General features: G+C 51.2%; 112 protein-coding genes, 2 tRNA genes, 1 other RNA gene and 2 pseudogenes (2 of these 117 only partly in view). 56 read left to right on the plus strand and 61 right to left on the minus strand.

The genetic code is table 11. The features are described 5' to 3' along the window. The 3 genes from kduI to SBG_RS13530 all read right to left on the minus strand — a co-directional run. Positions 1 to 431 carry the 5' portion of a 5-dehydro-4-deoxy-D-glucuronate isomerase gene (kduI, locus tag SBG_RS13520; RefSeq protein ID WP_000383261.1) on the minus strand. Its footprint begins 406 nt before the window's first position, so only the first 431 of its 837 coding nucleotides appear in the window; it begins with the start codon at positions 429 to 431; its stop codon lies beyond the left edge, outside the window. Positions 432 to 740: 309 nt separating this feature from the next. Beyond that, a complete protein-coding gene (locus SBG_RS13525) occupies positions 741 to 1,919 on the minus strand; it encodes an acetyl-CoA C-acetyltransferase (RefSeq protein WP_015702994.1) in 1,179 nt (392 codons plus the stop codon). 122 nt (positions 1,920 to 2,041) lie between these two features. Beyond that, complete coding sequence (locus SBG_RS13530; protein WP_001270767.1) at positions 2,042 to 2,905, minus strand: LysR family transcriptional regulator; 864 nt, start codon at positions 2,903 to 2,905, stop codon at positions 2,042 to 2,044. 101 nt (positions 2,906 to 3,006) lie between these two features. On the opposite strand from SBG_RS13530, the gene SBG_RS13535 reads away from it, so the two are divergent. The 4 genes from SBG_RS13535 to SBG_RS13550 all read left to right on the plus strand — a co-directional run bounded on the left by SBG_RS13535 (position 3,007) and on the right by SBG_RS13550 (position 6,739). Next, complete coding sequence (locus SBG_RS13535) at positions 3,007 to 3,462, plus strand: multidrug/biocide efflux PACE transporter (RefSeq protein WP_001163400.1); 456 nt, start codon at positions 3,007 to 3,009, stop codon at positions 3,460 to 3,462. Positions 3,463 to 3,603: 141 nt separating this feature from the next. Further along, positions 3,604 to 4,833, plus strand: a complete 1,230-nt coding sequence (locus SBG_RS13540) for an amino acid permease (protein WP_000036831.1) — start codon at positions 3,604 to 3,606, stop codon at positions 4,831 to 4,833. A 642-nt stretch (positions 4,834 to 5,475) separates the two neighbouring features. Beyond that, positions 5,476 to 6,264, plus strand: a complete 789-nt coding sequence (locus SBG_RS13545) for a winged helix-turn-helix domain-containing protein (protein WP_000498544.1) — start codon at positions 5,476 to 5,478, stop codon at positions 6,262 to 6,264. Then, the gene (locus tag SBG_RS13550) at positions 6,257 to 6,739 is read left to right on the plus strand and encodes a hypothetical protein (protein WP_000039410.1); all 483 of its coding nucleotides are present in this window, start codon (positions 6,257 to 6,259) and stop codon (positions 6,737 to 6,739) included. The genes SBG_RS13545 and SBG_RS13550 overlap by 8 nt, the downstream gene beginning before the upstream one ends. 94 nt (positions 6,740 to 6,833) lie before the next feature. On the opposite strand, the gene misL is transcribed toward SBG_RS13550, so the two are convergent. The 4 genes from misL to actS all read right to left on the minus strand — a co-directional run bounded on the left by misL (position 6,834) and on the right by actS (position 12,424). Then, entirely contained in the window at positions 6,834 to 9,677 is a 2,844-nt protein-coding gene (misL, locus tag SBG_RS13555; protein ID WP_001143354.1) for an intestinal colonization autotransporter adhesin MisL, read from the minus strand. Positions 9,678 to 9,751: 74 nt separating this feature from the next. Then, a complete protein-coding gene (locus SBG_RS13560) occupies positions 9,752 to 10,369 on the minus strand; it encodes a helix-turn-helix transcriptional regulator (protein ID WP_000621106.1) in 618 nt (205 codons plus the stop codon). Positions 10,370 to 11,518: 1,149 nt separating this feature from the next. Next, positions 11,519 to 11,592 (minus strand) — tRNA-Gly (locus SBG_RS13565). Positions 11,593 to 11,671: 79 nt separating this feature from the next. Further along, positions 11,672 to 12,424 carry an amidase activator ActS gene (actS, locus tag SBG_RS13570; protein ID WP_001272561.1) on the minus strand — a complete coding sequence of 251 codons (753 nt, stop codon included), beginning with the start codon at positions 12,422 to 12,424 and terminating at the stop codon, positions 11,672 to 11,674. A 269-nt stretch (positions 12,425 to 12,693) separates the two neighbouring features. Here actS and idi point away from each other — a divergent pair, with 269 nt between their 5' ends. Further along, the gene (gene idi, locus SBG_RS13575) at positions 12,694 to 13,239 is read left to right on the plus strand and encodes an isopentenyl-diphosphate Delta-isomerase (RefSeq protein ID WP_000796937.1); all 546 of its coding nucleotides are present in this window, start codon (positions 12,694 to 12,696) and stop codon (positions 13,237 to 13,239) included. A gap of 90 nt (positions 13,240 to 13,329) precedes the next feature. Here idi and lysS read toward each other — a convergent pair whose 3' ends face one another. From lysS to xerD, 5 genes are all read right to left on the minus strand, one after another. Continuing rightward, positions 13,330 to 14,847 carry a lysine--tRNA ligase gene (gene lysS / locus SBG_RS13580; RefSeq protein ID WP_000003335.1) on the minus strand — a complete coding sequence of 506 codons (1,518 nt, stop codon included), beginning with the start codon at positions 14,845 to 14,847 and terminating at the stop codon, positions 13,330 to 13,332. Between the two features lie 9 nt (positions 14,848 to 14,856). Next, positions 14,857 to 15,955 (minus strand): peptide chain release factor 2 gene (gene prfB, locus SBG_RS13585; RefSeq protein WP_138993403.1). Its coding sequence is split into 2 segments (ribosomal slippage): positions 14,857 to 15,879 and positions 15,881 to 15,955, totalling 1,098 coding nucleotides; the frame shifts between segments, so codons are not numbered across the junction. A gap of 104 nt (positions 15,956 to 16,059) precedes the next feature. Continuing rightward, the gene (recJ, locus tag SBG_RS13590) at positions 16,060 to 17,793 is read right to left on the minus strand and encodes a single-stranded-DNA-specific exonuclease RecJ (RefSeq protein ID WP_000813377.1); all 1,734 of its coding nucleotides are present in this window, start codon (positions 17,791 to 17,793) and stop codon (positions 16,060 to 16,062) included. A gap of 5 nt (positions 17,794 to 17,798) precedes the next feature. Beyond that, on the minus strand, positions 17,799 to 18,512 hold the full coding sequence (gene dsbC, locus SBG_RS13595) for a bifunctional protein-disulfide isomerase/oxidoreductase DsbC (protein ID WP_000745612.1): 714 nt from the start codon (positions 18,510 to 18,512) through the stop codon (positions 17,799 to 17,801). Positions 18,513 to 18,535: 23 nt separating this feature from the next. Beyond that, on the minus strand, positions 18,536 to 19,432 hold the full coding sequence (xerD, locus tag SBG_RS13600) for a site-specific tyrosine recombinase XerD (RefSeq protein ID WP_000806655.1): 897 nt from the start codon (positions 19,430 to 19,432) through the stop codon (positions 18,536 to 18,538). Between the two features lie 112 nt (positions 19,433 to 19,544). On the opposite strand from xerD, the gene fldB reads away from it, so the two are divergent. Continuing rightward, positions 19,545 to 20,066, plus strand: coding sequence for a flavodoxin FldB (gene fldB / locus SBG_RS13605; protein WP_001055887.1), 522 nt, complete (start codon positions 19,545 to 19,547; stop codon positions 20,064 to 20,066). A gap of 51 nt (positions 20,067 to 20,117) precedes the next feature. Here fldB and SBG_RS13610 read toward each other — a convergent pair whose 3' ends face one another. Together SBG_RS13610 and sdhE are read right to left on the minus strand one after the other, a co-directional pair. After that, positions 20,118 to 20,531, minus strand: coding sequence for a protein YgfX (locus tag SBG_RS13610; protein ID WP_000244759.1), 414 nt, complete (start codon positions 20,529 to 20,531; stop codon positions 20,118 to 20,120). Continuing rightward, positions 20,512 to 20,778: an FAD assembly factor SdhE gene (sdhE, locus tag SBG_RS13615; protein ID WP_000351186.1), complete on the minus strand. Its 267-nt coding sequence runs from the start codon at positions 20,776 to 20,778 to the stop codon at positions 20,512 to 20,514. The genes SBG_RS13610 and sdhE overlap by 20 nt, the downstream gene beginning before the upstream one ends. Before the next feature lie 246 nt (positions 20,779 to 21,024). Between sdhE and ygfZ the strand changes: the two genes are divergently transcribed. Next, complete coding sequence (gene ygfZ / locus SBG_RS13625) at positions 21,025 to 22,005, plus strand: tRNA-modifying protein YgfZ (protein ID WP_000896119.1); 981 nt, start codon at positions 21,025 to 21,027, stop codon at positions 22,003 to 22,005. Between the two features lie 50 nt (positions 22,006 to 22,055). Here the strand turns inward: ygfZ and trhA are convergent, their stop codons facing one another. Further along, positions 22,056 to 22,715, minus strand: a complete 660-nt coding sequence (gene trhA / locus SBG_RS13630; protein ID WP_024135108.1) for a PAQR family membrane homeostasis protein TrhA — start codon at positions 22,713 to 22,715, stop codon at positions 22,056 to 22,058. Between the two features lie 163 nt (positions 22,716 to 22,878). After that, positions 22,879 to 23,190: a N(4)-acetylcytidine aminohydrolase gene (yqfB, locus tag SBG_RS13635; RefSeq protein WP_015702996.1), complete on the minus strand. Its 312-nt coding sequence runs from the start codon at positions 23,188 to 23,190 to the stop codon at positions 22,879 to 22,881. Positions 23,191 to 23,347: 157 nt separating this feature from the next. Here yqfB and SBG_RS13640 point away from each other — a divergent pair, with 157 nt between their 5' ends. After that, positions 23,348 to 24,781: a 6-phospho-beta-glucosidase gene (locus SBG_RS13640; RefSeq protein ID WP_000737109.1), complete on the plus strand. Its 1,434-nt coding sequence runs from the start codon at positions 23,348 to 23,350 to the stop codon at positions 24,779 to 24,781. Between the two features lie 57 nt (positions 24,782 to 24,838). Here the strand turns inward: SBG_RS13640 and gcvP are convergent, their stop codons facing one another. The 7 genes from gcvP to SBG_RS13675 form a co-directional block, all read right to left on the minus strand. Further along, a complete protein-coding gene (gene gcvP / locus SBG_RS13645; protein WP_000194989.1) occupies positions 24,839 to 27,712 on the minus strand; it encodes an aminomethyl-transferring glycine dehydrogenase in 2,874 nt (957 codons plus the stop codon). Between the two features lie 214 nt (positions 27,713 to 27,926). After that, on the minus strand, positions 27,927 to 28,316 hold the full coding sequence (gene gcvH / locus SBG_RS13650) for a glycine cleavage system protein GcvH (RefSeq protein ID WP_020845168.1): 390 nt from the start codon (positions 28,314 to 28,316) through the stop codon (positions 27,927 to 27,929). 24 nt (positions 28,317 to 28,340) lie between these two features. After that, entirely contained in the window at positions 28,341 to 29,435 is a 1,095-nt protein-coding gene (gene gcvT, locus SBG_RS13655; RefSeq protein ID WP_000068743.1) for a glycine cleavage system aminomethyltransferase GcvT, read from the minus strand. 453 nt (positions 29,436 to 29,888) lie between these two features. Continuing rightward, entirely contained in the window at positions 29,889 to 31,091 is a 1,203-nt protein-coding gene (gene ubiI / locus SBG_RS13660) for an FAD-dependent 2-octaprenylphenol hydroxylase (protein WP_001192156.1), read from the minus strand. A gap of 104 nt (positions 31,092 to 31,195) precedes the next feature. Further along, positions 31,196 to 32,374, minus strand: coding sequence for a 2-octaprenyl-6-methoxyphenyl hydroxylase (ubiH, locus tag SBG_RS13665; protein ID WP_000111156.1), 1,179 nt, complete (start codon positions 32,372 to 32,374; stop codon positions 31,196 to 31,198). Further along, on the minus strand, positions 32,371 to 33,687 hold the full coding sequence (pepP, locus tag SBG_RS13670) for a Xaa-Pro aminopeptidase (RefSeq protein WP_000193695.1): 1,317 nt from the start codon (positions 33,685 to 33,687) through the stop codon (positions 32,371 to 32,373). The genes ubiH and pepP overlap by 4 nt, the downstream gene beginning before the upstream one ends. Positions 33,688 to 33,713: 26 nt before the next feature. Further along, entirely contained in the window at positions 33,714 to 34,292 is a 579-nt protein-coding gene (locus SBG_RS13675; protein WP_000027231.1) for a YecA/YgfB family protein, read from the minus strand. 167 nt (positions 34,293 to 34,459) lie between these two features. Here SBG_RS13675 and zapA point away from each other — a divergent pair, with 167 nt between their 5' ends. From zapA to SBG_RS13685, 3 genes are all read left to right on the plus strand, one after another. After that, positions 34,460 to 34,789, plus strand: a complete 330-nt coding sequence (gene zapA, locus SBG_RS13680) for a cell division protein ZapA (RefSeq protein WP_001276011.1) — start codon at positions 34,460 to 34,462, stop codon at positions 34,787 to 34,789. 41 nt (positions 34,790 to 34,830) lie between these two features. Continuing rightward, a non-coding RNA gene (gene ssrS, locus SBG_RS21985) (6S RNA) lies at positions 34,831 to 35,014 on the plus strand. 20 nt (positions 35,015 to 35,034) lie between these two features. After that, positions 35,035 to 35,631, plus strand: a complete 597-nt coding sequence (locus tag SBG_RS13685) for a 5-formyltetrahydrofolate cyclo-ligase (RefSeq protein ID WP_000172493.1) — start codon at positions 35,035 to 35,037, stop codon at positions 35,629 to 35,631. Positions 35,632 to 35,723: 92 nt separating this feature from the next. Here the strand turns inward: SBG_RS13685 and serA are convergent, their stop codons facing one another. Together serA and rpiA are read right to left on the minus strand one after the other, a co-directional pair. Next, positions 35,724 to 36,956 carry a phosphoglycerate dehydrogenase gene (gene serA, locus SBG_RS13690; protein WP_001151629.1) on the minus strand — a complete coding sequence of 411 codons (1,233 nt, stop codon included), beginning with the start codon at positions 36,954 to 36,956 and terminating at the stop codon, positions 35,724 to 35,726. 266 nt (positions 36,957 to 37,222) lie between these two features. Then, positions 37,223 to 37,882, minus strand: coding sequence for a ribose-5-phosphate isomerase RpiA (gene rpiA, locus SBG_RS13695; RefSeq protein ID WP_000189742.1), 660 nt, complete (start codon positions 37,880 to 37,882; stop codon positions 37,223 to 37,225). A 153-nt stretch (positions 37,883 to 38,035) separates the two neighbouring features. Between rpiA and argP the strand changes: the two genes are divergently transcribed. From argP to SBG_RS13720, 5 genes are all read left to right on the plus strand, one after another. Beyond that, a complete protein-coding gene (gene argP, locus SBG_RS13700; RefSeq protein ID WP_000828345.1) occupies positions 38,036 to 38,929 on the plus strand; it encodes a DNA-binding transcriptional regulator ArgP in 894 nt (297 codons plus the stop codon). Between the two features lie 215 nt (positions 38,930 to 39,144). Next, complete coding sequence (gene scpA, locus SBG_RS13705; RefSeq protein WP_000002051.1) at positions 39,145 to 41,289, plus strand: methylmalonyl-CoA mutase; 2,145 nt, start codon at positions 39,145 to 39,147, stop codon at positions 41,287 to 41,289. After that, positions 41,282 to 42,277, plus strand: coding sequence for a methylmalonyl Co-A mutase-associated GTPase MeaB (gene meaB / locus SBG_RS13710; RefSeq protein ID WP_000606716.1), 996 nt, complete (start codon positions 41,282 to 41,284; stop codon positions 42,275 to 42,277). The genes scpA and meaB overlap by 8 nt, the downstream gene beginning before the upstream one ends. Before the next feature lie 10 nt (positions 42,278 to 42,287). Further along, positions 42,288 to 43,073, plus strand: a complete 786-nt coding sequence (scpB, locus tag SBG_RS13715) for a methylmalonyl-CoA decarboxylase (RefSeq protein WP_000122070.1) — start codon at positions 42,288 to 42,290, stop codon at positions 43,071 to 43,073. A 16-nt stretch (positions 43,074 to 43,089) separates the two neighbouring features. Continuing rightward, positions 43,090 to 44,568 carry an acetyl-CoA hydrolase/transferase family protein gene (locus tag SBG_RS13720; RefSeq protein ID WP_000868911.1) on the plus strand — a complete coding sequence of 493 codons (1,479 nt, stop codon included), beginning with the start codon at positions 43,090 to 43,092 and terminating at the stop codon, positions 44,566 to 44,568. Here SBG_RS13720 and srsR read toward each other — a convergent pair. The 9 genes from srsR to SBG_RS13765 all read right to left on the minus strand — a co-directional run bounded on the left by srsR (position 44,554) and on the right by SBG_RS13765 (position 54,304). Further along, positions 44,554 to 45,459 (minus strand): LysR family transcriptional regulator SrsR, encoded by a 906-nt coding sequence (gene srsR, locus SBG_RS13725; RefSeq protein ID WP_000350783.1) that lies wholly within the window; start codon positions 45,457 to 45,459, stop codon positions 44,554 to 44,556. The genes SBG_RS13720 and srsR overlap by 15 nt on opposite strands. Before the next feature lie 145 nt (positions 45,460 to 45,604). Then, on the minus strand, positions 45,605 to 46,348 hold the full coding sequence (locus tag SBG_RS13730) for an oxidative stress defense protein (RefSeq protein WP_000770081.1): 744 nt from the start codon (positions 46,346 to 46,348) through the stop codon (positions 45,605 to 45,607). Positions 46,349 to 46,441: 93 nt separating this feature from the next. After that, positions 46,442 to 47,077 carry an arginine exporter ArgO gene (gene argO / locus SBG_RS13735; RefSeq protein ID WP_000626878.1) on the minus strand — a complete coding sequence of 212 codons (636 nt, stop codon included), beginning with the start codon at positions 47,075 to 47,077 and terminating at the stop codon, positions 46,442 to 46,444. Positions 47,078 to 47,274: 197 nt separating this feature from the next. Further along, on the minus strand, positions 47,275 to 48,135 hold the full coding sequence (locus SBG_RS13740; RefSeq protein ID WP_000389827.1) for a small-conductance mechanosensitive channel MscS: 861 nt from the start codon (positions 48,133 to 48,135) through the stop codon (positions 47,275 to 47,277). Positions 48,136 to 48,262: 127 nt separating this feature from the next. Then, a complete protein-coding gene (gene allS, locus SBG_RS13745; RefSeq protein WP_000886718.1) occupies positions 48,263 to 49,195 on the minus strand; it encodes an HTH-type transcriptional activator AllS in 933 nt (310 codons plus the stop codon). Continuing rightward, complete coding sequence (locus tag SBG_RS13750) at positions 49,152 to 49,979, minus strand: DUF2877 domain-containing protein (RefSeq protein WP_000628512.1); 828 nt, start codon at positions 49,977 to 49,979, stop codon at positions 49,152 to 49,154. The genes allS and SBG_RS13750 overlap by 44 nt, the downstream gene beginning before the upstream one ends. Before the next feature lie 148 nt (positions 49,980 to 50,127). Beyond that, positions 50,128 to 51,390 (minus strand): YlbE family protein, encoded by a 1,263-nt coding sequence (locus SBG_RS13755; protein WP_000287391.1) that lies wholly within the window; start codon positions 51,388 to 51,390, stop codon positions 50,128 to 50,130. 16 nt (positions 51,391 to 51,406) lie between these two features. Then, positions 51,407 to 53,068, minus strand: a complete 1,662-nt coding sequence (locus tag SBG_RS13760) for an acyl-CoA synthetase FdrA (RefSeq protein ID WP_000638460.1) — start codon at positions 53,066 to 53,068, stop codon at positions 51,407 to 51,409. A 12-nt stretch (positions 53,069 to 53,080) separates the two neighbouring features. Then, positions 53,081 to 54,304, minus strand: coding sequence for an MFS transporter (locus tag SBG_RS13765; RefSeq protein WP_000004206.1), 1,224 nt, complete (start codon positions 54,302 to 54,304; stop codon positions 53,081 to 53,083). Positions 54,305 to 54,608: 304 nt separating this feature from the next. Between SBG_RS13765 and SBG_RS13770 the strand changes: the two genes are divergently transcribed. Further along, positions 54,609 to 55,514, plus strand: a complete 906-nt coding sequence (locus SBG_RS13770) for a carbamate kinase (RefSeq protein WP_000728325.1) — start codon at positions 54,609 to 54,611, stop codon at positions 55,512 to 55,514. Between the two features lie 122 nt (positions 55,515 to 55,636). On the opposite strand, the gene fbaA is transcribed toward SBG_RS13770, so the two are convergent. From fbaA to epd, 3 genes are all read right to left on the minus strand, one after another. Next, positions 55,637 to 56,716 (minus strand): class II fructose-bisphosphate aldolase, encoded by a 1,080-nt coding sequence (gene fbaA, locus SBG_RS13775; RefSeq protein WP_000034371.1) that lies wholly within the window; start codon positions 56,714 to 56,716, stop codon positions 55,637 to 55,639. 100 nt (positions 56,717 to 56,816) lie between these two features. Then, entirely contained in the window at positions 56,817 to 57,980 is a 1,164-nt protein-coding gene (gene pgk / locus SBG_RS13780; protein WP_000111270.1) for a phosphoglycerate kinase, read from the minus strand. Positions 57,981 to 58,019: 39 nt separating this feature from the next. Beyond that, the gene (epd, locus tag SBG_RS13785) at positions 58,020 to 59,048 is read right to left on the minus strand and encodes an erythrose-4-phosphate dehydrogenase (RefSeq protein WP_000218345.1); all 1,029 of its coding nucleotides are present in this window, start codon (positions 59,046 to 59,048) and stop codon (positions 58,020 to 58,022) included. Positions 59,049 to 59,422: 374 nt separating this feature from the next. On the opposite strand from epd, the gene SBG_RS13790 reads away from it, so the two are divergent. From SBG_RS13790 to SBG_RS13810, 5 genes are read left to right on the plus strand one after another with little or no spacing between them, the layout of a single operon-like run. Next, positions 59,423 to 59,848: a PPC domain-containing DNA-binding protein gene (locus tag SBG_RS13790; protein ID WP_000180148.1), complete on the plus strand. Its 426-nt coding sequence runs from the start codon at positions 59,423 to 59,425 to the stop codon at positions 59,846 to 59,848. A 28-nt stretch (positions 59,849 to 59,876) separates the two neighbouring features. Then, positions 59,877 to 60,455, plus strand: coding sequence for an ECF transporter S component (locus SBG_RS13795; RefSeq protein WP_000124020.1), 579 nt, complete (start codon positions 59,877 to 59,879; stop codon positions 60,453 to 60,455). Then, positions 60,456 to 61,163: an energy-coupling factor transporter transmembrane component T gene (locus SBG_RS13800; protein WP_000553253.1), complete on the plus strand. Its 708-nt coding sequence runs from the start codon at positions 60,456 to 60,458 to the stop codon at positions 61,161 to 61,163. After that, positions 61,151 to 61,828, plus strand: a complete 678-nt coding sequence (locus SBG_RS13805) for an ABC transporter ATP-binding protein (RefSeq protein ID WP_000256965.1) — start codon at positions 61,151 to 61,153, stop codon at positions 61,826 to 61,828. Before SBG_RS13800 ends, SBG_RS13805 begins: the two co-directional genes overlap by 13 nt. Continuing rightward, positions 61,822 to 62,529 carry an ABC transporter ATP-binding protein gene (locus SBG_RS13810; protein WP_000956575.1) on the plus strand — a complete coding sequence of 236 codons (708 nt, stop codon included), beginning with the start codon at positions 61,822 to 61,824 and terminating at the stop codon, positions 62,527 to 62,529. Before SBG_RS13805 ends, SBG_RS13810 begins: the two co-directional genes overlap by 7 nt. Here SBG_RS13810 and SBG_RS13815 read toward each other — a convergent pair. The 7 genes from SBG_RS13815 to tkt all read right to left on the minus strand — a co-directional run bounded on the left by SBG_RS13815 (position 62,477) and on the right by tkt (position 70,145). After that, on the minus strand, positions 62,477 to 63,196 hold the full coding sequence (locus SBG_RS13815) for a nucleoside/nucleotide kinase family protein (RefSeq protein WP_000690119.1): 720 nt from the start codon (positions 63,194 to 63,196) through the stop codon (positions 62,477 to 62,479). The genes SBG_RS13810 and SBG_RS13815 overlap by 53 nt on opposite strands. Next, entirely contained in the window at positions 63,193 to 63,702 is a 510-nt protein-coding gene (locus SBG_RS13820) for an MltR family transcriptional regulator (RefSeq protein WP_000209973.1), read from the minus strand. Before SBG_RS13820 ends, SBG_RS13815 begins: the two co-directional genes overlap by 4 nt. Before the next feature lie 15 nt (positions 63,703 to 63,717). Then, positions 63,718 to 64,689 (minus strand): class II fructose-bisphosphatase, encoded by a 972-nt coding sequence (glpX, locus tag SBG_RS13825; RefSeq protein ID WP_000987261.1) that lies wholly within the window; start codon positions 64,687 to 64,689, stop codon positions 63,718 to 63,720. Then, positions 64,686 to 65,963, minus strand: a complete 1,278-nt coding sequence (locus tag SBG_RS13830) for a zinc-binding dehydrogenase (protein WP_000853167.1) — start codon at positions 65,961 to 65,963, stop codon at positions 64,686 to 64,688. Before SBG_RS13830 ends, glpX begins: the two co-directional genes overlap by 4 nt. A gap of 23 nt (positions 65,964 to 65,986) precedes the next feature. Next, the gene (locus SBG_RS13835) at positions 65,987 to 67,366 is read right to left on the minus strand and encodes a PTS mannitol transporter subunit IICB (RefSeq protein ID WP_000400409.1); all 1,380 of its coding nucleotides are present in this window, start codon (positions 67,364 to 67,366) and stop codon (positions 65,987 to 65,989) included. A gap of 27 nt (positions 67,367 to 67,393) precedes the next feature. Beyond that, positions 67,394 to 67,837: a PTS mannitol transporter subunit IIA gene (gene cmtB / locus SBG_RS13840; RefSeq protein ID WP_001236685.1), complete on the minus strand. Its 444-nt coding sequence runs from the start codon at positions 67,835 to 67,837 to the stop codon at positions 67,394 to 67,396. A 316-nt stretch (positions 67,838 to 68,153) separates the two neighbouring features. Then, positions 68,154 to 70,145 (minus strand): transketolase, encoded by a 1,992-nt coding sequence (gene tkt, locus SBG_RS13850; RefSeq protein WP_000098641.1) that lies wholly within the window; start codon positions 70,143 to 70,145, stop codon positions 68,154 to 68,156. Between the two features lie 276 nt (positions 70,146 to 70,421). Between tkt and loiP the strand changes: the two genes are divergently transcribed. Then, the gene (gene loiP, locus SBG_RS13855) at positions 70,422 to 71,180 is read left to right on the plus strand and encodes a metalloprotease LoiP (protein WP_001222630.1); all 759 of its coding nucleotides are present in this window, start codon (positions 70,422 to 70,424) and stop codon (positions 71,178 to 71,180) included. 88 nt (positions 71,181 to 71,268) lie between these two features. Here loiP and speB read toward each other — a convergent pair whose 3' ends face one another. From speB to SBG_RS23355, 4 genes are all read right to left on the minus strand, one after another. Continuing rightward, positions 71,269 to 72,189 carry an agmatinase gene (speB, locus tag SBG_RS13860; protein WP_000105551.1) on the minus strand — a complete coding sequence of 307 codons (921 nt, stop codon included), beginning with the start codon at positions 72,187 to 72,189 and terminating at the stop codon, positions 71,269 to 71,271. A gap of 229 nt (positions 72,190 to 72,418) precedes the next feature. Beyond that, on the minus strand, positions 72,419 to 74,395 hold the full coding sequence (gene speA, locus SBG_RS13865; RefSeq protein ID WP_001278580.1) for a biosynthetic arginine decarboxylase: 1,977 nt from the start codon (positions 74,393 to 74,395) through the stop codon (positions 72,419 to 72,421). 8 nt (positions 74,396 to 74,403) lie between these two features. Beyond that, positions 74,404 to 74,535: an acid stress response protein YqgB gene (gene yqgB, locus SBG_RS13870; RefSeq protein ID WP_000729110.1), complete on the minus strand. Its 132-nt coding sequence runs from the start codon at positions 74,533 to 74,535 to the stop codon at positions 74,404 to 74,406. Positions 74,536 to 74,628: 93 nt separating this feature from the next. Beyond that, complete coding sequence (locus SBG_RS23355) at positions 74,629 to 74,772, minus strand: hypothetical protein (protein WP_370626440.1); 144 nt, start codon at positions 74,770 to 74,772, stop codon at positions 74,629 to 74,631. A 412-nt stretch (positions 74,773 to 75,184) separates the two neighbouring features. On the opposite strand from SBG_RS23355, the gene metK reads away from it, so the two are divergent. The 8 genes from metK (at position 75,185) to ruvX (ending at position 82,511) form a co-directional block, all read left to right on the plus strand. Next, a complete protein-coding gene (gene metK, locus SBG_RS13880) occupies positions 75,185 to 76,339 on the plus strand; it encodes a methionine adenosyltransferase (RefSeq protein WP_001062146.1) in 1,155 nt (384 codons plus the stop codon). Between the two features lie 429 nt (positions 76,340 to 76,768). Next, positions 76,769 to 78,163, plus strand: coding sequence for a galactose/proton symporter (gene galP / locus SBG_RS13885; RefSeq protein WP_001113166.1), 1,395 nt, complete (start codon positions 76,769 to 76,771; stop codon positions 78,161 to 78,163). Between the two features lie 78 nt (positions 78,164 to 78,241). After that, the gene (locus tag SBG_RS13890) at positions 78,242 to 78,739 is read left to right on the plus strand and encodes a SprT family zinc-dependent metalloprotease (protein ID WP_000856771.1); all 498 of its coding nucleotides are present in this window, start codon (positions 78,242 to 78,244) and stop codon (positions 78,737 to 78,739) included. A gap of 94 nt (positions 78,740 to 78,833) precedes the next feature. After that, entirely contained in the window at positions 78,834 to 79,541 is a 708-nt protein-coding gene (endA, locus tag SBG_RS13895) for a deoxyribonuclease I (RefSeq protein ID WP_000286137.1), read from the plus strand. Positions 79,542 to 79,617: 76 nt separating this feature from the next. Continuing rightward, positions 79,618 to 80,349, plus strand: a complete 732-nt coding sequence (gene rsmE / locus SBG_RS13900) for a 16S rRNA (uracil(1498)-N(3))-methyltransferase (RefSeq protein WP_015703003.1) — start codon at positions 79,618 to 79,620, stop codon at positions 80,347 to 80,349. A gap of 19 nt (positions 80,350 to 80,368) precedes the next feature. Next, the gene (gene gshB / locus SBG_RS13905; RefSeq protein WP_000593292.1) at positions 80,369 to 81,316 is read left to right on the plus strand and encodes a glutathione synthase; all 948 of its coding nucleotides are present in this window, start codon (positions 80,369 to 80,371) and stop codon (positions 81,314 to 81,316) included. Between the two features lie 215 nt (positions 81,317 to 81,531). Then, positions 81,532 to 82,095 (plus strand): YqgE/AlgH family protein, encoded by a 564-nt coding sequence (locus tag SBG_RS13910; protein ID WP_001053162.1) that lies wholly within the window; start codon positions 81,532 to 81,534, stop codon positions 82,093 to 82,095. Continuing rightward, entirely contained in the window at positions 82,095 to 82,511 is a 417-nt protein-coding gene (gene ruvX, locus SBG_RS13915; protein WP_000072425.1) for a Holliday junction resolvase RuvX, read from the plus strand. Before SBG_RS13910 ends, ruvX begins: the two co-directional genes overlap by 1 nt. 39 nt (positions 82,512 to 82,550) lie before the next feature. Here the strand turns inward: ruvX and SBG_RS13920 are convergent, their stop codons facing one another. Together SBG_RS13920 and SBG_RS13925 are read right to left on the minus strand one after the other, a co-directional pair. Next, entirely contained in the window at positions 82,551 to 83,237 is a 687-nt protein-coding gene (locus tag SBG_RS13920; protein WP_000098342.1) for an IclR family transcriptional regulator, read from the minus strand. A gap of 130 nt (positions 83,238 to 83,367) precedes the next feature. Continuing rightward, positions 83,368 to 84,348 carry a type IV pilus twitching motility protein PilT gene (locus tag SBG_RS13925; protein WP_001055663.1) on the minus strand — a complete coding sequence of 327 codons (981 nt, stop codon included), beginning with the start codon at positions 84,346 to 84,348 and terminating at the stop codon, positions 83,368 to 83,370. Positions 84,349 to 84,365: 17 nt separating this feature from the next. Here SBG_RS13925 and SBG_RS13930 point away from each other — a divergent pair, with 17 nt between their 5' ends. From SBG_RS13930 to hemW, 5 genes are read left to right on the plus strand one after another with little or no spacing between them, the layout of a single operon-like run. Then, entirely contained in the window at positions 84,366 to 85,079 is a 714-nt protein-coding gene (locus SBG_RS13930) for a YggS family pyridoxal phosphate-dependent enzyme (RefSeq protein ID WP_000997813.1), read from the plus strand. Positions 85,080 to 85,087: 8 nt separating this feature from the next. Beyond that, positions 85,088 to 85,654: a YggT family protein gene (locus tag SBG_RS13935; protein WP_001094852.1), complete on the plus strand. Its 567-nt coding sequence runs from the start codon at positions 85,088 to 85,090 to the stop codon at positions 85,652 to 85,654. Beyond that, a complete protein-coding gene (gene yggU / locus SBG_RS13940; RefSeq protein ID WP_001277203.1) occupies positions 85,651 to 85,941 on the plus strand; it encodes a DUF167 family protein YggU in 291 nt (96 codons plus the stop codon). Before SBG_RS13935 ends, yggU begins: the two co-directional genes overlap by 4 nt. Before the next feature lie 7 nt (positions 85,942 to 85,948). Then, a complete protein-coding gene (locus SBG_RS13945) occupies positions 85,949 to 86,542 on the plus strand; it encodes an XTP/dITP diphosphatase (RefSeq protein WP_001174772.1) in 594 nt (197 codons plus the stop codon). Beyond that, the gene (gene hemW / locus SBG_RS13950) at positions 86,535 to 87,671 is read left to right on the plus strand and encodes a radical SAM family heme chaperone HemW (protein ID WP_001096526.1); all 1,137 of its coding nucleotides are present in this window, start codon (positions 86,535 to 86,537) and stop codon (positions 87,669 to 87,671) included. Before SBG_RS13945 ends, hemW begins: the two co-directional genes overlap by 8 nt. Positions 87,672 to 87,776: 105 nt before the next feature. Here hemW and ansB read toward each other — a convergent pair whose 3' ends face one another. The 4 genes from ansB to trmB form a co-directional block, all read right to left on the minus strand. After that, positions 87,777 to 88,823, minus strand: a complete 1,047-nt coding sequence (gene ansB / locus SBG_RS13955) for an L-asparaginase 2 (protein ID WP_000394194.1) — start codon at positions 88,821 to 88,823, stop codon at positions 87,777 to 87,779. 187 nt (positions 88,824 to 89,010) lie between these two features. Continuing rightward, the gene (locus SBG_RS13960) at positions 89,011 to 89,730 is read right to left on the minus strand and encodes a YggN family protein (RefSeq protein WP_000984825.1); all 720 of its coding nucleotides are present in this window, start codon (positions 89,728 to 89,730) and stop codon (positions 89,011 to 89,013) included. Positions 89,731 to 89,779: 49 nt separating this feature from the next. Continuing rightward, complete coding sequence (locus SBG_RS13965; RefSeq protein WP_001107573.1) at positions 89,780 to 90,106, minus strand: YggL family protein; 327 nt, start codon at positions 90,104 to 90,106, stop codon at positions 89,780 to 89,782. After that, a complete protein-coding gene (gene trmB / locus SBG_RS13970; protein ID WP_015703004.1) occupies positions 90,106 to 90,825 on the minus strand; it encodes a tRNA (guanosine(46)-N7)-methyltransferase TrmB in 720 nt (239 codons plus the stop codon). The genes SBG_RS13965 and trmB overlap by 1 nt, the downstream gene beginning before the upstream one ends. Before the next feature lie 154 nt (positions 90,826 to 90,979). Between trmB and mutY the strand changes: the two genes are divergently transcribed. The 4 genes from mutY to SBG_RS13990 all read left to right on the plus strand — a co-directional run bounded on the left by mutY (position 90,980) and on the right by SBG_RS13990 (position 95,006). Beyond that, positions 90,980 to 92,032, plus strand: coding sequence for an A/G-specific adenine glycosylase (mutY, locus tag SBG_RS13975; protein WP_001148964.1), 1,053 nt, complete (start codon positions 90,980 to 90,982; stop codon positions 92,030 to 92,032). A gap of 27 nt (positions 92,033 to 92,059) precedes the next feature. Continuing rightward, positions 92,060 to 92,335, plus strand: a complete 276-nt coding sequence (locus tag SBG_RS13980; RefSeq protein ID WP_000091706.1) for an oxidative damage protection protein — start codon at positions 92,060 to 92,062, stop codon at positions 92,333 to 92,335. 111 nt (positions 92,336 to 92,446) lie between these two features. Next, a complete protein-coding gene (gene mltC, locus SBG_RS13985) occupies positions 92,447 to 93,532 on the plus strand; it encodes a membrane-bound lytic murein transglycosylase MltC (protein ID WP_000976284.1) in 1,086 nt (361 codons plus the stop codon). 217 nt (positions 93,533 to 93,749) lie between these two features. Further along, a complete protein-coding gene (locus SBG_RS13990; RefSeq protein ID WP_001049807.1) occupies positions 93,750 to 95,006 on the plus strand; it encodes a nucleoside permease in 1,257 nt (418 codons plus the stop codon). A gap of 61 nt (positions 95,007 to 95,067) precedes the next feature. On the opposite strand, the gene SBG_RS13995 is transcribed toward SBG_RS13990, so the two are convergent. Both SBG_RS13995 and SBG_RS22885 read right to left on the minus strand, forming a co-directional pair. Then, entirely contained in the window at positions 95,068 to 97,203 is a 2,136-nt protein-coding gene (locus SBG_RS13995) for an ornithine decarboxylase (RefSeq protein WP_000839714.1), read from the minus strand. Positions 97,204 to 97,335: 132 nt separating this feature from the next. Beyond that, positions 97,336 to 97,566 carry a hypothetical protein gene (locus SBG_RS22885; RefSeq protein WP_162470499.1) on the minus strand — a complete coding sequence of 77 codons (231 nt, stop codon included), beginning with the start codon at positions 97,564 to 97,566 and terminating at the stop codon, positions 97,336 to 97,338. Positions 97,567 to 97,628: 62 nt separating this feature from the next. Between SBG_RS22885 and SBG_RS14005 the strand changes: the two genes are divergently transcribed. From SBG_RS14005 to SBG_RS14015, 3 genes and pseudogenes are all read left to right on the plus strand, one after another. After that, entirely contained in the window at positions 97,629 to 98,336 is a 708-nt protein-coding gene (locus tag SBG_RS14005) for a DUF554 domain-containing protein (RefSeq protein WP_000234460.1), read from the plus strand. Between the two features lie 105 nt (positions 98,337 to 98,441). Further along, a tRNA-Phe gene (locus tag SBG_RS14010) sits at positions 98,442 to 98,517 on the plus strand. A gap of 159 nt (positions 98,518 to 98,676) precedes the next feature. Then, positions 98,677 to 98,985 (plus strand): annotated as a pseudogene (locus SBG_RS14015) (Arm DNA-binding domain-containing protein); the annotation flags it as partial. A gap of 242 nt (positions 98,986 to 99,227) precedes the next feature. Here SBG_RS14015 and SBG_RS14020 read toward each other — a convergent pair. Continuing rightward, on the minus strand, positions 99,228 to 99,461 hold the full coding sequence (locus SBG_RS14020) for a hypothetical protein (RefSeq protein WP_000479516.1): 234 nt from the start codon (positions 99,459 to 99,461) through the stop codon (positions 99,228 to 99,230). Positions 99,462 to 99,703: 242 nt separating this feature from the next. Between SBG_RS14020 and SBG_RS14025 the strand changes: the two genes are divergently transcribed. The 13 genes and pseudogenes from SBG_RS14025 to SBG_RS22025 form a co-directional block, all read left to right on the plus strand. Beyond that, entirely contained in the window at positions 99,704 to 101,692 is a 1,989-nt protein-coding gene (locus tag SBG_RS14025) for a type VI secretion system Vgr family protein (RefSeq protein ID WP_000095505.1), read from the plus strand. Between the two features lie 18 nt (positions 101,693 to 101,710). Further along, positions 101,711 to 102,958: a hypothetical protein gene (locus SBG_RS14030; protein ID WP_000957979.1), complete on the plus strand. Its 1,248-nt coding sequence runs from the start codon at positions 101,711 to 101,713 to the stop codon at positions 102,956 to 102,958. Between the two features lie 9 nt (positions 102,959 to 102,967). Continuing rightward, positions 102,968 to 103,204, plus strand: a complete 237-nt coding sequence (locus SBG_RS14035; RefSeq protein WP_001164882.1) for a hypothetical protein — start codon at positions 102,968 to 102,970, stop codon at positions 103,202 to 103,204. Between the two features lie 23 nt (positions 103,205 to 103,227). Beyond that, the gene (locus SBG_RS23195) at positions 103,228 to 104,067 is read left to right on the plus strand and encodes a DUF4150 domain-containing protein (protein WP_015703006.1); all 840 of its coding nucleotides are present in this window, start codon (positions 103,228 to 103,230) and stop codon (positions 104,065 to 104,067) included. A gap of 259 nt (positions 104,068 to 104,326) precedes the next feature. Continuing rightward, a complete protein-coding gene (locus tag SBG_RS22020) occupies positions 104,327 to 105,256 on the plus strand; it encodes a type VI immunity family protein (protein ID WP_015703007.1) in 930 nt (309 codons plus the stop codon). Between the two features lie 66 nt (positions 105,257 to 105,322). Further along, on the plus strand, positions 105,323 to 106,309 hold the full coding sequence (locus SBG_RS21115; RefSeq protein ID WP_001154409.1) for a type VI immunity family protein: 987 nt from the start codon (positions 105,323 to 105,325) through the stop codon (positions 106,307 to 106,309). 14 nt (positions 106,310 to 106,323) lie between these two features. Continuing rightward, complete coding sequence (locus tag SBG_RS14050; protein ID WP_000269028.1) at positions 106,324 to 107,346, plus strand: DUF2169 family type VI secretion system accessory protein; 1,023 nt, start codon at positions 106,324 to 106,326, stop codon at positions 107,344 to 107,346. Continuing rightward, positions 107,343 to 108,398 carry a hypothetical protein gene (locus SBG_RS14055; RefSeq protein WP_000125167.1) on the plus strand — a complete coding sequence of 352 codons (1,056 nt, stop codon included), beginning with the start codon at positions 107,343 to 107,345 and terminating at the stop codon, positions 108,396 to 108,398. The genes SBG_RS14050 and SBG_RS14055 overlap by 4 nt, the downstream gene beginning before the upstream one ends. Next, positions 108,382 to 109,536, plus strand: a complete 1,155-nt coding sequence (locus SBG_RS23200; protein ID WP_015703008.1) for a DUF4150 domain-containing protein — start codon at positions 108,382 to 108,384, stop codon at positions 109,534 to 109,536. Before SBG_RS14055 ends, SBG_RS23200 begins: the two co-directional genes overlap by 17 nt. A gap of 27 nt (positions 109,537 to 109,563) precedes the next feature. Next, entirely contained in the window at positions 109,564 to 110,553 is a 990-nt protein-coding gene (locus tag SBG_RS14065) for a type VI immunity family protein (protein ID WP_000609162.1), read from the plus strand. A 15-nt stretch (positions 110,554 to 110,568) separates the two neighbouring features. Further along, positions 110,569 to 111,483: a hypothetical protein gene (locus tag SBG_RS22675; RefSeq protein ID WP_015703010.1), complete on the plus strand. Its 915-nt coding sequence runs from the start codon at positions 110,569 to 110,571 to the stop codon at positions 111,481 to 111,483. A gap of 63 nt (positions 111,484 to 111,546) precedes the next feature. Then, positions 111,547 to 111,861: a hypothetical protein gene (locus SBG_RS14075; protein WP_000465950.1), complete on the plus strand. Its 315-nt coding sequence runs from the start codon at positions 111,547 to 111,549 to the stop codon at positions 111,859 to 111,861. A gap of 123 nt (positions 111,862 to 111,984) precedes the next feature. Further along, positions 111,985 to 112,458: pseudogene (locus tag SBG_RS22025) on the plus strand (contractile injection system protein, VgrG/Pvc8 family); the annotation flags it as partial. Between the two features lie 26 nt (positions 112,459 to 112,484). Here SBG_RS22025 and SBG_RS14085 read toward each other — a convergent pair. From SBG_RS14085 to SBG_RS14105, 4 genes are all read right to left on the minus strand, one after another. Beyond that, positions 112,485 to 112,895 carry a GPW/gp25 family protein gene (locus SBG_RS14085; RefSeq protein ID WP_001242766.1) on the minus strand — a complete coding sequence of 137 codons (411 nt, stop codon included), beginning with the start codon at positions 112,893 to 112,895 and terminating at the stop codon, positions 112,485 to 112,487. After that, positions 112,892 to 113,164 carry an Hcp family type VI secretion system effector gene (locus SBG_RS14090; protein ID WP_000338763.1) on the minus strand — a complete coding sequence of 91 codons (273 nt, stop codon included), beginning with the start codon at positions 113,162 to 113,164 and terminating at the stop codon, positions 112,892 to 112,894. The genes SBG_RS14085 and SBG_RS14090 overlap by 4 nt, the downstream gene beginning before the upstream one ends. A 749-nt stretch (positions 113,165 to 113,913) precedes the next feature. Continuing rightward, the gene (locus tag SBG_RS14100) at positions 113,914 to 114,837 is read right to left on the minus strand and encodes a polysaccharide deacetylase family protein (protein WP_000540887.1); all 924 of its coding nucleotides are present in this window, start codon (positions 114,835 to 114,837) and stop codon (positions 113,914 to 113,916) included. A gap of 39 nt (positions 114,838 to 114,876) precedes the next feature. Then, a protein-coding gene (locus SBG_RS14105; RefSeq protein WP_000197725.1) for a carbon-nitrogen hydrolase family protein crosses the window boundary here: on the minus strand, positions 114,877 to 115,343 show its 3' portion. 412 nt of this gene lie beyond the right edge of the window; only the last 467 of its 879 coding nucleotides appear in the window; the start codon falls outside the window, past its right edge; the stop codon is at positions 114,877 to 114,879.

Genomic DNA, 115,343 nt, shown 5'->3' on the forward strand with positions numbered 1-115,343 from the left:
GGCGTCACTTTTTTTGTAGGATACGTGGTATGCGCCGGCGCGCAGTTGTAGTAAAACTTCGCCGGTTTGCTCGCATCATTGCTGGCGAAGACCAATGCTTTCGCCCCTTTACCGATATACAGCGCATCACGGTGACCAATGTCATAACGCAGGCCGTCAACAACGATCGTGCCTGCACCGCCAATATTAATGATGCCTAACTCGCGGCGATCCAGTAATCGGGAGACGCCGAGCTGTTTACCCACCTCCCCGCCTATCTCGACGGCATGGTTAACGGGCATAATGCCGCCGACAATAATGCGATCGATATGGCTATAAACCATCGAATATTCATCAGCGACAAAAATATTTTCTATCAAAAACTCGCGCCGTAGCGCCTGGGTGTCCAGTGTTTTAGCGTGCTCACTATGGATACTTTGCCTTACGTCCACCTTTACCTCCATGAATAAACCGATCGTTACACACAAAATCAAAACACTGTTTTGATTTATTTGGTGGCATCATAGCCGTCTGTACAAAGGTTTTCAATAAAAAATAAAACAGTGTTTTGATAAATTTGCACGGGATTTTACAGGAGGATTATTTACGCAGGGGAGGTAGATATCTCAGGCGTGTCTGCGACACCTGTAGCAAGGCTGCCTACGTTACCATGTTAAGTACAGGCTTCTTTAACTGACATGGCCCTCCTGACAGAGGGCATTTTCATAGCAGGAGTATTAAGCAGGAGAGCTGGCGCTGGCTCAGTCACGCTCAACCGTTAAAGCGACGCCCTGACCACCGCCGATACAAAGCGTTGCCAGCCCTTTTCGCGCATCGCGTTTAACCATTTCATGCACCAGTGAAACAAGAATTCGGCAACCGGAAGCACCAATGGGATGCCCCAAGGCTATTGCACCACCGTTAACATTCACCCGTCGCTCATCCCATTCCAGCATTTTTCCGACCGATATCGCCTGGGCGGCAAACGCTTCGTTGGCTTCAATAAGATCAACATCCGCCAGTTGCCATCCTGCCCGCTCCAGGCAACGCCGGGTGGCATATACCGGAGCAATACCCATCAGCGCCGGATCGACGCCGACACTGGCAAACGCGCGGATGCGCGCCAGTATCGGTAACCCCAATTCCATGGCTTTCGCCTCGCTCATCATCATCACGGCGGCGGCGCCGTCATTAATTGATGAGGCATTACCCGCCGTTACCGAACCAAAACTATCAAATGCCGGATGCAATTGAGCTAACCCTTCCGCACTGGTGTCAGCGCGCGGTTGTTCATCGGTATCGACAATCGCGATCTGCCCGTTACGCTGCGTGATGACAGGGACAATCTCATCTTTAAAACGTCCGGTATCGATCGCCGCCCTGGCCTTTTGCTGCGAACTGAGCGCCCAGGCATCCTGTAATTCACGGCTGATACCATATTCCCGCGCCAGATTTTCTGCCGTTACGCCAATGTGATAATCGTTAAAAGCGTCCCATAAGCCGTCATGTACCAGGCTATCCACCAGATTGTCAGCATCAGGTAGCGCGCCAGTACGGCTGTCATTGAGGACATGCGGCGCACGGCTCATATTTTCCTGCCCACCCGCGATAACAATGTCTGCCTCACCGCACTGAATAGCCTGCGTCGCAAGGTGCAATGCTTTTAAACCGGAACCACAAACGTCATTAATGGTAATAGCGGAAACGGTATTAGGCAGCCCCCCCTTGATAGCGGACTGGCGTGCCGGGTTCTGCCCGGCGCCGGCGGTCAGCACCTGACCAAGGATGACCTCATCGATAGCATTAACATCCACGCCACTGCGCTCAATCAACGCTTTTACGACCATGCTCCCCAGCTCGACGGCGGAATGACGGGCCAGCGTTCCCTGAAAACAGCCGATGGGCGTCCGCAGTGCCGCCACAATCACAACCTCTTTCATTACCACCTCAGCGCAAAATGACACCGCCATAGTAGATCATTGTTAAAATTAGTTATCTTGATTGTTTAAAAAAAGTGAGTTTTATCACAAAGGAAATCGCGCTGATTTGACGATGGCATAGCTTATTGCTGCTGCAAATGATATCGAAGCCAGATTCCCGCTGTCCCGGGCGGTGACTTCTTGTTCCAGAGCAAATCAATAGCAATCGCCCTGGGCCAGCCAGGCACATCCAGTTGAACCAGCGGTTTTTCCGCTGCAAACTCCTCTACCAGCGCACAGGGCAACACGCACCAACCAAATCCCTGAACCGCCATGCTCAGCAGTAATAAATAGTTCGGTGCCGACCAGGACGGCCCGCGCACACGGTTAGCGTTAGATTCAAGGTAGGTATTCAAACGCAGCTCACGCCAGGTGTGCAATTGCTCCCACTGTAGGGCCGCCTGTGACGCCAGTGGATGCGAGGCTGCCACATAAACGCCCATCCAGCTTTGCACAGGCAGACGCGTCGCGCCAATGTCTGTGGGGTAGTCATCACGCGCTTCAATCAGCCCTATCTGGGCGCGCTCTTTTTGCAGCAGATCGATGACATCATCATTTTCTCCGATTAAACATTCAAACTCGGTATGCGGGAAATGGCGATCAAATTGCACCATTAATTCTTCCAGGCTGTCAGGATGCAGAATATCAGAGAGAACGAACGTGAGCCTCGCTTCCGTCTCGCCGGATAACGTCAACGCGACCTCATCCAGACGGGCGCTCGCTGATAAAATCGCCTGAACATAGCTGAGTACCCGTTTCCCTTCTTCGGTCAGAACCGGCTGGCGCGATGAACGATCGAATAATAAAAATCCCAGATCCGCCTCCAGATGCGCAATGGCCGTACTAATGGTGGACTGACTTTTACGCAAGCGCCGCGCCGCCGCAGAAAACGAACCACAAGAAACGGTCTCAACAAAGGCCATTAACGCTTCAGGAGAGTAACGCATAATCTATCTACTTTATCGATGGATGTTATCTTTCGGGTATCATTTTAAACGATAAAATAGCTGAAATTATCTGGTCAGGACAAAAGAAAGGCTTTCCGTTTATGCAACATGACACAACACACCGTCGCTCGCTACCTGAGCGTATTTTCCATGCCGTCTGTTTTGAAGGCATCGCTACCGCGATACTGGCGCCAATCACCGCCTGGCTTATGCAGCGCTCAGTACTGGAAATGGGCGGCCTGACGATATTATTGGCCACCACAGCGATGATCTGGAATATCATTTATAATGCGCTGTTTGATCGCCTGTGGCCGCCGTACCAGGTGAGGCGCACTGCCAAAGTTCGCGCGTTCCATGCGTTAGGATTTGAAAGCGGGTTTATCGTCATCGGCGTGAGTATCGTCGCCTGGGTACTGAACGTTAGCCTGCTACAGGCATTTACCCTGGAAATTGGTTTCTTCCTGTTCTTTTTACCGTACACAATGCTGTACAACTGGGCCTACGATATTTTACGCCAACGCGTGGTGGAACGCCGTCAACAACGCGTTAATGCATGATATTGCGCTTTTTTGCCGGGATCGCAACAGTTCCGGCCCCCCAACTTCGCGACATCCATCTGCTTAAAACTCCCCCAATTGGCTCTATTTATGATAAATTGCGCTTCTTTTTGTGTGTTTTATAGTTGATATATTCAAATAATGTCTAAAATTTGGTCAAAAGATGAGACTCTCTGGAGTTTTGCATTATACGGAACGGCCGTAGGCGCAGGCACCCTTTTCCTTCCCATTCAGTTAGGGTCGGCAGGCGCAATCGTGCTGTTTATTACCGCGCTGGTCGCCTGGCCTTTAACCTATTGGCCGCATAAGGCGTTGTGTCAATTTATTCTTTCCTCAAAAACCTCTGCGGGTGAAGGAATAACCGGCGCAGTTACCCATTATTATGGTAAAAAAATCGGTAGCATTATTACCGCACTTTATTTTATTGCGTTCTTTGTCGTGGTATTAATTTATGCGGTGGCTATTACTAATTCCCTGACAGAGCAATTAGCGAAGCATATTCAGATAGATATTCGCATCCGGATGTTAGTAAGTTTCGGCGTAGTACTTATCCTGAATATGATTTTTTTAATGGGAAGACATGCCACGATTCGCGTAATGGGCTTTTTAGTCTTTCCGCTTATCGCTTACTTCTTGTTCCTTTCGCTCTACTTAACCGGAAGCTGGCAGCCCTCGTTACTGACCGGGCAAATGTCTTTTGATAGTCACACGTTACACCAGATATGGATTTCTATTCCGGTAATGGTTTTTGCTTTTAGCCATACGCCCATTATTTCCACGTTTGCCATCGACAGGCGGGAGAATTTTGGCGAGCAGGCCATGGATAAATGCAAAAAAATTATGAAGATCGCCTACCTGATTATCTGCCTGAGCGTACTGTTTTTTGTCTTTAGCTGTCTGCTCTCCATACCGCCGTCATACATTGAAAACGCGCGTAATGAAGGCGTTACGATCCTTTCGGCCCTCTCGATGATGCCCAATGCGCCTGCATGGCTCTCTCTTTCAGGTATTATCGTTGCGGTGGTAGCCATGTCGAAATCCTTTCTTGGCACCTATTTCGGCGTTATTGAGGGGGCAACCGAGATGGTAAAAACGACCTTACAGCAAGTCGGCGTGAAAAAAAGCCGGGCGTTTAATCGTGCTCTGTCTATCATGCTGGTTTCCGGGATTACATTTATTATTTGCTGTATCAACCCAAATGCCATCTCCATGATCTATGCCATTAGCGGCCCGCTCATTGCGATGATTCTGTTTATTATGCCAACCTTGTCTACGTACCTGATACCGGCATTGAAACCTTACCGTTCTGTGGGAAATTTTATTACGCTAGTGGTCGGTTTACTTTGCGTATCGGTGATGTTTTTCGGCTAAAGCTGGTGATAGCCGGGATAGTACTCCCGGCTATTTAATATAAAAATCCAGTATCTTTACTATCACTTCCGGATCTTCTTCATGCCTGGCTTCATCGCTCTGATGAGCGATGAAGCCAGATGCCTTTTGCATTCCCCCTCAAACACGCTCACAGAATCGATATTCAACGCCTTTCGTGATTGATATTACTGTTCAGGCTGGCTGGAAGGTTTATACCTTGCCTGGCATTAACGCTGGTGGCAGTAGGCTGTGGCTCGGCAATCAGCGTGTAGCAGGCGGCAAGCGTCAATTTATTCATCTGATGGAAATCTGAACGACATCAGAGCGGGGCACACACCGCAAATGTCTTTATCAACGGTACAGATCACAACGTTAACCCGTTGTATAAAAACCGAAGTATTTTTGTAGGGAAACGCCTGATATCTTTTTATAGCCAGAACGCATTCGGTGCCTGTTTACTGCCTGCTATAATGAAAAAAGCGGCGTCGACGCTTGCCAGTCATGCCTTATGCATCTCGCTCTTTTTGTAATGGCTATGTGGCCGATATGCAGGGGCTAATCCATGTACTCTTACACGGTCCCCTGCATCAGACCGGGTGAAACCATACCCGGGGTGCCTATTCAACACCCTCGAACTACGATATGTTTTGGCATGGTAATAATGCGATGTTATGGATAATTAACGATAATATAGAATTTAATCCTGAAATGAATCGCCTGGCGTCATTATCCAGGCCTGATCTTAACGTTATTTTGACAACCCCCGCCAGTCGCTGCTTGCGCCTGTTGTTGGAAAACGCCCCCTCCGTCGTCTCACAACAAACATTCTTTCAAAAAGTGTGGGAAGAAGACGGCATGGTAGTGTCGGCAAATACGCTTTATCAGAATATCTCCATTATTCGCCGCGGATTACGTACCGTTGGTGAAAATGAAGATACGCTGATAATCACGGTTCCGCGTAAAGGCTTTCAGATTGAGCCTGGTGTAAACGTCATCACTATCCGCAAAGACTCCGCGCAGGTAGTAGAAAAAAAGGGTGAGACACGGCCGGGTATATCAGGCTGTTGGTTTAAACATTATATACCTGTGCTTTGGATGACCGGGACATTTGCTGTCGGTATTTTTCTTGGCACGATAAGCTGGCAAACCGTTCCCGATAAGGATTTTTACGATCGATACACGCTGGTTGAAACAACCCAGGGCTGTCATTTTTTCTCCCGAAATGAAGATATCGGGAGTGGTAGCCGTTTTGCCAGCTATAAATCAATGATTCTAAAAACCGGAATGGATTGCCAGAAATACCCATGGGTCTATTTCCCCTCCAGCAGCCGTACCCCGGCGGTTACCGCACTGATTTGCCAGCAACCTTATGAAACGCGCGGCGATACAGGCTGTGTGACGCTTTTTTTCCGCGGGGTGACATATGAGTAAAAAATCACTGCTGTTAATCTGCCTGACGCTACTGTTTCTGGGCACAGGGCTTGGCCATCTTATTCATTTGCGTATGGAACAGAACCGGGACCCAGAGAAATGCACGGCGCCTGTGATTGTGTTTTATAACAACACTCAGGCTAACCTGACGCTGGATTTTATGTATTCGCTAAAAAAACGCACCGGAGTAGTGTCCATCAGCGGAGCATATTACGTCGATAATAAAATGAGCGGAGTGATCCGCCGTGATGTTTCCTATGTATGGAGTGAAAACAAAGACAGCACCCATTTTATATCAACGGATGTCAACAAAGTCACACGTGACGAAACACTGTCCGATGCGGTTATCGAAACCGTTTTACCCGACTTTTACGTCTATCCTGGGAAAAGTATCAGTTACACCATCCTGACTCAGGGCCATCGTGGCTTTATGTTCACTATCGGGAAACGCCCGATATTTTTCTGTACACATTAAGCTGTTTTGTGAGCCGTTCATGAAACATATTAGCCAAATGAAAGCGCTTCCGGGTAAAAGCCGCTGACGAACAGCGGCTCTGCTGTTATCTGAATCAGAAACTGTATTTCACCCCCAGCATTCCTCGGGTATCACTATAACCAGTATCACCCACCTGTTGCGCCACGTTACCCCATACGTTCAGGCGCGGGGTAACTTGTCCTTCAATACCCACTTTCAGTTCTCCAATATTCTTCGTACCACGCATATCGCTGCTGACATCGTCCATCTTCACGCTGGCAGGCTGCGTATTATGGATCCAGTTCGCTTCCACAAATGGCTGAAACTCTCGAGATTTATCGTCATCAATAGCGTTGTGGCCGTTAATATAGGCTTTTACGCCCATGCGGGTTATCAGATTACCGGCGGTATCATCCTTAACGCGGGTGCCATTGGCTTCGCGATGGTCGTCAGCCTGCACGCCCATCCATACCACCTGCGCTTTAGGCTGCAACCAGTAGCTGTTACGCCCACTTTCACCTAACCTGAAGCTGTAACCGGCTTCAACCGAGGCGGTAATGCCTTTGGATTTGTATTTTTCAGTGGCCTGCTCCTGACCCATTACCTTGTTATCAAACCAGTTGTACAGAGCCCAGGTATCCACATAAGCCCCAGACCGATCGATATTGTTAGCATACCAGGTACCATAAAGGCCGACGCTGTAACCGGTGACTTGACCACGGGAATAATAGCCACTCACGGACGACTGCGTATGGTTCTGGCTGTTGGCATATCCGGCCATTGCCCCAATGTGCCAACGATCAAGACCGTTAGTGCTCCACTGCACCAAATCGCCCCCCAGTTGTAGCACATAGCTGTTGATGTGGGTTTTTAGCTGCCCGCTGCCATCTTTGAAGCGAGTATGGGCACCAACGTTACGCATCCACAGGCTGGTGACCTTTTTCTCACCCGTCAACATGTCGGTGTACTGTGTTTCACCCAGACGGTCATGGAGACGCGTCATGAACAGTGTGTTTGCCGCATAGTTATTGGCAAGATAGCTGCCCGCTTCCGGACGAAACTGATGTTCTGTTACCGGCGGGGCGTCAGGTTTTTCCGGGTCAGGGATAACAGGATCCGGAACCACCGGATCAGGGATGACCGGGTCTACTGGATCAGGGATAACAGGGTCAGGAATGACCGGGTCTACTGGATCGGGGATAACAGGATCAGGGATGACCGGGTCTACTGGATCGGGAATAACAGGGTCGACAGGATCGGGCTCAATATAGCTGGTCAGATACCAGTTTTTACCTTTCTGAACCACATTGTAGTCATAGGCGCCGGCAACAATACGGCTGGCTTTTTCGAAAGTGCCGTTGGAATTGCCAGCAACGTTGACAATTTCAATACCTTCAACGGTTTGAGCCCCAGCTCCACCGATGTTATTTATCGCGACAAATGAGTGACCTGAAGTATTGCCGAGAACCTTCAGCCTATCCGTTTCGGAATCATCATCATTGAGCACAGTATTAAAGACCAGCTTACCGCCGTTGCCGACATAATCTTCATTGATGGTGAGCGTTTGCCATGGCTCGCCATCTTCATGGCTGAAGTTAATGGTTGCGCCACTATTCAACGTCAGGTCAGTGAGCGTTGAGCTGCTGGTCATATTCCAGGTCGCATCGCTCATTTGTACAGAGATAACGCCTGTGCCCGCCGTAGCACTGGTGATATACGACGCCCCGTCCCACCGCGAGTTGTCCGTCATATTGAGCTTAACCGTACTGTTCTGCTGCGGTAGCGTACTGGTAGCAGAGGTGGCGCCAGCAGCACGAATGTCACCGTCGATGACGAAACGTCCACCTGAAGATCCGTCAACGATGCCGCCAGTCTCCGTGCTGATAGCGTAACTTTCGCTACTGTTATCACCCACCATAGTAATAGCCGCACCGCCTGCCAGATTAATGGTACCTCGAGAGAGCGCGTATAAACCGGCAGGCGCTTTACTATAGGATGCGGCCTTACTGGCGCTATTAACGCTAATTGCGGCATTATCACCCAAATTAACGGTGGCGTTAGTCGCATATACCGCGTGTGCGCTGGCACCGTTTACCGTAATGGTAGCGTTGTTGCCAAGCTCGGTTCTGGAGGATGACGCGGCGTAAATCCCCGTTGAGGATGTGCCGGAGGTCTCGATGGTCGCATCGTCACCCAGACGAATCAAAGAGCCACTTTGTCCAGTACGCAGCCCCTCCGAACTGTCACCGGTAGTAACAATATGAGCACGATTACCGACGATAATCGTATTTTTGGCACGTGACGCATCCCTCATGGCGTTGGCTGTAATTCCACGTCCCTGGCTACCCGTCGTTTTAATATACAGATCGTCGCCGACGTAAATATTGGCCGATCCGGTCCAACCCTGCCCCAGGGAGTTATATCCGGCGTTAATACCGTCACCATCCTGACCATCCACGTAGATACTGGTATGGTCACCGGTAACAATAAATACCGGGTTATCCGGAGTATTAGCTCCGTGGGTACGGATGCCATCGACGTCTTTACCATTATTCGCGGCATTCACCGATTGCGTCCGAATGGTCAGGTCGTTGCCAAAAATCACGCCCGGACTTCCCGTCACGTTGTTCTGAATAACAGTAATAGTGTGTTCAAATGCCTCTGCGCCCGGCCCATTAAGCGTGAGGCCATTGCCATAAACCGGGATAGTACCGGTGTTCCACTGATAAACGTAGTTGGGCATGGTACTAATTTTGGTGAAACCGGCACTGGCCTGAGCGGGAATAATAGCCTGTAACTCCGGAGGCAACTGGCTGACCAGCCCACTGGATGGCAGACTATCAACATCAACCCAGGCCGCCTGGCTGGAAAATACCATAGAGGCTAACGCGGCTGAGACCGCTATGGCGATGCGTGAGTAATTTTTTGTGGTTGGCATTTTGCCTCCTGCATTCTGGCGTAGAGCGTCCGCCACATCGCAATGATGTGGGAATAATAAAAATGGAAAAATTTCTATAAAATATTTGATATTATTTTATGAATGCTATGTCCTAGCTTATTTTCAAGCCGCAGTTTGTGTACATAGATTTTCTTAATATCAATATTGTCAATTCTGATAATTTGCTGAATACTTATTCCTGCCATAAAATACTTCAGCAATATAAATTCCGTATAGTTAAGTGATCGTCCACGTTTGCTGTTGGCGAGGCGACCGGTAAACAAGCGGTGTATCTTCTGCTGTTGCACTGTATCATCGTCATCAGAATAGATAATCCCTTGTATTTTATTGCTTTTCAAAAGCCAGTAATTAGCCAGTGGTGTCAAACTTCTGTCAGAAATCAGAACGATATGCATGCCGCTGTTAGACAGCCGGTCAATCCATTGTAGATCGGCGAATCGTCGAAGATTTGGGAAAGAAAAATCAACGAAAATAAAGCCTCTGGACAAATAATTTTGATTATCAAGCAAAAGCTTTTCAATAATGCCTTTTTTCAGAAACACATTACCATCTGGCCAGATGGCAAATGCTGCATTATTACAATACTGCACCCGTACTGCGCTGTCAGGAAATAATTGACAGGATAATTCACAGCTAATGCAACGAAGAATTTGTGGTGATTGTCTTATCATCCAAAACGACTCCCGTCGATTTTTCTCTCAATATTTCATTGGTAAATAAATGTGTCAATCCGGCCAGTCCATTAAGTTACAACGGCCAAAAATGGCGAATTATCGTAAGTGTCATAAACTCCTGGACAGCACAATATATAGTTTTAGGAAACCGTGTCAGATCCTGATATCGCAATACGCCACTTCGGATTTACGCTACGCTAATTGAGAATTTTATCCATAATTTACAATCTCAGAAAAAACCTCAAAATAGCACTATTTGCTAAATTCTGAGCACAATAAATAATGCTTTTTAATAACGTCCGTCTGCTTCTTTTGTCCCCCTGGTGGTGATGGAATGAACTATAAATGCAGTTGCTGTTATTCTGTAATGAATTCTTATTATTAAAGTGTTATTTAAGGTTTTTTCATTCATGCCACTGTTATTTAATAACTTATTTAGGGGGGGTAGCATTCCCATCACTGTCTTATACACACGTTTAAGACTATCTTATAGAGACATCTGTAAAATTTAAGAGTAAACAATGTGAATTTTATGAGTGAAAATTGTAGAAAATCTGGAAAGTATACCTCATCAATTCATTGGTCAGAATGACCTCTGATAACGGCAGGCGGAGCAACCGACAGGCTTAACCGTCTGTTCACGGCTACTCTTTTTTTGCTTTATTTAATCATTCATTCGATGGGAATTATTTCCCGGAACACAGTGATCAAAAGCGGTATGAGATAAAGCTCAATAATTTTTAACAGGCGATATTTACGTTACGAAAGCCGTCGTGTGTAAGCTGTAAAATTTATGTGTCAACAAATACGCATAACCTGAACAGCTATTCTCAACCCATGGAGTTACACCTGAAATTTTGTGAAATAAAATGTGATGCTGTCTGGTTACAGTAAGGAGGGACAGATAATGACATGAGTCAGTTATAATGAGGTGCGGATTGACACCACCGCGTTTTATACCTCGTTACCACTGACAATCGGGAAATGAAAATATATTCGCCAGCTAATCCTGTTGAGCCCATGCCTTCTTTTTACAGGCTTCATCCAAAGATGCGGGATAACGACAATGAATGTAAGACAGACACCAGTCAGGTTAAAAGTCTGGTAAGATCAAGGGATCATTAATTTATGTAAACGTCTGGAGAATGGAGCGGGCGAAGGGAATCGAACCCTCGTATAGAGCTTGGGAAGCTCTCGTTCTACCATTGAACTACGCCCGCTTCGGGATGCGTAAAGCATTATAAACCTTACGCTCTGGTTGGCAAGAGACTTACTGACCGACTGGCGATTAATTCACCGTCAGCATTTAGGTTTACTCCCCTGCGGCGGCAAATAACGCAGCGGATCGATAGCCGTCGCCCGGTAGCGGATCTGGAAGTGCAGCCGGACGGATGCGGCATCGGTACTGCCCATCGTAGCGATTTTTTGCCCCGCTTTTACGCTTTGCCCATTATTGACCAACATCGTGTCATTATGTGCATAAGCCGTGATGTAATCTTCATTGTGCTTGATCATGATGAGATTACCGTAGCCACGCAGTTGGTTCCCGACATATACCACTTTACCGGCCCCCGCCGCATAAACAGGCGCTCCACGCGTGCCCGCAATATCAATTCCCTTATTCCCGCCTTCCGCTGTGGAATAAGGTAAAATCACTTTACCGCTGGCAGGCCATACCCAACAACGCTGCCCCACCGGCGGCCAGGAGGATTTCGGCACTGAAGACGACGGCCTGACCGCAGCGGTTTTTGTCGCGGTTTTATTGCTGGTTTTACGTGTTGAACCGCTGCTCTTTGCGCTGCCACGAACTTTAATACGCTGCCCCACCTCAATGGTATAAGGCGGAGAAATACCATTCAGCCGGGCCAGTTCTTTTACACTGGTTCCCGTGGCGCGCGATATACGATATAGCGTATCACCGCGCTTAACGGTATAAACGGAACCGGAATACGTTCCTGAGCCGGAATCACTGGAACATCCCGCCAGCAGCAGCCCTGTGCATAACACTACCGCAATCCCCAGGCTATGTGTGTTCAGGCGTCCTGCGCTCAAAACGTTTCCTCACTCTATTAACAGACGCCTTATGATAACAGCCAAACGCCGTATGCCCAATCCATTGGCGTCTGAAAGGCGCTGCGTGGATGATGATGCCACTGATTTACGATATTCCAGCATAATATCTAATAACAATGCAGTTGCGCTCGCCTGCATCCTGTCAGGGCTTGTTTTGGTAATGCCTTTCTTCCTGTTATGGGCTACGCTGATCGTCTGAGTAGGTGACCCGGTAGGTTACCGGGTCATTTTAATTTTCAGGAGCTTTCATGGCTGAGGAACATGTCATTTTATTGGATGAGCAGGATAAGCCCTCCGGCACTCTGGAAAAGTATGCGGCTCATACCTCCAATACGCCTTTGCATCTGGCTTTTTCCTGCTGGTTATTTAACGAAGAGGGTCAGTTGCTGGTAACCCGACGCTCGCTGAGTAAGAAAGCCTGGCCGGGCGTGTGGACAAATTCAGTGTGCGGCCATCCGCAACAAGGCGAATCCATCGAAGAGGCCATTACCCGCCGTTGTCATTTCGAACTGAGCGTGGAAATTACCGATATTATCTCCGTTTATCCGCACTTTCGCTATCGGGCAACGGACCCAAACGGTATTGTGGAAAATGAAGTCTGTCCGGTATTTGCCGCACGGGCAACCAGCGTGTTACAGGTTAACAGGAAAGAGGTAATGGACTACCAGTGGAGCGAACTTAAAAGCGTATGGAAAAGTCTTCTCGCAACGCCATGGGCGTTTAGCCCGTGGATGGTCATGCAGTCGTCAGACGAAAAGGCACGCGAACTATTACACGCTTACTGCCAGCACTAAATGATAACCTGATAGCGCTACATTGATCTGGTCTGCACGCTAATGGATACCGGATGGCGGCAAATTGCGCCCCATCCGGTAGTTCAGATCTTATTTGACCGGACGCATCGCCGGGAACAGAATAACATCACGAATAGTGTGGCTGTTAGTAAACAACATCACCATACGGTCAATACCAATTCCCAGACCCGCTGTCGGCGGTAAACCGTGTTCCAGCGCCGTCACGTAGTCTTCGTCGTAGAACATGGCCTCGTCGTCGCCTGCCGCTTTTGCATTAACCTGATCCAGGAAACGCTGCGCCTGGTCTTCCGCGTCGTTCAGCTCGCTAAAGCCGTTACCGATTTCACGACCGCCGATAAAGAACTCGAAGCGGTCAGTGATTTCCGGGTTCACATCATTACGACGCGCCAACGGAGACACTTCAGCCGGATATTCGGTAATGAAGGTCGGCTGAATCAAATGCGCTTCAGCGACTTCGTCAAAGATCTCGGTGACGATACGGCCCAGGCCCCAGCTCTTCTCAACGTGAATGCCGATACTTTCCGCAATCGCCTTCGCGGAATCGAAGTTGTCCAGGTCAGCCATGTCCGTTTCCGGGCGATATTTCTTGATCGCTTCACGCATGGTCAGTTTTTCAAACGGCTTGCCGAAGTCAAACACTTCATCGCCGTACGGAACCTGGGTGGTACCCAGAACATCCTGCGCCAGCGTACGGAACAGAGACTCAGTCAGTTCGATCAGGTCTTTATAGTCCGCATACGCCATGTAGAGTTCCATCATGGTGAACTCTGGGTTATGGCGCACAGAAATGCCTTCGTTGCGGAAGTTACGGTTGATTTCGAATACGCGCTCGAAGCCGCCAACGACCAGACGCTTGAGGTACAGTTCCGGCGCGATACGCAGGTACATATCCAGATCCAGCGCATTGTGATGGGTGATAAACGGACGTGCTGACGCGCCGCCCGGGATCACCTGCATCATTGGGGTTTCGACTTCCATAAAGCCACGAGCCACCATGAACTGGCGAATGCCAGCAAGGATCTTAGAACGGGTTTTGAACGTATTACGGGATTCATCATTAGAGATGAGATCCAAATAGCGCTGACGATAGCGTGCTTCCTGATCCTGCAGGCCGTGGAACTTATCCGGCAACGGACGCAACGCTTTGGTCAGCAGGCGCAGCTCGGTGCAGTGAATAGACAGTTCGCCAGTCTTCGTTTTGAACAGCTTGCCTTTCGCGCCGAGGATATCGCCAAGATCCCATTTTTTGAACTGATCGTTGTAAACACCTTCCGGCAGATCGTCGCGCGCCACATACAGTTGAATGCGACCGCCGACATCCTGCAGGGTAACGAAAGAAGCTTTACCCATGATACGGCGGGTCATCATACGCCCCGCGACGGACACTTCAATATTCAGCGCTTCCAGTTCTTCAGCTTCTTTTGCGTCGAATTCAGCGTGCAGCTGGTCTGAGGTACGGTCACGACGGAAATCGTTCGGGAACGGGATACCCTGCTCACGCAGTGCAGCCAGCTTCTCGCGACGTGCCTTCATTTCATTGTTAAGATCGACTACCTCGTCAGCGCCCTGTGCGTTTTGTTCAGACATGTTGATTCCTCATAGCCCTGCTTTCAAACTTGCTTCGATAAATTGATCCAGACTGCCGTCCAGTACTGCCTGTGTATTGCGAGTTTCCACCCCAGTACGCAGGTCTTTAATGCGGGAATCGTCCAGGACATAGGAACGAATCTGGCTTCCCCAGCCGATATCAGACTTGTTGTCTTCCATCGCCTGTTTTTCAGCGTTCTTTTTCTGCATCTCCAGTTCATAAAGCTTCGCTTTCATCTGCTTCATGGCCTGGTCTTTGTTCTTGTGCTGCGAACGGTCGTTCTGGCACTGCGTTACGATACCAGTCGGAATGTGGGTAATACGCACCGCGGATTCTGTACGGTTAACGTGCTGACCACCTGCGCCCGACGCGCGATACACGTCAATGCGCAGATCCGCCGGGTTGATTTCGATATCAATATCGTCGTCCACTTCCGGGTAAACAAACGCCGAGCTAAACGAGGTATGACGGCGACCGCCGGAGTCAAACGGACTTTTACGCACCAGACGATGCACGCCGGTTTCAGTACGCAGCCAACCGTAGGCATATTCGCCAGAGATTTTGATAGTCGCGGACTTAATACCGGCGACTTCACCTTCAGACTCTTCAATAACTTCAGTCTTAAAGCCGCGTGCTTCCGCCCAGCGCAGATACATACGCAGCAGCATGCTGGCCCAGTCCTGCGCCTCAGTACCACCAGATCCAGCTTGAATATCAAGGTAGCAATCGGCGCTATCGTACTCGCCGGAGAACATCCGACGGAATTCCAGCTGCGCCAGTTTCTCTTCCAGCGTATCCAGCTCCGCAACAGCTTCGTTAAACGTCTCTTCATCGTCGGCTTCGACCGCCAACTCCAACAGTCCGGAAACATCGTCCAGCCCCTGAGTCATTTGATCAAGCGTATCGACGATTGCTTCAAGCGATGAACGCTCTTTTCCCAGCGCCTGCGCACGCTCGGGCTCGTTCCAGACATCCGGCTGTTCCAGCTCGGCGTTTACTTCTTCCAGACGCTCTTTCTTAGCATCGTAGTCAAAGATACCCCCTAAGAACGTTGGTGCGTTCCGTGAGGTCCTGAATGCGGTTATTTACCGGGTTAATTTCAAACATGGCCTGATTTCTTTTATTTGACTTGTCAAAATGCGGTTATAAGGGCGAAATATTAGCGGATTTCGCCCCTTAATTACAGCGAAAGTGTTGTTAAATCGCCCGGTTCATAGCGGCCAAATATCATCGATAATAATCTGTAAACTACGGTTGCCGCGAAACTCGTTAATGTCCAGTTTATAAGCCAGTTCCACTTCCCGCACACTGTTATCCGGCCAACAAGTGGTATCGACATTAAAGGCAATACCATCCAGCAACGGACCGCCGCCGATCGGCTCCACCATCACCTTGAGGTGACGCTCGCCCACCAGGCGCTGTTGCAGCAGGCGGAAACGGCCATCAAATAACGGCTCCGGGAACATCTGTCCCCACGGTCCGGCATCCCGCAGTACCTGCGCCACTTCCATAGACATTTCCGCCGCGCTTAAGGGACCATCGGAGATTACCTCGCCTTGCAGCAGTGCGGGATCGAGCCACTCCGTCACCAGCTCACCGAAACGTTGCTGGAACAACTCGAATTTATGCGCTTCCAGCGACAATCCCGCCGCCATTGCATGACCGCCGAATTTGATCATCAGGTCAGGGTAGAGCGTATCCAACCGTTCCAGCGCATCGCGCATATGCAACCCCTGAATAGAACGGCCTGAGCCTTTAAGCGTGCCGTCGCCAGCAGGGGCAAAGGCGATCACCGGACGATGAAAACGCTCTTTAATGCGTGACGCCAGAATCCCCACCACGCCCTGATGCCATTCAGGATGATACATCGCCAGACCGCCAGGCAGCGCATCACAACTGCGCTCAAGCTTTTCGCACAGGACAAGCGCTTCCGCCTGCATCCCCTGTTCAATTTCTTTGCGCGTCTGGTTAAGCGCATCCAGTTCGCTGGCCAGGACCCGCGCTTCGCCGAGGTTATCGCATAAGAGTAATGCTACTCCGACAGACATATCGTCCAGCCTGCCGGCGGCATTCAGACGCGGCCCCAGAGCGAAGCCTAAATCACTGGCGGCGAGCTGTTGCGGATCGCGATTCGATATCTCCAGCAGTGCTTTAATTCCGGGCCGACATTTCCCGGCACGAATACGACTTAACCCTTGCCATGTCAGAATACGGTTGTTGGCATCCAGCGGCACCACGTCCGCTACCGTTCCCAACGCCACTAAATCCAGTAACTCCGCCAGGTTTGGCGGCGCGATACCGCATTCGTCAAACCATCCTTTATCGCGTAAAAATGTCCGTAACGCCAGCATCAGATAAAACGCTACACCGACGCCCGCCAGCGACTTAGAGGGAAACTCGCAGTCGCGTAGATTGGGATTAATAATCGCTTCGGCATCCGGCAACGTGTCGCCAGGGAGATGGTGATCGGTCACAATCACCGGGATTCCCAACGCTTTTGCGTGCGCTACGCCTGCATGGGAGGAAATACCGTTGTCTACCGTGACAATAAGCTGTGCGCCACGCGCCCTGGCCTGATCGACCACTTCCGGGCTTAAACCATAGCCATCTTCAAAGCGATTAGGCACCAGATAACTGATGTTATCACATCCCAGCGCACGCATTCCCAATACGCTTAAGGCAGTACTGGTCGCGCCGTCAGCGTCAAAATCGCCAACAACAATAATGCGAAGCCCTTCACGAAAAGCGTCGTAGAGGATCTCCACCGCGTTATCAATACCGCTAAGCTGCTGCCAGGGCAGCATTCCTTTCACGCTGCGCTCCAGCTCGCGAGCGCTACGTACGCCCCGGCTGGCATATAAACGTCGCAGTAATGGAGGAAGCTCGGCAGGTAGATCCGCCGTCTCATCAGCCTCGCGCCGACGAAGTTGTCTCTGTTGTTTCACGCGTATTATTTACCACTGGTCTGTTTCTGATGTTCATCGAGAAACGCTTTCATCTCTTTCGGTCCCTGATAACCAGGCACCACATAACCATTACTCAATACAATGGCTGGCGTACCGCTCACGCCCAGTTGCACTCCCAACGCATAATGGGCGGCGATGTTCACATCGCAGCTTGCCGGTTTCACGCCCTTACCCGCCATAGCGTCATCAAAGGCTTTGTTTTTGTCTTTGGCGCACCAGATAGCTTTCATATCCTGTTCCGCCTGGCTTTCCAGCCCCTGACGCGGGAAAGCCAAATAACGTACCGTAATCCCCAGGGCGTTATAGTCTTTCATCTCTTCATGTAACTTATGGCAATAACCGCAAGTGATATCAGTAAAAACGGTTATGACATGTTTCTCATCCGGCGCTTTGTAAACGATCATCTCTTTTTCCAGCGCATTAAGCTGCCCCATCAACAGCTTATTCGTCACGTTTAGCGGATGCGCGCCGCTCACGTCATACATCGGCCCCTGAATAATATGTTTGCCGTCATCAGTAACATACAGTACGCCGCTGTTCGTCATGACGGTTTTCATGCCGGCCACCGGCGACGGTTGAATTTCCGTACTTTGAACGCCAAGCTTAGTCAGCGACTGACGGATAGCCGCATCATCCGCATGCGCCATTCCTGAAAACGCCGCCGCCAGTAAAGTGAACATCATAAAACGCTTTTTCATAAACTATCCTTTCCTGTCAGCACTCATGCCCGCGGATGGTGCTGTTGATGAAGTTGACGCAAACGCTCCGTTGCGACATGCGTATAAATTTGTGTCGTCGAAAGATCGCTATGTCCGAGCAGCATTTGTACGACGCGTAAATCAGCGCCGTGATTCAGCAAATGCGTGGCGAAAGCGTGGCGTAAAACGTGCGGCGACAGTTTTTCACTATCAATTTCAGCCAGCGTCGCATAATGTTTAATACGGTGCCAAAAAGTCTGTCGCGTCATCTGCTGCGCACGCTGGCTAGGGAACAATACGTCTATTGAGACGCCATTGAGTAGCCAGGGACGCCCATGCTCCAGATACGTCTCCAGCCAGTACACGGCCTCTTCGCCTAATGGCACCAGGCGCTCTTTATTGCCTTTACCAATAACCCGCACAACGCCCTGCCGCAGACTGATATCACTCATCGTTAACCCCACCAGCTCCGACACGCGCAAACCGGTCGCGTACAGCACTTCCAGCATAGCTTTATCGCGCAACTCTAAAGGCTGATCAATAAGCGGCGCCTGCAAGAGCCGTTCAACCTGCGTTTCGCTAAGATCTTTCGGCAAACGCTGTGGAAGTTTGGGCGAAGCTAACTGCGCGCTCGGGTCGTCCTCACGATACTTTTCACGGTACAGATATTGGAAAAAACGCCGCATAGCGCTTAACAGACGCGCGGAGCTTGTCGCTTTGTATCCACCCTCCACCCGCTCAGCCAACAGCGTTTGTAAATCATCAGCCTGTGCCGTCGCAAGCGATTTTCCGCGATGATGCAACCATTCGACGACCATCGATAAATCGCGACGATACGCGCTTAATGTATTTTCCGCCAGATTTCGTTCCAGCCACAGCGCATCCAGAAACTGTTCAATACGCGCTAAATCCTGTTTCACTCGCGTCCCCTACTTCACGCTGACTTTTGGTGCATTATGCCTCATTGTGCCGTGAATGCAGCGATTCTGTTACACTACTCGCAACGCTATAGCAGAATCGAGATGTAACGTAATGAACATGGGTCTTTTTTATGGTTCCAGCACGTGCTACACCGAGATGGCCGCAGAGAAAATTCGCGATATTCTCGGCCCGGAGCTGGTGACATTACATAACCTCAAGGACGACGCCCCCACCTTAATGGAGCAGTACGATGTACTCATTTTAGGCATCCCGACCTGGGATTTTGGCGAAATTCAGGAGGACTGGGAAGCCGTCTGGAATCAATTAGACGATCTCAATCTGGAAGGCAAAATCGTTGCGCTTTATGGAATGGGCGACCAACTCGGCTACGGTGAGTGGTTCCTGGATGCGCTGGGTATGCTGCATGACAAACTTGCCACCAAAGGTGTTAAATTTGTCGGTTACTGGCCCACGGAAGGCTACGAATTTACCAGCAATAAACCGGTCATCGCCGATGGACAACTGTTTGTCGGTCTGGCGCTGGATGAAACCAACCAGTACGATCTCAGCGATGAGCGTATCCAGGCCTGGTGTGAGCAAATTCTGGGCGAAATGGCCGAACACTACACCTGAAGCTTTATCTGCTGCGTTTACCTCTCGACGGAACCGAATTGCGCTGTTCCGTCAGTGTTGGCCCGATAGTGGTTGTTGCAACATGACACGGCGTAACTCACGCCATTCCGCCTCTTCCATGCTATCCGCCGCCAGCCATAAATGCTGATGACGTCCGGACTCGGCGCGTAAACGCAACACCATCCCGCTGTTCAGTAACCAGGGCGGGCGCAGGAGCACCCAGTCTTCCCCCTGCCAGCGTAAGCGCCCATCCATTAGCAGCTTGATCTCTCCCTGACAGGTATTAATCCGGCGCTGACTACGAACGCAGTCAAACACCACCAGCGACAGTAGCATCATCCACAATGGGGTATAACTCAACGGCCAGGGCATCAATAAAATTACCGCGGCAACCAGCCCATGAATGAGCAATGAGATCCACTGAGCGCGCCATGAGACGCGTAAATCAGATTGCCACAGGACCACGTTCCCGATTCCGTGTCTGAATGAGTCGGACCATCTGTTCCAGCTCAGCGTCAGCCGGTTTACCGTGATTCATCAACCAGTTAAATAAATCCGGGTCATCACTCTGCAACAAACGGACAAAAATACGCTTTTCTTCGTCGCTTAAACTATCGTACTCATGTTCAAAAAACGGCATGATGGAAATATCAAGTTCGCGCATACCGCGACGACATGCCCAGTGAATACGTGCTTTATTGTGAATATCCATGTTCTTCCTGCCTCACGAAAATGAAGTACCCTATTGTAACGTGTTTTTGCCGTTGTTTTACGGGAATATCAGGAATCTGGAGGCCGATCGTGAAATAAAAAGCAAGGAATCAATATGTTCACCCGTTTTGGATACCGCCTCGCAAAACGATCAATCCGCTCTCAATGGGCTATTTAAAGCACTTGCAATGGGCTATGGCTCTTTTACCATTAACCATTATTGTTGCAGCTAACCAGGACATTATTTATGGCTTTTACCTCCTTTCCCCCACGCCATCCTTCAGCGTCATCCCGACTGCCGCTGACGCTGATCGCGCTTGACGACTGGGCGCTGTCGACTATCACCGGCGCAGACAGTGAAAAGTATATTCAGGGCCAGGTCACTGCTGACGTAAGCCTGATGACTGAACAGCAACACCTTCTGGCCGCCCACTGCGATGCTAAAGGTAAGATGTGGAGCACCCTTCGTCTGTTCCGTGAGAGCGAAGGATTTGCCTGGATTGAGCGCCGTAGCGTGCGTGAAGCACAATTAACGGAGCTGAAAAAGTATGCCGTATTTTCCAAAGTGGTTATTGCGCCGGATGACGACCGCGTATTGCTTGGTGTGGCAGGTTTTCAGGCTCGCGCGGCGCTGGCTAATGTGTTTAACATGTTACCTGATCGCGAAAATCAAGTCGTCAGAGACGGCGCTTCCACGCTACTGTGGTTTGAGCATCCGGCGGAGCGATTCCTGCTTGTCACTGATGTCACTACGGTAAACATGCTAACAGAGAAGTTGCACGGCGAAGCCGAACTCAATAACAGTCAGCAGTGGCTGGCATTGGATATTGAAGCAGGCATACCGGTGATCGATGCGGCGAACAGCGGTCAGTTTATCCCCCAGGCGACTAACCTTCAGGCGCTGGGCGGCATCAGCTTTAAGAAAGGGTGTTACACTGGCCAGGAGATGGTGGCGCGGGCAAAATTCCGTGGCGCCAATAAACGTGCGCTTTGGTTACTGGCGGGTAAAGCCAGCCGGGTACCTGAAACGGGAGAAGATCTGGAGTTGCAGATGGGTGAGAACTGGCGTCGTACCGGAACCATTCTGGCAGCGGCGCAGTTGGACGATGGTCAATTGTTAGTTCAGGCAGTCATGAATAACGATTTAGAGGCCGAAAGCGTCTTTCGCGTCCGTGACGATGCAAACACACTGCATATCGTCCCATTGCCTTACTCGCTGGAAGAGTGATAGCGCGGTTAAAAACGCCGGATAACACTGCGTTATCCGGCATTAAGAAATTACGCCTGCCCTACGTACAGATAGATTGCCAGGAAGTGACACACGCTACCGCCCAGCACGAAGCCGTGCCAGATAGCGTGGTTATAAGGTATACGTTTACAAACATAGAAAATCACGCCCAGCGAATAGACCACACCGCCTACCGCCAACAACGTTACGCCACCTATCGCCAGCTTGATCGCCAGCTGATAAACCACAATCAGCGATAACCAGCCCATCGTCAAATACGTAACCAACGAAAGCACTTTAAAGCGGTGCGCAATCGTTAATTTAAAGAGGATACCGAGTAACGCCAGGCTCCAGATAACAATCATCAGCCCCCGCGCCAGCGGCGAATCCAGGCCTACCAGTAGAAATGGTGTATAGGTTCCGGCAATGAGCAGGTAAATAGCACAGTGATCAAACTTCTTTAACCAGATTTTTGCCCGCTGATGGGGAACGGCATGATACAACGTTGAGGCAAGGAACAGCAGGATCATACTCCCGCCATATAAACTATAACTGGCGATAGCGGTCATACCAGCATTCGCCTCTACCGCCTGGACCAACAAGAGCACCAGGCCGACAATCCCGAATACCAATCCAATGCCGTGGCTAATACTGTTGGCGATTTCCTCAGCCAGCGAATATCCCTGCGCCATTAATGGTTTTTCCACTATAACTTACTCCGGTGAAACGTTCATAATGATGAACAGCTTCTCTAGCGTAACTGAGAATGGTTCCAGTGAACACATGTTAGCTAAAATAAATCCGTAAAATTAAATTATCTTTAAAATTCAATAAATTATCAGACAAAATTCAACTAACAATTGTCCATAATTATTAAACACATTTAAAATCAATCACATAAAATTGCGTCTGGTTGGGATAGATTTCGGTAATTACGCGTTTTAACTCATCAAGCGACATATTTTCCTGCTGTGCATGTTTTTCGTTCAGCGTATCCAGCGTCACGGTTGACGTTCCGGTCACTTCTATCGTGCAAAAATAGCCGTCATCTTCAAACCGTCCCACTCGCAGCACATCGCCTGGTTTAAAATGGGACTCTGAGGCGTCGCGGATAGTAATGGTTTTACGCCCTGCCAGAATGTCATTCTGGAATCGTTGAAAGAAAGTGATGTCGTTTGGCTGCATATTGTTATTCCCCAAATATGAAATCTGATGAGCGAATGCTGTGATCATGAGTGTATTCTTGCCCCGACACGCTGGCACCTCAGAAATTTGCATACGCTTTAAAACCATTTGGTGCAGAATGAGGGTAACAGACTAAGTAAATTGAGATTACGCAACAATGAAAAAACTCACCTTGCCAAAAGATTTTTTATGGGGCGGCGCGGTAGCCGCTCACCAGGTGGAAGGCGGCTGGAATAAAGGCGGTAAAGGCCCCAGCATTTGCGATGTTCTGACTGGTGGCGCGCACGGCGTTCCCCGTGAAATTACGCCGCACGTCGTTCCCGGAAAATATTATCCAAACCATGAAGCGGTCGATTTTTACGGTCACTATAAAGAAGATATTAAGCTGTTTGCCGAAATGGGCTTCAAATGTTTTCGCACCTCTATCGCCTGGACGCGTATCTTCCCGCTGGGGGACGAATCGCAGCCGAATGAAGAAGGTCTGAAGTTCTACGACGACATGTTCGATGAGCTACTTAAATACAACATCGAGCCTGTTATTACCCTCTCCCATTTTGAAATGCCGTTGCACCTGGTACAGCAGTACGGCGGCTGGACAAACCGTAAGGTCGTTGATTTCTTTGTGCGTTTCGCTGAGGTGGTTTTTGAACGCTATAAGCATAAGGTCAGGTACTGGATGACCTTCAATGAAATTAACAATCAGCGTAACTGGCGCGCGCCGCTGTTTGGCTACTGCTGTTCCGGCGTGGTGTACACCGAGCATGAGGATCCCGAAGAGACCATGTATCAGGTCTTACACCATCAGTTCGTCGCCAGCGCGCTGGCGGTAAAAGCGGCCCGTCGTATTAACCCGGCGATGAAAGTCGGCTGTATGCTGGCAATGGTCGCGCTGTATCCGTTCTCCTGTAAACCGGAAGATGTGATGTTTGCTCAGGAGTCGATGCGTGAACGCTATGTCTTTACTGATGTTCAGCTACGCGGCTACTACCCCTCTTATGTGCTCAACGAATGGGAACGTCGCGGCTTTACGATTCAGATGGAAGAAGGCGACACGCAGATCCTGCGCGAAGGCACCTGCGATTACCTCGGCTTCAGCTATTATATGACCAACGCGGTTAAAGCCGAAGGCGGCAGCGGCGATGCTATTTCCGGCTTTGAAGGCAGCGTTCCCAACCCGCACGTTAAGGCATCCGACTGGGGCTGGCAGATCGATCCGATCGGTCTGCGCTATTCGCTATGCGAACTGTACGAGCGCTACCAGAAGCCGCTGTTCATCGTGGAAAACGGCTTTGGCGCTTACGATAACGTCGAAGAAGATGGCAGCATTAACGACGATTATCGCATCGACTATCTACGCGCTCATGTTGAAGAAATGATGAAGGCCGTAACGCATGACGGCGTTGAATTAATGGGATATACGCCCTGGGGCTGCATCGACTGCGTTTCGTTTACCACGGGCCAGTACAGCAAGCGTTACGGCTTTATCTACGTGAACAAGCATGATGACGGCAGTGGCGATATGTCGCGCTCGCGTAAGAAGAGTTTTTACTGGTATAAAGCGGTAATTGCCAGCAACGGCGAGAATCTGTAGTAAATATGGCCGGGCGGCAGCAGCGCCTTACCCGGCCTACAGGGTGTTAATGCCGGATTACTGATATTCGCTCATCGGTACGCACGAGCAGAACAGGTTCCGGTCTCCATATACGTCATCCAGACGTTTTACGGTCGGCCAGTATTTGTTCGCCACGCCCGCCGGGAAAACGGCGATTTCGCGGCTATAGCTGTGATTCCACTCTGCGACCAGCTCGTTTTGCGTATGCGGCGCATTAACCAGCGGGTTATCCTCAAGCGGCCATTCGCCATTTTTCACACGATCGATTTCGGCGCGAATTGCCAGCATCGCATTAATAAAGCGATCCAGTTCCACTTTGCTTTCCGATTCGGTTGGTTCCACCATCAGCGTACCGGCGACCGGGAACGACATCGTCGGAGCATGAAATCCATAGTCGATCAGGCGTTTGGCGATATCCAGTTCGCTGATGCCGGTTTCTTCTTTCAGCGGACGAATATCGAGAATGCATTCGTGCGCCACACGACCATCACGGCCGGTATACAGTACCGGGAAAGCGTCTTGCAAACGGCTGGCAATATAATTGGCGTTAAGAATCGCCACCTGACTTGCCTGTTTTAAGCCCTCCGCGCCCATCATACGGATATACATCCAGCTAATCGGCAGAATAGAGGCACTACCAAACGGTGCTGCTGATACCGCGCCCTGACGGGTTAACATTCCTTCAATGTGGACGACGCTATGACCAGGCACAAACGGCGCCAGATGAGATTTCACGCCAATCGGCCCCATGCCCGGACCACCGCCGCCGTGTGGAATACAGAAGGTTTTATGCAGGTTGAGATGCGAAACATCTGCGCCAATAAAGCCCGGTGAAGTAATCCCCACCTGCGCGTTCATATTAGCGCCATCCAGATAAACCTGGCCGCCAAACTGATGAACGATGTCGCACACATTACGGATCGTCTCTTCGTACACACCGTGGGTGGATGGGTAGGTCACCATGATGCAGGACAGGTTTTCACCAGCCAGCTCCGCTTTCGCCCGCAGATCGTCCAGATCGATGTTGCCGTTCTTATCACAGGCGACCACCACCACCTGCATACCCGCCATCTGTGCGGAAGCCGGGTTGGTACCGTGAGCAGAAGCCGGGATCAGGCAGATATCGCGATGCCCTTCATTGCGGCTTTCGTGGTAATGGCGGATTGCCAGCAGGCCAGCATATTCGCCCTGCGCCCCGGAATTCGGCTGCATGCAAACGGCATCATAACCGGTCAGTTTGACCAGCCAGTCAGACAATTGACCGATCATCTGATGATAACCTTCCGCCTGTTCAGGCGGGCAGAACGGATGCAGCTCAGCAAATTCCGGCCAGGTGATGGGGATCATTTCTGCCGCCGCATTCAGCTTCATGGTGCAGGACCCCAGCGGGATCATCGCCTGATTCAGCGCCAGATCTTTACGCTCCAGAGAGTGCATGTAGCGCATCATCTCGGTTTCACTGTGATAGCGGTTAAATACCGGATGGCTCAGGATCGCGTCATCACGCAGCATACTGCTCTGAATGGAGCGGCTGTCGAGCGCCACATCTTTGTCCAGAGCATCAATATTCAGGCCATGATCATCGCCCAGCAGTACATTGAACAATTGCAGAACGTTGTGACGAGTGGTCGTCTCATCAAGCGTAATGCCCACCGCGTTATGGATATCGCTGCGCAGGTTAATTTCCGCCGCTTCCGCGCGCGCCAGAACCGCCGCTTTATCAGCGACCTCGACACACAAAGTGTCAAAATAGTGCGCATGACGCAGTTTAAGCCCTTTGTGCTGCAAACCTGCTGCCAGGATATCAGTCAGGCGGTGAATGCGGTTAGCGATACGCTTCAGCCCTACCGGTCCATGATAAACGGCATACAGACTGGCGATGTTGGCCAGCAGCACCTGCGAGGTACAAATGTTGGAGTTGGCTTTCTCACGACGAATATGTTGTTCGCGAGTTTGCATCGCCATACGTAGCGCGGTATTGCCTGCGGCATCTTTCGAAACGCCGATGATACGGCCCGGCATTGAGCGTTTGAATTCGTCTTTAGCGGCAAAGAATGCCGCGTGCGGGCCGCCGTAGCCCATTGGCACACCGAAACGTTGTGCGGAACCAAAGACAATATCCGCGCCCTGTTTGCCTGGCGCGGTCAGCAGCACCAATGCCATAAAATCAGCCGCAACGCTAACGATCATTTTACGAGATTTCAGTTCGCTTATGAGCGCGCTGTAATCGTGAACCTCACCGGTAGTGCCGACCTGCTGCAACAGCACGCCAAACACATCCTGATGATCCAGCACCTTCGCGGCATCATCCACAATCACGTCAAAACCGAAGGTTTCAGCGCGGGTGCGCACAACATCCAGCGTTTGCGGATGGACGTCAGCCGCCACAAAGAAACGGTTGGCATTTTTCAGCTTGCTGACGCGCTTTGCCATCGCCATCGCTTCGGCAGCGGCAGTCGCCTCGTCCAGTAAAGAGGCAGAAGCCATATCCAGCCCCGTCAGATCCAGCGTCACCTGCTGAAAATTCAGCAGTGCTTCCAGACGGCCCTGAGAAACTTCCGGCTGGTAAGGCGTATAGGCCGTATACCACCCCGGATTTTCCAGCATGTTGCGCAGAATCACTGGTGGCAGCTGCACGGCGGTGTAGCCCATGCCAATATAAGACGTGAAGCGCTTGTTGCGGCTCGCGATGGCTTTTAATTCGGCCAGCGCGGCAAATTCGGTTGCGGCGCCCCCCACCTGTGGCGGGGTGGCAAGCTGAATATCCTTCGGCACAATCTGACCGATTAGCGCGTTTAATGACTCTGCGCCAACGGCGTTCAGCATCTCTTGCTGCTGCGCGGCGTCCGGTCCGATGTGGCGTTCAATGAAAGCGCCGCTGTTTTCAAGCTGGCTTAGCGTTTGTGTCATGGGCGATGGTTCCTGAAACGTGCAGTGAATCGTGATTGTCTCTAACGCAATTGCCCGGTGGCGCTACGCTTACCGGGCCTGAGCATATAAACGAATACGCAAAATCATTCGCGTTGCAGGAAGGCGGCGACACAGCCCCCAGGAGCTTACATAAGTAAGTGACTGGGATGAGCGAGGAAGCCAACGCGCCTGCATCGTGAAAGATGAAGCGTATTTATTCGTCTTCCAACAATGCTTCGTACGCCGTGGCGTCCAGCAGCGACTCCAGTTCGCTTTCATCGCTGGCTTTGATTTTGAAGATCCAGCCGCCCGCATACGGTTCGCTGTTCACCAGTTCCGGAGAGTCGCTCAGCGCATCGTTGACCGCCACAATCTCACCACTTACCGGCGCGTAAATATCAGAGGCCGCTTTCACCGATTCCGCGACGGCGCAATCATCGCCAGCGCTTACCGTCGCGCCAACTTCCGGCAGGTCAACGAAAACCATATCGCCGAGCAGCTCCTGTGCATGTTCCGTAATGCCAACCGTATAAGCGCCATCGGCTTCTTTACGCAGCCATTCGTGTTCTTTGCTGTATTTCAGTTCTGCGGGTACGTTGCTCATCAATTAATCTCCAAAAGGGTTGAATCACGCAGCAGCTTTGCCGTTACGTACAAAAACAGGTTTCGTTACTTTTACCGGCATTTCGCGATTGCGAATCTGCACAATCGCCGTCTCGCCGATACCGGCCGGCACGCGCGCCAGCGCAATGCTGTAGCCCAGGGTAGGAGAAAATGTCCCGCTGGTAATCACACCTTCCTGCTGATTACCCTGCGCATCGGTAAAGCGCACCGGCAGTTCGTTACGCAGTACGCCTTTTTCGGTCATCACCAGACCGACCAGTTGCTCGTGGCCTTTTTCACGCTGCATTTCCAGCGCTTCACGACCGATGAAGTCACGATCGACCGGTTCCCAGGCGACGGTCCAGCCCATATTGGCCGCCAGCGGAGAGATCCCCTCGTCCATCTCCTGGCCGTAAAGGTTCATGCCCGCTTCCAGACGCAGCGTATCGCGCGCGCCGAGACCACAAGGTTTTACGCCAGCGTCCAGCAAAGCACGCCAGAAGTCCGCCGCTTTTTCATTGGGCATCGCGATTTCATAGCCCGTTTCCCCGGTATAACCGGTGGTGGCGATAAACAGGTCGCCTGCCTGAACACCGAAGAAGGGTTTCATGCCTTCCACCGCCTGGCGCTGCTCATCGTTAAACAGGGTGGCGGCTTTTGCCTGCGCGTTTGGCCCCTGCACCGCGATCAGCGACAGGTCGTCACGCACGGTGATATCAATGGCATAAGGTTCAGCGTGTTGAGTAATCCAGGAGAGGTCTTTTTCGCGGGTGGCGGAGTTAACAACGAGGCGGAAGAAATCTTCGGTGAAGTAATAAACGATAAGGTCATCAATAACCCCACCCGATGCGTTGAGCATACCGGAATAGAGGGCTTTACCGGTTTTAGTGAGTTTCGCCACATCGTTTGCCAACAGAGAGCGCAGAAACTCCCGGGTGCGGCTACCACGCAAATCCACGATGGTCATGTGCGACACATCAAACATCCCGGCATCAGTGCGAACAGCGTGGTGTTCATCAAGTTGCGAACCGTAATGCAGGGGCATCATCCAGCCATGAAAATCGACCATGCGGGCGCCGCATAGCGTATGTTGTTCGTATAAAGGCGTCTGTTGGGCCATCTTTTCCTCGTTGAATTAGCAGGGCTAATAACCATTTTCATGGGAAATCTTCGCCACGAAACCGGGCATCGACGCCCTTTTTCCTGCGCCGACGCAAACGTTCTCTTGTTCCTGAACTTACCACCGAAGTCACCGCTAAACCATAAGCCTGAATTTGCCATCACATTAGCTTATGGCTAAAAGCCGCTAAAAAGCCATCAGCATAAAAAACCAATATCATGACGAATAACACCGATAAACAGGTAGCTGATACGATTTAACTCGCTATTTAGTGATATTAAATGCGGAAAAAATGCTGAAAATCGCCCAAGGCAAAAATAGAAGCATTAGAAAATATAATGTGAAATAAGCGGTAAAATTAGATTATTTCAAATGAGAAAGCCCTCCCGGCGCGACAGCCGGGAAAGCAAAGTGTGACGGGAATCAAACTCTTACAGACGTAAGATCAGACGCTTAACGAAGCCATTGCGGAAGATCGTTTAAGCCCATCGCCTGACGAATAAGCTGGGGTTTAACGCCAGGAAGCGTATCGGCCAGTTTCAGTCCAACATCGCGCAGCAGCTTCTTCGCCGGGTTCTCTCCGGCAAACAGCTCACGAAAGCCCTGCATTCCGGCAAGCATCATTGCCGCACTGTGTTTACGGCTACGCTCATAGCGACGCAAGTAGAGATGTTGGCCAATATCTTTGCCCTGGCGCTGAAGCCGGCGTAAATCGTCCACCAGTTCAGCAGCGTCCATAAAGCCGAGGTTAACGCCCTGCCCTGCCAACGGATGGATAGTGTGCGCAGCATCGCCGACCAGCGCCAGACGGTGCGCGGCAAACTGGCGGGCATAGCGGCCCGTCAACGGAAAAACCTGTCGTTCGCTTTCCACATGACATAACCCCAATCGATTATCGAAAGCGATAGTCAACGCCTGGTTAAATGCCTCGTCGTTGGCCTGGCGCATACGTTCCGCATCCTGCGAAGAAAGCGACCAGACAATGGAGCACAGATGCGGATCGCTTAACGGCAGAAACGCCAGAATACCTTCACCATGGAACACCTGGCGGGCAACGGCGCCGTGGGGCTCTTCAGTTCGGATAGTCGCCACCAGCGCATGGTGGCGATAATCCCAGAAGGTTAAGGGGATATCCGCTTTGTTACGTAACCAGGAGTTTGCGCCATCCGCACCAATCACCAGGCGCGCGGTTAACATCGCACCATTTTTTAAGGTCAGGAAAGCGTCGTTCTCTCCCCAGGCAACCTGCTGCAACTCCGCTGGCGCCATTAAGGTGATATCCACTGCTTGCTGCGCTTTTTGCCACAGTGCGTAGTGAATAACGCTGTTTTCAACAATATGCCCCAGATGACTATATCCCATGCTCGCGTCATCGAACGTAATACGGCCAAAGCTGTCTTTATCCCAGACCTCCATACCGTGGTAGCAACTTGCCCGGCGCGCCACAATATCTGACCAGACGCCTAACCGAGTAAGCAGTTTTTCGCTGGCGGCATTAATCGCCGATACGCGAAGCTGAGGCGGCGCATCGCTCGCTAACGGCTGGGGGACAAACTGATCCAGTACTGCAACGCGCAAACCGCTGCCCTGCAAGCCGCAGGCGACAGCCAGTCCCACCATGCCTCCGCCAACTATTGCTACATCAACACTTTGCACTATTTACTCCCGGACAAAACGTTATTCGTCTTTCGTGGACCTGATAAGCTTAACGCCATCAGGCATCGGTGCGCCGCTCCTGCCGGATAGCGGCATACGGTTCCTTATCGTGCGACCCAGCCAAGCGTTCGCTGCGCCAGGACGTCGCGAGCGGGCGGGAACAGGTCCATTGCCATTAACCCGATGTTACGTCCCACCACCAACGGCGCCCAGCGGTTGGCAAACAGATGGACCAGACCGTTCGTCACGCCAATCGTCGCATCCCGGTCAGCCTGACGACGCTGCTGATAGCGCGATAATACATAATAAGCGCCCATATCCTCACCCGCGTTTTGTGCTGAGACCAGCGTTTCCGCCAGGCTCATGACATCGCGCAGACCGAGATTAAACCCTTGCCCGGCGATAGGATGCAGCGTCTGCGCCGCATTGCCGACCAGTACGGTCCGGTGAGTAAACGCTTTCGCTGCGGTGGTAAGAGAAAGCGGATACGCGCTGCGCTTACCGGCCTGAGTAATACGCCCCAGCCGCCAGCCGAACGCGGTCTGCAACGCCTGACAGAATTGCGCGTCAGACCACCCCAGTACCTCATCGCGCTGGTCAAGTGGATGGCACCAGACCAAAGAGCACCGGCCTTGCGACATTGGCAACATTGCCAATGGGCCATGTGGGGTAAAACGTTCAAAGGCACGTCCCTGATGCGGGAGGGAGGTCGCGACATTCGCGATTACCGCTAACTGTTCGTAGGGTTCCTGCCGCCAGTCAACGCCGCAGGCGGTCGCCAATGCGGAATGGGTGCCGTCAGCCGCCACCAAAACGCTGCCCGTTATCACCCGGCCATTTTCCAGAGTGACATTAACCTGCTGTTCAGTGCGCGACACGCTGGCCACACGCTCCGGACAGTGCAACGTCACGCCCGGCGCCTGACGCAACAGAGCAAACAGACGCAGCCCGATATCATGCAATTCCGCAACATGTCCCAACGCTGCCAGCCGGTAATCCTCCGCGTCGAGAGTCACAAATCCGCCATGACCGCGATCGCTAACGTGTACGGTTTTAATTGCCGTTGCACAACTGGAAATCACCTGCCAGACGCCAATTCGCGCCAGTTGTTGACAGGTGCCTGCCGCCAGTGCAATTGCTCTGGCGTCAAAACCGGGATGACTGTCTGCTTCAGGCGCTTTCGCTTCAATCAGATGTACCGGCAACGTCCCATGACTGAACCGGGAAATAGCCAGCGCCAGCGTCGCGCCAGCCATACCGCCGCCAACAATAATGACGCTCATTGCTGTCGCGCCGCCGCCATTAACGCTTCAATGTCGTCCGCCCTCTTCACAACGCTGGCGGTCAGGTTTTCATTACCGTTTTCGGTAATAACAATGTCATCTTCAATACGAACGCCAATACCACGATACGCTTCCGGTACGTCGGCATCCGGCGCGATGTAAAGGCCCGGCTCCACGGTTAATACCATGCCTGGCTCCAGGATACGGGAGCGATCCGGTCCGTAAACGCCGACATCATGAACATCCAGCCCCAGCCAGTGGCTCAGGCCATGCATAAAGAAAGGACGATGCGCGTTTTCGGCAATCAGCTGATCGACTTCTCCGCGCAAAATCCCCAGTTTCACCAGCCCGGTTATCATGATGCGCACCACTTCGCCGGTCACTTCCTGAATGGAGGTGCCGGGACGAAATAGTCGCAGGCTGGTCTCCAGCGATTCCAGAACGATGTCATAAATTTCACGCTGAGCTGGCGTGAACTTCCCGTTCACCGGGAAAGTGCGCGTGATATCGCCCGCGTAACCTTTGTATTCACAGCCCGCATCGATAAGCACTAAATCGCCGTCGCGCATTTCGCTTTCGTTTTCAGTGTAATGCAGAATGCAGCCGTTTTCGCCGCTGCCGACAATGGTGTTATAGGACGGATAGCGCGCGCCGTGCCGATTAAATTCATGGTGAATTTCGCCTTCCAGTTGATACTCGAACATCCCTGGACGACATTTTTCCATCGCGCGAATATGCGCCAGCGCGCTGATTTCCCCGGCGCGACGCATCACCGCAATCTCTTCCTGCGATTTGAACAGGCGCATTTCATGCACCATTGGTCGCCAGTCGGTCATGGTAGCAGGCGCAATCAGATTCTGACGGGAACCTTTACGCAGTTTCTCCAGCGCAGCCAGAACAATCTCGTCAGCATACGCATATTCGCCCTGCGCGTGGTACACCACATCCAGACCGTTAAGCAACTGAAAGAGTTGCTGGTTGATTTCGCTAAACGCCAGTGCCCGATCAACACCCAATTTTTCCGGCGCGGCGCCCTGCCCTAAACGGCGGCCAAACCAGATTTCCGCCGTCAGATCACGAACACGGTTGAACAAAACACTGTGGTTATGGGTGTCATCACTCTTAATCAGCACCAGCACAGCTTCCGGTTCGTTAAACCCGGTGAAATACCAGAAGTCGCTGCTCTGGCGATACGGATATTCACTGTCTGCGCTGCGCGTCGCCTCCGGAGCGGCAAAGATCAGCGCGGCGCTGCCGGGCTGCATTTGCGCCAGTAGTGCCTGGCGCCGGCGTTGGTATTCCTGCTGAGTCATGACATGGCCTCCATTTCATCTTGTTCTTAGTGTAGCGTCGGTTTACGCACTTCCGGCGCGGTTGGCTGCTGGCGCGTGAAAGTGTCATGACATAACAGCGCCGCAACACGAACATATTCGATGATCTCTTCGAGCGACATTTCCAGCTCTTCCTGATCTTCGCTTTCATCATAACCAAGCTGCGCAATATTACGCAGGTCATCGATCGCTTCACCCGTTTCGCCGGTAACTTTATCAAGTTTAGGCTGCGTGACGCCGAGGCCAAGCAAAAAGTGGTTAACCCATCCAGCCAACGCATCCGCGCGATCGAACACACTGACATCGTCGCCTTCAGGCAGATAAAGCTGAAAAAGAAAACCATCGTCTTCCAGCGCATCGCTGGTCGCCGCGTGCATTTTGCGCAGCGCCTGAGCAAGTTCATGCCCGAAAGCCAGACCTTCGTTCGTCAGGTCGTGAAGCAGCGGCTGCCATGAGCTGTCGTTATTGCCGCCGCAAATCATTCCGCTGATTAAACCGTGCATCTCAGCCGGGGTCAGACCCGCCCCTTGTTGGTTCAAAAACTGGTTCATTTCGTTGTAACCAGGCATTTCGTTCTGTATAGACATAAGCATTCGTCATCAAAGGGAGGAATATTCATGATATGCTACCACTTTGGACCCTGGTGAACCAGAAAAGGGCTTGTATCTTCACACCAGGGTAGCTATAGTGTCGCCCCTTCGCGGACCCTGGGTCTGGAGACGAAGGCAGCGCAGTCAATCAGCAGGAAGGTGGCATGTCTGCACAACCCGTCGATATCCAAATTTTTGGCCGTTCACTGCGAGTGAATTGCCCGCCTGACCAAAGGGATGCGTTGAATCAGGCTGCGGACGATCTCAATCAGCGGTTGCAAGATCTGAAAGTTCGCACTAGAGTCACAAATACTGAGCAGCTGGTTTTCATTGCCGCATTGAATATCAGCTATGAGTTAACTCAGGAAAAAGCGAAGACCCGCGACTACGCGGCGAGCATGGAACAACGTATTCGGATGTTACAACAGACCATAGAACAAGCGTTGCTTGATCAGGGTCGCATAACCGAAAAAACGGGCCAAAACTTTGAATAACACTTTCCGCTTTACTATGGTAAAGTGATGGTGAAAACAGAATTTCTCTGAGATGTTTGCAAGCGGGCCAGTCCCCTGAGCCGATATTTCATACCACAAGAATGTGGCGCTCCGCGGTTGGTGAGCATGCTCGGTTCGTCCGAGAAGCCTTAAAACTGTGACGACACATTCACCTTGAACCAAGGGTTCAAGGGTTACAGCCTGCGGCGGCATCTCGGAGATTCCCTTTCTGACTGGCGACAGCCATGACACTACATTCTGAACTTCCCTTATCCCGCAATGACATTCGCCGTATGATTCGGCAGCGTCGACGTGCGTTAACGCCACAACAACAACTCGACTTCGGCCAGCGTGCCGCCACGCGTATGCTTGCGTATCCTCCCGTGGTGCAGGCAAACACCGTTGCCGTGTTTCTGTCTTTTGATGGCGAACTTGATACACAACCGCTGATCGACCAGTTGTGGCGTTCGGGGAAGCGCGTTTATCTGCCTGTGCTTCATCCGTTCAGCCCCGGTAACTTGCTGTTTTTGCACTATCACCCACACAGTGAACTGGTGACGAACCGTCTGAAAATTCAGGAACCTAAGCTGAATGTCCGCGACATATTGCCACTATCTGAGTTAGATGTGTTGGTCACGCCGCTGGTGGCGTTTGACCAATACGGACAACGCTTAGGTATGGGCGGCGGCTTTTATGACCGTACATTGCAGAACTGGCAGCAGCATGGCATGACGCCGGTTGGCTATGCACATGATTGCCAGCTTGTCGAAAAACTACCGGTTGAAGAGTGGGATATTCCGCTACCTGCAATAGTTACGCCGTCGAAAATATGGCAATGGTAGCGATGATTCATTGCCGGGTGGCGGCGACGCCTTACCCGGCCTACACGCTTATTCAGGCCCAGGAAGCGTAGCGCCATCCGGCAAATGTAAAATTAGTACAGTAAGCGGGCGCGAATAGTGCCAGGAATCGCCTTCATCGCCAGTAACGCTTTCTCCGCCACATCGCCATCGGCCTCTATATCAATCACAACATACCCCATTCGGGCAGAGGTTTGTAGATACTGCGCGGCAATGTTAACGCCCTGCTCGGCAAAGATCTGGTTAAGTGCCGTCAGTACGCCCGGGCGGTTTTCATGGATGTGCATCAGGCGACGGCCACCATGCAATGGCAGCGACACTTCCGGGAAATTCACAGCGGAAAGCGTCGAGCCGTTATCCGAATACTTAATCAGTTTTCCTGAAACTTCCAGACCGATGTTTTCTTGCGCTTCCTGCGTCGAACCGCCGATATGCGGCGTCAGGATCACATTATCAAATTCGCACAGCGGAGAGGTAAACGGATCGCTGTTCGTCGCGGGTTCTGTCGGGAAAACGTCGATCGCCGCTCCCGCCAAATGTTTCGTCGCCAGCGCATCACACAAAGCCGGGATATCCACCACCGTTCCGCGCGCGGCGTTAATGAGCAGTGAACCCGGCTTCATCAGGGAAATCTCTTTCGCGCCCATCATGTTTTTGGTAGAGGCGTTTTCAGGGACGTGCAAACTCACCACATCGCTCATATTCAGCAATTCAGAAAGATGCTGCACCTGGGTCGCATTACCGAGTGGCAGTTTATTTTCAATATCATAGAAGTAAACATGCATACCCAGCGATTCCGCCAGAATCCCCAGCTGCGTCCCGATATGACCATAACCAATAATGCCCAGTTTCTTCCCGCGCGCTTCAAACGACCCTGCCGCCAGCTTATTCCATACGCCACGGTGCGCTTTGGCGTTCGCTTCCGGCACACCGCGCAGTAGCAGTAATAGCTCGCCAATCACCAGTTCCGCTACGGAACGGGTATTCGAGAATGGCGCATTAAAGACCGGAATACCGCGTTTCGCCGCCGCATTCAAATCAACCTGGTTGGTACCGATGCAAAAACAGCCAATCGCCACTAATTTCTCTGCGGCGTTAATCACTTCCTCTGTCAGATGAGTACGGGATCGCAGGCCGATGAAGTGGGCATCGCGGATGGACGCTTTCAGCTGCTCAGCGTCCAGCGCGCCCTTATGATATTCAATATTGGTGTAACCTGCCGCACGAAGGCTTTCCAACGCCTTTTGATGCACCCCTTCAACCAGCAGAAATTTAATTTTATCTTTCTCCAGCGATACCTTTGCCATTTCCCCGATCCTGTCTTTTTTTGCCATCTGATGTTGTGTGTGGATTTACATCCGTCCTTCAACATATCAAAAAAAATTGTCGCGGCAATATGAACGTTTGCGTCACTGCCCTGAAGGAATCGCATACAGCGGGAAATACCAGATGAAAATGCCAGGAATAACTTTTTCTTTGGAGGGATCGGCAGGGCAAACGATTAAACGTGATATATGTCACCAAATTTGCCCTGGCCAAATTTTTTACACGACCGGAAATATGCCCGTCGGGATCATTTTACGATGGTTTTCACCCCATCCGGCGTGCCAATCAATGCGACATCCGCACCCCGATTGGCAAACAACCCTACGGTCACCACGCCCGGAATGGCGTTAATGGCATTTTCCAGAGCGATGGGATCCAGGATTTCCATACCATAGACATCCAGAATGACATTACCGTTATCCGTAATCACGCCCTGACGGTACTCCGGACGTCCACCCAGTTTCACCAGCTGGCGAGCAACCGCGCTGCGCGCCATCGGGATCACTTCGACTGGCAGCGGAAATTTTCCCAGAATATCCACCTGCTTAGAGGCATCCGCAATACAGATAAATTTCTCCGCCACGGAAGCAATAATTTTCTCACGGGTTAATGCCGCGCCGCCGCCTTTGATCATCTGCATATGGCCGTTGATTTCATCCGCGCCGTCGACATAAATGCCCAGGCTATCCACCTCGTTAAGATCAAACACATGAATACCGAGGCTTTTGAGTTTTTCAGTCGAGGCGTCCGAGCTGGAGACCGCGCCTTCAATCTGGCCTTTCATTGTGCCCAGCGCATCAATAAAGTGTGCAGCCGTTGAGCCTGTACCAACGCCCACAATGGTGCCGGGCTGTACATACTGAAGTGCCGCCCATCCTACCGCTTTTTTCAGTTCATCCTGCGTCATAGATCGTTTCGCCTGTGGTGTGAAAATTCAGCCGCATTATAGAACATTGTCGGGAAAAATCTCTGTGTCCGTCCACAGGCTACGGATTTCATCTGTACCGATGGCAAATTTATGTCATAGTGCGGAAAAAAATATCAGGAGCATGACACAACAATGAAACGTCCGGACTACAGAACACTACAGGCGCTGGATGCCGTTATACGTGAACGAGGATTCGAGCGCGCCGCCCAGAAGCTGTGCATCACGCAATCCGCCGTCTCACAGCGCATAAAACAGCTTGAGAATATGTTCGGACAACCTTTGTTGGTGCGTACCGTTCCTCCTCGCCCCACGGAACAGGGGCAAAAACTACTGGCACTGCTGCGCCAGGTCGAGTTACTGGAAGAGGAGTGGCTGGGCGATGAACAAACCGGCTCTACGCCGTTACTGCTGTCGCTGGCGGTCAACGCCGACAGTCTGGCGACCTGGCTGCTGCCGGCGCTGGCGCCGGTACTGGCGGACTCCCCTATCCGCCTCAATTTGCAGGTGGAAGATGAAACGCGTACACAAGAACGCCTGCGCCGCGGCGAGGTAGTGGGCGCGGTCAGTATCCAGCATCAGGCGCTGCCCAGTTGCCTGGTGGATAAACTGGGCGCGCTCGACTATCTGTTTGTCGCATCAAAACCGTTTGCTGAGCGCTATTTCCCCAACGGCGTTACCCGTTCGTCTCTGCTGAAAGCGCCCGCCGTCGCGTTCGACCATCTGGATGATATGCATCAGGCCTTTTTACAACAAAATTTCGATCTACCACCTGGCAGCGTGCCGTGCCATATCGTGAATTCATCCGAAGCTTTTGTACAACTGGCCCGTCAGGGCACGACCTGCTGCATGATCCCTCACCTGCAAATTGAGAAAGAGCTGGAAAGCGGCGAGTTGATAAACTTAACGCCCGGTTTGCTACAACGCAGGATGCTTTACTGGCACCGCTTTGCCCCGGAAAGCAGGATGATGCGTAAAGTGACCGATGCGTTGCTGGAGTACGGGCACAAGGTGCTGCGCCAGGATTAACCTTTCTTATTAATGCCGGATGGCGGTGTGAACGCCTTATCCGGCCTGCATGACCCACTATTACCTTATTACTTCTTTGAAATTCATCACAAAATTATAAATTTCAGGCGGCAAAAAACGACGCGCCGTTGGCTATTTTTTGCTGGCGACAAGGCGACTGAAAACGCTCACCGTATTAGCAAATCTTCATTTCATTGCGTAATACGGAGCAAAAAATGGCTAATTTGCAGGCGTGGCAAATGCTCGCCAATAAAGAGCTAAGCCGACGGGAAAAAACCGTTGAATCACTGGTACGGCAAACGGCGGAAGGCATTGCCGTTAAACCCCTGTATACCGAAGCCGACCTTGATAATCTGGAAGTCACCGGTACGCTGCCCGGCCTGCCGCCTTACGTACGCGGTCCGCGCGCAACCATGTACACCGCCCAACCGTGGACCATTCGCCAGTATGCCGGGTTCTCCACCGCCAAAGAATCCAACGCCTTTTATCGCCGCAACCTGGCCGCCGGACAAAAAGGCCTTTCCGTCGCCTTTGACCTGGCAACCCACCGCGGTTATGACTCCGATAATCCTCGCGTGGCGGGCGATGTCGGCAAAGCGGGCGTCGCGATTGACACCGTCGAAGATATGAAAGTCCTGTTCGACCAGATCCCGCTGGACAAAATGTCGGTGTCAATGACGATGAACGGCGCGGTATTGCCAGTGATGGCGTTTTATATCGTGGCGGCGCAAGAGCAAGGCGTCACACCTGAACAACTCACCGGCACGATACAAAATGACATTCTGAAAGAGTATCTGTGTCGTAATACCTATATCTATCCGCCAAAACCGTCCATGCGTATTATTGCGGATATCATCGCCTGGTGTTCCGGCAACATGCCGCGCTTTAACACTATCAGCATCAGCGGGTACCACATGGGCGAAGCCGGCGCGAACTGCGTACAGCAAGTCGCGTTTACCCTGGCGGACGGTATTGAATACATTAAAGCCGCCCTTTCTGCCGGATTGAAAATTGACGATTTTGCTCCCCGGCTGTCGTTCTTTTTCGGCATCGGCATGGATCTGTTCATGAATGTCGCCATGCTGCGCGCCGCACGCTATCTGTGGAGCGAGGCGGTTAGCCGTTTCGGTGCGACTAACCCCAAATCGCTGGCGCTACGCACCCATTGCCAGACTTCCGGCTGGAGCCTGACCGAGCAGGATCCTTATAACAACGTCATTCGCACGACCATTGAAGCGCTCGGCGCCACGCTTGGCGGCACCCAGTCGCTGCATACCAACGCCTTTGACGAAGCGCTCGGTCTGCCGACCGACTTTTCAGCGCGTATCGCCCGTAATACGCAGATTATTATTCAGGAAGAGTCAGCGATCTGCCGCACCGTCGATCCGCTGGCGGGATCGTATTACGTCGAGTCGCTCACCGATCAGATCGTCAAACAAGCCAGAACGATTATCAAACAGATCGACGAGGCGGGCGGCATGGCGAAGGCGATCGAGGCTGGATTACCGAAGCGGATGATCGAAGAAGCCTCCGCCCGCGAACAGTCGCTCATAGACCAGGGCGAGCGCGTTATTGTCGGCGTCAACAAATACAAGCTGGAAAAAGAGGACGAAACAGCAGTACTGGAAATTGATAACGTGAAGGTGCGCCATGAGCAGATCGCCGCGCTGGAACGCATCCGCGCTACCCGTGATAACCGTGCGGTGAAAGCCGCACTGGAAGCACTGACCCAGGCGGCGCAACACCATGAAAATCTGCTGGCCGCCGCCATTGAGGCCGCACGCGTTCGCGCCACACTGGGCGAAATCTCCGATGCGCTGGAGGCGGCGTTTGACCGCTATCTGGTGCCCAGTCAGTGCGTGACTGGCGTGATTGCGCAAAGCTACCATCAGTCCGATAAATCCGCCAGTGAGTTTGACGCCATTGTTGCGCAAACTCAGCAATTTCTCGCTGACACAGGCCGCCGTCCGCGCATCCTGATAGCCAAAATGGGTCAGGACGGCCACGATCGCGGAGCGAAGGTCATCGCCAGCGCTTATTCCGATCTCGGCTTCGATGTCGATCTCAGCCCCATGTTCTCTACACCGGAAGAGATTGCTCGCCTGGCAGTGGAAAATGATGTTCATGTCGTAGGCGCCTCATCGCTGGCGGCCGGCCATAAAACACTGATTCCGCAACTGGTGGCGGCACTCAAAGAATGGGGACGCGAGGACATCTGCGTGGTGGCGGGCGGCGTGATCCCGCCGCAAGACTACGCTTTTCTTAAAGCACATGGCGTGGCGGCAATTTACGGCCCCGGCACGCCAATGCTCGAGAGCGTGCGCGATGTGCTAACCCGGATCAGTCAACATCATGATTAACGAGAGCACGCTGAAAGAGGCCGCCAGTCGCCTGCGACAGGGCGATCGCGCTACGCTCGCGCAGGCGATGACGCTGATAGAAAGCAGCCATCCTCAGCATCAGGACCTTAGCGCACGCCTGCTAGATGCCATCATGCCTTTTACCGGCAATGCATTGCGACTGGGGATCACCGGAACGCCAGGCGCCGGAAAAAGCACGTTTTTGGAAGCTTTCGGTATGTTGTTAATTCAACAGGGATTACGCGTGGCCGTCATCGCTGTCGATCCCAGCAGTCCGGTAAGCGGTGGCAGTATTCTCGGCGATAAAACCCGGATGACAGCGCTTTCGCGATCGGACGCGGCATTTATTCGCCCGGTCCCTTCTGGCGGGCATCTGGGCGGCGCCTGTCTGCGCGCGCGGGAGCTTATCTTGCTGTGTGAGGCGGCAGGCTACGACGTTGCGATCGTCGAAACCGTAGGCGTCGGTCAGTCGGAAACGGAAGTCGCCAACATGGTGGACTGTTTTATTGCGCTACAGCTTGCCGGCGGCGGCGACGAGCTGCAAGGGATTAAAAAGGGCATCATGGAGATGGCGGATCTGATCGTTATTAATAAGGATGATGGCGATAATCGCGGCAATGTGGCTATCGCCCGCCATATGTACGAAAGCGCATTGCACATTCTGCGCCGTAAATACGTGGAATGGCAACCGCAGGTGTTGGCCTGTAGCGCTTTGCAAAAAAGTGGAATCGACCAGGTGTGGCAAACCCTCTGCGATTTCCGCTCTACCCTTTCCGCCAGCGGTCGCCTGGAGCAGGTACGCCGCCAGCAGGCGATTTACTGGTTGCAGCAACAAACAAAAGAACAGGCGCTGCAAATGCTATTTGCCCGCCCTGATTTTGCACGCTATTTCCAGCACACATTGCAGGCCGTGAAAAGCAACAATCTTTCACCGCGTACCGGCCTTCAGCATATGCGCGAATTTCTACAGAATCATTATTTCCAATAAAGAGATTATTATGTCTTATCAATATGTCAATGTCGTTATTATCCAAAAGGTCGCAGTTATTGAATTCAACTATGCTCGTAAGCTTAACGCTCTGAGCAAAGTCTTTATTCATGACCTTATGCAGGCGCTTGACGATCTTAATCGTCCAGAAATCCGCTGTATCATTTTGCGCGCCCCCAGCGGCGCAAAAGTCTTTTCCGCAGGCCATGATATCCATGAGTTGCCCAGCGGACGGCGCGATCCGCTCTCTTATGACGATCCGCTGCGCCAGATCACCCGTATGATCCAGAAGTATCCCAAGCCGGTGATCTCTATGGTGGAGGGTAGCGTCTGGGGAGGCGCATTTGAGATGATCATGAGCTCCGATCTGATCATCGCCGCCAGCACCTCAACCTTCTCCATGACGCCGGTCAATCTCGGCGTGCCATACAACCTGGTCGGCATTCATAACCTGACCCGCGATGCGGGGTTCCATATCGTTAAAGAACTGATTTTTACCGCCTCGCCGATCACTGCCCAGCGCGCACTGGCAGTCGGCATTCTTAACCATGTGGTTGAGGCCGACGAACTGGAGGATTTCACGCTACAGATGGCGCACCATATTTCAGAAAAAGCGCCGTTGGCCATTGCCGTGATCAAAGAAGAACTGCGAGTGCTGGGTGAAGCGCACACCATGAATTCCGACGAGTTTGAGCGTATTCAGGGAATGCGGCGCGCCGTTTATGACAGCGAGGATTATCAGGAAGGTATGAGCGCTTTTCTGGAAAAACGTAAGCCTCACTTCGTGGGGCATTGAGGGTGAGGTGCGAGCGATGAAAGTTTCCTGGCCAATAATGAGCGCCGATGACGCGGCGGATATTATCCAGCATAACGATATGGTTGCGTTCAGCGGTTTTACCCCCGCCGGTTCGCCTAAAGCGCTGCCTGCCGCTATCGCCAGACGCGCCAATATTCTGCACCAGATGCAGCAGCCTTTTCAAATTCGGCTCTTAACAGGCGCGTCTATCAGCGCCGCTGCCGACGATGCCTTGTCGGAGGCCGACGCGGTCTCCTGGCGCGCCCCCTATCAGACATCATCCGGCCTGCGCCAAAAAATTAATCAGGGGCAGGTTAAATTTGTCGATCTGCATCTGAGCGAAGTCGCGCAGATGGTTAACTACGGTTTTTTTGGCGAGATCGATGTGGCCGTTATTGAAGCCACTGCGATAACCCATGATGGACGCATCTGGTTATCCAGCGGTATCGGCAATGCGCCGACCTGGCTACTGCGGGCCAAAAAAGTGATTATCGAACTGAATCACTATCATAATCCACGCGTCGCCGAGCTGGCCGATATCGTCATTCCCGGCGCGCCGCCGCGACGTAATAGCGTCGCGATTTTTCATGCGATGGATCGCGTTGGTAACCAGTATGTGCAAATCGATCCGCAAAAAATTGTCGCAGTGGTAGACACCGATCTCCCCGATGCTGGCAATATGCTGGATAAGGCCAACCCTATCTGCCAGCAGATCGCCGATAATGTGGTGACATTTCTGTTGGGTGAGATGGCGCAAGGGCGCATTCCGGCAGAATTTTTACCGCTGCAAAGCGGCGTGGGCAATATCAATAATGCGGTAATGGCGCGGCTTGGCGAGAATCCGGATATTCCATCGTTTATGATGTATTCCGAAGTATTGCAGGAGTCTGTGGTTCATCTGCTGGAGACAGGCAAAATCACAGGCGCCAGCGCCTCCAGCCTGACGGTTTCCGCCGACTCGCTGCAAAAGATTTACGATAATATGGATTTCTTCGCCAGTCGTATTGTGCTGCGCCCGCAGGAGATTTCCAATAATCCGGAAATTATCCGGCGGCTTGGGGTCATTGCGCTGAATGTCGGTCTGGAATTTGATATCTATGGTCATGCCAATTCCACGCATGTGGCCGGCGTGAATTTGATGAACGGTATCGGCGGCAGCGGTGATTTTGAGCGTAACGCTTATCTCTCAATCTTTATGGCCCCGTCCGTTGCGAAAGGCGGAAAAATTTCCACCATCGTGCCAATGTGCAGCCATGTGGATCACAGCGAGCACAGCGTTAAAGTGATCATTACCGAACAGGGGATTGCCGATCTGCGCGGGCTCTCTCCCCTGCAACGCGCGCATACCATTATTGATCGCTGCGCACATCCGCTTTACCGCGATTATTTGCACCGTTATCTGGAAAACGCGCCCGGCGGTCATATTCATCACGACCTTAACCACGCTTTTGATCTTCATCGTAACCTGCTGGAAACAGGATCAATGCTCGGCTAGATCGTCTCCGTCGCGATCTTCGGCGATATGTCGGAGCATCGTGGCGGTATATTGATGATTTTTCAAAGAATAAAGATACTCCTGCATGTACATTGGGCTGTACGGCGCATCAAAATATTTCAGTTTTGCCGGATTCACCAGCCGCCAGGCGAAATGCGGCACTACCGTCAGGAATTGGCCGCGTTCCACCGCGCTTATCTTGGCCATAAAGCTGTACGGACGGTAAATTACCGTAGGATTGATCCCGCAGGGCCGCATGTAGGCATCCAGCATCGCCTCGAAATTGGCCCGGTTCTGGAAACGCATTTGCAGCCAGGGCAGTTCACGCAGTAAATCCTGCGGCTGCTTTTCTTCATACCGCCGGGAAACCAGAAAGCCAAGGCGTAACGGCGGCAGTTCGCTAATCGTCAAGTTTTCCAGATCCTGCACACGCGCCGATACATGCTGTGGCGAAATAATAAAATCGAGCTGCCTGTCGAACAGGTTATCAATCACACCATTTTCGCTGAATTCGACGGCCTGAGCCGTCACGCCGTCATATTTGTCGCCGAGACTAATCAACTGATCGAAAATAATGGTTGGATACGTATTATCAATACCTATCACAATGTTGCGTGAACGACGTGCGGAGCGATGAATCTCATTATCGATAGCCGATAAACGTTGATAGATGGGAAAGAGTTTTTGATAAAGTTCCTGCCCCGCTTTATTCAGACTGATACTGTTATCTTTACGGGTAAATAGCGTATAACCAATTTGATCCTCCAGCGCAGCGATGCTTTTCCCAAAAGGCGAAGCCGTCATGTGGATTTTCTCCGCCGCCCTGGCAATATTATTGGTCTGCGCCAACAGGATGAAATTTCGCATTTTTTTAGAAATAAAAATATCCATAGTCACCTCAGAAAATCACTATGGTCTATCCTCATTCGGCGGAAAAAAAAGACTGGATGTCAGTTCGCAGTTTTACAGTTGCTCACAGAAAAATAGTGATGACAAGGGAAAAGCGCGGCCCGGAACCCCGGGCCGCTAAGTCAGATTACTGCGCATCAGGCGCCGCTGCAGGCGGCTCTGGCGTAGGCTCAAGCTGGAATACCACATCCACCTGATCGTCGAACTGAATAGTCGGTTGCTCGTAAGTCTCCTGCGCGGAAACTGGCGCCGCATCTGCGGCTTTCATCATTCGAACTACCGGACTCGGCTGATAATTAGAGACATGGTAACGAACGCTGTAAACCGGTCCCAGTTTGCTGTTAAAACCAGCCGCCAGCGCCTGGGCCTGATGTATGGCGTCATCAATGGCGGCTTTGCGCGCCTTATCTTTATAAGCGTCTGGTTGCGCTACGCCCAGCGAGACAGAACGGATCTCGTTCAGTCCGGCTTTTAACGCGCCATCCAGTAAAGCGTTGAGCTTATCTAACTGACGCAGTGTTACCTCCACGGTTCGTACCGCGCGGTAGCCTTTCAGAATGCTTTTACCATTCTGGTAATCATAGTCCGGCTGCGTGCGCAGATTCGCCGCGCTAATGTCTTTCTTCGCTATCTGATTTTGCTGCAGGAAGGAAAGATATTGCGCCATGCGCTCATCGGCCTGCTTCTTCGCCGTCGCGGCATCCTTTGCTGCGACATTCACTTCAATCGCTAATGTGGCGATATCGGGCACAGCATCAACGCTTGCTGTACCAGAAGTAACGATGTGCGGGCCTTCCGGCAATTCGCTTGCCTGCGCCGACATTGCACTTAAACCGACTAATGCAGCCAGGGCTATCACTTTGAGCTTCACCGTTTTTCCTCCATGTTGCTATCATCGCCCTGAGAGACAGGGCTCATGCAGGCAAGCTTAGCGGATAACAGCCTGTTGTCCATCAGACAACGCTTAGTTGAAAAGTGCGTGAATGTGCGCGACGCCTTCTCTCGCCAGATGGAACGCGATAAACCACATCACGCCCCCAACCAGAATATTGATAATACGCTGTGCTTTAGCCGTACGCAGCCGGGGTGCAAGCCAGGCCGCCAGCAGCGCCAGACTAAAAAACCACAGGAACGATGCGCTAATCGTACCGAGCGCGAACCATCGCTTCGGCTCCATATCCAACTGCCCACCGAGGCTGCCCAGCACAACAAATGTATCCAGATAAACATGCGGATTCAGCCACGTTACCGCCAACATAGTGGCAATAATTTTCCAGCGCCCCTGTTTCATGACCTCGGCGCTGGCGAGTTCCAGGTTACTGCTCATCGATGTTTTCAACGCGCCAAAACCGTACCATAATAAAAATGCCACGCCGCCCCAGGTAACCAGCGCCAGCAGCCACGGCGACTGCATCAGCAACGCGCTACCGCCAAAAATACCGGCGCTAATCAGAACTAAATCACTCAACGCGCAGAGCAGCGCTATCATGAGGTGATACTGACGACGAATTCCCTGATTCATCACAAACGCATTCTGCGGACCCAGCGGAAGGATCATGGCGGCACCAAGAGCAAGCCCTTGAAAATAATAAGATATCACGTTAACTACCCTGAACTGATTTTCTTAAAAACAGACTATAACGCGGGAGCATTATTAGCGGAAATTGATAATATTAATCGCTAATAAGAAACTCTAATGAAAGGGGATATATCTCATGGCAACTAACGCTTATCCGATCTGCACACGAGCATGTTACAGACGGATAAGCGCAGCGCCAGCAGGGATCGCTGGAAACGTTATTCTGTGGCGTTATCTTTCACGCGTTTAAAATTGACGTCCATTTGCGGGTACGGGAAGCTAATACCGGCAGCGTCGAATTCACGCTTAATACGTTCCAGCACGTCCCAGTAGACGTTTTGCAAATCGCCGCTTTTACTCCAGACACGTACCACAAAATTAATGGATGACGCTCCCAGTTCATTCAAACGCACCGTCATTTCGCGATCTTTTAAAATACGATCGTCGGACTCGATAATCGTCGTTAGCAGCTGTTTTACCTGATCGATATCCGAATCGTAGGCCACGCCAATAATAAATTCGTTACGGCGAACCGGCTCGCGAGAATAATTGATGATATTGCCCGCAATAATTTTACCGTTCGGAATGACGATGATTTTGCCGTCAACCGCGCGCATTGTCGTGGAGAAGATTTGTACGTTCAATACCGTACCAGCAACACCGCCCAGGTCGACGTACTCACCAGCACGGAACGGGCGGAACATAACCAGCAATACCCCAGCCGCAAGGTTAGAAAGCGATCCCTGTAATGCCAGACCGACGGCTAAACCGGCGGCACCCAGTACGGCGATAACTGAGGCGGTTTGGACCCCCACTCGCCCCAGAGCCGCAATTAGCGTAAACGCAATAACCCCATAACGCACCAGCGCAGAAAGGAAGTCTGCTACTGTCGCATCAATATGACGCGCGCGCATCAGTCGATTTACCGTGTTGGCGATCATGCGCGCCACAATCAACCCGATGATGATAATAGCGATAGCCGCAACAATATTTACGGCATAGCTAAGCAGTAATGCCTGGTTGCGCACCAGCCAGGTGCCCGCACCATTTATGCTGTCGACAACATTCAAATCTTCCATTCAATTTTCCTTGGTCATAGCAAAATAAGCAAATGAGATCATTCTCACGAAAACAACATGTTAAAGGTAAACAAAAACAGAAGAATATGCCATTTTCATGACGGACCAATAATGTACAGGGTGACTTTTACCGCTCAGCAGGACGATCGACCATCCGCAAAAATCCGCCGACAAGGGGGTGCTTCTGCCTGAAAATTTCAGCAATTTCACTGACCACTTTCCCGCTTCCGGCATTCTTCCAGGCAATGGATAGTGGTGATGGCTGACGAAAGTTCGCCACCGAACGGGCGATGAGCGCGCCAGACTCGACGTAAGGACGGCACATGCGCTCCGGCAGAAAACCAACGCCCAGGCCGCTTAAGTGGCAGGCTAGCTTAGTACTGAGATCCGGAACTTTTATCTCCTTCTGCCCGCTCAGCAGCCACGCTACACGGCGGGTAAGGGTCCGTGAGGTATCCTCAATGTTGATGGCCGGATAGCGTCGCAGCATATCATCAGATAACACTTCCGCCGGATGGCTGGCTAAAGGGTGGCTCTGTGCAACCACGAACTGCCAACTGATATCCCCCAGCGGCAGCAGAGAAATAGTGTTCGACAATGACTCCGATCCGGTGACGCCAATCGCCAGCTGAAAGTCGTCATATAATAGTGAGTCCCAGACGCCCATATATACCTGGCGGGAAATCTGGAAGCGGGTAAAAGGAAACTGTTGGTGCAGCCACGTCAGTAAATCCGCGGTCGTTTGCGGTTGATACAGCAAATTGTTGATGACGATATTCACCTGACGTTCAACGCCAGCGTTGATCTGCTGAAGCTCATCTGGCATGGCGTCCAGCCAGTTGAGCCACTGTCGGCAATGTTCGAGCAGGTGCTGACCCGCCAGCGTCAGGCTGACGGAACGGGTGGTACGCAAAAAAAGCTGCGTCCCTATCTGTTCTTCCAGCGTTTTTATCCGGTAGCTGATCGCTGCGGGTGTTTTATGTAGCGAGCTGGCGGCACGGGAAAAGCTTTCCGTCTCAGCCACCCGAATAAACGTGCGTATTGTTTCCTGATCGAGCATTCAGTCCCCTTGAGTCAGCTCTGTGAAGCCAGCGTTGCGCTAAGGCTATCCCCAGTATGGTATCAGCGCCGGAGGTGTGTCCTACCGCGAGAAGGTGGTGAAGCGCACGGTTAGCGTCACGTCCGGTTTGTAAACCACGAATCACGCTCAGAACAGGCGTCGAGAACTCGCCCAGCCTGGCGCTATTCAGATAGCTACAGCTTACCGCCGTTGTGAATAATGCCAGTTTATCCGCTGGGGGTAAAAAAAGGTGGAGCGGTTTACGCGCAGCGCAAAGTACCGCCAGCATCCCCGTCAGCATATCGTCACCGCTGGGGGTCAGCCCCGGCCCACGTCCGATGAGCCAGCACCAGTCAGGGTCGCTCCCGTGCTGCCAGCGCTCAAGCCCGGCCATAATTTCCGGGTACAATGGCATGGCATCAAGCGGTTGATTGAGTCTTCCGCATAAGCCGCTTTGGTGTAAACAAGAAGAGAGATCGACAGGAAGAACTGCGCCAGGCGTCAGTTGCAGCCTGAGCGAACGACGAGAATGAACGCTGAGGCCCGGCCCGTTCAGGATATTGCCGTTTTTATGCAGTTGCGCCGTCATCGTCAGGCAGGAAAATTGCGCATGGCTCAATAAAATGCCCGTTGGCCCCATGCCTTTGCCATAGCGATACAACGTCAGCAGTTCGCCACTCGCGTGGGCGAAGTTTATCGCCTGCGAGAATCGGCTGTGCAATAACCATTCACCGTCCGGGAGTCGATCAAGCCCGGCACAGGCCAGCGCATTGATAGTGATCATGGATATGCTCCGATATGCCTCACGTAGGCCCGATAAGCGCCACCGGGCAATGTCTGCGAGGAGTGGCTGCCTTATCCGACCTACAACCGATGCCCGTCCATGGCCTGTAGGCCGGATAAAACGCATGGCGTCGCCATCCGGCCTCTTATTACGCGGTGATGTGATGCTCTTCCGCCAGCGCTTCCAGCGCTTTTTCAAAGCACAGCAGCGGCGCGCGAACAGTACCTGCTCCTACCTGACCAATCCCCGCTTCGCGGTGAGCGATACCGGTATTGATGAGCGGAGTGATCCCGGTTTCAACTACACGACGAATATCCAGTCCCAGACATGCCCCTTTGAAATCCCATGACGGGATCTGGAACAGCGGATTGTTGGCAAGGTAAATTTCCGCCATTTCTTCGGAGGTTTCCAGTGCCGCGCCCATTCCGCCTGCGCCGACAAAACGGGTTACCCCCGGTGCGGCAATCATCGCAGCACCGCCAATGCCTAGCGTTTCGGTAATCGCGCTATCGCCGATATCTGGGTTCGCGTCGGCCTGGCTGTAGCCGGTGAAGAACAAGCCCTGCGGCGTATTTACCGGTGCGGTGAACCAACGATCCCCGGTACCGCTGACGCGAATACCGAATTCACGACCATTGCGCGTCATCGCCGTGACCACCGAGCCCGCTTTAATCACTGCCGCCGCATCCATGACCGCTTTACTGTAGGCCATCGCCAGGTTGAGGAAGAACTGATCGGTGATGCTGAGAAATTGCAGAACTTCAATGATTTCCGCTTTCGGACGATCCAGCCCCGCAATCACCGGAGACAAAGTACGCAGCAACAGTGAAGAGGCGGCGATGTTACGCTGATGGAACTCATCACCCATAGTGATAGCCTGAGCCATCATCGCCGTCAAATCAACGCCGTTCTCCATACGGGATAAGGCTTCCTGCAGTACTGGTGCCAGGGTATCGCGCATCCAGCGCAGACGCGTCTGCACATCGTCGCCGTAAGCGCCAAAACGCATCACTTTACCGATCCCTTCGTTCAGGTTGCAACAGGATTGGTTGCCATGCACCATATCACGCACGACTAACACCGGCATGTTAGCGGAAGTGATTCCCCCCATCGGCCCAACGGCGCCCACATGATGACAAGGAATAAATTCCACTTCACCCAACTCCAGCAGACGTACGGCCTCTTCTTCGCTCGCCGCCCAGCCTTCAAACAACGATGCGCCAATACAAGCTCCGCGCATCGGGCCAGTCATCTCTCCCCACGCAATCGGCGGACCAGCATGGAGTAATTTACGTCCAGAAGATAATTCCGCTACCGCTTCTTTTGCCGGACGAACAGCAACCCAGTGCGGGCGTGCGGCTTTAATACGTTCAATAATGGCGTCATTGGCCTGTGCTATTGATGAATACATATCGGTACCTCTGAAATTAATGTAACTGCTTGAGTAAACTGGCGAGACGGGCGTTACCACCCGCAATGGGGGCCCACTGATAATGCACAACCGGCGTGCCGCTGCTTTGCAGATCCAGCGCAAAGCTGCGCAGTCCGGCATTAATCACCTGGAGGCCGTCCAGCAGGGCGCTGTGCGCAGCCGCTGCGCTGACGTCATGATGACGAGTCAGACTGATGGCGAGCAGCACGGCTTCTTCCAGGGTTTCCACCACCGCGATGCCTGCCGCGCGCAGAATATCGATCTGTCCGCTGCGTCCCTGTGGGTCAGCGTCAGTGCCAGTCAGGGTGGCGATAGTCACCAGTGGCGCGGCGCGTTTGGCATGAACCCGCTCAATGGCATCAACCACGGCTCCCGCCGGGTTGGCGCAGGCGCCATAGCCCAGCACAACATCCAGTAACAGCACGCCGACATCCGGCATCGCGGCCAGTTTTTCAATTTCAATACTGCGGGTGGTCGGGTCGATCATCGGGTGCGGCCTGCCCAGGGTGTAGCTATCGTCGCCAAGATCGACAATGCGATGCCCCCCGGTTTCAAGCATGACGCCATCGGTATGGCTTTCACTGACCGGAACGCCAAGCCCGGCAGAGAGCAGCATTGCGGCTTCTGCGGCGAGAGTACCGCCGGCATACAAGCCATAGATGCCTTTACCGGCAACCTCTGGCTGAATTTCTCGCTGCTGCGCCACGCGCATCAACAGAACCGCCAGCTGTGCGGCATCAGACAGTGAATTCGCCAGCCAGACATTCCCCTCGCGGCGCTGTTCTGGCTTGCTGCCCAAAAAGAGCGCGACTACCGGTTTCCCCACTTTCTGCATTGCTTCAATAATGCGGGTTCTGACCTGCGGCGATGGTGGTTTGGAAACAAAGGCAATCACTCGCGTGGTGTCGTCTGCGGCCAGCATCTCCAGTGCGGTTAATGCGCTCATTCCGCCGACCTCTGCGCTCAGGTCGCGTCCCCCTAAGCCAATGGCATGGCTGATGCCCTGCTGATGCAGTGCAATTTGTGAGGTGACCTCCTGAATACCGGTGCCGGAGGCGCCAATGACGCCAATCCCACCGTCCGGTAACACGTTAGCGAACGCCAGCGGACTGCCGGCAATCATCGCCGTACCACAGTCCGGCCCCATCACAATCAGCCCACGCTCACGCGCCAGCGTTTTCAGTTCAACTTCCTTTTCCAGCGGCACGTTGTCAGAAAACATCATCACGTTTTTGCCAGCCAGTAGCCCTTCTTTGGCCACTGAGGCCGCGTATTCTCCGGCGACGGAAATCAGCAACAGATTGGCCTGCGGTAATTTCTGGCAGGCGCTCTCCCAGCGGCGAGCCTTCAGCAACCGTTGCGAACTCCCCGAAGCATTGGCGATGGCGCTCAGCTCTTTTTCCAACTGTTCGCGGATTAATTCGAGGATCTCTGGTTGTTCCTCGTGCGTTCTCACCGCCACACAAATGTCGTTCGGGGTGGCTTCAGCAAAATCGTCATGCCAGAAACCCGTGGAATCCAGCATCGCTTTATTCGCCGGCGTTCCCATCATGACAGAAACCTGGTCGACTTCCGGGCGTTCACTTAATTTGCGGGAAATAATCATCAGGCTGACGGAGTCCTGAAAACTTCCCTTTTTAATAAAGGCGTAAATCATTACCGCTACCTCTTATGTACGTTTTTCTTTCAAAAACAGCATGGCTACCAGGCCAATACCCAGCAAAATCGCGGAGACATAAAAACTGGATGCCAGGCTACCGGTTATATCGCGCGCCGCACCAGCAATAATGGGTGCCAGAATAGATGAGCTCATGCCGATAAAATTAAATAAGCCAAACGCGGTGCTATAATTATTTTCATCGACACTATCCGCCACCAGCGCCACCAGTACCGGATCCAATGCCAGTTTTCCGACGAGGCCGTAAACGCACAGGGCGATAATTACGCCGGTCATATTTGGCATCCAAATAATTGACAGCATGCTGATAATCGCAACCGGAACCAGGAACAAAATGAGCGGCTTGCGCTTACCTAATTTGTCAGACAAGCTGGAGAACAACAGCGCGCCAGGAATAGAAATCCATGCCACCAGTGAAGAAATAAACCCAGTTTCGCCTCCGGCAATACCACGTTCACTTTGCAGATAATACGGAAGCCAGGTAAGGATAACGAAGAAACCAAACAGGCTACAAAACACCATTACATAAGTCAGGATCAGATTACGGTTTTTCAGCAGATCGCTAAATTTCCCTTTTTTCACCTGCTGGCCAGCAACATCAGCGTTACGCTTTTTCTCTTTAACTAACAGCCAGATAGCCACCCCCACCAGGACTGACGGAATAGCCATTGCGTAGAACGGCATACGCCATGAATGGCCCTGATCGTAAACCAACCAGCTGGAGGTCATCAGACCTAAGGCGATACCAAAGGCCATGCCGCTGTTAATAATTGCGCTGCCCAGCGAGCGGTATTTCTTAGGGATTTGTTCTGAAGATAAGCCGTACTGCGGGCCATAGTAGGTCCCTTCTCCGGCCCCCGTTACGACGCGAGCAAACAGCAGCATATACCAGCTTTTTGCCCACCCCGTTACGGCGGTGAAGAGGCCAAACAGAATAAAACCTGGCACCAGCACTTTTTTCTTACCAATTTTATCGCCGAGAATTCCTGCCGGGACCTGTAATAAGGCGTAAGAAAAATAGAATACAGAATTAAGAATACCTAATTGCGTTCCACTTAAGCCGAATTCTTTTTCCAGTTCACCCATCACCGGGTTCAATATTGTCCGGTCGGCGTACATGAAAATCCATCCCAGCCAGAACAGGAAAACGGTGACCCACCAGGCCGGTATTCCTTTTTTCTTTGTGACCTCAGTCACTTCACATGATTCAGACATAAGCTGTCTCCGGGCATTAATTTCCCCAGTCGATGAGGAAAGAGGTTTAAACTGCGCCTACCATATCGGGCTAAAACATCTTTTCTTTTGAACAAAGTCACACAAAACCCATTGTTATAAATTCCTGGGAATTGATGCTCACATTGTTAAAAAAACTCTAATAATCATTTTCAAAGTAATTTATATAAAAGCGGTTTGTATTAGTCAGATATTTTTGCGGATACAGGCACTGTCGGGTTTGTCACATTATAAAAGCCATTTCACGTTATTTTGACCGCGAGATATTTTGCTTATTGAGGTCATAATGAAAAAGAAACTGGTTATTGCCCTGGGCGGCAATGCATTATTACAGCGTGGAGAAATTCTGAGCGCAGAAAACCAACAGCGCAGCATTCAGCTTTTTGCTCAAATGGTGACAACGCTGGCCCGCGATTACCAGCTAGTGATTGTTCACGGTAATGGCCCGCAGGTGGGGCTGCTGGCCTTGCAGAATGCAGCGTACACTGAATCTCCGGCCTGGCCGCTGGATATTCTGGTCGCCGAAAGCCAGGGGATGATTGGCGTCGCCATAGCGCAGGCGTTGACGCAAAGCGGTGGCGGCGTCCCCGTGACGACGCTGATGACACGTGTTGAAGTCGATCCGCGGGATGAAGCCTTTGCTGCGCCGGGTAAATACATCGGTCCGGTGTATCAACCGGAGCAGCAAGCTGAACTGGAGGCGCGCTACGGCTGGACGATGAAGGCTGATGGGCCGTACATTCGCCGGGTCGTCCCCTCCCCGATGCCGCAAAACATTATCGACAGCGACGCGATTCAGACGCTGATGGCGGCCGGACATATGGTGATCTGCTGTGGCGGTGGCGGCGTTCCGGTCGTGGCACAGGACGACGGATATCAGGGAACCGAAGCCGTGATCGATAAAGATCTCACGGCGGCAGTACTGGCGAACGCCATTAATGCCGATCACCTGCTGATCCTGACCGACGCCGATGCCGTGTACGAAAACTGGGGAACTCCGCAGGCGCGCGCGCTGCATCACGTCACAACAGAAGAACTGGCGCCCTTCGCCGCACCGGACGGTGCTATGGGGCCAAAAGCGAGTGCCGTCATTGAGTTTGTCAAACAGACCGGGAATATGGCATTTATTGGCGCGTTAAAAGACGCTCCGCAGATCCTGGCGGGCGAGAAAGGCACCTGCGTGACCCGGTAATTTTTTGCAAAACGGCGACTTTGCCTTTTCCGGCCCGCACCGTTTATAGGCCTGATAAGCGAAGCCCCATCAGGCAAAAAAAATGGCTTCCCGCGGGAAGCCATTTTAATCAACAGACTACGTTACAGAACGTCAATCGCGTTCAGTTCTTTAAATGCTTTTTCCAGACGAGCGATCATGGAAGTCTGGCCAGCACGCAGCCATACGCGCGGGTCATAGTATTTTTTGTTCGGCTGATCTTCGCCTTTCGGGTTGCCCAGTTGACCTTGCAGATACGCTTCGTTTTCTTTGTAGTAGTTCAGAACACCTTCCCAGGTTGCCCACTGGGTATCGGTATCAATGTTCATTTTCACTACGCCGTAGCTTACGGAGTCTTTGATTTCCTGAGCGGTAGAACCGGAACCGCCATGGAAGACGAAGTTCAGGCTGTTGTGCGGCAGGTTGTGTTTCTTAGACACATATTCCTGAGAATCACGCAGAATGGTCGGCGTCAGCACAACGTTACCCGGTTTGTAAACACCGTGTACGTTACCGAAAGACGCCGCGATGGTGAAACGCGGGCTGATTTTGCTCAGCTCGGTGTACGCATAATCAACGTCTTCCGGCTGAGTGTACAGTGCGGAAGCGTCCATGTGGCTGTTGTCCACGCCGTCTTCTTCACCACCAGTACAACCCAGTTCGATTTCCAGAGTCATGTCGATTTTGGACATGCGCGCCAGGTATTTGGAGCAGATTTCGATGTTTTCGTGCAGAGACTCTTCAGACAGGTCAATCATGTGAGAAGAGAACAGCGGTTTACCGGTAGCAGCAAAGTGTTTTTCACCCGCGTCCAGCAGACCGTCGATCCACGGCAGCAGTTTTTTCGCGCAGTGGTCAGTATGCAGGATAACCGGAACACCGTAGTGTTCAGCCATCTGATGAACGTGATGTGCGCCAGAGATTGCGCCCAGAATTGCCGCGCCCTGAGGCACGTCGGATTTCACACCTTTACCCGCGATGAAGGAAGCACCACCGTTGGAGAACTGTACGATGACCGGCGCTTTAACTTTTGCAGCGGTTTCCAGAACAGCGTTGATGGAATCGGTGCCTACGCAGTTAACGGCTGGCAGAGCGAAGTTGTTTTCTTTTGCTACCTGGAACACTTTCTGTACGTCATCACCAGTGATTACGCCTGGTTTTACGAAATCAAAAATTTTAGACATGTTTCGTTGTCCTGTATCGTCGGGCTTTGGAAAAAACACGAGCCGCCCTGAATGTCAGAACGGCGATAAATCAACGGGCAGGAATCCCTGCCCGTAACGATTACTTCTTAGCGCGCTCTTCGAGCATCGCTACCGCTGGCAGCACTTTGCCTTCCACGAATTCGAGGAATGCGCCGCCGCCAGTGGAGATGTAGGAGATTTTGTCAGCAATACCGAACAGGTCAATTGCTGCCAGGGTGTCACCACCGCCAGCGATGGAGAATGCTTCGCTGTCTGCGATAGCATTGGCAACGATTTCAGTCCCTTTACGGAAGTTCGGGAATTCGAACACACCCACCGGACCGTTCCACAGAATGGTTTTGGCATTCTTGAGGATTTCTGCCAGCTGCTGAGCGGAAGCGTCACCGATGTCCAGGATCTGCTCATCTTCTTTCACATCATTAACGGATTTCAGCGTTGCTGTTGCGGTTTCAGAGAACTCGGTCGCTACGCGAACGTCGGTCGGAACCGGGATATCGCAAGTCGTCAGCAGACGTTTTGCCTCGTCAACCAGATCTGCTTCATACAGGGATTTACCGACGCTGTGGCCCTGAGCGGCAACGAAGGTGTTGGCGATACCACCACCGACGATCAACTGGTCAGCGATTTTAGACAGGGAGTCCAGCACGGTCAGCTTGGTAGACACTTTAGAACCACCGACAATAGCTACCATCGGGCGAGCCGGTTCTTTCAGCGCTTTACCCAGCGCGTCCAGTTCTGCTGCCAGCAGCGGGCCTGCACATGCGACGTCAGCGAATTTACCAATACCGTGGGTAGAAGCCTGCGCGCGGTGCGCAGTACCGAATGCATCCATTACGAATACGTCGCACAGAGCAGCGTATTTTTTAGACAGCGCTTCGTCGTCTTTTTTCTCGCCTTTGTTGAAGCGAACGTTTTCCAGAACGACCAACTCACCGTCAGCCACTTCCACGCCGTCCAGGTAATCTTTAACCAGACGGACCGGAGCAGACAGTTTATCTTTCAGGTAGTTAACAACCGGCAGCAGAGAGAATTCTTCGTTGTACTCGCCTTCGGTAGGACGACCCAGGTGGGAAGTTACCATCACTTTCGCGCCCTGTTTCAGAGCCAGTTCGATGGTCGGCAGAGAAGCGCGGATACGCGCGTCGCTGGTCACTTTCCCTTCTTTAACAGGTACGTTCAGATCCGCACGGATAAAAACGCGTTTCCCGGCCAGATCCAGATCGGTCATCTTAATTACAGACATGGTGAATCCTCTCAATGATTCTTAAAGTTTTGTCGGCGCTTACGCGTCGAGCCTGAAACCCACTGCGGCCATTGCTAACGTGGTGTCGAGCATACGGTTAGCAAAGCCCCATTCATTATCGCACCAGACCAGCGTCTTGATCAGGTGGGCGCCACTGACCCGGGTTTGCGTACCATCAACAATGGCACTGTGCGGGTCGTGGTTAAAATCTATCGAGACCAACGGTGATTCCGTATAGTCAACTATACCATGAAATGCACCTTGTGCTGCTTTTTGCAGCAACAGGTTGACTTCACAGGCTTTTACCGGTTTCTTCACCGTCACGCTTAAATCGATTGCCGTCACATTGATGGTGGGAACGCGTACAGCAATCGCTTCGAAACGATCGTTAAACTGCGGGAATATACGTGTGATGCCCGCCGCCAGTTTCGTATCCACCGGAATAATCGACTGGCTGGCCGCACGCGTACGCCGCAGATCGGAGTGATAGGCGTCGATCACCTGCTGATCGTTCATCGCGGAGTGGATCGTCGTTACTGTACCGGACTCAATGCCGTAAGCATCATCCAACAATTTAATGACGGGAATTATGCAATTCGTGGTACAGGAAGCGTTTGAGACAATACGATGTTCCGCGTGCAGTTGGTGTTGGTTCACGCCAAAAACGACGGTGGCGTCAAGATTGTTACTACCCGGATGAGAAAAAAGGACTTTCTTTGCGCCAGCGGCAATATGCGCCTCGCCATGCTCCCGGTTGCCATATACTCCCGTACAATCCAGCACAACATCAACGCCCAGTTCACGCCACGGCAGATCCGTCAACGTTCGCTCATGCAGAATACGGATAACATCGTCGCCGACAAAGAGTTGCTCGCGCTCATGACGAACCTCCCATGCAAAACGCCCGTGGCTGGTGTCATATTTCAGCAAATGCGCCATGCCTGCGGCATCCGCCAGCTCGTTGATGGCCACCACGGTAATTTCCGCCCGACGTCCGGATTCATACAAAGCACGAACCACGTTACGTCCGATGCGACCAAAGCCATTAATCGCTATGCGTACGGTCATAGGTCTCCTGCAAGGCTATCCCGATTCAGATGAGGCTGACAGAGTAATGCAGCTTATCGTCGAGTAAAACCTCACCTGTCGCAAACTGCGACTGATTGGTTAATTGTCGAACATTTAATTAACTGAAACGCTTCAGCAAGCATAAGCGAAACGCGGAATAAAAGGAATATTTGTCCAGTCAAAGAAGACAGTTATCTGACCTGCATCACATTTCCTTGCCATTTATGGCGCAATTTATTCCCTGTCCGCGAATTCCCCATCCGCCCGGTCAGATCTTTTCGTCGCCGCGTCACAAATACTGATTTATATCAGAAAGCGCCGTCGCCAGCGTCTATATTATCAGCGCCACGTCCGAGTCTCGGAGTCCTGTAACCATGACAAACGCTCACCATCACGCTTCTACAGCGCGCTTTTACGCGCTTCGTCTGCTTCCCGGTCAGGAAGTGTTTTCCCAATTACACACCTTTGTGCAACAGAATCAATTACATGCCGCCTGGGTCGCGGGGTGTACCGGCAGTCTGACCGACGTTGCGCTGCGTTATGCCGGACAAGAGTCGACCACATTGCTTACCGGCACGTTTGAAGTGATCTCGCTTAACGGCACACTTGAAAGCGGTGGAGAACATCTGCATTTGTCGATTGCCGATCCCTGCGGCGCAATGCTCGGCGGCCATATGATGTCCGGCTGTACCGTGCGCACAACCCTGGAACTGATTATCGGCGAGCTTACGGCCCTTACCTTCAGTCGCCAACCGTGTGCGGTTTCCGGTTACGACGAACTGACCATCTCCCCACGCTAAACGTTCATTATTAAGAGGTTTACCATTTATGGCTCGTCGCCAATTTTCCAGCCAGTCGCTGGTGCTGATCGTCATCGCCATTGCTATAAATATGATTGGCGGACAATTGATTAGCCTGTTGAAACTGCCCATTTTCCTTGACTCCATCGGTACGCTTATCAGCGCGGTGCTGCTGGGTCCGGTAGTGGGAATGTTAACCGGTTTAATAACCAACCTGCTCTGGGGGCTGCTGACCGACCCTATCGCTGCCGCCTTTGCTCCGGTAGCTATGGTCATCGGTCTGGTCGCCGGTTGGCTGGCGCGCGCGGGTTGGTTTCGTAGCCTGCCAAAAGTGATCGTCAGCGGCATCATCATTACGTTGGCGGTGACGCTGGTCGCCGTACCGCTTCGTACCGCGCTTTTTGGCGGCGTGACTGGCAGCGGCGCTGATTTGTTTGTCGCCTGGATGCATTCGATGGGGCAAAACCTGGTGGAATCCGTCGCAATTACGGTGATAGGCGCCAATCTGGTGGATAAAATTCTGACGGCGATCATTGTCTGGATTCTGCTGCGTCAGTTGCCTCTGCGCACCATCCGCCATTTTCCTGCTATGTCCGCCGTCCGCTAGATGCACCCGTTTACCTCGCTGACGCTATGGGCGCTCGCTGCTTGCACCACTCTGCTACTTCCGGCAGGAGTAGTGCTGACGATTTATAGCGTGACCGCTTTTCTGACACTGCTATGCCTGCGCGCAACGCGCGTCCGGGCAAAATATGTCGCCGGGTTGATGCTCTCCTTTGGCGTAGGGCTGTGGCTGGTTCACGGCGGCTGGCTGAGCGAATGGATAAGCGGTCAGCCCGGCGATCCACAGCGCTGGGCGCAAGCAATAACGCTATGGCTACGTATTCTGGCGATTGTGTCAACATCACAGCTATGGATGCAGTACGTACCGGTGCGGCAATTCATTCGCGCCTTATTTGCATCACGACTGCCGCCGGGCGTCGCTTACCTGTTCGCCGGTCCACTGTTGGTTGTGGAGCAGTTAAAACGTCAACTTGCGATCGTTCATGAAGCGCAGAGGGCGCGCGGCGTACCCCTGGACGAAGGTTGGTATCAGCGCCTTCGGGCCATGCCCGCGCTGATCGTTCCCCTTACCCACAACGCGCTCAACGATTTAGCGGTGCGCGGCGCGGCACTGGATATGCGCGGTTTTCGTTTGCACCGCACACGCACTACGCTGTGGGCCCCGCAAGACAGTGGGGTACAGATCCTGAGCCGCTACGTCATGGTTGCGTTAATGGTTGCCGAGACAGGAGCCTGGCTATGGTTACGCTAGAACAGTTTTGTTATCGCCCTACCCATGCAACCCGCCCGCCGCTCTGCATTGATTTTGCCTGCCATGAGCCAGGTATAGTGGCGATTTTCGGCACTAACGGGAGCGGTAAAAGTACGCTGGCGCAGCTGCTGGCGGGCTGGTATCCCGATTTTCTACCAGGAGACATCACTGGTAAAGGTACCCTGCTTGGATATCCCATCGGTCAGCAAACGCTGGTCGAACAGTCCCCTTTTATCCAGCTCGTTCAACAATCACCGTATCTGCAACTCTCAGGCTGCGCTTTCAGCGTTGAAGAAGAGGTGGCCTTTGGACCAGAAAACCTTTGTCTTGATGAAGCGGAGATCCTGCAGCGAATTGATTACGCACTATCGTTAACCGAATGTCAGGCATTACGTCATCGTCATCCTGCAACGCTGTCCGGCGGTGAAACCCAACGGGTAGTGATAGCCAGCGCTATCGCAATGAAGCCCAGACTGTTGATTCTCGACGAAGCCTTTAGCCGCTTGACCGCACACGCTACCGATCTACTGCTGAGCCGTCTTCAAAAGTGGGCGCAGGAACAAAGCGCGCTCATTGTCCTGTTTGAGCGTGAGCCAGCTTCTTTTCTTCCTTATTGTCAGCAATGCTGGCAGCTCGACGAAAAAGGACTTACCCCACAATGTTAACGCTGGACCGGGTCTCGTTTCGTTGGCCAGGCGCTGCCGATGACTGTCTGCGCACCATCTCGCTAAAGGTTTCTGCTGGTGAATGGCTGGCGCTGACAGGCGATAACGGCGCAGGAAAATCCACGCTGCTTCGGGTGATGGCCGGGCTGCTGCCCCCTTCCTCCGGTACGGTGATGCTGAATGATAGCCCGCTTGCGCAATACAAAAATCGCCAGCGCGCCAGGGAGATTGGCGTGCTGTTTCAGGAGGCAGAAAACCAGATTTTTCACAGTGACGTCTCTCAGGAGATCGCCTTCGGCTTACGGCTTCAGAAGCTTCCCCCTGATGAGATTGCGCAGCGGACCGCTGCCGCATTGCGGTTATGTCACTTAGAAGAGGTGGCCAATGCGCACCCGTTAGATCTGCACACCGCCCAGCGCCGGATGGTCGCCGTTGCCAGCCTGTCGGCAATGGCTCCATCGGTATTACTGCTGGATGAACCCAGCCGGGATTTTGACGCACGCTGGCAGGCAATATTTGAGGAATGGTTGGGCGTCTGTCGCGAACGCGGCACTACCGTCATCGCCATCAGCCATGACGCCGATTTTACCCGGCGTCATTTTTCACGGGTGATACGGCTGGATAAGGGCGCATTAACCCCGCATCACTCTAACAAGGACAGGCTATCCGATACGCCCCCTCAGGCGTCATTTCCAACGTGAGATTGGCAGGCAGGCTGCTTTCCAGCACCCGGCGAACATTCGGGCCATCGGTACGTTCATAAAAGGTTTCCGCTTCCGCCTGCGATAACCCTCCCGCCAGTTTACGTCCAATCAACCGGGCGCGCAGGGTTTCTGCCGGGGCGTGAATAAATAATGAGAAATCGCAAAATTCCGCTAACACACGCCATCTGTCGTCATCCCGCAGAAGCCAATTACCTTCAACAATCACGATTGGCGCTGTGACCACCACAGCGTGTTCCACCGGATCATGCCGTTGTCGGTCATACTGCGGCCAGGTCGCCTTGCCGGCTCTCACCTGACGTAGATTTGCCGCCAGCTTATCGACGTCAAAGGTTTCCGGCGCGCCTTTATAAGCACGGAGATTATGCGCCTCCAGCCAACGGTTATAGTGATGAAAGCCGTCCATTGGGAGCGTTTGAATGTCCGGCAGGTCAGCATCCTGATGAGAAAGGTATTCCCAGAAGGTGGTCAGAGTGGATTTTCCTGTTCCGGGCGGCGCGCTAAGAAAAATGATGGTGCGGTGTTCAGGATTAGCGGCATGTATTTTTGCCAGTTGTTGCAATAATGGCTTATGAACCGTCTCTATTTCATCATCATGATAATGCGCTTCAACGTGTAGCCCATTAACTGTCAGTCCGATTTTCACGGCGTTAATTCCTTTAAAATTGTCGTTACCGCCAGCGCCATCGCCGTTTTGACCATACCGCTAAAACGCACCTCAGACCACGCGGTAAAGTCGGCAAATTTCATCGACTCGAGCGTACGGTATAAAGGTGCATTACGGGTAATACAGTTGACGTTACTGATGAAATCCCAGGTCATGTCATCGGCAAAACCAGGGAGCGTGTCCTGTTCATGCAAGTATTGATGAAACTGAGAAAAATGGGTGATATCAACATAGAGCCATTTATCCATTTTTCCCAGGGCATAAATCAGACGTAACGCCACGTCGATATCGTCAAGTGGCCCACTTTGGGCAAGTAACGGCTTCACTGCATATTCCACAATCTCTTCATCGTTATCGACAAACAGCGACGGCAGAAAGCGCTTAATGCCCTGAAGCAAAATGTTATGTGCCGTCGTCATAAACGAAAGTAAGTCATTTTGAGCATCCAGTTGCTCAAGCACATCATCTTCTGTCAGCGTCGTCATTCGTATCTCGATCAGTCACCGTGAATGCAGAGAGTCTATAATATTACACGTTCGATCTGCGCTGCCGATCAGTAAAGTTTGCGTGCGCACACCGTTCGCCACCTGTTGGATGCCATTAACCAGATCGCCGCCCGTAACGCCTGTAGCGCTAAAGAGAATGTCATTTCCGGCCGCCAGTTCGTCAAGGGTGTAGACGCGGTTAACCGTAACGCCCATCGCTTCGCAGCGTTGACGCTCCTGTTGCGCCACCAGACGGTTATCGGCGCTATCGCCTTTCGCTTCACAAAAATCGAGCAGTTCCGCCTGCATATCCCCACCCAGCGCTTTTACCGCACAGGCGGAAATTACGCCTTCAGGCGCGCCGCCAATGGTATACATCACATCATAAAGATTATCCTGCAAACAGGTCAGAACACTGGCCGCCACATCACCATCGGGGAGGGCGAAAACTTTAACCCCCAGTTGCGTCGCCTGTGCAATTGCAGGTTGCAACCGCGGCTTATCCAGCGTGACCATACGCAACTGCTCCAGCGGCTTGTTTAACGCCTTTGCGACATTCCGCAGATTGTCCGTTAGTGGTAGCGCCAGATTAATCGCCCCTTTCGCCAGACGGCTAACAACCAGCTTTTTCATATACATATCGGGCGCATGTAATAAGCTGCCCCGGGGTGCAAACGCCATAACGGCCAGCGCATTGCTTTGCCCCATAGCGACCATCCGGGTACCTTCTATCGGATCGACGGCGATATCCACCGCCGGCCCCTCGCCGCTACCAACCTCTTCGCCAATCCACAACATGGGCGCATGATCGATTTCCCCCTCGCCGATGACGATTCGCCCACGGATAGCGACATCATTCAATGCCTGCCGCATCGCGGTGACAGCCAGCCCATCAATTCTGTTCTTATCACCGCATCCGGTTTGCGGCCAGGCCGCCAACGCCGCCTGCTCCGTAATGCGAAATAGCGGCCATGCCAGCGACATCATACCGCCGCCTCCCCGATATCGACGCCAAATTGCGCCAATAGATATCTTTCCGCTTTTTCATTCCAGATACCGTGCGTCTCTTCAACCAGACGCGCCAGCTCCCTGAACAACGGATCCGTTTTCCCTTTTTCGGCAAAATCAGTAATCGCCGTCAGCGGCATGGTGACGCCGTTATAGATTAGCTTTTTACCGCCAGGAATATCCGGCAGGTTGAGTACGGTGTCCGGCACCGCATCCAGCCCACCGATATGCGTCACCATGAATGAAGGCTGAAGCTGTCCTGTTGCGCTGAGTGCTATCGCCTCTTTCATATCATCCGTGGAGCCGCCGGAAGTGCCCACCACATGGGTACTGTTGTAATGTACGTTATAAAAATTAAACGGTACTTTAAAGTGGCTATCTGTCGGACCCGCGAAAAAGTTCAGGCAACCATCTTCTGCGAGAAGATCGTCAGCCATCTCAACGACAGACGGAACGGCGGCATAAACAAAGACATCATCAAAGCCTGCGCCATCGGTTAATGCCCGAAGTTGCGCAGCAGGATCAGCCATGTCCGCGGTATTCACATAGATAAGCTCAATGCCCTTCTCGGCGGCCTGTTTGACCGGCAGCAGTTTTTTCGCCTGCGCCAGGCGGGCTTCATCGATATCAACCACCACAACTCGCGACGGCTGTAGCCCACCGTTAACGGCATAGTCAATCGCGCCAATGCCCATTGGTCCGGCACAGGCCAGGAGTGCGATATTACCGCCGGGTTTGATTCCCATGCGATGTTCATAAACATAAGGCGTTGTATGATAATTCGCATTATAGGCGCCGATAATGCAGCACATCGGTTCCGCCAGTGATGCTGCGGCAAAATAAGAACCGTGATACGGTAAAACACAGCCCAGATTAATCGCTACTTCCGGGATTATCATGTACGTGGCATTACCGCCAAAATATTCGTAGCTGTAGCCGGCAGAATAACCGCTCGGCAAGCCCATCGCCGGTTGTAAAACAAAACGCTGACCTTTTTTATATTTATCAGTCAGGTTTTTTCCTACTTCGACGATAATTCCGGCACATTCATGACCAGTAATGACTGGATGATTTTCCAGGTCATCTGGCACTCGCTTATGTTCACTGCCTAATAAAGCGGCTTTCCAGGTGGAGAGACATACGCTGTCGGAAATTACGCTGACGAGCAGTTCATTTTCAGTAATATCAGGTAATTCAAACTCACGGATACGGACATCCCGCTTGCCATATATAGCAGCTACTTTCGTTTTCATATTTACTCCAGAAACCTGAAATATTAATTCGATGTCAAATGGTTAAATAAATCATCAAGGCGCGGATCGCCAATATAATTCTTAATAAGTATTAAGGGCTTATCGCTGACTCGCTTAACACGTCCTTCAAGACTGGCGTGGGTAACGATAATATCGGCATCATCCGGTACATTTTCGATAGCGTAATGTTTAACGTCGATAGTCAGGCCCGCCTTTTCCAGACGTCGGCGGAACGTTGTCGCGCCCATTGCGCTGGAGCCCATCCCGGCATCGCAGACAAAGGCGATGCGTTTCACGTCGCGATATGAAAATTTGCCTTCCTGCTTCATGGCTTTCACCGCTTTAGCGGAATCGCTAAAAGTATCTTCGCTGTCGGCTTCGTTACTTTTTTCCATTTTCAAAATGAAAGCGGTGATAATAAAGGTCACTGCCGTTCCCGCCGTTACGCCAGCAATAGTCGCAAGGAAAGAACCTTTCGGCGTCAAAGCCAGATAGGCGAAAATTGAACCTGGACTCGGCCCCGCAACCAGACCGCCCCCCAGCAGGTTAAACACCCATGTTCCGCTCATCCCGCCGGCAATCATGGCAATGAGTGTTAATGGCTTCATCAGCACATAGGGAAAATAGAGTTCATGAATCCCACCGAGGAAATGGATAATCATGGCGCCAGGCGCAGATTTCTTTGCCATACCTTTACCGAAAAACGTAAAGGCAAGTAACAAACCTAAACCAGGACCTGGATTTGAAGCCACCATAAAGAAAATAGATTTTCCGGTTTCCGAGGCCTGCTGCATTCCCAACGGATAATAGACCCCCTGATCGATGGCATTGTTCAGAAAGAGAATTTTTGCCGGCTCATTAATTAAGGACAATAACGGCAGATAGCCTGCATGGACTAACGATTCAATACACTCTTTCACAAAGTTATTGGCAATAAGTACTGCCGGACCAATCACTTCGAACCCCAGCAAACACAGGATCATCCCGGCGATGCCCAGCGAAAAGTTATTAATCACCATCTCAAAACCGGCAGGAATCCGCTTCTCCAGCAGCCGATCAATATGTTTAATGATGAGACCGCCAAGAGGCCCCATGATCATTGAGCCAAGAAACATAGGAATATCAGCGCCGATAATAACGCCAATGGTGCCAATCCCCCCCATTACGGCGCCACGTTTTCCCCCAACCAGATGCCCACCGGTAGAACCTATCATTACTGGCAGTAAATAGGTTATCATCGGGCCGACAATTTTGGCGAAATGCTCATTCGGCATCCACCCTGTTGGAATAAATAATGCAGTAATAAAACCCCAGGCAATAAAAGCGCCAATATTGGGAATGACCATCGCGGTCAAAAAGCCCCCAAAAGCCTGGACCTTTGCACGAGCAGACTTGTGTTCCATAATAATATCCTGTAAAGGAGAAAGTAATTATGCGCGAGCTATAATATCCGCCAACTCTTTTTCTGATGTAGCAACGAATAACGCTGTCAGTGAGTCCTCTTCACATAATAATTCACTTAATGCCTGAATAGCGCCGATATGTGAATCAGAATCTGCGGCTGACAGACCTATTAATAATTTTATACCTTCATCCTCGTCAGTAAACTTCACGTCCTGGTTGAGTAAGGTTAATGACATCCCGGTTTTCAACGCGCCACACTCCGGACGCGCATGAGGCATTGCGACACCAGGAGCCAGTATATAATAAGGGCCATTGCTGACTGTTGAATCTTTGATGGCCTGAATATAATTCTCATTTATATATCGATTGGCCAAAAGCGATGCCATAGAAAAATCAACAGCCTCCTGCCAATTTACTGCTGCTGGTTTTATCGTAATAGATGCTTCAGGGAAATAATCTATTAACCGCATAAACTATCCTTATTTTATTTTTAGGGTACAACGTGTTGTTAAAAACAAAATACGCTGGCGGCAAAATGAAAGCAATCAGGGAGAAAAAATGAGCATTTAAAATGCGATGAATATAATATCATTGAAAAACAAACACATAAAACAATTAAAATAAAAATCAAGAGTAAATATGTGATGCGTACTGCAAATGCAACAAATAATAATATGCAATAATTGTGATAGCGATCGCAAATAAATGCTTGTGATAATAAAAATAAATTTACTCAGTTGTAAAAACGGGCCGCCAGAGCGACCCGTTTTTTCTGCCATAAACGTATTACAGCAGTTCTTTCGCCTTCGCCACCACGTTATCCACGGTGAAGCCGAACTCTTCGAACAGCAGTTCAGCCGGCGCGGATTCACCGAAGGTAGTCATGCCAACGATAGCGCCGTTCAGGCCAACGTATTTGAACCAGTAGTCCGCGATACCCGCTTCAATAGCCACACGCGCAGAGACCGCCTTCGGCAGCACCGCTTCACGGTAGGCCGCATCCTGCTTGTCGAATGCGTCGGTGGACGGCATAGACACGACGCGCGCCTTCACGCCTTCGGCAGTCAGTTTTTCGTAAGCGGCAACCGCCAGTTCAACTTCTGAACCGGTGGCAATGAAGATAATCTGCGGCTGGCCCGCACAATCTTTCAGTACGTAACCACCGCGGGCGATATTCGCCAGTTGTTCTTCAGTACGTTCCTGCTGCGCCAGGTTCTGACGGGACAGAATCAGCGCGGTCGGGCCATCCTGACGCTCCACGCCGTATTTCCACGCCACGGCGGACTCCACCTGGTCGCACGGACGCCATGTGGACATGTTCGGCGTTACGCGCAAAGAAGCGACTTGTTCTACTGGCTGGTGCGTCGGGCCGTCTTCACCCAGACCGATGGAGTCGTGGGTATAGACCATCACCTGACGCTGTTTCATCAGCGCCGCCATACGCACCGCGTTACGCGCATATTCCACAAACATCAGGAAGGTGGAGGTGTACGGCAGGAAACCACCGTGCAGAGAGATACCGTTGGCGATCGCGGTCATACCGAATTCGCGCACGCCGTAATGGATATAGTTACCCGCCGCGTCTTCGTTGATCGCTTTTGAGCCAGACCACAGGGTCAGGTTAGAAGGCGCCAGGTCAGCAGAGCCACCGAGGAATTCCGGCAGCAGCGGGCCGAAGGCTTCAATCGCGTTCTGGGAAGCCTTACGGCTGGCGATTTTCGCTGGGTTCGCCTGCAGCTTCGCGATGAACTCATTCGCTTTGGCATCGAAATCAGATGGCATTTCACCTTTCATACGGCGGGTGAACTCAGCGGCTTCCTGCGGGAAGGCTTTCTCATAAGCCGCGAATTTTTCATTCCAGGCAGACTCTTTCGCCTGACCGGCTTCTTTCGCATCCCACTGCGCGTAGATGTCAGACGGGATTTCAAACGGACCGTATTTCCAGCCAAGCTGTTCACGGGTCAGCGCGATTTCTGCGTCGCCCAGCGGCGCGCCGTGGGAGTCGTGGGTGCCCTGTTTGTTCGGTGAGCCAAAGCCGATGATGGTTTTGCACATCAGTAGCGACGGCTTGTCGGTGACCGCGCGCGCTTCTTCGGTTGCGCGTTTAATTGCCTGCGCATCGTGACCGTCGATACCGCGGATTACATGCCAGCCGTAGGCTTCAAAGCGTTTTGCGGTATCGTCGGTGAACCAGCCTTCAACGTGACCATCGATGGAAATACCGTTGTCATCGTAGAACGCAATCAGTTTGCCCAATTTCAGGGTACCAGCCAGGGAGCATACCTCATGAGAGATACCTTCCATCATGCAGCCGTCGCCCATGAACACATAGGTGAAGTGGTCAACGATGTCGTGACCCGGACGGTTAAACTGCGCCGCTAACGTTTTCTCGGCAATCGCCATACCAACCGCATTGGCAATGCCCTGCCCCAGCGGACCGGTGGTGGTTTCCACGCCTGCGGTGTAACCCACTTCCGGGTGACCAGGCGTTTTAGAGTGCAACTGACGGAAGTTCTGCAGCTCGGACATCGGCAGGTCATAGCCGGTGAGGTGCAGCAGGCTGTAGATCAGCATCGAGCCGTGGCCGTTGGACAACACAAAGCGGTCGCGGTCGGCCCAGGACGGGTTGTTCGGGTTGTGGTTCAGGAAATCACGCCACAGGACTTCGGCAATGTCAGCCATACCCATTGGGGCACCCGGGTGACCGGATTTGGCTTTCTGTACTGCGTCCATGCTCAGCGCACGAATAGCATTGGCAAGCTCTTTACGTGAGGACATTTTGACTCCAGATCGGATGTTGAAGGCCATGCCCGTAACGACTTGACGACAGCGCGTTTTGGGCTACGCCGGAAAATTTGCCAACAATTTACCCCAAGCCGTGCGTCATGTACATGGAACATCCTTTTACCGCTTCAGAAATCTCCGGATCATGCTCGCATGTTGCGCAATCCGCTCGCTTGCCGGCTGTCGTTTTCTTTATACTTAGTTCGGGCGCCGGTTCATCTGCCAACGGCGTATTTTTTAAGACAATATTTATTCGTGCGGAAGATAAAAATGAGAATTCGCGCTTTACTGCTTGCTATGGGCATGGCGACGGTGCTGACCGGCTGCCAGAATATGGACTCTAACGGACTGCTTTCCTCAGGCGCTGAAGCTTTTCAGGCCTATACACTAAGCGATGCGCAAGTCAAAGCGCTCAGCGATCAATCCTGTAAAGACCTCGACAGCAAAGCCACTATCGCGCCAGCGAACAGCGAATACGCAAAAAGACTGGCAAAAATCGCTGCCGCTCTGGGGGATAACATCAACGGCCAGCCGGTAAACTATAAGGTTTATGAGACGAAAGACGTCAACGCCTTTGCGATGGCGAACGGCTGTATCCGCGTCTACAGCGGACTAATGGATATGATGACCGACAACGAAGTTGAAGCGGTTATCGGCCATGAGATGGGCCACGTCGCGCTGGGTCATGTGAAGAAAGGGATGCAGGTTGCGCTGGGTACGAACGCCGTGCGTGTGGCGGCGGCATCGGCTGGCGGGATTGTCGGCAGCCTGTCGCAATCACAGCTTGGCGATCTTGGTGAAAAACTGGTGAATTCGCAGTTCTCCCAGCGTCAGGAAGCCGAAGCGGATGATTATTCTTACGATCTGTTGCGCAAACGCGGTATCAGCCCGGCAGGACTCGCCACCAGCTTTGAGAAACTGGCAAAACTGGAAGCGGGCCGTCAAAGCTCGATGTTCGACGATCACCCGGCATCCGCCGAGCGCGCACAGCATATTCGCGATCGCATGAGCGCGGACGGGATTAAATAATCCCCGGACAGTGCCGGATGGCGGCGTGAACGCCTTATCCGGCCAACACGCTGGCCCGGTAAGCGTCGCGCCGCCGGGCAATGCGCGATTACTCGCCTTTCTTCGCCGCCTGGATATACAACATCTCCAGCGCTAAGGTTGCCGCCGCCAGCGCGGTGATCTCTGATTGATCGTAGGCTGGCGCGACTTCCACTACATCCATACCGACAATGTTCAGATCTTTCAGGCCGCGCACCAGTTTAATAGCGCGATCGGAGGTCAAACCACCGATCACCGGCGTACCGGTACCCGGTGCAAACGCAGGATCCAGACAGTCGATATCAAAGGTCAGATAGACCGGCATATCGCCGACGATCTGTTTCACCTGCGCGAGAATATCTTCCACGCCGCGATCGTTGACCTGGCAGGCATCCAGCACGGTAAAGCCATTGTCTTTGTCAAACTCAGTACGAATACCGATCTGTACCGAATGATGCGGATCGATCAGGCCTTCTTTCGGCGCGGTGTAGAACATTGTGCCGTGATCGAATTCGCAGCCGTTAGCGTAGGTATCGGTATGCGCGTCAAAATGTACCAGCGCCATTTTGCCAAAATGTTTCGCGTGGGCGCGCAGCAGTGGTAGTGTGACGAAGTGGTCGCCGCCGAAAGAGAGCATACGCTTGCCTGCAGACAGCAGTTTTTCAGCGTGCGCCTGTAATTTTTCACTCATTTCGCGGGCATCGCCAAATGCATACACCAGATCGCCGCAGTCCACGACGTTCAGGCGCTCGCGCATGTCAAAATTCCACGGGAAACGGTGATGTTCCCAGGCCAGATTGGTCGACACCTGACGGATCGCTGCCGGACCATGACGACCGCCAGCACGACCAGACGTTGCCATATCAAACGGTACGCCAGTGATCACCCAGTCGGCATCGCTATCATACGGCTGGAAGTTCATTGGCAGACGTAAAAAACCAAACGCATTAGAAACCAGTGAGTTATCGTACTGATGACCTAAGGTGCTCATGTCCAGACCTCTTTTAAAGTCGCTGCATTAAAACAGATGAAAAAAATCCCCTCCGCGTCGTTAGGCCCGACGAGGAAGGGATTGATTCGGTAACTGTATATTTATGGCGAATTATCGCCGTAAATTCATACGGGTTCAAGTGAGTATAGCATTCTGCCAGATGACGGCGTCGCCTTATCCGGCATGGATTCGTAGTCCCGGTTAGCGCTACGCCATCGGGCACCAACGTTTACTCATCTTCAAGATAAGTATAACCATACAGTCCCGCTTCAAATTCCTCAAGGAACTGCTGCTGCAACGCATCGTCCAGATCCGTCTGTTTTACCTGGTCGCGGAAATGCGTTAACAGCGTTTTCGGATCCAGTTGCACATATTGCAGCATATCCGCAACGGTATCGCCTTCGTCCGACAGCTCAACCTCGACGCTACCATCCGGGAAGACAAATACATCAACCGCTTCAGTATCGCCAAACAGGTTGTGCATGTTACCGAGGATCTCCTGGTAGGCACCGACCATAAAAAAGCCGAGCATCGGTGGATTCTCTGGATCGTATTCCGGCATCGGCATCGTCGTGGCGATACCGTCGCCATCGATATAGTGGTCGATAGCGCCATCGGAATCACAGGTAATATCCAGCAGCACGGCACGACGTTCCGGTACCTGATCTAACCCTTCCAGCGGCAGCACCGGGAAGAGCTGATCGATTCCCCACGCGTCCGGCATCGACTGGAACAGCGAGAAGTTGACGTACATTTTGTCCGCCATCCGCTCTTGCAGTTCGTCGATAATCGGACGATGCGCACGGTTTTGCGGGTCCAGTTGCTTCTGCACTTCATGGCACATGCTGAGATAAAGTTGCTCCGCCCAGGCGCGCTCCTGCAAACTAAATGCGCCGGAAGAGTAACCGATATGAATATCATGCAGATCCATTTGGCTGTCATGCAGCCACTCACGCAGCGAGCGGCGGGTGCCAGGCTTATGCATCTCCTGCCAGGTTTCCCACAGATTCTGCAACGCGCGCGGCGCATCTTCAGCAGGGGCAGTCGGATCCGTGTATTCGTTACGCTCCACGCCGATAATGTTAGATACCAGTACAGTATGGTGCGCAGTGACGGCGCGGCCAGACTCGGTAATCACCGTCGGATGCGGTAAACCATGCTCTTCGCAGGCGTCGCCAATCGCCCAGATGATGTTATTGGCATATTCGTTCAGGCCATAGTTCACCGAACAGTCAGACTGCGAGCGGGTACCTTCATAATCCACCCCCAGACCGCCGCCTACGTCGAAGCACTGGATATTAACGCCCAGTTTATGCAACTCGACATAGAAACGCGCGGACTCGCGCACGCCGGTCGCGATATCGCGAATGTTCGCCATCTGCGAGCCCAGGTGGAAGTGCAACAGTTGCAGACTGTCCAGACGCCCGGCGTCGCGCAGGGTCTCCACCAGTTGTAGTACCTGCGTCGCCGCCAGGCCAAATTTCGATTTTTCACCGCCGGAGGATTGCCACTTGCCAGAACCCTGCGAGGCCAGACGCGCACGCACGCCCAGGCGAGGAACTACGTTCAGACGCTCAGCTTCTTCCAGTACAATGGCGATTTCAGACATCTTTTCGATGACCAGATAAACCTTATGGCCCATCTTCTCGCCAATCAACGCTAAGCGAATGTATTCCCGGTCCTTATAGCCATTACAAACGATCACGCTACGGGTCATGCCAGCATGCGCCAGCACCGCCATCAATTCCGCTTTCGAGCCCGCTTCCAGCCCCAGCGGTTCGCCGGAATGAATGAGGGATTCGATCACGCGGCGGTGCTGATTGACCTTAATCGGATAAACGAGGAAGTAGTCGCCGTTATAACCGTAAGATTCCCGCGCGCGCTTAAACGCCGCGTTAATAGAACGCAAACGGTGTTGCAGGATTTGCGGGAAGCAAAATAGCGCAGGCAGACGCTGACCTTGCGCTTCGCGTGCTTTCACCAGTTTGGCGAGATCGACGCGCGCTTCGGGGACGTCGGGATCGGGGCATACGCTGATGTGGCCCAGCTCGTTGACGTCATAATAATTATTGCCCCACCAGGCAATATTGTAAGTGCGCAGCATCTTGCTGGCTTCCTGGGAGCTCATTGCAACCTCCTGCATGGAGCGTAGTACACCCTGTTCGCCTGCTGACGAAGGCGAACCCATAGACATGTCGTCAGACATAGCGAACCTCAAATTTTATTAGCAAGTGTAAAACAGTTGACTACTATCGCAATCCGAAGATGCGATAACAACCCATAAACAAGCGGATTTTCCAGCAGATAGTACTGATGCTCCGCCTGCGCGACCGGTTTCTTTTTCATATCATTGTAAAACACGTAACCGAACTCACAGACAATGGTTCGGCGAAACCACGAGAAAACTCTTGCGTTAACAAGAGCGCCCTTGTTCAGTCTTCAGTTGCCATTACCGGCTCTGGAGTCCTGAGAAGCGCCGAGATGGGTATAACATCGGCAGGTATGCAAAGCAGAAATGCAGATTGCGGGGGACATGGACGCACCAGAACGATGCGACAGATTCAGCAGAATACAACGGTTCATTATCTCGTATCACCTCCATGGACGCCCCGTAAGACGACCCCAAGCCAAAGCCATGTTTTAACCCGGCTGGAAGTGGCGACACGAAGAAAACGTCGTGTGCTTTTGTATGAGCCGCGCGTCGCGTTTTATACCCAGAACGCAGAAAAAAAGCAAAATATAAATGCGCATAATGTCAGCATTGACAGAAACGTTTCCCACCCGATTTTGCACCACAATGAGACGGCCTTCAAAAAAAGCTGGAAATTGGGTGAAGAAGTGACCTAAAATAGCCGTCCAGATGTTAATCCATCCATACTGATTAACACTCAGACTGCCAGTGTCAGTGACTTTCAGACTCATGGTAGAATCTTCTACTCTGTCTATTCCACACAGCAGTTTGAGCTAACTAAATTCTCCTTAGGTGAAATTAAATATGGCAAAACACCTTTTTACGTCTGAGTCCGTATCAGAAGGGCATCCTGACAAAATCGCTGACCAAATCTCTGATGCCGTGCTGGACGCTATCCTGACACAGGATCCGAAAGCACGCGTCGCCTGTGAAACCTACGTCAAAACCGGTATGGTTCTGGTAGGTGGTGAAATCACCACCAGCGCATGGGTTGATATTGAAGAGATCACTCGTAACACGGTCCGCGAGATTGGCTATGTGCATTCCGACATGGGCTTTGACGCCAATTCTTGCGCGGTACTGAGCGCCATTGGCAAACAGTCACCGGATATTAATCAGGGCGTTGACCGCGCAGATCCGCTGGAACAAGGCGCGGGCGACCAGGGTCTGATGTTCGGCTATGCAACCAATGAAACCGATGTCCTGATGCCGGCGCCGATCACTTACGCGCACCGTCTGGTACAGCGTCAGGCTGAAGTGCGTAAAAACGGTACTCTGCCATGGCTGCGTCCGGACGCGAAAAGCCAGGTCACCTTCCAGTATGACGACGGTAAAATCGTCGGTATTGACGCTGTAGTTCTCTCTACGCAGCACGCAGAAGATATCGATCAGAAATCACTGCAAGAAGCGGTAATGGAAGAGATCATTAAGCCCATTCTGCCATCTGAATGGTTAAATGCGTCTACCAAGTTCTTTATCAACCCAACCGGTCGTTTTGTTATCGGCGGCCCGATGGGCGACTGCGGCCTGACCGGGCGTAAAATCATCGTAGACACCTACGGCGGCATGGCGCGTCACGGCGGCGGCGCCTTCTCCGGTAAAGATCCGTCGAAAGTTGACCGTTCTGCGGCCTACGCAGCGCGTTATGTCGCGAAAAACATCGTGGCGGCAGGTCTGGCGGACCGCTGTGAAATTCAGGTTTCCTATGCTATCGGCGTAGCCGAACCGACATCTATCATGGTAGAAACCTTCGGTACCGAAAAAGTCCCTGCTGAGCAGTTAATCCTGCTGGTACGCGAGTTCTTCGACCTGCGTCCATACGGTCTGATTCAGATGCTGGATCTACTACACCCGATCTACAAAGAAACCGCGGCTTACGGTCACTTTGGTCGTGAAAACTTCCCGTGGGAAAAAACTGACAAAGCGCAACTGCTGCGCGATGCTGCCGGTCTGAAATAATCGCCCACGCCTGACTGTAACTGTCAGGCCACCAACGCCGTACCCATAAAGGCCAGCATCATGCTGGCCTTTATGTGATACGCAGCACAATCCGCTCTCCCCTTGCGTTTCTTCGACTACACTTTTCATCATTCAGTTTCAGTTATCATGAAAGCGGTTACATTTATTTTCATTGAGAACTGAACACATCACTATCGATACGCTAATCCTGCGATGAAAATGTTACATTGTTTTTCAGTCTTGTCTGAATACCAGGCGATTGATAGGGTTATAAGATTATTAAAGTGATTACTTTTCAGATAATTAAATAATCACTGCGATAAATGGCAGTGTAAACGATTACACCATTGTGATTACCCTCACATATTTTTACGGCGTACTCACCTACTCTTAACATCGATAAAATTGCTAACCCAACCGGAGGGCATAATGCCTGACAATAAAAAACAAGGGCGTTCCAACAAGGCCATGACATTTTTTGTCTGCTTTCTTGCAGCCCTGGCAGGATTACTTTTTGGCCTGGATATCGGCGTTATCGCCGGTGCTTTACCCTTCATTACCGACGAATTCCAGATTAACGCGCACACTCAGGAATGGGTGGTCAGCTCCATGATGTTTGGCGCAGCTGTCGGCGCTGTCGGCAGCGGCTGGCTCTCCTTTAAGCTGGGCCGTAAAAAAAGCCTGATGATCGGCGCTATCCTGTTCGTTGCCGGTTCGCTGTTCTCCGCTGCGGCGCCTAACGTTGAAGTCCTGATTATCTCTCGTGTGCTGCTCGGCCTGGCCGTTGGCGTCGCGTCCTACACCGCACCGCTGTATCTGTCTGAGATTGCGCCAGAAAAAATTCGCGGCAGTATGATCTCAATGTACCAACTCATGATCACCATCGGGATTCTGGGCGCTTATTTGTCTGATACCGCGTTCAGCTACAGCGGCGCATGGCGCTGGATGCTCGGCGTGATCATTATTCCGGCCATTCTGTTGTTGATTGGCGTCTTCTTTCTGCCGGACAGCCCGCGCTGGTTTGCTGCAAAACGCCGCTTCCATGACGCTGAACGTGTGCTGTTGCGCCTGCGTGATACCAGCGCAGAAGCCAAACGTGAACTCGATGAAATTCGCGAAAGTTTACAAGTTAAACAGAGCGGTTGGGCGCTGTTCAAAGAGAACAGCAATTTCCGCCGCGCCGTTTTTCTTGGCGTTCTGCTGCAGGTGATGCAGCAGTTCACCGGGATGAACGTCATCATGTATTACGCGCCGAAAATCTTCGAACTGGCAGGATACACCAACACTACGGAGCAGATGTGGGGCACCGTTATCGTGGGGCTGACTAACGTTCTGGCGACATTTATCGCCATCGGCCTGGTTGACCGCTGGGGCCGTAAACCTACCCTGACGTTGGGCTTCCTGGTCATGGCGATTGGTATGGGTATTCTGGGTACGATGATGCACATCGGCATTCATTCGCCGTCTGCGCAATACTTCGCTATCGCTATGCTGTTGATGTTCATCGTCGGGTTCGCAATGAGCGCCGGTCCGCTGATTTGGGTATTGTGCTCTGAAATCCAACCATTGAAAGGCCGTGATTTTGGTATCACCTGTTCCACCGCGACTAACTGGATCGCCAACATGATCGTTGGCGCAACGTTCCTGACCATGCTGAACAATCTGGGTAACGCCAACACCTTCTGGGTCTATGCCGGCCTGAACGTGCTGTTTATCCTGCTGACCCTGTGGCTGGTGCCGGAAACCAAACACGTCTCGCTGGAGCATATTGAACGTAACCTGATGAAAGGCCGTAAACTGCGCGAAATCGGCGCCCACGACTAACCTCCACGCGCTTCCTCCCGCCACGGGGGGAAGCGTTTTTCTTGCAGTCACTCTTCTGGCGCACTATTCTCTGCCGCTATGAAAACCCCTCGTCTTCCTATCGCTATTCAGCAAGCCGTGATACGCCGTCTGCGGGAAAAACTCGTCCAGGCGAATCTCAAACTTGAGCGTCATTATCCGGAGCCAAAACTGGTGTATACGCAACGCGGCACATCAGCGGGTACAGCCTGGCTGGAAAGCTACGAAATTCGTCTCAACCCGGTGTTACTGCTGGAAAACGTAGACGCCTTTATTGAAGAGGTCGTGCCGCATGAACTGGCGCATCTGCTGGTGTGGAAACACTTCGGACGCAAAGCCCCACATGGTAAGGAGTGGAAATGGATGATGGAAAGCGTGCTGAACGTTCCGGCCAGACGTACTCATCAATTTGCGCTACAATCTGTGCGACGCAATACCTTTCCCTATCATTGTCAATGCCAGCAGCATCAACTCACCGTCCGCCGCCATAATCGTGTGGTACGCGGCGAAGCGGTTTATCGCTGCGTTCACTGCGGCGAACCGCTGGTCGCCGACTAGTTTCCAAAACGTTCAGGAACTTTCCTGACCGAGCTGATTGCATACAGGCACAACTTTCGTTACGTTGCAAACTCGTTTTGCTATGGAGTGTGCGATGTACCGTAATTTTACTTTTGCTGCTACGTTATTGACAGCGGCGTTTTCAGGCCAGGCATTGGCTGAAGGTATTAATAGTTTCTCTCAGGCCAAAGCGGCGAGCGTTAAAATCAATGCCGATGCGCCTGGCAGCTTTTACTGTGGATGCCAAATTCGCTGGCAGGGTAAAAAAGGCGTCGTGGACCTGGAGTCCTGTGGCTATAAAGTGCGTAAAAATGAGAATCGCGCCAGACGTATTGAATGGGAACACGTCGTTCCGGCCTGGCAGTTTGGCCATCAACGCCAGTGCTGGCAGGACGGCGGACGAAAAAATTGCGCCAAAGATCCAGTCTACCGCAAAATGGAAAGCGATATGCATAATCTGCAACCCGCCATTGGCGAAGTGAATGGCGATCGCGGTAACTTTATGTATAGCCAGTGGAACAGCGGCGAAGGCCAGTATGGGCAGTGCGCCATGAAAGTGGATTTCAAAGCGAAAATCGCAGAGCCGCCCGCCCGCGCCCGTGGCGCGATCGCCCGCACCTATTTTTATATGCGCGACCAGTACCACCTGAAACTGTCCCGCCAGCAAACCCAGCTTTTTAACGTCTGGGATAAGCAGTATCCCGTTTCCCCCTGGGAGTGCAAGCGCGACGCGCGTATTGCAAAGGTACAGGGCAATCATAACCCCTATGTGCAACGTGCTTGCCAGGCGCAAAAGAGCTAACCTACACTAGCGGAATTCTTGTTAACCCATGCCCTGGATAGCCAAATGCCGGGGCCATGACGCGGATTTTTTTATTATGCGCATTCCCCGCATTTATCACCCTGAATTATTAACGTCCGGCACACAAATTTCGTTATGCGAAGATGCTGCCAACCATATTGGCCGCGTACTGCGCATGGGACCGGGGCAAGTTTTACAACTATTTGACGGTAGCAACCAGGTATTCGCGGCTGAAATCATTAGTGCCAGTAAGAAAAGCGTTGAAGTGCAAGTAATGAAAGGCGAAACCGACGATCGTGAATCGCCGCTGCATATCCATCTGGGTCAGGTGATGTCGCGCGGTGAAAAAATGGAATTCACTATCCAGAAATCGATCGAACTGGGTGTAAGCCTCATTACGCCACTTTTCTCTGAGCGCTGCGGCGTTAAACTGGATAGTGAACGTCTGAACAAAAAGCGCCAGCAGTGGCAAAAGATTGCGATCGCCGCCTGCGAACAATGCGGGCGTAATCGGGTGCCGGAAATTCGCCCGGCAATGGATCTGGAGGCCTGGTGCGCCGAGCAGGAGCCCGGGCTGAAGCTCAATCTTCACCCGCGCGCCCATGCCAGCATCAACACTCTGCCGCTGCCGGTCGAGCGCGTGCGACTGTTGATTGGTCCCGAAGGCGGGCTATCGGCTGAAGAAATCGCGATGACCGCGCGCTATCAGTTTACTGATATTCTGTTAGGACCTCGCGTTCTGCGTACTGAGACAACTGCGCTCACTGCCATTACCGCCCTACAGGTGCGTTTTGGCGACTTAGGATGAAGCGTTAACGGAGAAAATAATGATTAAGCTCGGCATCGTGATGGACCCCATCGCAAACATCAACATCAAGAAAGACACCAGCTTCGCTATGCTGCTGGAAGCCCAACGTCGTGGTTATGAACTTCATTATATGGAGATGGCCGACCTTTATCTGATTAACGGTGAAGCACATGCCCACACGCGAATTTTGCGCGTGGAGCAGAACTACGATAAATGGTATGAATTTAATGGCGAACAAGACCTGCCGCTGGCCGATCTGGACGTCATTTTGATGCGCAAAGATCCGCCGTTTGATACCGAATTCATTTATGCGACCTATATTCTGGAACGTGCCGAAGAAAAAGGTACGCTAATCGTCAACAAACCACAGAGCTTACGCGACTGTAACGAAAAACTGTATACTGCCTGGTTTTCCGATCTGACGCCAGAAACGCTGGTCACACGCAACAAAGCGCAGCTCAAAGCGTTCTGGGAAAAACATGGCGATATCATTATGAAGCCGCTTGACGGTATGGGCGGCGCGTCCATTTTCCGTGTTAAGAACGGTGATCCCAACATGGGTGTTATTGCCGAAACACTTACCGAACTGGGCACCCGCTACTGTATGGCGCAGAACTATCTGCCCGCTATCAAAGATGGTGATAAACGTGTACTGGTTGTAGACGGCGAGCCAGTGCCCTATTGTCTGGCGCGTATTCCGCAGGGAGGCGAAACCCGCGGCAACCTGGCGGCTGGCGGTCGCGGCGAGCCACGCCCACTGAGCGAAAGCGACTGGGAAATCGCCCGTCGCGTCGGGCCCACACTTAAAGCCAAAGGGCTTATTTTCGTCGGTCTGGATATCATCGGCGATCGTTTAACAGAAATTAACGTGACCAGCCCCACCTGCGTACGCGAAATTGAAGCGGAATATCCGATCTCCATCACCGGCATGTTGATGGACGCTATCGAAGCCCGGCTGGCGCAGTAAAACGTTTATTGCCCGGTGGCGCTGCGCTTACCGGGCGTACGTAAGCACGTAGCCCTGGCCGGATAAAACGCATCGCGTCGCCATCCGGCAATTTATTATCCAATAAGGCGATGCCGTCCTTTGGCAAAAGACAGCTTATATGAGTGACAACCGTCCTCTTTCCCCACATACTGAGCGTTGCCGCTTTTTTGAACCAGGAAACAGAACCTCTGACAATGAATTTACAGCATCACTTTCTTATTGCCATGCCTGCGCTCCAGGACCCTATTTTCCGCCGTTCCGTAGTATATATTTGTGAACACAACGAAGATGGTGCCATGGGGATTATTGTTAATAAGCCTTTGGAAAACTTACAGATTGAAGGGATTCTGGAAAAACTGAAAATTACGCCGGAACCGCGCGATCCTGCGATTCGCCTGGATAAAGCCGTGATGCTCGGCGGCCCGCTGGCGGAAGATCGTGGGTTTATTCTGCATACGCCGCCGTCACGTTTCACGTCCAGTATTCGTATTTCAGACAATACCGTGATCACCACCTCCCGCGATGTGCTGGAGACGTTAGGCACCCAACAACAACCTTCCGATGTGCTGGTCGCGCTGGGCTATGCCTCTTGGGACAAAGGTCAACTTGAGCAAGAGCTGCTTGATAACGCCTGGCTTACCGCCCCCGCCGATCTCAATATTTTATTCAAAACGCCTATCGCCGAGCGCTGGCGCGAAGCAGCGAAGCTTATTGGCATTGATATTCTGACCATGCCTGGCGTTGCGGGGCACGCCTGATGAGCAATACTTTACTGGCCTTTGACTTCGGCACAAAAAGCATCGGCGTTGCGATAGGACAACGTATTACCGGCACCGCTCGTCCGCTCCCGGCGCTCAAAGCGCAGGACGGCACGCCTGACTGGACGCTTATTGAACGTTTGCTGAAAGAGTGGCAGCCAGATGAAATTATTGTCGGATTGCCACTTAATATGGACGGTACCGAACAACCGCTGACGGCGCGCGCACGTAAATTCGCCAACCGTATTCATGGGCGTTTCGGGGTAACGGTTACTTTGCACGATGAGCGGCTCAGTACTGTTGAAGCACGCGCCGGCCTGTTTGAACAAGGCGGGTATCGCGCGCTAAATAAAGGTAAAGTGGACTCGGCCTCCGCAGTGATAATCCTCGAAAGCTATTTTGAACAGGGGTATTAAAACCGTTTTTATCGGCATACGCGGCAGCGGTTGGCGGGCTTACTGAGTAATAAGCCGATTCAACGCCTTCAGCGCCTGTAAACGCACAGCAACAGCCGCCTCATCAATCCGCCACATTCCTGCAAAAGCCAGCGCTGCGGCGTGTTTACCCAGCGGCTGCGCCATAGAGACTTCGCCATTCGCGTGATGCCACAGTACGTATCCCTGCTGGCGCTGTTGCGCCACATATGGTGCCAGATTGCGCCACTGCTCCGGGGTGAAGCGCTGTGTTAATGCCTCATCGCTTTCCGCCGCCAGTAACGCCATACCAGGCACTGACTGCCAGGCGGGGTACATGCGAAACCCAGCCAGCGCCTGGCTTATCTGGGGGCCAGGCGTAGAGTAATAAATAGAGATAATCTGGTCCTCCCACAGCACGCCCAACGCCACCACGATATCTTTGGGCGCATGTTGCTCAAGGAGAGGTAACGCATGGGAAAACAACGCTGAACCACGAATCGCCTGTGCCGCCAAAGCATGAATGCCAGGCCCAGGCAAATAGCGCCGATGCTCATCCTGTATGGTGAGTCCAACAGAAGCCAGCGTCATTAGCAAGCGATTAACGCGTGTGGTATTAATATCCATCAGCCGGGCAAGCTCGCGGCAGCCGATAGCGCGATTGCTGGAGACCAGATATTGCAGACAGCGAATGCCATCTATCAGGCTTTGATTGGGTTGTGATGACATCGTTAAATGGCCCCGCTGTGGTGTTAACAAAGCTGCGATTTTAACGATGGCTCGACAGGATACAAGCCTGAAAACCATTCTATCCCTCGTGCTAAGCCACGTTTTACAAAATCAGGCGCTGCCAGGCGCGCTACAGCCGCCCCTGTGTCTGACGCCATTGTGCGCTTTGGGCAAATGTCATCATCCCCTGCTGCTGCCCGGTCTGTATCACGTGGGGCAACTGATGGAGTTTACCTTCACGGATCAAATTCCCTGTAGCTGGCGTATTAATCAGTAATTCAAATAACGCCACGCGCCCCTCCAGTTTGTCTGCTTCCAGTTTTTGCGATAGTACGGCGCGCAGGCTGCCCGCCAGTTGACGACGCATCGGCTCTTTCTCCTGCGCCGGAAAGCTATCCACCAGTCTTTCGATGGCCTGCGCCGCACCGCGGGTATGCAAGGTCGCCAGTACCAAATGTCCCGTCTCCGCCGCCGTTAGCGCCAGATGAATGGTCTCGCTATCACGCAACTCGCCCAGCAGGATGACATCCGGATCTTCACGCAGCGCCGCACGCAGCCCGGCGGCGAAAGTGGCGCAATGCTGGCCGACTTCCCGCTGCTGTATCAGGCAACGCTGGCTGGCGTAACGGTACTCTATAGGATCTTCCAGGGTCAGGATATGCTTATCGACATGGTGATTAAGATAACCCACCATCGCCGCCAGCGTGGTAGATTTACCGCTGCCAGTCGCGCCGGTAACCAGTATCAGCCCATTCTCGCTGGCAAGCAGTGTCGGCACGATGGGGGGCGTCTGGATCTCCTCCAGCGAAGGACAACGATCTGGCAATAACCGTAGCGCCAACGATGCTCCCTGTTGGTGTCTGAACGCGCTGGCACGCAGACGTTGCGCCCCTGAAAGCGAGACGGCGAAATCAAGCTGGCCGTGCGTTCGCCACTGATATTGTTGCGCGTCATTAAGCCAATCACGCAGAAGCATATCAACATCAGGCGCGATAAAAGGCGCATTCTCTATTCGTCCTCGTTTGCGCCATCGCGCAGGCCAGGCGTTACACAGGTGTAGATCCGAGACATTATGCTTTACACTAAGCGTCACAATTTCTTCCATATTCATATAAACATCCTCGGAAAATGAACGATATCGCGCATAACCTGGCATACATCCGGGACAAAATCTCCGCCGCGGCGACGCGTTGCGGCCGCTCTTCAGAAGAAGTTACGTTACTTGCAGTGAGTAAAACTAAACCTGCGAGCGACATCGCAGAAGCCATTGCCGCCGGACAGCGGGCATTTGGCGAAAATTATGTACAAGAGGGGGTGGAAAAAATCCGCCACTTTCAGGAAGCGAAAGTGGAAGGTCTGCACTGGCACTTTATTGGTCCATTACAGTCCAACAAAAGCCGTCTGGTGGCCGAGCATTTTGACTGGTGCCATACCATCGATCGCTTGCGTATCGCCTCGCGTCTGAGCGAACAGCGTCCGGATAATCTGCCGCCGCTAAATGTTCTGATCCAGATTAATATCAGCGATGAAAACAGTAAGTCAGGCATTCCGCTGACGGAACTGGATGAACTGGCCGTTGCGGTGGCAGCTCTGCCGCGTCTTAAACTCCGAGGACTAATGGCGATTCCGGCGCCAGAGTCAGATTATGTAAGGCAGTTTGAAGTCGCCCGGCAAATGGCTGTAGCATTTGGCGGGCTGAAAGCGCGCTACCCTGACGTCGATACCTTATCTCTGGGTATGAGCGACGATATGGAAGCCGCGATTGCGGCAGGTAGCACAATGGTGCGCATCGGCACCGCTATCTTTGGTGCTCGTGATTACACAAAAATTAAGGAAAACTGAGGAACGCCATGAATACGTTGACCTTCCTGCTCTCAACGGTGATTGAGCTGTACACCATGGTGCTGTTATTGCGCGTGTGGATGCAGTGGGCCCGCTGTGACTTTTACAATCCTTTCTCACAATTCGTGGTGAAAGTGACACAGCCCATTATCGGGCCACTACGCCGTATTATCCCCCCGATGGGGCCAATTGACAGCGCCTCGCTGTTGGTGGCGTTTATTCTTAGCGTTATCAAAGCGATAGTCCTGTTTAAGGTCATTACGTTTCAGGCCATTATCTGGATCGCCGCAGTGCTTATCTTACTCAAAACGATTGGCCTGCTGATCTTCTGGGTATTACTGGTTATGGCCATCATGAGTTGGGTGAGTCAGGGACGTAGCCCGATTGAATATGTATTAATTCAGCTTGCCGAGCCGCTGCTTAGCCCAATTCGCCGTTTACTTCCAGCAATGGGCGGCATTGACTTCTCACCGATGATTCTGGTCCTGCTGCTGTATGTCATTAATATGGGGATCGCTGAAGTGTTACAAGCGACAGGCAATATGCTGTTGCCGGGACTGTGGATGGCGCTATGAGTGCCGTCACTCGCTGCGAAGATGGGCTGGTGTTACGGCTGTATATCCAGCCGAAAGCCAGCCGCGACAGTATTGTGGGTTTACATGGCGACGAAGTCAAAGTCGCCATTACCGCCCCGCCAGTGGACGGCCAGGCGAACAGCCATCTGATAAAGTTTCTCGGCAAACAGTTCCGTGTGGCGAAAAGCCAGATCGTCATCGAAAAAGGCGAACTGGGCCGCCACAAACAGGTCAAAATTATTCACCCGCAACAGATCCCGCCAGAGATTGCGGCCTTAACTGAGTAGGTACTCCATGCAAAAAGTGGTTCTTGCAACCGGCAACGCCGGTAAAGTGCGCGAGCTCGCGTCGCTGCTAAGCGATTTCGGGCTTGATGTAGTAGCACAAACGGAACTGGGCGTCGATTCCGCTGAAGAGACCGGCCTGACATTTATTGAAAACGCGATCCTCAAAGCACGTCATGCCGCCCAAATTACCGGTCTGCCCGCCATTGCCGATGATTCAGGTCTGGCCGTTGATGCCTTAGGCGGCGCGCCTGGCATCTATTCAGCGCGCTATTCCGGCGAAAACGCGACCGACCAGCAAAATCTGGAAAAATTACTGCATACACTGCACGACGTTCCGGACGATAAACGTCAGGCGCAGTTCCATTGTGTACTGGTCTATCTGCGCCATGCAGAAGACCCCACGCCAGTGGTATGCCATGGCAGTTGGCCTGGCGTTATAACGCGTCAGGCAGCCGGAAACGGCGGATTTGGTTATGATCCGATCTTCTTTGTTCCGTCTGAAGGTAAAACCGCCGCAGAACTGACCCGTGAAGAAAAGAGCGCCATTTCTCACCGAGGGCAGGCGCTTAAGCTGCTGCTGGATGCGTTACGCAATGGCTAAACTCCCGCCGCTCAGTCTTTATATTCACATTCCCTGGTGTGTACAAAAATGCCCGTACTGTGACTTCAACTCTCATGCATTAAAGGGTGAGGTGCCGCACGACGACTACGTTCAGCACCTGTTAAGCGATTTAGATGCCGATGTCGCCGGCGCGCAGGGACGCGAGGTAAAGACCATTTTTATTGGCGGCGGTACACCAAGTCTGCTTTCCGGGCGGGCGATGCAAACGCTGCTGGACGGCGTGCGCGCACGTCTGAATCTGGCAGTGGATGCGGAAATTACCATGGAGGCGAACCCCGGTACGGTCGAAGCCGACCGCTTCGTTGACTATCAGCGCGCCGGCGTAAACCGTATCTCCATTGGTGTCCAAAGTTTTAGCGAACCTAAACTGAAAAAACTTGGGCGTATTCATGGCCCAAAAGAGGCAAAGCGCGCCGCAAATCTGGCGAGCGGGCTGGCGCTGCGCAGCTTTAATCTTGATTTGATGCACGGTTTACCGGATCAGACGCTGGAAGAGGCGCTGAATGATCTAAGACAGGCGATAGCGCTTAATCCGCCGCATCTCTCGTGGTATCAACTGACGATTGAACCCAATACTTTGTTTGGTTCGCGTCCGCCAGTGCTACCGGACGATGACGCCCTGTGGGATATCTTTGAGCAGGGCCACCAGCTATTAACCGCCGCAGGCTATCAGCAATATGAAACATCGGCCTATGCCAAATCCGGCTATCAGTGCCAGCATAATTTGAACTACTGGCGCTTTGGCGACTATCTGGGCATTGGCTGCGGCGCTCATGGTAAAGTCACGTTCCCTGATGGTCGTATTTTACGTACCACGAAAACGCGCCATCCACGCGGTTTTATGCAGGGGCGTTATCTGGAAAGCCAGCGTGAGGTTGAAGACGCAGATAAACCGTTCGAGTTCTTTATGAACCGGTTTCGCTTGCTGGAGGCCGCGCCTCGTGCTGAATTCAGCCAATACACCGGGCTTGGCGAAGAGGTAATTCGACAACAGATGGATGAGGCTATCGCCCAGGGGTATGTGACCGAAAGTGAAGATAACTGGCAGATAACCCAGCGCGGTAAGTTGTTTTTAAATTCGTTGCTGGAATTATTTTTAGCGGAGTAATGGCTGGCGAACGCAGGCCTGATAAGCGTAGCGCCATCAAGGCAGACGGTGGCGGCTGCGCCTTATCCGCCCTGAAAAAGGCCTGGTCGCAGCCACCGTTACCGATTAGTACTGATTAAACATCGTTTGAATCTGTTTCGGATCTTTGGTTTGAGTCAACGCCAGTTGCAGTAAGACACGCGCTTTTTGCGGGTTCAGCGTACCGGATGCAACAAAGCCATATTTTGCATCGTCGACTTCCGCATCCTGGGTGGTTGCGCCGGTCGGCACGCGTGAGGAACGTACCACTACCGTCCCGTTATGCGCGGCGGTCGCCAGGGTATCAAAAATCGTTTTATACAGGTTGCCGTTACCGACGCCCGCACTCACGATCCCATCATAACCCGCGTCTACCAGCGCTTTTGCCGGCAGATCGGAGGCATTCGCATAGTTATAAACGATACCCACTTTTGGCAGCGCGGTCAGTTTAGAAACATCAAAGGGCGTTTCGGTCGTATGTTTACGCGCAGGTGTGCGTTGGTAATCGATTTTACCGTTATGGATATAACCCAGAGGGCCGTAGTTAACCGCTTTAAACGTCGCCACGTCAGTGGTATTGGTCTTAGTCACATCGCGTCCGTCCATAACGGTGTCGTTCATTACCACCAGCACGCCGCGGTTAGCAGACTGTTTATCAGCCGCCGTGACTACCGCATTATAGAGGTTGAATGGACCATCTGCGCTCATTGACGTGGAAGGACGCATCGCGCCGACCAGCACCACGGGTTTGTTGCATTTAACGGTCAGATCGAGGAAATAAGCCGTCTCTTCCATCGTATCGGTACCGTGGGTGATGACAAAACCGTCGGTATTGTCGCATTCGGTGTTGATTTTTTTCGCCAGCGTTAGCCACACCTCATCGTTCATATCCTGCGAGCCGATGTTAACAACCTGCTCACCTTTTACCACCGCAATATCCTTCAGTTGTGGAACGGCATCTACCAGACTGTCGACACCAACTTTCCCTGCCGTGTAATTCGATTTTGTTGCGGAATCACCGCCGCCAGCGATAGTCCCGCCGGTTGCCAGGATGGTGATATTTGGTAAAGCAAACGCCGCGCCGCTGAAACCCATTACCAGAGCAGCTAATACCGTTTTCCTGAAAAACTCCATGTTATATCTCCAGTTATGTTAATTGGTCGCATTATCCCAATATTGAAGATGAATAATGTGACGTCATACAATTAACTAGCGATATATATATAAGAGAGCGTATTTTTTAGAGATGGATAACAAAATGCAGGAAAAAACAGGATAAAAGGCGCAGATACGAACCACGCCATAGTTTAAAAAGGGAAGATTACTTCAGGCTGCTGACCAACGCTTTGCGGTTGTCTTCTAATGTCACCACGCGGTTACAGACCTCTTTACCAAACTGCTGGAAATCTTTCTCCTGGTTTTTCCATTCATCCTGGATGGCAGTTTGCAGGCCACCGAGGCTGCCCAGTACGCCCTGTAAAGGATTGCCGCCGCCTTTAAGCACAGCTTTAGCACCCACTTCATTAATGCTGTCCTGCAGGATACCACCCATCGCCTGGTTTACCAGTTGCTGACCGTCGGCCCGTACCTGATCGATAGCCTTATAGTGGAACGTCAGGCCGTCGGTACGATGTTCGATAATACGGTTCATTTGCGCTTTCAGCTGCGCATCAAGCTTCGTCAGGCGGCTGCGCATGTTACTGCTTTCACCCACCTCTTTAGCGATGATCTTATCCAGCGCTACGCGACTTTTTTCAACACGCGACCGGGCGCCATCATCAATCCACGGCAGCGCACTTCGCAGCTCCGCCTGGTAATCTTTCGCCTGCTCACGCTGCGCAGCGCTAAGGGTGTACTGCTTACCGTTGTACATCACATTGCCATCCGGCGTGATGACCAGATTGCCGTTTTCCCCTTTCACCTGTACCGTTTGCGGACTCAGAATCACATCGTCACGCGGCGTGACGCTGCATTTGTAATCTGCGTGAGCGGCCATCGCCGTAAACGTTAGCACTGCCGCCAGCAGCGTTTTGCGCATCATAACTTTCCCTCAAGACAAATCGGGCCGGCATATGCCGACCCTGTACTCATTAGTCCCACCAAACGTCGAAAAGTTCGCTGGTGCGGACTTCTTCGAGGTTGCGCGCTTCCAGCCATTTACGCACAATCGCCTGATGCTCTTCGGTGCATTTACCTATTTCCTGCATACAGATCAGCCCTTCCCAGGCCAGGTAGCCGCTACCGTCAAACGCCAGTTTATTAGGCTCAATGACGTCATTAATAAAATCATCAACGATTTTATCGACCTGCTCCTCAGATGTACCTTCCGGAAAACGCCATGCTACCGAAAAACCTAATTCCTGGAATTCGTCAATGTGCATTTTTTTACGCAGACGACGACTACGGTTCTTTGCCATTATTTCACCCTCTCGAACATTAAATCCCATACGCCATGACCAAGACGATGGCCACGTTGTTCAAATTTCGTTACCGGGCGCGATGCCGGACGCGGTACATAATCGTTGCTCTCTGACAGATTTTTGTACCCGTCGATAGAAGACATCACTTCAAGCATGTGTTCCGCATACGCTTCCCAGTCGGTCGCCATATGGAAAACGCCGCCCAATTTCAGCTTGCTTAATACCAGTTCGGCAAACGGCACCTGAACGATACGGCGTTTATTATGACGCGCTTTATGCCACGGGTCAGGGAAAAAGAGCTGAACCATAGATAACGAATTGTCAGGAATCATTTTATGCAGCACCTCAACCGCGTCATGACACATGACGCGCAGGTTTTCAACGCCCTCTTCATGGGCGGACGCCAGACATGCGCCAACGCCAGGAGAATGCACTTCAATGCCGAGGAAATTCTGCTCCGGGCGCGCTTTTGCCATCGCCACCAGCGATGCCCCCATGCCAAAACCGATCTCCAGGGTCACCGGTGATTCACGGCCAAATAACCCGGCAAAATCCACAGGTTCTTCGCTAAACTCAACGCCCATCACCGGCCAGTAGTTTTCCAGCGCGTGCTCTTGCCCTTTTGTCAGCCGCCCCTGGCGGCGAACAAAACTACGAATCCGGCGCAGTGGGCGGCCGTTTTCATCAAATTCCGGTGAAATGACGTCGTTTTTCATAAAAGTGTAGTCTGCTGTGTTTGAGTTCTGAAAACGGGCATTATCCAAAGTTAGTTGCCGGATGCAAGCATGAAGCGCACTGCGGAAAGTTCCGGTTTACACCCAGCGGCCTCTGTGCTGCAATCTTGACCCCGGCAATGACGAATGGGTCTCCATGCAAGCGTCTCAATTTTCAGCCCAGGTTCTGGACTGGTACGACAAATACGGGCGGAAAACGCTGCCCTGGCAAATGAACAAGTCGCCTTACAAAGTATGGCTCTCGGAAGTCATGTTGCAACAAACGCAAGTGACGACGGTTATCCCCTATTTTGAGCGGTTTATGGCGCGCTTCCCCACGGTGACGGATTTAGCGAAGGCACCGCTGGATGAAGTGCTCCATTTATGGACCGGGCTCGGCTATTACGCCCGGGCGCGTAACCTGCATAAAGCAGCGCAACAGGTTGTAGCGTTACACGGCGGAAAATTTCCGCAAACTTTTGACGAAGTCGCAGCACTACCCGGCGTCGGGCGTTCAACCGCAGGCGCAGTCCTCTCCCTGGCATTAGGTAAACATTATCCGATTCTTGATGGAAATGTTAAACGCGTACTGGCTCGCTGTTATGCTATTAGCGGCTGGCCTGGGAAAAAAGAGGTGGAAAATGCGCTGTGGTCGTTGAGTGAACAGGTGACGCCCGCCCACGGCGTGGAGCGATTTAATCAGGCGATGATGGATCTGGGCGCAATGGTTTGCACGCGTTCGAAGCCAAAGTGTTCCCTGTGTCCGCTGCAAAGTGGTTGTATCGCCGCCGCGAATGAAAGCTGGTCGCGCTATCCGGGTAAGAAACCGAAACAGACACTACCAGAGCGTACCGGTTACTTCTTACTGCTACAGCATAATAAGGAGATTTTGCTGGCGCAGCGTCCTCCCAGCGGTTTGTGGGGCGGATTGTACTGCTTCCCGCAGTTCGCCAGTGAAGATGAATTGCGCGAATGGCTGGCGCAACGGCATGTTCACGCTGATAATTTGACCCAGCTTAACGCGTTTCGCCATACGTTTAGCCATTTCCATCTGGATATTGTGCCTATGTGGCTTCCTGTGTCGTCACTGGATGCCTGCATGGATGAAGGCGGCTCGCTCTGGTATAACTTAGCGCAACCGCCGTCAGTCGGGCTGGCGGCCCCCGTGGAGCGCTTGTTACAGCAGTTACGTACCGGCGCGCCGGCTTAACGCCCCGGTCGATAAAGAGGATGACTTATGAGCAGAACGATTTTTTGTACTTACCTGCAACGTGACGCTGAAGGACAGGATTTTCAGCTTTACCCCGGCGAACTGGGCAAACGTATCTATAACGAGATCTCTAAGGACGCGTGGGCGCAGTGGCAGCATAAGCAGACCATGTTGATTAATGAGAAAAAGCTCAACATGATGAACGCCGAGCACCGTAAACTGCTGGAGCAGGAGATGGTGAGCTTCCTGTTCGAAGGCAAAGACGTTCATATCGAAGGTTATACGCCGGAAGATAAAAAATAGGCTGTTGCCGAATGGCGCTGCGCTTACTCGGCCTGTGAACCATGCCGGATAAGCGCTTAGCGCCGTTACCCGGAAAAATGGCATACCGACAACACAACACGCACTCCCGGAATGATGAAAAAATTACTCGCGCTTGCTGTTATTGCGCCGTTGCTCATCTCCTGTTCCAGTTCGACCAAAAAAGGCGAGACGTACAATGAAGCCTGGGTCAAGGATACCAACGGCTTTGATATTTTAATGGGGCAATTTGCCAACAACATTGAAAATCTGTGGGGATATAAGGAAGTTCTGATCGCGGGGCCGAAGGACTACGTCAAGTATACCGATCAGTTCCAGACCCGCAGCCATATCAACTTTGATGACGGGACCATCACCGTTGAAACCATTGCCGGAACGGAACCTGCAGCACATTTGCGCCGGGCTATTATTAAAACCTTGCTCATGGGTGACGATCCGACCTCTGTCGACCTCTACTCTGATGTTGATGATATTAAGATTTCTAAAGAACCCTTCCTGTATGGTCAGGTCGTCGACAATACCGGTCAGCCCATTCGCTGGGAAGGTCGCGCCACCACATTCGCGGATTACTTGCTGAAAACGCGCCTCAAAAGCCGCAGCAACGGCCTGCGCATTATTTACAGCGTCACCATTAATCTGGTGCCTAACCACCTCGATAAACGCGCGCATAAATACATGGGTATGGTGCGCCAGGCCTCCCGTAAATACGGCGTTGACGAGTCGCTGATTCTGGCGATTATGCAAACGGAATCCTCATTTAACCCGTATGCAGTCAGCCACGCGGACGCGCTGGGTCTGATGCAAGTGGTGCAGCACAGCGCCGGGAAAGATGTTTTCCGCTCGCAGGGCAAGTCCGGTACACCAAGCCGCAGCTTCCTGTTCGACCCCGCCAGCAATATCGATACTGGTACGGCGTATCTGGCAATGCTGAACAATGTCTATCTGAGCGGTATCGATAATCCGACATCGCGGCGTTATGCGGTCATTACCGCTTATAACGGCGGCGCAGGCAGCGTATTGCGCGTTTTCTCGAACGATAAGATTCAGGCCGCAAATATTATTAACCGCATGTCGCCAGGAGATGTGTACCAGGTATTAACCACCCGACACCCTTCTGCGGAGTCGCGCCGCTATTTGTATAAGGTGAATTCTGCCCAGCGGTCGTATCGCCGTCGATAAATCAGTATTTCTCGCCTCTGTCTGGTCACATAACAGGGGCGGGAAGGCGAAAAGTGTTAACTCCGTCACTTTTTTACGTTGCAATCAGAAATTGTTTGCAAATATTTGTCACAGGTAACAAAAAAACCTCGCCTCTCATTGATAGAATCACACCAAATCACAACGGCAAATGTGCCTGCTGAAACATTCATCTGCTCTCAGGTGTGAGGAAATTAACATGAATCTTAAGCTGCAGCTTAAAATACTCTCTTTTCTGCAGTTCTGTCTGTGGGGAAGCTGGCTCACTACCCTGGGCTCGTATATGTTCGTCACCTTAAAATTTGACGGCGCATCTATTGGCGCAGTTTATAGTTCGCTGGGGATTGCCGCCGTCTTTATGCCGACCTTGCTAGGAATTGTGGCTGATAAATGGCTGAGCGCGAAATGGGTCTATGCCCTGTGTCATGTGGTCGGTGCCGTTACCCTGTTTATGGCCGCAGAAGTCACTACGCCAGGGGCGATGTTCTTTGTGATCCTGCTTAACTCGTTGGCCTATATGCCGACGCTGGGCTTGATCAACACAATATCGTATTACCGCCTGCAATCGGCTGGCATGGATATTGTGACTGACTTCCCGCCTATCCGTATCTGGGGCACGATTGGTTTTATTCTGGCGATGTGGGGCGTGAGTTTCTCCGGTTTCGAGCTGAGCCATATGCAGCTTTATATCGGCGCGACGCTTTCCGTTCTGTTGGTACTGTTTACGTTTACCCTGCCGCACATTCCGGTGGCAAACCAGCAGAAAAATCAGAGCTGGGCATCGATGCTCGGTCTTGACGCCTTTGCATTGTTTAAAAATAAGCGGATGGCGATTTTCTTCATCTTCTCCATGATGCTGGGCGCGGAACTCCAGATCACCAACATGTTTGGCAACACCTTCCTGCATAGCTTTGATAAAGATCCGCTGTTCGCCAATAGCTTTATCGTGCAGCATGCCTCGGTAATGATGTCGATTTCGCAAATTTCTGAAACGTTATTCATCCTGACCATCCCGTTCTTCCTGAGCCGTTATGGTATTAAGAACGTTATGCTTATCAGTATTGTGGCGTGGATGCTGCGTTTCGGCCTGTTCGCCTACGGCGACCCGACACCGTTCGGTACCGTTCTGCTGGTGCTGTCGATGATTGTTTACGGCTGCGCCTTCGACTTCTTCAATATCTCCGGCTCGGTGTTTGTTGAAAAAGAAGTACGCCCTGAAATCCGCGCCAGCGCGCAAGGAATGTTCCTGATGATGACCAACGGCTTCGGCTGTATCCTGGGCGGCATCGTGAGCGGTAAAGTGGTTGAGTATTACACCCAAAACGGTATTACCGACTGGCAAACTGTATGGCTGATTTTTGCGGGCTACTCTCTGGTACTGGCCTTCGCTTTCGTGGCTCTGTTCAAATATAAACACGTTCGCGTTCCGGCAGGCTCCCAACCCGTCGCGCATTAATATTAGCCCAGTGCTATAGGCCGGATGCAGCGTAAATGCCCCATCCGGCCTGTAGACAACGCTATTTTAAGACATACCCGTATAACCGCTTAATCCCATCGGTATCGGTCTCGCTGTACACCCCCTGCAATTCCGGCGAAAAGCCGGGCAACAGATTGATGCCCTCTTCCAGCGCCAGAAAATAACGCCGCGCCGCGCCGCACCACACTTCACCCGGCACCACGCATAGTACGCCCGGCGGATACGGTAGCGCCCCCTCGGCAGCAATACGCCCTTCCGCATCGCGGATGCGTACCAACTCGACATAACCGCGAATAAAGGCGCTGTTGGCATCCTGCGGGTTCATCGCCACATGCGGCAGGCTCTCTTTGCGAAACATCGCCTTTTGCAGATCTTTAACGTCAAAGCTAACGTACAACTCATGCATCTCCTGACATAGCTTACGCAGGGTGTAATCGCGGTAGCGTACCGGGTATTTCTGAAACACGGTCGGCAATACCTCCGCAAGCGGCGCATCGTCTTCAATATGCCGTTCAAATTGCGCCAGCATCGCGACCAGCCTCGCCAACTTCTCTTCACTCTCGGCGGGCGTCAATAAGAATAGAATCGAGTTGAGATCGCATTTCTCCGGCACAATACCGTTCTCACGCAAATAGTGGGCAAGAATGGTCGCTGGAATGCCGAATTCGGTATACCGCCCGGTGTCGGCGTCAATGCCTGGCGTTGTCAGCAACAGTTTACAGGGATCGACAAAATACTGGTCATCCGCATACCCCTCAAAACCATGCCATTTCGCCTCAGGTTCAAAACTGAAGAAACGACGATCGCTGGCAATGGTCTTTGTCGGATGTGCCTGCCATGGCTTACCGTCAATCACCGGTGGGATAAAGGGCTGAAGCAGTTTGCAACGGGCGAGAATGGCTTTACGCGCCTCAATACCCAATGCCACGCATTCCGCCCACAGGCGTCGACCACTTTCCCCTTCGTGGATTTTGGCGTTAATGTCCAGCGCCGCAAACAGCGGGTAGAACGGGCTGGTCGAGGCGTGCAACATGAAGGCGTTGTTCAGGCGTTTATGCGGGCAAAAACGCGCCTGGCCGCGAATGTGGTTGTCTTTTTTGTGGATCTGTGAAGTTTGCGAGAACCCCGCCTGTTGCTTATGTACCGACTGGGTCACGAAGATCCCCGGATCGTTCTCATTCAGTTCCAGTAGCAACGGTGAGGTGTTCGCCATCATGCCGATAAACTGTTCATAGCCTACCCACGCGGAGTCAAACAGGATGTAATCGCAAAGATGTCCGATTTTATCCACCACTTGACGAGCGTTGTAGATGGTACCGTCGTAGGTACCAAGTTGAATGATCGCCAGGCGGAACGGACGCGGCGCGTCAGCTTTTTCCGGCGCCGCTTCGCGGATCTGATTGCGCAGATATGTCTCATCAAAACAGTGCGCATCAATACCACCAATAAAGCCGAATGGATTACGCGCCGCTTCAAGATAGACCGGCGTCGCCCCAGCCTGGATGAGCGCGCCGTGATGATTGGACTTGTGATTATTACGATCGAACAGTACCAGATCACCGCGCGTCAGCAGAGCATTCGTGACCACCTTATTCGCCGCCGAGGTGCCATTCAGCACAAAGTAGGTTTTATCCGCATTAAACACTTTTGCCGCAAATTTCTGCGCATGTTTGGCAGAACCTTCGTGAATAAGCAGATCGCCAAGTTTTACATCGGCATTACACATATCCGCACGAAACAAGTTTGCACCAAAGAAGTCATAAAAATGACGGCCCGCAGGATGTTTTCTAAAGAATTCGCCATGCTGGTGCCCAGGGCAAGCAAAGGTAAGATTACCCATGTCGACATACTGGGTCAGAGTGTCATAAAAGGGCGGTAAGAGGTTCTCTTCGTAGCGACGGGCCGCATTTTCCAGTTCCAGCCAGTCCTGTGCATTGCCGCTTATTACCGCGGCAACGCCGTCAGGGACACTGACGCGCTCATCCGTAAACATAAATACCGGCAGGTGAAAGCCGGAGCGTTTTAGCAGCGCCAGAATGCCGCTACGGCTGTCAGTAACCGTAATGACGACAGCGGCCACATCGGTAAAGTCAGTACTGTCCAGCGCCACCACGTTACGATGGGTAAAGAGTCGGGAGATAATTCCATCGCTGGCGGCAATATTCATTGATTTCATAAGTGCAAATACCCGTTTCGGGAATAGAGTAATCCCGGGCAAGGATCAATGCCTTACCCAACAAGACGCCGTGGCAAACTGGATACCGGCTCCAACCGCCAGACATCAGTAAAAGCAGACGTTTTTCTGATTTTACTGATGTCCTGCAGCAAACATACGCAGGCTTACCGCATGGCAGGAACCACAAGGGAAATAAAAAGAAGGGGCAAGCCTCGCGCCGCCAGGCGACAGTGCAGACAATATAAAGACACTCTGTTCATCCCGGCGAGGCCTGTGCTGGCAGGAGAAATTTTGCGCAATCATGGCACCTTTCACCAGATGGCGCAAGGTAAAATCAGCGCGTTGCACGTCACAGATAATCAAGCCATAACCCCCTTAATCGCGCGATAATAAGGCAATTTAAAAAATGAATAACAGGAGTTATTGTGGTAATTGGCCCTTTTATTAACGCTGGCGCAATCTTATTCGGCGGCGTTTTTGGCACGTTGCTAAGCCAACGTTTGCCAGAACGGATTCGTGTTTCTATGACGTCTATTTTTGGTTTGTGTTCTCTGGGGATTGGTATTCTGTTGGTTATGAAGTGCGCAAATCTTCCGGTGATGGTACTTACGACGCTAGTCGGCGCGCTTATCGGCGAGTTTTGTTTTCTGGAAAAAGGCATTAATAGCGCAGTAGCGAAAATACAACAAATCTTTATGGCATCGGGTAAAAAACCGACGCACGAATCATTTATTCAAAGCTACGTTGCCATTATTGTACTGTTTTGCGCCAGCGGCACCGGTATTTTCGGCGCGATGCATGAAGGGATGACTGGCGATCCAAACATCTTGATCGCTAAATCTTTTCTGGATTTTTTCACCGCTATTATTTTCGCCTGCTCGCTTGGTATCGCCGTTTCCGCGATTTGCGCGCCAATGTTAATTATCCAGTTAACGCTTGCCGCCTGCGCTACCCTCATTCTTCCGCTGACTACACCAGCCATGATGGGCGACTTTAGCGCGGTCGGTGGACTGTTGTTGGTGGCAACAGGCCTGCGCGTATGTGGAATCAAAATGTTTCCGGTGGTGAATATGCTCCCCGCCCTGTTGCTGGCAATGCCTATTTCTGCTGCCTGGGCGATGTTTTTCGCCTGATTCTGCGTGCAATAGCAACAAAGTGGTGATAGATTGTGCAGTCTGCATTGATTTGAAGAAATTTCATTGACGAAGCGAGGCGATTACGGTTTAATGCGCCCCGTTGCCCGGATAGCTCAGTCGGTAGAGCAGGGGATTGAAAATCCCCGTGTCCTTGGTTCGATTCCGAGTCCGGGCACCACCTTTCCTTTTTTATGCCTCCCTGTGAATTCCCATGTGTATGTAATTCAAAAAGTTAGCGTAAAAAGCTTTCCAGATGCGTTTTGGTTTATCCCTGCGTATCCGGAAAATCTGGGGTCAGATTACGGGTTCATTCAGTTCGATGAACGGAGAGACCCTCATGTTAACTGACAGCAAGATCCGCGCCGCGCAACCCCTCGCAAAATCCTATAAGCTCACCGATGCACAAGGTCTGTACCTGACGATATCCACCAGTGGCTCTAAGCTATGGTATTTTCGCTATGTCTTCGGCGGCAAAGAAATCCGCCTGGCTTCTGGCGCTTATCCGCTGGTCACGCTGGCGAAAGCCCGCAAAAAGCGCGATGCCGCGCGTAGCCTGCTGGCGTCCGGCGTTTGCCCTTCCCTGCCCCGTAAGACGGAGAAAGCCGCCGTTGACGAATCCCGCACGTTTAAATTTATCGCCACTGCCGCAATGATCGGCCAGCGTGGTGAAGTCGGTGTCAGAGGGAAGCGAAAGTAGCGGGGGTATCCGGGTGGGGGCTCGTAGCCATAGTGGCAGCCTCCTGTAACGGGTTATAAACCCGGCACCAGAGGCTTCAGTCTCATGGGTAGTGCACTGAACGGGGCTGGAACTACCGGTGTTACAGGGAACCGACGCACCTTACGGTGCCCCCGTCCGGCCCACCATTGAGGTGTAGCCGGACGCACTGACTAGTCCTGATATAGGTTGACAGTTTTTTGTCTGTAAAACGCCTGATGAACATCATCGGGCGTTTTGTATTTCAGGGTACCAGCTCCGGCACCTGATTTTGCAGATGCGGCGTCACGATACAACGACGGGTAAAAGTCAGCAAGGTGTTTTAGCAAAAGCCAGATACCCGTGCCGGATACAATCAGCCCCGGAATAATCACACCAGAAAACAAAAATAAAACTAATAAAAACAAAGCATTAATTCACCACGCAAATGCATGGAGTACGGTACAACCATTTTCGTGAACTTTTCCAGCAAATCATCCCCTTCACTTGATATCAGTCAAAAAAATGGTTGTCAAAAGAGAGTATTCCGTTTCACACAGTAATCATGCTTATTATTTTGTCCGGTATTGTGTCATTGGGTTTGTTTTACCCTCCACCACAATGTCGGTTCCCTCAGGATACGTTTTCATCTGCACTGGTGGAGGTCTTTGTGTCTTCAAAAGGACTGCGTTTTACTCTTGAAGTCGACGGGCTGATGCAGACAGCCACCGCTGTCACGGCCTTCAGCCTTTACCAGTCACATTCCACGCCTTTTGTCCTTGAGGCCGACATCGCCAGCGGCCTCCCTGACCTTGTGGCAGCCGACTTCCTCGAAAAGAATGCCATACTGACCCTCTGGCAGGGAACTGAGGCTCTGCGCCATGTCAGCGGTATCATCAGCGAAGTCTCGCTCGGCGAAAACAACCACTGGCAGATGCGCTATCACCTCACCATTGTCCCTCCCCTCTGGCGCTGCGGCCTGCGACAGAACTTCCGTATCTTCCAGCAGCAGGATATCCGGACCATCTCCTCCACCCTGCTCAGTGAAAACGGCGTCACGGCGTGGACACCGGTATTTTATGACCCGCATCCGGCACGTGAGTTCTGCGTACAGTACGGCGAAACCGACCTCGCCTTCCTGACCCGCCTGTGGGCGGAGGAAGGTATCTTTTACTTTGACTGGCACGCCCCGGAAGGCCCGGCGCAGAAACTGGTCCTCTGCGACGATGCCGCCGGGGTGTCATCGCTGGGGGAGATACCCTTTAACCCTGATACCGCCACGGAAGTCTCCACCGCCTGTATCAGCGGTTTCCGGTACCGGGCGCGCACCGGGCCCTCCTCCGTTGAAATCCAGGACTACACCTTCAGGACACCCGCCTGGCCGGGTTATTACAGCCACGCCGCTGAAAACCTCAACGGCCAGTTTACCCGGTATGAAATCTTTGATTATCCGGGCCGCTTCAAGGACGAGTCCCATGGCCGGGCGTTTGCACGCTACCGGACTGAAGGCTGGCGGCATGATACGGAGACCGCCGCCTGCACCAGCCATTCACCGGCACTGTGCCCGGGCAAACGCTTCACCCTGACCGGACATCCCTCAGGGACGCTGAACCGTGAATGGCAGGTAGTGAGCTGTGTGCTGACCGGCAGCCAGCCGCAGGCGCTGCACGGCAGCCAGCCGCAGGCGCTGCACGGCAGCCCTGACGAAGGCACCACCCTGGAAAACCACTTTGATGTCATCCCGGCCGACAGAACCTGGCGCGCCCCTCCCCTGCCCAAACCCGCCGTGGACGGCCCCCAGAGCGCCATTGTCACCGGGCCCGCGGGCGAGGAAATCTTCTGTGATGAGCATGGCCGCGTGCGGGTGCGTTTTCACTGGGACCGTTACTGTCCGGGAAATGAGGACAGCTCCTGCTGGATACGGGTGTCGCAGGCCTGGGCAGGTACCGGGTTTGGTCACCTCGCCATTCCGCGCGTGGGCCAGGAAGTGATTGTGGACTTCCTCAACGGTGACCCGGACCAGCCCATCATCATGGGACGCACCTACCACCAGGACAACCGTTCACCGGGCAGCCTGCCGGGGACGAAAACACAGATGACCATCCGCTCGAAAACCTACAAGGGCGACGGGTTTAACGAGCTGCGCTTTGAGGATGCGACGGATAATGAGCAGGTCTATATCCATGCGCAGAAGAACATGGACACCGAGGTGCTGCACGACAAAACCACCACGGTAGACCACGACCACACGGAGACGGTGAAGAACAACCAGAAGGTAACGGTGGGCGTGGGACAGACTGTCAGCGTGGGGAGTAAAAAGGAAGGCGGTCATGACCAGACGGTGACGGTGGCTCATGACCAGAGCGTAAGCGTCGGCAATGACCAGACACTGAACGTGACCAATGATCGCAAAAAAGAGGTGGGTAATAACCAGGACAGTAAGGTAGTCGGCGACGACACGGAGAAAATAGAGAAGTCACAGAATATTACGGTTGGAAAAGATTACACCCTGACGGTAACTGACAGCCTGACCATCAAAGTTGGGGAATGTGTTCTGAAAATGAACAAAGACGGCACCATCATGCTGAATGGTGTAAAAATCCAGTTTAAGGCGGACGACAGTATTAAGGGCGTTGCCAGTACCGTTCATTTCAACTGATGCCAGAGAGGTAACACCATGTTAACCCGAACGGTACGGCCTCTGCTTGCAGAACAATACGCCGATATGCTGGCGCAGGATTATCGTCTTCGTAATGTATTACTGTCATCATATCACCATGATTTTAGCAGTCTGTTACAGTTTGACAGGCGAATGCAGACATATCTGGACGGTATGTTGCTGCTGAAAGAGGAAACGTCAGAGTATCTTCGGGGACAACTACAGGAGCGACTGTCTCCGGGGGAGTTATTTTCTGTCGCTACCTTTGCAGCAAATACAGATGATGAATTTCTGTTGTCCGGATGCCTCGGACTGGTACAGGGAATGCCTCGTCTTTTACCATCACTACTGGCCGTGACCGGCTGGATGTCCGAAGCATCAGCATTATGGCCATTGATAATGTCACACCCGGCCTGCCGGGTTTTTGCCTCTGTAATGAGGGAAGGGATAACCTCTTCCCCAATATTTACTCAACAGAAAATTATCTCACTGCTTGAAAACGGGCAGTGTGTCGATTTTCTACTCTGGTTTCTTCGTAAAAATAACTCCCCGTTGTTTGTAGCGGCGATAAAGCAGGTATTCTTTTCAGGCCAGGAGGCACTCATTCTGCAAGGGTGCCGTGCGATCCTCTGCCTACGCCCGTTATCCGATGAATATATTGAAATCGTCCGGGAACAGCTTTTGCTGCTGGCAAGCAGTAAAAAAACGGATATTCGCACACAGGCTGTTCGTTACCTTTTAGCGTGCGCGCTCTGTGAGCCACGCGCACTCATCAATACGCTGTCTGAAGAAAAAGAAGATACCCGCTTACTGATACAGGCAATGGGGTGGTCAGGTCTTGCAGAGTACATTCCTTCTCTTGCCGCCTTTTTTGATGAACAACGGTATGCGCGTTTAAGCATGTTATCTACCGTGGCTATAACGGGTTCTCTGCCTGAACGGGATGGCTGGCAAATTAAGAAAGAGGATGTCCCCCCTCCGACAGCAGATACTAACTCGACGGAAATCCCGGAAAATGATCCGGAGCAAGGAGTTAGCTGGCCGGACAGAACGGCGTTTAATCGCTGGTGGCAGGCTAAGCAGGGGTATCTGAATTCCGAAAGACCGTATTTATGCGGGCAACCCGTAACATCAGAAGGTCTGAAGGCTGTTATTGCAAATGGCTATCTGAATTTACGTCCCCTGGCGCTCATGCGTTCAGGACGCTTTTCTGAACTATCTTCTCTGCCAGCAATAAATCAATGTAGGCTTTTTAAAAATAAATAAGGAACAAGGATGCAACATACATTATTAAAAGAAAACCTATCGGATGAAAAAGAGTTAAAAGATGAAAAAAGACCCAGAATTCCGGATGAACTGGTATTCACTGCACAACAGAAAATCACTCTAAGTTGCGGAAAATCGCAGATCACACTTTACCCCAATGGAAAAGTAGTGATTAAGGGAGAGTACATCCTCAGCGATGCAGAGGGTGTAAACCGCTTATCCGGTGGGCGAATTGAAGTGAATTAATCCCACATCATGGATGGATGAAAATGATAACGATTAATATCAACGGGCTGACATTATGCCATAAGGGCAGCGGCGGCATCAGCCATAACACACTGCCTGATGTGTGCAAAACTCCCCCTTTTGGCGTCCCGGTTCCCTATGAAAATGAAGCCTATTCTGCCGATCTGATAAAGGGTACTACCAGCGTATTTGCCGATGGCGGAAATATGATCGCACACGTTGGCTCCCAATTTGCACGCAGTGTGTTTGATGAAGCAGGAAGTATGGGGGGAATACTCTCAGGGACGAATATGGCTGAGACTGAATGGATATCACATTCGTTTGATGTGTTTTTTGAAAAGAAACCCGCATGCAGACTGACGGATAAGTTGTTTATGAATCACCGGAACACGGTGAATATGGCAGGAGAAATTCAGGCTCCAATTGAAGCGATGCCAGAAGTGAAGTATCTCTGCCAGGTTATCTGCACGTGTGATGCAAGCCCAACAACATCTGCATCAGGAAAGACGGACTTAAAAGAATTTTGTGTAGAAACAACTCTTTTAAATGAAAAAAATCCTTTCAATACAATTAAACCAGAAATTCCATATGATATGACTAAAACTCCACCGAGACCATTGCTTAACAGAGAAGCACTTAAGGATGGTATAATACGCCCTAGTGAATATCTTCCTAAACGAATGAAGATAGAAAAATTGAAACCCGCAAAAGCTAACGGTGGTATATATCAAGTGCGGGTCCCTGATGCAGTAATAATGCGTAATCCAGCAATTCCTGATTTGACGGCACCAAATCTTAAAGCTGTCGTTGAAATAAAGTTCGATCAAGCCTGGGACCAATTCAAATCAGGGATTATGGACTGATAGCAGGACCAGATAAAGTCGTATTATTATCACCGACAATTTGTCTGTGTGCAAAAGAGGAATCAGAACAAGAATATGAAACTGATGAAGCAACAGAAACAGATGAAGAAAGAGAAGGGTTTTATGAAACAATGCAAAAACTCACAGGGTTGACTGGAGCAGCACTGGTAATCTATATTATAATATCTGAGGGGAGCCGCCTTTTCCCTCCTCGAAACTTATTCCCTGTCCCGTAACATATCAGAATGCACAAAATATCATGAATGATAAAATAAAATCACTACTTGATTCAAATTACATTAGCGAATTAGTGCCCAGAGATAAAGATGGTTATGATCTTTCTGCTTTTGTTTATTACTTCAGTTTCTTCTTTCCTAATGGTTACAAGAAAGAATACAGAAATAAAACCATTAAGGTTTGTAAGGAATATTGGGCATTATGTGGCAATAAACTAAAATGGATGACGAGCTCTGGTCATCAGTGGAAGAAAATCCCAGAGAATTATGATTTGCAACAATGGTCTTCAACTTATCCAACCGATGACTGGTGTTGGCAGATGACTTTCCATTCTGGACGGATAAGATATGAATCGTCGCCATATTGCATCAACGGCGTCGGTGATACTACCGAAACACATGGTACCAGTTATTTATATTTATGCGTCCCTGTTACCTGGTTTTCTGAAAATTCAGAACAGCATCCGATACAACTTTATTTACGTTGGGCTGAAATACTAAAAGCCAGGCATGGCACTTCGGGCATTGGTATTTTTCCAGCGTATGATATGTCAAAAAGAAGTCAATCGTTTGGTATGGCAAGTACGCTGTCACGATATTTCCCCGGAATTGAAATATGCGATTTCCTTCAATCTGTTCCAGCCGGGGGAGGCGTTCTTTCTCCAAACTGGCTTAATCTGTTGGATAATGATTATTTAGACGAATTAGGTGGTTATGATGCCGTTTCAGAAAATATTCAAGGAAGTAGCGCACAAATTCACAAGTATGATGGCGGTGTAATTATTTCTGCATCTGAATATCCACAGTTGTGTGAAAATGGTGAACCATTAACTGTTCCAGAAGATTACCGCATAATGTCCAGAATACTAAAACCAATACGGAGCAAACAAGCTTTTGGATGCTGGGGAGTGGATACGGAGCATTCGCTGGAATGGCGAAACAGGATGGACTAATACTGGGGATAATATTATTTGGCAGGTAAACAATCAGACATCCTATATAATCAGAGGATGTGAAGCATGCAGGACGTGAATAAAACACAGGATATACTGAGTGATGATCAGATAAAAGAATTAGGCAAACTTGACGATATCGCTATTAAAGGTATAAACGCAATAGCCGCCAGGATTAGTCTCGGACTAGAAATATACATACCACCTAGGGATACGCATATTCTCTACCCTCAATTGGAAGCGTTGTTTGAAGACTATTACTCTCGCTTTACCTCTCATATTAATTATTATGGACTCCCGCCCACTGGAAGAATATTGAAGATTACACCAAACTTTCTTACAACAATGCGCAAAAAACTTGAAAACTATAATTATAAAGGTCACTATAACCCGTATTTGTTTTTCGATGATCGCATGAAAGGGAGGCTTTTCAATGCCTCGCCGTGGAATGGTTTATTCTGGGGCCAGCCATTTGAAGAAAATGAGCTTTCACCTGTCTGGGCAACAATGGCGCTAAAAAAGAATGAAAGCGACCTGCATATTGATACCCTTTTTGACATGACATTACAGTGGTGTAATAAGATAAAACCTGCACATGGTAATGCTGGTCTTTATTTCTGCCCTACAATTGGCAGAACTGGAGCAAAGTATTATTACTCCCTAATGCAACGTCATCCTGGAATTGATCATTTAAACAGGGTGGATTTTGTGCATGCCGCACAGGGGAAATTTAATGGAATTAAAGGAGTTAACTGGATTACTATTCTGAGTGATGGAATCGTAGAAGAGCTGGGTGGTTTGAAATATTGTAAAAAGCAAGTAGAACCCGAATGTCATGTTGAGAAATGGAAAGGTGGAATTATTATAATAGCAGGACCACTGCCTCAGTGTGGAGATAATTATAATAACTTCATTCCCGAACGATATAGAAAAGTTGCCGCGCTAACTCGTCCCGTACGACTTAATGATTATCGTGGTCGTAAATTTTTAGGGCTTAAGGAACCCTTTGACAACGATGCTGAATTGGAAAAATGGATAAAACGTTTTGATTAACCGGAGATAACAGGATGTGGCGAATACAAAATCAAACCTCTTATGCTGTAGAAAGGAGTTGGGTCAGAGGCCGGCTGGGAGAAGAAATATGGACTGTTGCACTTAAAGCCACATTTGACATTCGACCTGATGGAACAACTCAGTTATCTTCATCCCAACTACCTATTAATACAGGCCCGGTACTTAATAGTGACAACGAAACACTATTGTACGATACCGATTTTGGCCCAGAAAAAATGGCTACCGACATTATTCTTAATGGACATGCCTGGACTCCTGATGGAAAACCTGCCCCGACAATACCTGTAGGACTTAGAATCGGTAATGTTACCCGGCTTGCCCGGATTTACGGCGACAGAATCTGGGATGGTAAGCGCTACAAAGAACCATTGCCATTTGATAAATTGCCACTTCATTACACCAGAATGAGTCAGGGAAAATATCTTACTTCCTGTAAGGATAATTTTAACCCTTTTGGCGTTTCCGTTGAAACCTGTCCGGAAATAGGGATATCAGTCCTGCCTAATATTGAATTTTATGATGACGAAACACCCGGATTTGGAGCCTTGCCACGATACTGGCCGGGGCGTCTGCAGTTTGCCGGTACTTACGATGAACGCTGGCAACAGGAACAGGCTCCTTTGCTGCCGGAAGACCTGGATGAACGTTACTGGCAAAGCACACCACCACCGCTGTACGCTGGAGGAAGGCTGAAAGGTGGCGAAACAGTTTATCTGGGAAACCTGACACCACCAGGTTATGGCAGAGATGGATTGCTTGTTTTCGAACTGCCCCGCATTGTCCCGGCATTTAGAACTCAGTTTTATGATGGGAGTGTAATAAGACATCAGGCGAAACTGCACACTATCATCCTTGAAACTGATTTTCCCCGTGTCAGTCTTGTCTGGCATACAGCCCTCTCCTGCCATCATCAGGTAAATCAGCTTGAATCCACAACAGTCTCTGAAAAGAAACGTCTCTTCATCAGAACCAAAACACTTCCCACGCAGTTTCCGGAATGGGAGGCTCTGTTATGACTGCCATTATCTCTGCCGCATGCACTTTCCCTTCCGGGCCAACGCTCCCGCTGGCCGATATTGCATTCCGTCTTCACTTTTCTCTGATGAGGAAACATCCTCTGTGCGTGGACCGCAGTGGTTACCCGATTAAAGCCTGTTATTTTCCTGACATTATTTATGCAACCCCGGAAGAGCGATTCCGACAACTGGCCCGACAGGTACTGACTGAACTGACAGGGCATCAGCCTGCGCTGAAGACCATAACACCCGGACGAATATGGCTGCTGCTTCCGCCTTTGAGCAGACCTGCAATGAGTGAGGGAGTGGCGACTGCAATCAGGGAAACCATAGCAAAATATACTGGCTGGTATCATAGTGAAATTTGTGTTCTGCATGGAGGACAGGCTGAAATCGCCACAGCAATAGAGACCATCAGACAAAATCAGTGTAATACTATCGAAATACTCATGGCTGTGGATTCCTGGCTCCCCTCCTCTTCGCTTATGTGGCTGGATGCGCAAAACCTGTTACATGGTTCCCTGCGATATTTCAGGGGGGATACTCGCCCAAATCCTTATGGACGAGTCCCATCGGAAGGTGCTGCGGCACTGGCAATTATGTCTGGAGTATCAGACATTTCGCCCTGGTGTTTTATTCGTAATTCAGGAACTGCAAATGAACCGATCACCTGTCAGAGTGATGGTGTCTGTCTGGGGAAAGGGCTGACTCAGGCGGCATTAAAGGCTCTGGAAACTTCCGGGACAACCTCAGTAAAGAATGTCATCAGCGATGTGAATGGCGAACCTTATCGCTCTGATGAACTGGGATTTACTCTATTGAGACTGAACGGGAGTCTGTATGAAAATTATCAGAGAGAGACACCGGTACTGGCAAGTGGAGACTTGGGTTGTGCCAGTTTACTGACACACATGGCATTATTATCGTGGCAGATGCGGAACTCAACCAGACGAGCTGATACGCTGATTTTGTCCAGTTCAGATGATGAACGGCGGGGAGCGGTGGTGGTATCCAAAGGACTGAGAGCAGAAGAGAATGGCAATAACGATTAATATCAACGGACTGACACTTTGCCATAAAGGCAGTGGAGGTATCAGTCATAACACTCTGCCAGATGTATGCAAAACTCCCCCTTTTGGAACTCCGGTTCCTTACGAGAATGAAGCCTATTCAGCCGATCTGGTAAAAGGAACTACCAGCGTATCTGCCGATAGCGGAAATATGATTGCCATCGTTGGCTCTCAGTTTGCACGAAGCGTATTTGACGAACCAGGTGCTATGGGCGGAATGATTTCCGGGACAAACATGGCGGAAACTGACTGGATATCACACTCATTTGATGTTTTTTTTGAAAAAAAACCAGCCTGCCGTTTAACAGATAAGCTATTTATGAATCACCGGAACACGGTAAATATGGCAGGGTTATGCCAAAACCCATTAAAAGAAAACGTATTGGAATCTAAAATTTGTGATGCTATATGTAAATGTCGAAATCGTGTTGCCCGTGAGTTTCGACAAAAAATTAAAATGTTCACAGAGGCTCCAGCTATTGGCCTTGCGCAAGAACTATTGGGACGCTTTTTAGGCGTAAATTCAGAGCTACCAAAAACGGGCGACAAAGTAAAAACAGGCCCTCGTCAAAAGTGTTTTGCACAACAGTTTAATCAGAGTGGACAAAGCGACACGTGGGCAGGAGCGACTCCGCAAGATCCATGTTATCTTACAGAAGTTCCTTACATAATAGACAAGAGTAAGCTGATCCAAAACCGTGCTGATGGACGTTCTACTTTCCCCGGGGGCCCCCAGGCTCCGGCGTCAGTGAAATATGCGGTCAGAGACGTAGCAAGACATTTAGGCCCGAGGAAAATAGTTATCTGGGATCTTGTTGTTCTAAAAAACTCGGCGTTATCTGCCAGATGGAAGAATATTGAACAGATCATCGAGATTAAGTTTGATGGTGATACTCTTACTAAAAATCAGCAAGAAGCTCTAAAAACAAAGATGAGCAAAAAAGTCCGTATAATTGATGAAAATAAGTGTCATTGCGACGACAAAGATGAAGAGGAGAAAGAAAAAGCACTGTACAAGGTAGAAAACCTTCTACGACAACTCAATGATTCTGCACGAAAAATTTTTGGCACAGCTCCGGGGGGATTTGGCACTCCTTTTCCAATACCATCATTATTCTAGCAAACAATAAATATATAGGTGTTATATATGATTAATTTAAATGATAGTATCAAAACCTTCTCTGATTATCGATTGGAGGATAATGGTAGCATATTATTTGAACCCTGTTTCTGCATTACCTTATTCAGTATTGAGATGGTGACAAAAACACATGTTCCAGAAAGTCTACTGACGCCATACAGAAAGTTCCTGGAAGCATTTGGGAGTAGCGTTAACAGAATATTATTTGATGGTAACCAAAAGCATGGAGTGAAAATTACTGATGAAAGACTAAATATTCCTTATGACTGGTTAGCCGACTCAAGAAAAAGAATAAAGCATAATGCTTTCGCAGATATCTATTTTGGAACAGCTAATAAATTAGAACGAAAATTACCACGTCTAGACTGGTATTACAAACAGGCTACTCCTGAGATAAACAAACCAGCTAGCAGCTACTACAGAATATTACTCCCATTAAACTGGCTTGCAGAACAAGGTCTAAAAGGTGTTGAGGCATTTATCAGAGAAATCATCGGTGATTTTCCCTTATCGTTCGGCTATGCAGGTTTTGCCCTGTCTTTTAATGATGGTGAAGTACTGAGCCGTAAAGATCTAGAATATTATCTAGGGCAGTGGCTTGAACGCCATCCGGGAATTATGTCACCAGACCCTTCGATCGAGTCACAATGGGCATCAAAAACAGCCGGGATCACCAGTATTGGATGGATAACCTTTTTAGGTACAGAATTTACTACCCAGACAGGAGGACACGATGAACTAAAGCGGAGATTAGCTTTGTTTCCCGATATACAGGTGACTCCCTTCATTCAACAGGGGACGATGATCCGTATTGGTGAAGCCCCTATATTAGGTGATACATTTCATAATAATCTACTTGATAATTATCATGCCGTCGGAAACGTTTTATCTCCTCTCCATAAGATATCAAAGAGACTAAAAACTGATTATTTGCATGTAACCGGAATTAAGGGCAAAGAGGCTCGTGAAAAATGGTTTAATCGTTTTTTTATTTAAAAGGGTTAAAATAGAATGCAGGTTAACAATACATTATGGTCTCTTGATAAAAATCTGAGTATTGCGCCATCACTGGATATTATTTTTCGCTTGAAAAATAGCTCATATTCTATTGATTTTTCAAATATACTATTTACTGTATTACAGGAATTAGAAGTAATCCCATTTTATGATGACCAATGTATTACTGTCATATCTCATGACAGGGCACAGGGCGGTTGGGAGGGAAGAATGACTCCAGAGTTATGGCAAAAAATTATTGAAGAGATAAAATGTGCATCATCACTTAAGATCAGAAAAAAACAAATCTTACTTAAAATTTGCAAGAAAGGCCCACTGACTGATAATTATGTTGATGATTTATCATTATCGGTGAATCAAAACATATTCCCGGATCAAGGCATTGTCATTTCACTACAGTTCAGTACATCGGAAGAAAATCCATGGGCATATTTACAATATATTCGAGATAATCTCATATCAAGATTAGAGTTAAATTTTTTCTGGGGTACATTAGGATATAAATTCATCCTGAACCCATTTCATCGTACCGCACATGAAGTCATGCGGGCATCCTGCATGCGTTATCCAGGAGTAGATTTACATGATGTGGTCTGTATTCATAATTCATTGTGGTGGGATAAATTAAGAACCATAAACTGGCAAGTCACATTAAATCTTACTCAGACATTATGTGAAAAAATAGATATATCACCTCAAATCATGTATTATAAAACAGGAAACTCACCTTCAATATGCGATCGAAATAGTTCAGAACCCAATAATTTATCTGCAATTCACGAGTATAAAGCCCTTGAAAAAAAGCTTTCTTCGCGCATCTTAAACTCCGATAATATTTCATGGTTATGTCAATGGAATACTGATATATATTCTCGATGGAGTAACAGATGGAATGAAATTGATTTATAGTGATTTTATATATACCCATTACTACCTTTACTAAAATCATATGTATTTAAAATAAGAGAAAGTATGTTTTTTCCTGCGTATAAAGTCAACTCATCAAAGAGCCTACATGAAGTAGCTCAATCCATCGGAGTGAATATTGATACTCTACAGCGTAGTTTTACTTGTATCATTGCAAGAGGCGAACATTTAAAGGACGAAACAGTTAAGTACATTAAAAAAGATGATATTCATTTTGTTGTATACCATTTAGATGGAGAGATAAGCCTTTGGTATAGTGATGACAATTGGAAGAGTTCCACTATAGATGATGCAGAAGATATTATAGATAGTGTTGAGAGCGGAATCGGTGCTGATTTTTGGGCCATATTCATAATATGAGACTTACAATGAGGACCTATGATCGTAACGCTTTAGATGTTTGCGAGAGGTAGGGATGTAATAAACTTACGATAGTTACTCAGTAGAAACTGAGCCCCTCCAAAACTCACAGGGAGAGGATGAAACGGCATCACGGCGTGGACACCGGTATTTTATGACCCGCATCCGGCGCGTGAGTTCTGTGTACAGTACGGCGAAACCGACCTCGCCTTCCTGACCCGCCTGTGGGCGGAGGAAGGTATCTTTTACTTTGACTGGCACGCCCCGGAAGGCCCGGCGCAGAAACTGGTCCTCTGCGACGATGCCGCCGGGGTGTCATCGCTGGGGGAGATACCCTTTAACCCTGATACCGCCACGGAAGTCTCCACCGCCTGTATCAGCTGTTTCCGGTACCGGGCGCGCACCGGGCCCTCCTCCGTTGAAATCCAGGACTACACCTTCAGGACACCCGCCTGGCCGGGTTATTACAGCCACGCCGCTGAAAACCTCAACGGCCAGTTTACCCGGTATGAAATCTTTGATTATCCTGGCCGCTTCAAGGACGAGTCCCATGGCCGGGCGTTTGCACGCTACCGGACTGAAGGCTGGCGTTCAGGGAGGAGATCACCAGCATTGATATAATTTTAGTCAGTCTCTGTCCTCTCCGGCAATAACTGGCGCCATCTGCCGTTCTGGTAGGTTATTTCCATTTTTAATGGTGCAGATACATCTTGTATTATTGCTTCCAGATACAATGCCAGTGTCTGATGGTTAACATTCTTTACTTTTACTCTCAGCGCCTTGATTTCTGGTTCATTGCACAAAATAGCAGCGCGGAGCTCACGGCAAAACCAGTTGAGAACCCGTGTATCACCGACATTTAATCCGTGCCATTCCGGCATTCCCTGGGTGAGTAGTGTTGGCAGTGTTTTACCATCCGCCGAAGCGCGAGAATTGAATAAATACATCAGCTTCTGCCGTACTAATTCATGTGGGTTTATCCTCTCCACCATGAGCCTGTCAAATAGCGCGACCGAAAGCGTTGGCATCCTCATTCCCCTTTCTGACCCATCGCCAAAATCCATGCTGACGAGGTGAAATCCTGTTGGGCACCTTCTGATTTCCGGGCAGCGATTTGTCGTTGGATTTTCGCGAAACTCGTCAACATCGTGTCCAACAATGTATCGCCGGGGTCACCGCTAACAGCGTTAGTTACCTGCGTAACCACAGTGTGGCGGTAAGACATATCTTCTCTCTGGTCCTCCAGTCCCTCAGTCTGGCTTTCGCCTTTGATAACATCGCGCTTTAAAAAAATCGCATCCATGATTTATCTCCTTATTGATCAGGCGGCAATTCAGCAATCAAACAAATAAACGTGACTAACGCTTCCCACTCTCACTGAAAACGCCAGCACCAAAAAACATAGCGTGAAAAACACCAGGTTTGCCGGTTTTACTAACGTTTATAAACACTTCGTAAACATGATTCGACGGTTGCAACGTCACAGATAAAGCTGACCCACGGTGGTCATATACATTGAGGTTATACTGAACACGCTCTGCCATATCCAATCCTTTTTATCGCAAAGGGTCCCTGATGTCTGTATCACAGCCTCATTATTCACTATAGCCTTATCAGAATAACAAGCAGTTATATATAAAAAACATATCAAAAAACAAATATCAACTTAATTTTTACTTTTTTTATTAAGATACATCAAATTGACACACATCAATTAACACGAGAAAAACCATGAAATTCAAAAAGTCATAAAAACCTAGTCACCATAGTAATTTTATTTCTTATGAATATTCACGCAATCAATATTTAATTACGTTTTTATTTTACTGGCAATATTGAAAAATGATTTAAATCAAAAAAGAAATCTATTGTGGTAAGTTCATTTTTGACCGTAATAAAAATGAGGTTTATAAGGCCCGCACTACCTGTCTTTTCTGATGGCCAATACCATTCAAGCACTGGCAAGTTAATAGGTGAGCGCGTAATGCGCTTATGCCGGGATGGGTAATCCCTTACCCGACTAGTATCACACACCATAAGTATGGAAGGGTATTATTTACCTGGCCAGCCATAATCATCCGGAACTGGCGCTACACCGCGGACATCAGGCCGGAGCATTTTTTGGCGATCCTCTTCATCATCCACCCATGCCCGGGCTATCTCCTCACAGGTCGCAAACCATACGCCATCATGTCCTTTAATATGTTCAACCAAACGTGACAACATCATCATATGATGCCCATGGCCGATTATCTGCGGATGAAGCGCCATCGCAAATAAACCGTTTTCCTGATGGCTATAAGCATAGGTAAAAATATCCTTCCAGCGTCGCAGGACCCCCTCCGTATCGCTCATCCCCTCCTGGTTGCCGGTATACGCCAGTGCAGGAAAATCATCCAAATACCAACTGACGGGAATTTCCAGAATCGCGCTGGCTGGGCCGGCGATATTTCCCATCTCCCAATTCACCTGCCAACGTTGAGGATGGTACGGCACAAGATCTCTTGCCATCAGACTACTGTCATATATAAAACCGGCTTCCTCCAGAAGATCCAGCGTATTCTCGCTATAATCCCAGTAGGGAGAACGGTATCCCGCAGGCCGTAGACCGAAATGCCTTTTATAACAAGCGAAAGCCAGATCCATAAGCCGACGCTCTGTGTCACGATTCACCAGAGTCGGATTTTCATGGTAATAGCCGTGGTGAGCTATTTCATGGCCGGCATCAAAAATCGCTTTACTGATTTCCGGAAAGGTGTCTACTGTGTGTCCGGGAATAAAAAAAGTAGTTTTAATACTATTTTCTTTGAATAGCTTCAGAAGTCTTGGTACGCCAACCTCTGCACCAAATTCACCGCGCGACATAAAGGACGGCGATGGTCGGTTAAATCCGCCAAGCCATAAAGACTGAGCATCGACATCGACACCCATATTAACCGCTATCTTTTTACCCTCAGGTAATTTTAAGTATCCCATAACAACCTCCAGTTAATACATAGAAGGAGCCACATTCTGTTATTTAATGTGTGATGGCCAAACATTATACATGCCTGCTTTTCTGCGTCTGTCCTTAAACGTTGTCGCTGCCCCCTCAAGTCTATTGGCATACAGCACATCAAGGTTAATTTCTCCGGAGATGACATCTTCTTTATTTACATAGGCCTCTGCGATAACCCCTTCTGGATTTTTCCACACGACATCGCATGGGCTTAAAATTGAACTGCGGGCCCAACAGCCAGGTAATGAGCCGCCAGGACTACCGCCGAGACAACAGTGGACAAGATAAATTTGATTTTCAATACACCGTGAATGGCAACAGTGCCTGACACGCCAAAATCCCTGTTCCGTAAACGTGGCGGAAGGTGTCAGGATTAACTCTACCCCCTGCTCTGCCAGAGTCGAGGCACACTCCGGAATTTCTGCCTCATAGCAAATATTGAACCCCACCTTAGCAAACGGCAGTTGAAATACGTCCATTTTCT

The organism is Salmonella bongori NCTC 12419 (genome assembly GCF_000252995.1).
Taxonomy (GTDB): Bacteria; Pseudomonadota; Gammaproteobacteria; order Enterobacterales; family Enterobacteriaceae; genus Salmonella; species Salmonella bongori.

Excerpts from the sequence above, each read along its gene's own strand:
- speB (WP_000105551.1), bottom strand. The coding sequence starts at position 72,189 with ATGAGCACCTTAGGTCATCAGTACGATAACTCACTGGTTTCTAATGCG.
- SBG_RS14090 (WP_000338763.1), bottom strand. The coding sequence starts at position 113,164 with ATGGATGCGATTTTTTTAAAGCGCGATGTTATCAAAGGCGAAAGCCAG.
- SBG_RS13640 (WP_000737109.1), top strand. The coding sequence starts at position 23,348 with ATGAAAAAACTCACCTTGCCAAAAGATTTTTTATGGGGCGGCGCGGTA.
- SBG_RS13910 (WP_001053162.1), top strand. The coding sequence starts at position 81,532 with ATGAATTTACAGCATCACTTTCTTATTGCCATGCCTGCGCTCCAGGAC.
- SBG_RS14030 (WP_000957979.1), top strand. The coding sequence starts at position 101,711 with ATGTTAACCCGAACGGTACGGCCTCTGCTTGCAGAACAATACGCCGAT.
- SBG_RS13750 (WP_000628512.1), bottom strand. The coding sequence starts at position 49,979 with ATGATCACTATCAATGCGCTGGCCTGTGCCGGGCTTGATCGACTCCCG.
- fbaA (WP_000034371.1), bottom strand. The coding sequence starts at position 56,716 with ATGTCTAAAATTTTTGATTTCGTAAAACCAGGCGTAATCACTGGTGAT.
- speA (WP_001278580.1), bottom strand. The coding sequence starts at position 74,395 with ATGTCTGACGACATGTCTATGGGTTCGCCTTCGTCAGCAGGCGAACAG.
- sdhE (WP_000351186.1), bottom strand. The coding sequence starts at position 20,778 with ATGGATATTCACAATAAAGCACGTATTCACTGGGCATGTCGTCGCGGT.
- rpiA (WP_000189742.1), bottom strand. The coding sequence starts at position 37,882 with ATGACGCAGGATGAACTGAAAAAAGCGGTAGGATGGGCGGCACTTCAG.
- srsR (WP_000350783.1), bottom strand. The coding sequence starts at position 45,459 with ATGGATATTTTTATTTCTAAAAAAATGCGAAATTTCATCCTGTTGGCG.
- SBG_RS13800 (WP_000553253.1), top strand. The coding sequence starts at position 60,456 with ATGCACCCGTTTACCTCGCTGACGCTATGGGCGCTCGCTGCTTGCACC.
- SBG_RS13810 (WP_000956575.1), top strand. The coding sequence starts at position 61,822 with ATGTTAACGCTGGACCGGGTCTCGTTTCGTTGGCCAGGCGCTGCCGAT.
- SBG_RS22020 (WP_015703007.1), top strand. The coding sequence starts at position 104,327 with ATGAATGATAAAATAAAATCACTACTTGATTCAAATTACATTAGCGAA.
- SBG_RS13550 (WP_000039410.1), top strand. The coding sequence starts at position 6,257 with ATGAGTAAAAAATCACTGCTGTTAATCTGCCTGACGCTACTGTTTCTG.
- gcvH (WP_020845168.1), bottom strand. The coding sequence starts at position 28,316 with ATGAGCAACGTACCCGCAGAACTGAAATACAGCAAAGAACACGAATGG.
- SBG_RS14050 (WP_000269028.1), top strand. The coding sequence starts at position 106,324 with ATGTGGCGAATACAAAATCAAACCTCTTATGCTGTAGAAAGGAGTTGG.
- SBG_RS13805 (WP_000256965.1), top strand. The coding sequence starts at position 61,151 with ATGGTTACGCTAGAACAGTTTTGTTATCGCCCTACCCATGCAACCCGC.
- SBG_RS13770 (WP_000728325.1), top strand. The coding sequence starts at position 54,609 with ATGAAAAAGAAACTGGTTATTGCCCTGGGCGGCAATGCATTATTACAG.
- SBG_RS14035 (WP_001164882.1), top strand. The coding sequence starts at position 102,968 with ATGCAACATACATTATTAAAAGAAAACCTATCGGATGAAAAAGAGTTA.
- zapA (WP_001276011.1), top strand. The coding sequence starts at position 34,460 with ATGTCTGCACAACCCGTCGATATCCAAATTTTTGGCCGTTCACTGCGA.
- SBG_RS14075 (WP_000465950.1), top strand. The coding sequence starts at position 111,547 with ATGTTTTTTCCTGCGTATAAAGTCAACTCATCAAAGAGCCTACATGAA.
- SBG_RS13760 (WP_000638460.1), bottom strand. The coding sequence starts at position 53,068 with ATGATTTACGCCTTTATTAAAAAGGGAAGTTTTCAGGACTCCGTCAGC.
- allS (WP_000886718.1), bottom strand. The coding sequence starts at position 49,195 with ATGCTCGATCAGGAAACAATACGCACGTTTATTCGGGTGGCTGAGACG.
- SBG_RS13790 (WP_000180148.1), top strand. The coding sequence starts at position 59,423 with ATGACAAACGCTCACCATCACGCTTCTACAGCGCGCTTTTACGCGCTT.
- SBG_RS13720 (WP_000868911.1), top strand. The coding sequence starts at position 43,090 with ATGAAAGTTTCCTGGCCAATAATGAGCGCCGATGACGCGGCGGATATT.
- SBG_RS13835 (WP_000400409.1), bottom strand. The coding sequence starts at position 67,366 with ATGGAACACAAGTCTGCTCGTGCAAAGGTCCAGGCTTTTGGGGGCTTT.
- mltC (WP_000976284.1), top strand. The coding sequence starts at position 92,447 with ATGATGAAAAAATTACTCGCGCTTGCTGTTATTGCGCCGTTGCTCATC.
- glpX (WP_000987261.1), bottom strand. The coding sequence starts at position 64,689 with ATGATGTCGCTGGCATGGCCGCTATTTCGCATTACGGAGCAGGCGGCG.
- mutY (WP_001148964.1), top strand. The coding sequence starts at position 90,980 with ATGCAAGCGTCTCAATTTTCAGCCCAGGTTCTGGACTGGTACGACAAA.
- SBG_RS13920 (WP_000098342.1), bottom strand. The coding sequence starts at position 83,237 with ATGTCATCACAACCCAATCAAAGCCTGATAGATGGCATTCGCTGTCTG.
- lysS (WP_000003335.1), bottom strand. The coding sequence starts at position 14,847 with ATGTCTGAACAAAACGCACAGGGCGCTGACGAGGTAGTCGATCTTAAC.
- ruvX (WP_000072425.1), top strand. The coding sequence starts at position 82,095 with ATGAGCAATACTTTACTGGCCTTTGACTTCGGCACAAAAAGCATCGGC.
- SBG_RS14085 (WP_001242766.1), bottom strand. The coding sequence starts at position 112,895 with ATGAGGATGCCAACGCTTTCGGTCGCGCTATTTGACAGGCTCATGGTG.
- cmtB (WP_001236685.1), bottom strand. The coding sequence starts at position 67,837 with ATGCGGTTAATAGATTATTTCCCTGAAGCATCTATTACGATAAAACCA.
- trmB (WP_015703004.1), bottom strand. The coding sequence starts at position 90,825 with ATGAAAAACGACGTCATTTCACCGGAATTTGATGAAAACGGCCGCCCA.
- SBG_RS13830 (WP_000853167.1), bottom strand. The coding sequence starts at position 65,963 with ATGAAAACGAAAGTAGCTGCTATATATGGCAAGCGGGATGTCCGTATC.
- SBG_RS13965 (WP_001107573.1), bottom strand. The coding sequence starts at position 90,106 with ATGGCAAAGAACCGTAGTCGTCGTCTGCGTAAAAAAATGCACATTGAC.
- SBG_RS13530 (WP_001270767.1), bottom strand. The coding sequence starts at position 2,905 with ATGCGTTACTCTCCTGAAGCGTTAATGGCCTTTGTTGAGACCGTTTCT.
- SBG_RS13755 (WP_000287391.1), bottom strand. The coding sequence starts at position 51,390 with ATGTATTCATCAATAGCACAGGCCAATGACGCCATTATTGAACGTATT.
- galP (WP_001113166.1), top strand. The coding sequence starts at position 76,769 with ATGCCTGACAATAAAAAACAAGGGCGTTCCAACAAGGCCATGACATTT.
- SBG_RS13935 (WP_001094852.1), top strand. The coding sequence starts at position 85,088 with ATGAATACGTTGACCTTCCTGCTCTCAACGGTGATTGAGCTGTACACC.
- argP (WP_000828345.1), top strand. The coding sequence starts at position 38,036 with ATGAAACGTCCGGACTACAGAACACTACAGGCGCTGGATGCCGTTATA.
- SBG_RS13820 (WP_000209973.1), bottom strand. The coding sequence starts at position 63,702 with ATGACGACGCTGACAGAAGATGATGTGCTTGAGCAACTGGATGCTCAA.
- SBG_RS13960 (WP_000984825.1), bottom strand. The coding sequence starts at position 89,730 with ATGATGCGCAAAACGCTGCTGGCGGCAGTGCTAACGTTTACGGCGATG.
- hemW (WP_001096526.1), top strand. The coding sequence starts at position 86,535 with ATGGCTAAACTCCCGCCGCTCAGTCTTTATATTCACATTCCCTGGTGT.
- SBG_RS13545 (WP_000498544.1), top strand. The coding sequence starts at position 5,476 with ATGTTTTGGCATGGTAATAATGCGATGTTATGGATAATTAACGATAAT.
- rsmE (WP_015703003.1), top strand. The coding sequence starts at position 79,618 with ATGCGCATTCCCCGCATTTATCACCCTGAATTATTAACGTCCGGCACA.
- dsbC (WP_000745612.1), bottom strand. The coding sequence starts at position 18,512 with ATGAAAAAGCGTTTTATGATGTTCACTTTACTGGCGGCGGCGTTTTCA.
- SBG_RS14055 (WP_000125167.1), top strand. The coding sequence starts at position 107,343 with ATGACTGCCATTATCTCTGCCGCATGCACTTTCCCTTCCGGGCCAACG.
- loiP (WP_001222630.1), top strand. The coding sequence starts at position 70,422 with ATGAGAATTCGCGCTTTACTGCTTGCTATGGGCATGGCGACGGTGCTG.
- SBG_RS13980 (WP_000091706.1), top strand. The coding sequence starts at position 92,060 with ATGAGCAGAACGATTTTTTGTACTTACCTGCAACGTGACGCTGAAGGA.
- pgk (WP_000111270.1), bottom strand. The coding sequence starts at position 57,980 with ATGTCTGTAATTAAGATGACCGATCTGGATCTGGCCGGGAAACGCGTT.
- SBG_RS13540 (WP_000036831.1), top strand. The coding sequence starts at position 3,604 with ATGTCTAAAATTTGGTCAAAAGATGAGACTCTCTGGAGTTTTGCATTA.
- gcvP (WP_000194989.1), bottom strand. The coding sequence starts at position 27,712 with ATGACACAAACGCTAAGCCAGCTTGAAAACAGCGGCGCTTTCATTGAA.
- SBG_RS13945 (WP_001174772.1), top strand. The coding sequence starts at position 85,949 with ATGCAAAAAGTGGTTCTTGCAACCGGCAACGCCGGTAAAGTGCGCGAG.
- SBG_RS23195 (WP_015703006.1), top strand. The coding sequence starts at position 103,228 with ATGATAACGATTAATATCAACGGGCTGACATTATGCCATAAGGGCAGC.
- scpA (WP_000002051.1), top strand. The coding sequence starts at position 39,145 with ATGGCTAATTTGCAGGCGTGGCAAATGCTCGCCAATAAAGAGCTAAGC.
- yggU (WP_001277203.1), top strand. The coding sequence starts at position 85,651 with ATGAGTGCCGTCACTCGCTGCGAAGATGGGCTGGTGTTACGGCTGTAT.
- epd (WP_000218345.1), bottom strand. The coding sequence starts at position 59,048 with ATGACCGTACGCATAGCGATTAATGGCTTTGGTCGCATCGGACGTAAC.
- ansB (WP_000394194.1), bottom strand. The coding sequence starts at position 88,823 with ATGGAGTTTTTCAGGAAAACGGTATTAGCTGCTCTGGTAATGGGTTTC.
- metK (WP_001062146.1), top strand. The coding sequence starts at position 75,185 with ATGGCAAAACACCTTTTTACGTCTGAGTCCGTATCAGAAGGGCATCCT.
- idi (WP_000796937.1), top strand. The coding sequence starts at position 12,694 with ATGGCTGAGGAACATGTCATTTTATTGGATGAGCAGGATAAGCCCTCC.
- endA (WP_000286137.1), top strand. The coding sequence starts at position 78,834 with ATGTACCGTAATTTTACTTTTGCTGCTACGTTATTGACAGCGGCGTTT.
- SBG_RS13995 (WP_000839714.1), bottom strand. The coding sequence starts at position 97,203 with ATGAAATCAATGAATATTGCCGCCAGCGATGGAATTATCTCCCGACTC.
- SBG_RS13930 (WP_000997813.1), top strand. The coding sequence starts at position 84,366 with ATGAACGATATCGCGCATAACCTGGCATACATCCGGGACAAAATCTCC.
- SBG_RS13925 (WP_001055663.1), bottom strand. The coding sequence starts at position 84,348 with ATGAATATGGAAGAAATTGTGACGCTTAGTGTAAAGCATAATGTCTCG.
- SBG_RS14100 (WP_000540887.1), bottom strand. The coding sequence starts at position 114,837 with ATGGGATACTTAAAATTACCTGAGGGTAAAAAGATAGCGGTTAATATG.
- meaB (WP_000606716.1), top strand. The coding sequence starts at position 41,282 with ATGATTAACGAGAGCACGCTGAAAGAGGCCGCCAGTCGCCTGCGACAG.
- serA (WP_001151629.1), bottom strand. The coding sequence starts at position 36,956 with ATGGCAAAGGTATCGCTGGAGAAAGATAAAATTAAATTTCTGCTGGTT.
- SBG_RS13675 (WP_000027231.1), bottom strand. The coding sequence starts at position 34,292 with ATGTCTATACAGAACGAAATGCCTGGTTACAACGAAATGAACCAGTTT.
- gshB (WP_000593292.1), top strand. The coding sequence starts at position 80,369 with ATGATTAAGCTCGGCATCGTGATGGACCCCATCGCAAACATCAACATC.
- SBG_RS13560 (WP_000621106.1), bottom strand. The coding sequence starts at position 10,369 with ATGATAAGACAATCACCACAAATTCTTCGTTGCATTAGCTGTGAATTA.
- tkt (WP_000098641.1), bottom strand. The coding sequence starts at position 70,145 with ATGTCCTCACGTAAAGAGCTTGCCAATGCTATTCGTGCGCTGAGCATG.
- SBG_RS13990 (WP_001049807.1), top strand. The coding sequence starts at position 93,750 with ATGAATCTTAAGCTGCAGCTTAAAATACTCTCTTTTCTGCAGTTCTGT.
- SBG_RS23200 (WP_015703008.1), top strand. The coding sequence starts at position 108,382 with ATGGCAATAACGATTAATATCAACGGACTGACACTTTGCCATAAAGGC.
- SBG_RS13535 (WP_001163400.1), top strand. The coding sequence starts at position 3,007 with ATGCAACATGACACAACACACCGTCGCTCGCTACCTGAGCGTATTTTC.
- SBG_RS13525 (WP_015702994.1), bottom strand. The coding sequence starts at position 1,919 with ATGAAAGAGGTTGTGATTGTGGCGGCACTGCGGACGCCCATCGGCTGT.
- ubiH (WP_000111156.1), bottom strand. The coding sequence starts at position 32,374 with ATGAGCGTCATTATTGTTGGCGGCGGTATGGCTGGCGCGACGCTGGCG.
- SBG_RS13765 (WP_000004206.1), bottom strand. The coding sequence starts at position 54,304 with ATGTCTGAATCATGTGAAGTGACTGAGGTCACAAAGAAAAAAGGAATA.
- SBG_RS13740 (WP_000389827.1), bottom strand. The coding sequence starts at position 48,135 with ATGGAAGATTTGAATGTTGTCGACAGCATAAATGGTGCGGGCACCTGG.
- SBG_RS13890 (WP_000856771.1), top strand. The coding sequence starts at position 78,242 with ATGAAAACCCCTCGTCTTCCTATCGCTATTCAGCAAGCCGTGATACGC.
- SBG_RS14065 (WP_000609162.1), top strand. The coding sequence starts at position 109,564 with ATGATTAATTTAAATGATAGTATCAAAACCTTCTCTGATTATCGATTG.
- fldB (WP_001055887.1), top strand. The coding sequence starts at position 19,545 with ATGAACATGGGTCTTTTTTATGGTTCCAGCACGTGCTACACCGAGATG.
- ygfZ (WP_000896119.1), top strand. The coding sequence starts at position 21,025 with ATGGCTTTTACCTCCTTTCCCCCACGCCATCCTTCAGCGTCATCCCGA.
- yqfB (WP_015702996.1), bottom strand. The coding sequence starts at position 23,190 with ATGCAGCCAAACGACATCACTTTCTTTCAACGATTCCAGAATGACATT.
- SBG_RS13685 (WP_000172493.1), top strand. The coding sequence starts at position 35,035 with ATGACACTACATTCTGAACTTCCCTTATCCCGCAATGACATTCGCCGT.
- misL (WP_001143354.1), bottom strand. The coding sequence starts at position 9,677 with ATGCCAACCACAAAAAATTACTCACGCATCGCCATAGCGGTCTCAGCC.
- yqgB (WP_000729110.1), bottom strand. The coding sequence starts at position 74,535 with ATGAAAAAGAAACCGGTCGCGCAGGCGGAGCATCAGTACTATCTGCTG.
- SBG_RS23355 (WP_370626440.1), bottom strand. The coding sequence starts at position 74,772 with ATGAACCGTTGTATTCTGCTGAATCTGTCGCATCGTTCTGGTGCGTCC.
- pepP (WP_000193695.1), bottom strand. The coding sequence starts at position 33,687 with ATGACTCAGCAGGAATACCAACGCCGGCGCCAGGCACTACTGGCGCAA.
- SBG_RS21115 (WP_001154409.1), top strand. The coding sequence starts at position 105,323 with ATGCAGGACGTGAATAAAACACAGGATATACTGAGTGATGATCAGATA.
- gcvT (WP_000068743.1), bottom strand. The coding sequence starts at position 29,435 with ATGGCCCAACAGACGCCTTTATACGAACAACATACGCTATGCGGCGCC.
- SBG_RS13795 (WP_000124020.1), top strand. The coding sequence starts at position 59,877 with ATGGCTCGTCGCCAATTTTCCAGCCAGTCGCTGGTGCTGATCGTCATC.
- SBG_RS22675 (WP_015703010.1), top strand. The coding sequence starts at position 110,569 with ATGCAGGTTAACAATACATTATGGTCTCTTGATAAAAATCTGAGTATT.
- scpB (WP_000122070.1), top strand. The coding sequence starts at position 42,288 with ATGTCTTATCAATATGTCAATGTCGTTATTATCCAAAAGGTCGCAGTT.